Raw genomic sequence first — 115,343 nt, 5'->3', positions numbered from 1 at the left:
GCCGCTAAGTATAAGAAACCATCCCCATACTGGAATGGATGAGGCTATCCAGCAGATTGTAGATCATGAGCCAATTGTAACCAGTCATTTGTCTATCTTTTGGGATTACGCCGAGGCTCATCTTATTGTGCTTTCTGAGCAACCAGATAAGTATGATTTTATCGACATCCTTTGTAAAGAAGGTGAGTGTTCACAGCAGCGTGCAAAAGGTATTCATTTGGAGAGTGCGCTGCATGGCTTGAGTCTGGCTATAGGCCAATTTGTGCATCCAACTGGGGCGGAAGGCGGCTAAACGACTCAACCAAACCAGTTTCACATTATAGTGTTTCCCTGCGGGCCGACCGCCCGCCACTCGGCTGGGAGCTAATGGCCCAGCCTTTTTTTGCCCATCTGACAACCAAGGTACATGCCCCCGTGAATGATAAAAAACGGTTTTAGAATCAACTGTTGATGAATTACACAGTCTAGGTTTTGTCTTTAAAGAGGTTACTCGCCTTGTTTAAGGCTTTAATTCAAATACCTCTATTAGGACTTATTATTATGTCTACCATGACTACCGGCACCGTTAAATGGTTTAACTCTGAAAAAGGCTTTGGTTTTATCCAACCAGAAACCGGCCCTGATGTGTTCGTCCATTACCGCAGCATCGTGAGCACAGGCTACAAATCCCTTGAAGAAGGCCAGCGCGTCCAGTTCAAGATCACACGCGGCCCGAAAGGCTTGCAAGCTGAAGAAGTCACCGTTATCTAAGTGACATCAGGTAAGCCACAGAATCCGTTTTTCTGTCCGGAACTGACCAGCTTAACAATTTCCTCTTGCTGATGAGTCTTCAGTTTAGGGCGGCGGCCGCCGATCAGGCCTTGCTTACGGGCTGCCTCCAGACCATTTCGAGTGCGCTCGTGCAGCATCGTACGCTCGAACTCAGCAAATGAGCCGACCATTTGCATCATCATCGGATACGACAACGATTCCTTCATTTTCGGACCACAAGGTAGTTGTCACTTTTCACAATCTGCTGACATCGACTTTGAAAAGCGACACAAAGACTAACAACCTAACTGTTAAGCCTATCTGTAGTGGCTCGCGTTTGAAAATAGCCGGGCTCGCAATTATCGCGTTTTTCGGCTCGGATTAATTGCGACTGAAAATCCGGCTCGGCTCAGAATAAATGCCACTGAGCTTGCATTTATCCGTATGGGCTCGCATTCCATTTCCATAGGCTCACATTATCTGCAACTATCGCAGGCATCAAATGGGCAGCCCGGCCCGCAGCATTTTCTCGCGCAACTCTGTTGCCCGCACCGGATCCAGCGTATTGTTGAACAATGCTTTGATGTCGGCGGACTTCGCATCCAATTGCTCCGTCAGGTCTTTGATGCGGTAGCCGTGCCGGATCAGCGTAGGTTCCAGATCATCAATCTGGCGTGATAACACTGAATCGACGACTTCAACCGGAACGGGACGCTCACCCGCCTGATAGCCGGCTTCGAGCGCCAAGGTCAGGTGCAGTTGAATTTGCAGCGGCGTGCGCAGTTTGGCGGCCAACAGCTCCAGGGCATCGTCAGTCAGCATGGCATCGGCTTCGGATTGGCTATCCGAGCAGGTCTTGAGCAGCCACTGAATATACTCACGCTGATGACCGGTGATGCCATCCAGGGAAAACACATCAGTGCGGTAGCCGATTTCCTCCATTGTGGGTTTGCGCAGATCGTTGCGCAATTTGGGATGCCCTGCCAGCACGACCGACAGTCGGCCATCGCCATCCTCGACCAGCTCCATCAGACGCTTCAGGCCGATCAAGGTATGGCCATTGAGATCGTGGACTTCGTCCACAAACAGCGCCACCGGCCTCTTGTTTTTGCGCACCAGCTCTCGCAAATCGCGCTCGCGTTTTTCGCCCTGGCTGGGGATACGCACGTGTTTCTCGGTAGACAGGTCGTAAAACAGGGCCGCGATGAAGGTGGCCAGCTTGATGCGGTGTTTATCGACAGCCAATGACTTGGAAACGGTTACTTTCTTCTCTTCTTCCAGCAACCGCTGGAGCCGGCGCAGCATCACCGTCTTGCCGCTGCCGACCACGCCGCAGAGCGCAATGAGCCGCCCTTCATGGATCGCCCCACGGATATCCTTCATCAGTGCCTGGTGGTGGGCGGTCTCGTAATAGCCCGCCTGGTTAAAGGGCCTGGTCAGCCCGTAGTACTGCATCACTTCAACCCGCATGCTGTGCTCCTGTTTTATCTCGGAAATAGTCTCTCACTTTCGCCAGCACAACCCGGCGTGTCAGCGTTTCGGCCAGAACCTGGTCGATGAAGGCTTTATCCTCGGGCGGCAGTTTGGCCAGCGGTGTCGTCAGTTCGTCGGCGATGGCCAGCTTGGCGGCAATGACCGTTGGATAATGGTACTCGTGCGCCTCGGTATCGAACGGTTGCCGAGGCATAGTTGTCGGGAGCTCTGGCTCCGCCAGGCGTACATCGTTGCCGGACAGCGCCGCAATCGGCAAGCCGAGCTGAGCCGCCAATGAGCGGATGCGGGCGGCACGCTGATCGGCCTGACTGCGTTTGAAGGCCCGATAGCGATGCAGGGGGATCGGCCCGGAGACCGGCCGGTACGGTCCGAAGCGTTCGCCGTCAAATTCGACCAACAACTCGTCGTCGAACAGTCCCCAGAGCAAGACGACCGATTCGCCGGCCATGGCGGGCTCCACTTCATACTGGGTCCCCTCGATGCTGAGGCGGGCATCGATGCCGACCTTGCGCCGTTCCGGTTCGCGGGCGAAGCGGCAGAACTGCTCCCAGGTGCACATTTCGCGCAGCCCTTCGGCGGGCAGATGGGTCAGCCAGTCATCATTACGTGAGTGCGGTTCGGAGCGATGCCGTTGGGCGTTGTAGTTCAGCAGGTAGCGCAGCAGCCATTCGTTGGCCTGTTGCTCGGTTTCCGGCTTGTGAAAGTGATAGAGGGTTTCGTGGGCTTCCTTGACCGTCCGGAACGGACGCTCGACCTTGCCTTTGGAGCGGGCTGTGGTGCGCGTGCCGTCCTTGCCGGCCGGCAGATGCGTCTGCCACTCGATGCCAAGCGCCTGCATCACGTTCTGAAACACCCGGCTTTTCGCCACCGGCCCGTTATCCAGGTAGAGCATTTGGGGCCGTCCCTGGAAGGGATAGGCGGCATCGGCCTTGGGCGCCATGGCGTTGAACAGAAAGCGCAGCGCCGACTCCGCGTCTTCGCCGTAGATGCAGCGGTATTCCTGGTAAGCGGCGCCGCTGCGGTCGTCGACCACGCTGAACAGCGCCAAAGTGGGCTGGCCTTTGGCCGGGTCGATCCAGTCGGGTTTGTCGATATGTTTGAGATCCGACGGCGAGATGTCGAACTGCCAGCAGTCATTGCTGTGTTCGGCCTGGAAGCGGACGGCCGCCGGCTCGCGGGTCAGGCGAGGCTGATCAAGACGCCAGAGCGTCAGATAGCGGTTCACGGTAGGCCGCGTCAGCAAGCCTTTCGGAACCTGCACCAGGCCTTCGGCAGTCTCCACGCCATAGTCTTCCAACAACTCGATGGCCCGTCGGGTGGACAAGTGCCGCCCGTTCTTGTTGGTGGTCCTGAGCTTAAGTGCGGCAATCAGTTCGCAATAGCGCTCCAGCTCGGCTCGCGGCAATTTGCGCGGCTTGCCGTAATCGGCTCGGTGCGCGGAGCGTGGTTTATTGACGTGGTTCAGTGCCCGATAGACGGTGCTGGACGAGACACCGTAGAGATTGGCGACCGCCGCCACCTGGGCGGCCCGCTCCGGACTTTTCGGCGGCAATGGGTCCAGCCGTTGCCGCAGCCGTAACAGCGAATCGGCCGGGATCAAGTCAGGTCTCGGCGTGAGGCTTGGCCAGCGCCCGGTAAACCGAGGCCCGACTGACGCCGAGCTGCCGGGCGATTTCGGTGGCGCCGAGCTTTTGTTGATCGCGTAGCACCTTGATCGCCTGGCTATCAACGGAAGGCTTCCTGCCCTGGTAGACGCCCCGGGCCTTGGCCGCCGCAATCCCTTCCATCTGTCGTTCGCGGCGCAGATTCGTCTCGAACTCGGCGAATACCCCCAGCATGTCCAGGAAGGCCTTACCGGCCGCAGTCTGCGTATCGATCGGTTGTTCCGTCGCCCGTAACGTGACGCCGCGCTCCTTGAGCGCATACACGATGTCCTGCAGGTCTTTGATGCTGCGGGCCAGACGATCCACGCGGGTAACGACCAACGTGTCGCCCTTGCGCAGAAATTCCAGCAGCAATTCTAATTCAGTTCGACCGGTGCCTGGCACTTTCTCGGCCCGGATAATTTCGCAGCCCGCCGTACGCAGCGCCTGTTCTTGAAGGGAATAATCTTGATCCGCGCTGGAGACGCGGGCGTAACCATAAATAGCCATGAGTCCTGTTTGGTCTCGATAGGGTTTAAACCCTGGCACGATAGCAGCTAAAATGTTTCAAAACACCCTAATGAGACACTTTTTGTGTCTCATGGCATTGTTCCGTTTGAGTATACCCATGATACATTGGTGACAATCAGTTCATTGCTGCCGGTGTCACTTTTCAAAGCCGATGTCAGCAGAGAGTTGAGAACGTGAGCAAAACATAAAATTTTAAATGAACCTTCCTATTGCAATACGCTGACATCGGGTTGGAACACTCAACATCGACTTTGACATTTTAGTTTGCGTCCATCATGGTGATCGTGGGTTCTGACTGATTATTGCTGACAGCGACTTTGAAAAGTGACATATCATGACCCCAGAGATAAATCATGCCATTCTTAACGACGCCATCTGATTATCGTTTTCCCTGGTACGTGCGGCTTTTCTTTTGGAATCAGAAGCGCCGATACGGCAGGGTACTGGAAGCCGCCCGCCTTTGGGCACGCACGCCGAAAGTCTTAGTCGCCCTCGCTTTGCTTTATGGCGCCCTGGACCGCCGAACATCGCCGATTGAGCCTTTGCTGCGCTCACTGATCACTGTACGCATTTCGCAAATCAACGGTTGCCATTTCTGCGTTGATCTCAATCCTTTCATCATCCTCAAGCGGGGGATCGACCCTGACAAACTGGCCGAACTTACGGAATTTGAGACAAGTCCTTTGTTCAGCGAACGGGAGAAAGCGGCACTGTCGTACGCCGAAGCCGTGACTGACTCGAACCGTCGGGTTACGCCAACGCACTTTGAGCAATTGCATCGCTACTTCGATGATGATGCGATTATTGCCACCCACCTTGGCTCTTCTTCCATGCCAAGCATGGTACCTGTGAACCCGTAATTCTATCCAGTCGTCAATGCGTAACCACTATAAAAATAAAAGATGAACAATCTCTTACAAATAATCACACAATATAAAGCTGATACGCAAAGTGTTTACAACACTTGGTTTATTGACAATGATCAACGGCTCAAAGCCTTTCGCACCATTCGCAGAGGGGTTTTACAGGTGGTGGAAAATATTAAAAATAAAACTTTTCCAAATGATTTTAAGGGTAGTTCTTAGAATTTGTTTTGAAATTGGTGCGCAAAAAATGCTGCTCGGCAATAATGACTATTTAAGTGAAGACGAACGAAACAAGTTAGAAAAAAACATTGAAAAACGCCAAAAAGAAATTCAAGACGAAAAACAGGAAGAAAACCTCCATTCCGAAATGCAGTTTCATCTGCTAAAAATCGGTCAAAGTTTGGGTTACGATGCTTTTGTGGCTCCAAATGACCGCTCGAAGTCCTATGCAGGACATAGTTTTTCGTTTATGAATCCCGATAAATTTCCGGCTATCAATTGTGATAAAGAAACCGCCAACACTATCAAACTGATAGATGTATTATGGTTTGAGAAAGGGACAAATAAGGTGATTTGTGCCTTTGAAGTTGAAAAAAGCACCAGTATTTATTCGGGAATTTTACGCCTGACCGATCTTTCTTATTCCATTGCTACCGGCAACGAAACTTTTTATTTGGTGGTACCTGAGAGTAGAGAAAAGGATGTGGTTTTACAACTCTCACTCCCTTCCATTAAGCAGATCAGAACCCCAATTGAATACATTTTATTTTCAGAACTTCGGCAGCACTGCGATGCGCTTTGTAAGTTTGGTGATAGTCATCAAATAATGGCAAAAATTGCAAAAACCGTATGACTTAAACAAAGAGGAGAGCGAATCATGACTATCCGTTGGCATAAATCGATCATAATCACATTAGTCGGTGTGCTTTTTTTGCTGGTGGGATGTGTAGTTATCCAGCCAGCATTCTACCGGGCTTCCGAACTTAAGCCTGAATCCATAGGTCAGATTACGCTACTACCAGCGGTTGATGCGCGAATCGATAAGCATGTCGCGGTAAATCTCGAAGATCGATTGCGTGGAGAGGCGGCAACGATTCTTAGGCGGAAAGGATATGCTGTAGTCCTGAACGGTACTTCGCGCGAGACCGCTGCACTGACGAATGATAATCTACGGGCCGCTGATCCGGCCTTGATAAAGCGCCTCGGCCCACCAGGAGCCCGCTGGATCATGGTCTTAGCCCTTATTGATCTAAATGTGGTTGGCAATACCGATAAGGTGGAAGTGTCAGGTTTTTTATATGACAAGGAGAAGGACGCTCTCCTATGGCGGGACACATCTATTTGTCTGGTTGGACAGGGTGGGATATTTGGCGTGTTAGTCAATGAAGGAAGGGGCGATATAGCTGTTTCGGATGCAGTTGACTGCCTATTAGAGAGCATGCCTGAGTAGACTAAGTAAGGCAGGCGTTGCGCAGTTGAAGGCAGAGAATAGAGAAGGCAGCCACGAACTGCCCTCCCGGACAATATTGACTTTGCTCTCCACTCAGGGATACCGGTGCGGATGCGAGCGCGGACTTGGCTTGGTAATACTCCGGCCGCCGTTCTTTTCCGTTCCGTCACCGAAAAGCTGACGATAATGATTATGCAGATGCGCTGCTAATGTTAATGGGAGGAACGCCACTATAAACACATGGCACAAGCTATCAATTACCGAAGCCGCAAGCCTTCTTGCTACCGATGTGGAGCAAGGGCTTTCTGTTAATGAAGCGAAAAAGCGGCTCGCTCGGTATGGGCCAAATAAATTACGCAAAGGCAAACAACTTTCGGCCTTGGTCATTTTTGTAAGCCAGTTTAAAAGCCTTGTCATTTGGGTGCTGATTGGTGCAGCTGCTGTGTCTGCCGCACTGGGTGAAACCGTAGATGGCATCGTCATCATTACCATCGTGATCCTGAACGCAGTGATCGGTTTCATTCAGGAGTACCGTGCCGAGAAGGCGGCAGCCGCGCTGGCTCGTTTGACAGCCCCGCATTGCCGCGTGGTGCGTAACGGTCGTAGTATGGTAGTTACCGCGGCTGAAATAGTTCCGGGCGATGTCCTGTTACTCGAAGGCGGGGATTTGATCGCTGCGGACGCTCGCCTAATCCAGGCAGCTGTGCTTCGCATCAACGAAGCGCCGCTCACCGGTGAATCACAAGCTGTAGGCAAGTTTACCGGCAGCTTGCCTCCGGAAACGCCTTTGGCGGATCGGAACAATATGGTCTTCCTCGGCACCAGTGTGACAGGAGGCACCGGCCGCGCCTTGGTGGTTGCTACCGGTATGGAGACGGAACTCGGCCATATCGCCAAACTGCTGGAGACTGCCGAAAGTGGAGAAACTCCGCTGCAACGAAAACTCGACCGGGTTGCGCGTTTGTTGTTGTGGGCCTGTTTCGGCATTGTCGCTCTGATTTTCGGGCTCGGCTTATTGCGAGGAATAGCGCTGTTTGAGCTTTTCCTGAGCGCGGTCAGTCTTGCGGTAGCGGCTATCCCCGAAGGGCTGCCCGCCGTGGTAACTGTCGCGCTTGCTTTGGGTGTTCAGCGCATGGTGCAGCGTCATGCCTTGGTGCGGCATATGGCCTCGGTCGAAACACTAGGCTGCGCCGAGGTCGTTTGTACCGACAAAACCGGCACGCTGACGATGGGCGAAATGACGGCTCGCAAGTTGATTACCTCAGAAAGCTTGTATCGCGTCACCGGTGAAGGTTATAGCACGGAAGGGGCATTTTTTTCCGGCAATATGGAAAGCCTGCCATCAGAAAGCCCTGATCTCCTAGCTTTGCTGCATTCGTCGGCCGCCTGTAATGATGCCGAACTGACCCTGATAGATAATCGGCCAGCAGTTGTAGGTGACCCCACCGAAGGGGCTCTGCTAGTAGCCGCTGCGAAAGGGGGTATTACCCGTGCAGTCATCGAGGCTGAGATGCCGCGTCTGGCTGTTGTGCCTTTCGATTCCGACCGCAAACGCATGACTGTCATCCGTAATCAGAAAGGTCATGCCTGGGCATTCGTCAAAGGGGCTCCTGAAGTTATTCTCAGCCGTTGCACTCTGATTCGTACCCGCCAGGGAGTAAGGGAATTGACCGAGGACGATCGCATCCGGCTGCTCCAGGCTAATACTTTACTGGCACACGATGCCCTGCGCGTGCTGGCAGTCGCTGAGCGCCCCCCGGATGGCTTCAATTTCGAAGAGGGCGTGGTTGTGAACGATGCCGAGATCGAGCAGGGACTCACCCTTTTAGGACTGGTGGGCCTACAGGACCCGCCTCGTAACGAGGCGAAGGAGGCCGTGGTCAAGTGCAAACGGGCCGGCATTAAAACCGTGATGATCACCGGTGACCATCCGGACACTGCACGGGCAATCGGCCATGAATTGGGCATTCTGGGCAAAGGCGAAGAAGTTCTCGCAGGAGTCGAGCTTGATCGTCTGGACGACGAAGCGCTGGGGGAACGTGTGACACAGGTTTCAGTTTATGCGCGGGTTACTGCCGAGCACAAGCTCCGCATTGTCCACGCATGGAAGGCCCGCGGGGCAGTTGTGGCAATGACCGGGGACGGGGTTAACGATGCCCCTGCGATCAAGGAAGCCTCCATTGGCATCGCCATGGGCATGACCGGTACCGAGGTGACTAAAGAGGCCGCCGACATCATCATCTCCGATGACAATTTTGCCTCCATTGTCGCTGCTGTAGAAGAAGGGCGGGGCATTTATGACAACATCGCCAAAACGTTGGCCTATCTGCTGGCGGGGAATACCGGCGAGCTAATGGTGATGCTGAGCGCGGTCCTTCTGGGCTGGCCGCTGCCCCTGCTGCCGCTGCATCTTTTGTGGATCAACTTGGTAACCGACGGCTTACCTGCGCTCGCTCTGGCGACTGATCCGATTGATCCCGATGTGTTGAATCGCCCGCCACGACGCTCCCAAGAAACCCTATTCAACTGGAGTTTCCTCAAATTAACCCTGTTCACCGGCTTGCTGACCGCCGGCGTCACGCTTGGCGTATATGCCTATGAACTCTATATCGACAATAGCCTGGAACAAGCCCGCGATGCCGCCTTTACCGCCCTGGTGATTGCCGAGCTGCTGCGCGCTTTCGGTGCCCGGAGCGAACAACGTACTATTTGGCAGATAGGCCTGTTTTCCAACCTGCGCTTGTTCCTGATTGTGGCGGCGAGCTTTGCCTTGCAGTTGGCGATACACCATGTTCCAATGCTACAAGCGCTGTTTCAGATCGAACCGGTGTCGCTAAACCAGTGCGTGGCCTGGATCGGGGTTGGATCAATACCGCTGATGGTCCTGGAACTGAGAAAAGTCATCCGCCGTCCTCGGGCGAGGAAGGCTTGAAATAAAAAATGAAGCTTCAGGCAGGCACACAATCCTGTGCTTTGGAGACGGAGTATGCGTTAATCTGGCACTGAATAGAAAGGGCTGAAAACCACTTGGCTACTAGGGAACTTCAGCTTGTTAAATGGCGGAAATTCAAAGAAACAATATGGAGTGATTTATGCATCCTTTTTGTAAACCTGGTTACCATTTGAATTATTGTCTGGCATTGCTACTGGCGCTCATCTCAGCCACGCTGTTAACAAGTCCAGAAGCTGAAGCTATGCCGAGTTTTTCCCGGCAGACAGGTGTGGCCTGCAGTCAGTGTCATACCCAGTCCTTCGGGCCTAACCTGACGCCTTACGGCCGTGATTTCAAACTGGGCGGCTATACGATGGGCGGGGGCAGTGGCACTGCCGCCAAACTGCCCCCACTCGGCGGCATGGTACAGGGATCATTCACCAATACCCAAAAGGATCAAACAGTACAAAGCCCAAGTCAGCCGGATGGAACGCTTCGATCTGGCTATAATAAAAACAACAACTTCACCTTCGACGAAGCGTCTTTGGTTTATGCAGGCCGTATTTATGGCAAGGTTGGCGCCTATAGCCAGTTAACTTATGACGGCTATGAGGATCGGCTCGTAATGGAACACACCGATATCCGCTTTGCCGATCAATTAGGTTTGGGCGGCAGCCCCATTACTTACGGTATCTCTTTAAATAACAATCCAACCGTACAGGACTTATGGAATACCACACCCGTCTGGGGATTTCCTTATACGGGGAGCGGGGTACAGCCTGAAGTCGGCGCTAGCCCATTGATTGATGATGCACTGGGCTCTCAAGTTGGCGGCGCTACCGCTTATACGATGATTAACAATCTGCTTTACTTGGAAGCTGGCGCTTATGGCTCATTTTCCAGCAATTTCCAGAGAGGATTCGGTATCGCCGGGCCTGACAGAGTCAGTCTTGACGGCCCTGCGCCTTATTGGCGTGTCGCGCTGCAACATGACTGGCAAGGGCACTATTTCGCGCTGGGGCACTATGGTATGAGTGCCGATGTTTTTCCTGGACGTGACAAGACTTTTGGCGCTAATCATTTTACCGATGTCGCAGTCGATGCGACTTATCAGTACATGGCGAATCCGAAACATATCTTCGAAGTCAAAACGGCTTATATTTATGAAGACCAGAAGCTATCGGCAGATCGAGGGGCGGCATCCGATCCGACTACGGGTAGAACCTATTTGGCAACGTATCAAATCAATCTCGCTTATACGTTCGATCAGACTTATGGTTTGACTTTCGCGTATAACAAAATAAACGGATCACATGCGCCTCTATTTGGCGACGAGGGCAATATCATTGCTCAAACCAGGCCGAACAGTCAATTCTATACAGCAGAACTGGTTTATGTGCCATTTAGCAAAGCCAATTCGTATTCATATCTGATGAACTTGCGTACCAGCTTGCAATATATTGGCTACTCTCAAGCCAATGGCACAAATACTGATGCTCAATTTAACAACACCTTCATGGTGAATGGTTGGTTAGCTTTTTAATCTAAACCTACCGATTAAACATCGGGTAGATTACATGATTCCTTATAAAGCTGGATTAAGTGTTATGAAGAGGTCCTCCAAGTACATTCCGGCGCTTCATTTTCATTGGCTGACACCATGGTACGATACGATCATGCGGCGTTTGTATCCTGAACAGGCAGTAAAGACCGCCTTGATCGCGCAGGCCCGCATCCAGTCCGGCCAACGCGTGCTGGACGTGGGCTGCGGTACCGGAACACTTACTCTGCTGATCAAGCGCACCCATCCAGACGCAGAAGTGCATGGGCTCGATGTCGATCCCCGGGTGCTCGCTATCGCACGCAGAAAGGCTGAGCAGGTGGGGGAGGTTATCGTCCTGCGACAGGGTACGGCCACTGATCTGCCCTATCTTGACGAGACCTTCGATCGCGTGTTCGCGAGCCTGATGCTACACCACTTGACGCGGGAAGATAAACGGCGGGCACTCGCGGAAGCATTCCGCGTACTCAAGCCCGGCGGAGAACTGCATGTGGCGGATTTCGGGAAACCGCAGGATCGGACGATGTGGTTAATCTCGCTGCTGGTACGCTGGGCTGAGGAGGTTCACGATAATATTCGAGGCCTGTTGCCGGTTTTCATGGCGGAGGCCGGTTTTCGCTCGGTGGAAGAGATCAGCCGTTACCGAACCGTATCCGGTACTATCGCCCTGTACCGGGCTTGCAAACCAACCGGAGAGGGGGCATGCAGCCATCACCAAGGAGAAACGTCATGAAATCCGCATTGCTGTGGGTCAGCCTGTTGTGGCCCATTTTAGGGGCCGCCGAGGAAAGTATGCAACCGGCTTCGTTGGAACAGCTGGTCCAGGAGGCGCTGTCCCATAATCCCGATATCCAGGCCGCTCTCCAGCGCTGGGAGTCCGCCAAGGCCGTGATTCCCCAGGTGCAGACACTTCCCGATCCTAAGGTGGGTGTCAGCTACAAGGATATGGCTCCGCAGAAGGAAATGATGTACGGTATGAGCCAAGAAGTCCCGTTTCCCGGCAAACTCCGACTCAAGGGCGAGATCGCCTCGCGCGATGCGGAGCGCCTGGAGCAGGATTACCTGTCAACCCAATTGGCGGTCATTGCCCAACTGAAAGAGCTCTTCTACGAGCTGCATTTTGTCCACGCTTCAATCAATGTCGTCAGCAAGAACAAGTTGCTGCTGGAGGATTTTGAGCAAACCGCCACCGCCCGTTATAGCGTCGGCCAGACAGCCCAGCAGGATGTATTACGCGCGCAGACGGAGATTTCACGCTTGCTCGCCCGCCTCGCTACGCTGGAGCAGCGCCGGCAATCACTGCATGCCGACATTAACCGTCTGCTGAACCGCTTGCCCAACGACCCGCTCGGCCCCCCTCAGGACATGCACTTTACGCCGCTTCGCCATTCGCCCGACGAGTTGAATAAACTCCTGGATCAAGCCTCGCCTTTATTACATAGCCAGCAAAAAGCCCTGGAACGTGGCGATCAGTCCGTCGCTCTAGCCAAGCGGGAATACTATCCTGACTTCGAACTGGATGCGCGAGGGCTTCATGATACCGCCATGAAGATGAACGGCTACCAGGTTATGCTGAACGTCAAGGTGCCGCTCTACTTTGCCACTAAGCAACGGGAGGGCGTGCGTGAGGCGGTTGCCGGACGCGAAGCGTCCTTCCAGGATTTGCAGTCGCTACGACAGGAACTGCTGGCCCGGATCAAGGATAATCTGGCCCAAGCCGAGCGTTCTGAACGGCTCGTCAAGCTGCTGAAGGACGCCATTATCCCACAATCGAGCCTCACCCTGACTTCGGCCCAGGCCAGTTATGCGGTGGGCAAGGTAGACTTCCTGACACTCCTGAACAGTTTGCTGACCTTGCAAGAAAACGAACTGGAATTCCACAGCGAGATGGCCGAGCACGAAAAAGCCCTGGCTCGGCTGGAAGGCATCACCGGAGTGACACCATGAATCTACGATTTCGCGACCTACTCATCGGTGTGGCTCTGGGCGTTCTGGTGACACTGGCCTTGTTTTTCTTCTTTCGGCCGAATCATCCGACGACCGTTTTAGCACCTGCTGGGAATGCCGAAGTACCTGCTCATAAGGGGCATGAGATGGGAGGTGAAACTCAACCAGCGCAAGAGGATGATACTATCCTTGCGCAAAACCAAACTCTGGCGCCATCCGAGAATTCAATGTTCATCAGCCCGGAACGGCTTCAATCCATTGGCGTTAAGTTCGAGCCGGCGCAGCGGCGTCCTTTGGAACGGACAATCCGCACGGTGGGGAGGGTGGAAGTCGATGAGCGCCAGCTTGCCCGCGTCACCGTCAAGCTGGAGGGCTGGATCGACCGGCTGCTGGTCAACTATACGGGAGAGCATGTCAAGCAAGGCCAAGTCTTGTTCACGCTCTACAGTCCGGAGCTGGTGGCCACCCAGGAAGAATATCTGATTGCACTGCGTAGCAGCCGGACACTGGGACAGAGCGAGTTCCCGGAAGTTGCGGCCGGTGCAAAAGCTCTGCTGGCAGCATCACGCCGCCGGCTTTTGCTTTGGGATATTCGAGAAAGCCATATTCACGACCTGGAGCGCACCGGCGAGGTGTTGACCACCTTGCCAATCCATGCCCCGCTCAGCGGCACGGTCATCAACAAGATGGCCGTGGCCGGTTTGCAAACCAAGCCGGGTGACGAGTTATACACCATCGCCAACCTGTCCCATATCTGGATCGTCGGCGACATCTACGAATACGAACTGCCCCTCATCGAGATCGGCCAGACCGCCAGCGTAAGTCTGTCCTATGCGCCGGATATCTCGCTGAAGGCACGCATCGGTTTTATCTATCCTACCGTCGATCCGCAGACCCGCACCGCCAAGGTGCGTTTCGAGCTGGATAACCCGGGGGAGCGACTCAAACCCGGCATGTATACCAACCTGGAACTCAAGATACCGCTCGGCGTGCGACTGGCCGTGTCTAAGGATGCGATCCTGGAATCCGGAGAACGGCAGATCATTTTCATTCATCTCGGGGGCGGCCGGCTTGAATGGCGTAATGCCAAAACAGGCCTGCGTAGCGGGGATTGGGTGGAAGTCCTGGAAGGTGTTCAGGAAGGCGAGCACGTCGTAACCTCAGCGAATTTCCTCATCGACTCCGAAAGCCAATTGAAATCGGCGGTCGGCGGCATGCCGGGCATGAAACATTGAGGTATTCATCATGAGTGATTGTTGCGATAAGGGTTGTTCTTTAGATCGGCTGCGCGAACGACAGCGCGGAACATTACAGATCGTTCTCGGCACCAACGCCGTGATGTTTTTTGTCATCGTTGCCGCTGCATTGTATGGCAAGTCATCCTCACTGTTGTCTGATAGCCTTGATAATCTTGGCGATGCTTTGACCTATGGCCTTAGTCTTTATGCGGTTTCTAGGAACACAGCCGTTAAGGCCAAAGTCGCTCTGTTTAAGGGGGGGCTCATTTTTTTAGCAGCTTGCACCGTGGCTGCTCAAGTAGTGTTCAAACTGCTTGTCCCCACTGTCCCCGTGTTCGAGGTTATGGGCGTGTTCAGCCTCCTAGGCCTTGCCGCCAACATGCTTTGCCTTTTCCTTCTATGGCGCCATCGCCATGAGGACGTGAATATGAGTTCGGTGTGGGAATGTTCGCGAAATGACATTGCGTCGAATTTGTCCGTTTTTGTCGCGGCCGGCGCGGTATGGCTCACTGGCTCAGGTTGGCCCGATATTGTCGTCGCCTCCTGTCTGGTACTGCTCTTAATGCGCTCCGCTATCAGCGTTATGATTGCAGCAAGGGCGGATATGGTTGCAGTACGTTAGCGTACTGCAACCATTCAGAATGGAATAATGAGGTAACCGAGTGGTAGAAAAACTCATCGAATTTTGCGCCAAAAACCGCTTCATCGTCTTTCTATTGGTCTTTGGCCTGGCCGCGGGCGGTTTGTGGGCCATGAAAAACACCCCCATCGATGCGCTGCCGGATTTGTCCGACACCCAGGTGATCGTTTATACCCCGTGGATGGGTCGCTCTCCGGACCTGGTGGAAGATCAGATCACCTATCCCATTATCACCGCCTTGCTATCCGCACCCAATGTGACGGTCGTGCGGGGGTTTTCGGATTTCGGCTATTCCTATGTCTATGTCCTGTTCAAGGACGGTACCGACATCTATTGGGCGCGCTCGCGTGTGCTGGAATATCTCAACCAGTTGGCCGGCAAACTGCCGGAAGGGGTGGCGCCGCAATTGGGGCCGGACGCCACAGCGGTGGGCTGGGTGTTCCAATACGCCCTGGTGGATGAATCCGGGCAGCAGGATTTAGCCTCGTTGCGCTCTTTTCAAGATTGGTATCTGCGCTACTGGCTGCGCGCCGTGGATGGAGTGGCCGAAGTGGCCAGCGTCGGCGGCTTCGTTCGCCAGTATCAAATCAATCTAGACCCCACCAAGGTGCTGGCTTACAAGCTTAACCTGAACGAGATCATCGACAAGGTGCGCATGAGCAACCTCGATGTGGGGGGGCGGGTGGTCGAGTTTTCCGGTGTCGAGTACATGATCCGTGGACGCGGCTACATCAAGTCCACTGCCGATATTGAAAAAGTCGCTGTGGGAGTCAACGTCCAGGGCACGCCAATCCTGCTGCGCGACGTGGCCTCGGTGAGTTTAGGGCCGGACATGCGACGCGGTGTGGCGGAGCTGAATGGCCGGGGTGAGGCGGTGGGCGGCGTGGTGATCATGCGCTACGGCGAGGACGCCATGGAGGTAATCGGCCGAGTCAAGGCCAAACTCAAGGAAATCGAGCCATCCATGCCCAAGGGCGTCAAGATTGTCACTGCCTACGACCGTAGCGACTTGATCCGGGAGTCCGTCGCTACCGCCAATGAAAACCTGATCGAGGAACTGATCGTCGTCAGCGTGCTCATCGTCGGCTTCCTGCTCCACATCCGGTCCGCTTTGATTCCCATCATCACTCTGCCGCTTGCCATCCTGATCGCCTTTATTCCGATGTATTTTCTTAGCGTCGGCTTGAACATCATGTCCATCGGCGGCATCATCGTTGCTGTAGGCGACATGGTGGATGCCTCCATCATCATGGTGGACAACGCCCACAAAAGACTGGAAGAATGGAAGGACAATGGAGGGATTGGCGATCGCAATCAAGTGCTCATCGGTTCCGCCAAGGAAGTAGGACCCACGATTTTTTCCTCTCTTCTGGTTATCGCCATCGCTTTCATGCCGGTGTTCACGCTGGAGGCTCAGGAAGGGCGCATGTTCACGCCGCTGGCGTTGACCAAGAACCTATCTATCGCGATGAGCGCAGTACTGGCCGTGACGCTGATTCCGGCCCTGCTGCCGCTCCTCATCCGTGGGCGCATCATCCCTGAACAGCGCCACCCGGTCACTCGGTTTTTGCAGCGGATGTATGCGCCGCTGCTGACCCTGGCGCTGCGCTTTCGGGTGAGCATGGTGGTACTCGCCCTCTTGCTGATGGCCAGCATGGTTGTGCCATTCCAGCGCATGGGTACGGAATTCATGCCGCCGCTGTACGAAGGCACTATCCTCTACATGCCTACCACCCTACCAGGCATTTCGGTAACGGAGGCGAGCAAACTATTACAGCAAATGGATCAAAAGTTGAAGTCCTTTCCCGAAGTTGATCACGTGTTCGGTAAAGCCGGGCGCGCCGACACATCCACCGATCCGGCACCGTTCAGCATGATGGAAGTCGTAGTGGAGCTCAAACCGAAGGAGCAATGGCGTGAAGGCTTGAGTTATGAGGACCTGATCGCAGAGATGGACCGGGCTTTACAATTTCCCGGCGTGACCAATGCCTGGACCATGCCCATCAAGGCGCGTTTGGATATGCTTACCACAGGCGTGCGCACTCCGGTAGGCATCAAGATTTTCGGGCCGGACTTGAAAAAGATCGAGGACATCGGCAAGGCCATCGAAATGATCGCCAAGGACGTCCCAGGTACCCGTAGCGTTTACGCCGAGAGGGTTTCCGGCGGCTACTACCTGGATTTCATCATCAACCGCGACGAAATCGCCCGCTATGGCTTCACGGTCATGGACGTCAGCAAGATCATCGAATCGGGCATCGGCGGGGAAAGCTTTACCACGACCATCGAGGGGCGCGAACGCTATCCGGTCAATTTACGATACCTGCGCGAACAGCGTGACGACCTGGACAAGCTGGGACGGTTAACGGTGAGCGCACCCAATGGCGCCCTAGTGCCCCTGGCGCAGTTGGCGGAGCTGCGCATGGTCAGCGGTCCCTCGATGATCCGCGACGAGGACGGCATGTTGTCAGGCTATGTCTATGTGGACATGGCCGGACGCGACGTGGGCAGCTACGTGGAGGACTTGAAGCGCGTGGTGCAGGGCAAAATCGAACTGCCCGCCGGCTATACCATCGCCTGGGCCGGCCAATATGAGTTCATGGAACGGGTCAAGGCGCGGCTCAAGATTTTCGTGCCACTGACGCTGGCCATCATTTTTGTATTGTTCTATTTGACCTTCCGTTCAGTGGCCGAGACGCTAATGGTCATGCTCGGTGTGCCGCTTTCGCTGGTGGGCGGACTTTGGTACATGACTTTACTTGGCTACAACATGAGCATTGCCGTGTGGGTGGGCTTGATTGCACTGGCAGGAGTGGCCGCCGAAACCAGTGCCGTGATGCTCGCCTATCTGGACGAAGCCTGCAGGCGGCGCAAAGAATCGGGGCAGCTTCAAACCCTGCCAGACCTGTTGGAAACCGTGCAGCAAGGCGCGGTCGAGCGCATCCGCCCCATGGCCATGGCGGGGCTGGCCAACATCCTGGGACTCATCCCGGTCATGTGGGCGACCGGCACCGGAGCCGACGTGATGAAACGCCTGGCGGCACCGATGATCGGCGGGATCGGTTCGGCCATGCTTCTGACGCTGCTGGTGATCCCGGCGATTTACGTGATTTGGCGCTGGCATAGGGACATCAAGTCTGTCGCAGGCAAATCGGCGGTATGAACGGGTCGGAGTTATGACGGAAAAGGTCGATGTCGACAGGGCGAATTCGGAAGCCGTGCTGGCCACGAGCCGGTTCATCCATCGAAAGATTCTGGTCCGGCTGTTTCTGGGATGGCTGTTCCTCAGCGTGGCGATCGGTGGTGTCTTCTTGTGGCTAGAGCTCGATCGCATCCAGCAGTCCGTCCATGACCTCGCACTCAGGGAATCCGCAGCATTCAGCGGGGCATCCGCCCACAACCTGGAACGGCTCGACTCCGCGGCTTATCAACACCTGACGGACTTGGCGCAGCAACTGGTCAATCAGCATTTCCTGGTCGTTGAGCTGTATGACCGCAACAAGCAACTCAGGCTGGAAGTCATCCGGCCGGGACAGGAGTTTGCCGAGCAAGACATCGACCGCTATCGCCATGGATTTCCACAGACGAATGAGCCTGTTCACGATTTTCATTATGTCCGAGGCGAGTTGCTGCTAGTCATCCTGGTGCCACTACATGACGCCCGGGGATTGCTGACCGGTTATTTCGAAGGTATCTATCAGGTCGATCGCAAGACCCGGGATTCGATCAAGGAAGACCTGGGACGCAGGCTGGTGTTTGTTACCCTCGGCATCACGTTCACGACGCTGCTGATGTATCCGATCGTACTAACCCTCAATCGAGGGCTGATCAAACTGTCCGGCGACCTGCTGAAAGGCAACTTGGAGTTGATGAACGTGCTCGGTTGCGCGATTGCCGAACGCGATGCCGCGACCAACAGTCATAACTACCGGGTCACGTTTTATGCGCTGCGGCTGGGTGAGGCGATCGGTCTCTCCCGAGAGAAAATTCACGATCTGATCGCCGGCGCCTTTTTGCATGATGTCGGCAAGATCGGCATCCGTGATCCCATCTTGCTCAAACCTGGCAAACTGACGCCGGAAGAGTTCGAGGTCATGAAAACCCACGTGTCGCTGGGTGTGGATATTTTGAGTCAATCGAGTTGGTTAGCCGGTGCTAGGGATGTGGTTGAATTTCACCATGAGCGATACGACGGCAGCGGCTACCCGCTAGGAATCCAGGGTGAAGCCATTCCTCTGAATGCGCGCATATTCGCTATCGCTGATGTCTTCGATGCCCTGACGACAAGGCGTCCCTACAAGGCATCGTGGCCGGTGTCCGATGCCATCGCCATGCTGGAACGGGACAGCGGCAGTCACTTCGATCCGCAGCTGGTGAGGATTTTTGCAACGATTGCCCCCGCGCTGTATCAGGAGATGTGTTGCATTGAAGCGCACCAGATGGAAGCAATGCTGCAGCACCGCATCGCTTACTATTTCCTGGCCAGTGCCACTGGCGCCGAGGAAGAGACACGCCGCCCTTCGTTTAATATTTTGGAGAACCTGAAAATGGCCATAAAAATTAAATCGACTACCCAAGCGCCCGTATACACCTGCCCGATGCATCCGGAAGTGCGTCAGTCGCAGCCAGGCAGTTGTCCCCAATGCGGCATGGCTTTGCAACCCATGGCCATGCCAAGCCCTGAATCACGAACCCAATATGTCTGCCCCATGCACCCTGAGATTGTGCGCAATGAACCGGGGAACTGCCCGATTTGCGGCATGTCCCTGGAGCCGCGAATAGCCGAAGTGGAAGCCGAAGACCACGAGCTCAAGGATATGTCGCGACGCTTTTGGGTCAGCGCTGCCTTAACCCTGCCGTTGTTCATGCTGGCCATGGGCCATGACCTGTATCCGGCCGCCATACCCGATTTTCTGGATGCGCGCAGGCTGCAATGGCTGCAATTAGCGCTGGCCACGCCTGTGGTGCTGTGGGGCGGCTGGCCGTTTTTCGTGCGCGGCTGGGCTTCTTTGATCAATCGCAGCCTCAATATGTTCACACTGATCGCTTTGGGCGTTGGCGTGGCTTGGGGCTATAGTCTAATAGCCACGGTCTGGCCCGATCTGTTTCCAGCCAGCCTACGCAGCATGGGGGGCTGGGTACCGGTTTATTTTGAAGCGGCTGCTGTCATTACTACCTTGGTGCTGTTAGGACAAGTTCTGGAACTGCGTGCCCGTAGTCGCACAGGGGCCGCTATCAAAATGCTGCTGGGGCTTGCGCCGAAGACAGCCCGTCTTGTGGAGGAAGACGGCAGTGAGCGCGATGTGCCTCTGGAGCAGGTACAGCCGGGTGATGTGTTGCGGGTGCGCCCGGGCGAAAAAGTACCTGTGGACGGGACTGTTATTGAAGGCGCCAGTGCCGTTGATGAATCCATGGTGACGGGCGAATCCATCCCCGTAGAAAAAATGGCGGGTAGCCGGCTCATCGGCGCCACGGTGAACGGGACCGGCACCCTGCTGCTGCGTGCCGAGCGGGTAGGATCTGATACCCTGCTGGCGCAAATTATCCATATGGTCGGCGAGGCGCAACGCAGTCGCGCACCGATTCAGAAACTGGCCGATACGGTTTCTGGCTATTTCGTGCCGGCGGTGATAGCTATCGCGATCGCCACGTTCATCATCTGGTCCGTCTGGGGGCCTGAGCCACGCTTGTCACACAGCCTTGTCAACGCCGTGGCCGTGCTCATTATCGCCTGTCCCTGTGCATTGGGGCTGGCCACGCCCATGTCCATCATGGTGGGCACCGGACAAGGCGCTTTGGCGGGTGTGTTGATCAAAAATGCCGAGGCGCTGGAGGTCCTGGAAAAAATCGATACCTTGGTGGTGGACAAGACCGGCACGTTGACCGAAGGCAAGCCGCAGCTAGTCTCCGTGGTGCCGGCGAAAGAGATGGATGAGCAAACGTTATTGCGCCTCGCCTCAAGCTTGGAACGCGGCAGTGAGCATCCCTTGGCGGCGGCGATCGTCAACGGTGCGCAGCAGCGCGGCATCCAAGCGGTAACCGTGGAGGAATTTCAGTCTCTGACGGGACGGGGGGTAACCGGCAACGTGGAGGGGCATTCGGTCGCGCTAGGCACTGCGATGCTCATGGACGACTTGGGCATTCCAATTGGCAGTCTGGCTGATACAGCGGAAACGCTGCGTCAGGAAGGGCAGACCGTGATGCTGGTGGCAGTAGATGGCCGGGAAGCGGGCCTTCTGGGGGTGGCCGACCCGATCAAGGATTCCGCGTCAGAGGCCATCGCCGCTTTGCACAAGGAAGGGGTGCATATCGTCATGCTGACCGGGGATAACCGGATTACCGCGCAGGCGGTAGCGCATCGGTTAGGTATCGACCGGATCGAGGCAGAAGTGCTGCCCGACCAGAAAGCGGCGATGGTCAAGCGACTGCAAGCTGAAGGCCGTAGGGTCGCCATGGCCGGTGACGGTATCAACGATGCGCCGGCCTTGGCGCAGGCGCATGTTGGTATTGCTATGGGCACCGGCACGGATGTGGCTATGGAAAGCGCGGGCGTAACGCTGGTGAAAGGTGATCTACGCGGCATTGTGCGGGCGATCCGGCTCAGTCGGGCCACCATGCGCAATATCCGCCAGAATCTCTTCTTTGCTTTTATTTATAACAGCTTGGGCGTGCCCATCGCTGCTGGCGTGCTGTACCCGGCATTTGGCCTGCTGCTGTCGCCCATCATTGCGGCGGCAGCGATGAGCTTTAGCTCGGTATCGGTGATTGCCAATGCGTTACGGCTTAAATGGACCCGTCTATGAGCCACCTAATATGGAACTAATCCTATGAGTAGAGGAGACGTGCATCTCCACACTAAATGACTTAAGGGCTGTAGAGGTTGAATTATTAATATTTTTACCCTTGCTCTAATTAGGTGCATGGAATTTTACCAATGCACCACTACTGTGCAGCTTGCCTCAATTGCAAGCTAAAGAACAGCTAATCGACCGAATTCAATAATGGCTCAGTTTGTGCTTAAAGTAAAAGTTCATAGTGGCACTGATGAGCTTGGTCTCGTGCCTCTACGAATTATAAAAAACGTGATGAATCAATTGTTTCTTTCACAGCTGATAAATTAGGAGAACATCTATGAAAACGAAGTTACTCATTGCCTTACTTTTAGCCATAGGCTTAGCCACTGCATGCACCGAAAGGGTCTCTCATCCAATGGACATGAGCCAAGCTCTGGAAAATGCAGCATCCAATGCCGATCATGAAGCGCTGGCAAAGCACTATGAAGACGCGGCGAGAGAAATACAGCTTAAAGCCGATGAGCATAAAAAGCTTCTTAGCCACTATGAGGCAAAAGGCTATGTCTATGGTAAACAGGCACTAGATCTTCAAACGCATTGCCGAGGATTGATTAATGCCTATGAAAAAGCGGCCGAAGAAAACTTGGAAATGGCCAAGCTGCACCGTCAAATGTAGCATCTCACATAAGCTAACGATGGGGGTTCTGTCAGCTGCATTCGATAAGGCAATGGCTTTATCTACTTCAAGTAATACACGTTGTGAGTTAGAATCGATCTCAAGAATTCCTACTGGACAGAATCCCTTGTGCTAACTACGTTGCGTTCTCCAAGACATCGCCTTTGCCTGCACATCCTGCTGTGCGTGCTGTTGGTGAGCTGGCTTGCCATGCTGGTTTCGGCCACCTGTGCCATGCCAAGCCCATGGATTCTCTCGTCTGCCGGCGCCATGCCGGCAGGCTGTTCGGAATCGGAGCACGTTGCTTCGCAACCTATTGGGCATATTGCTATGCCTGATCAAGACTGTTCGTTCCAGCCCTGCCTGGACTCGCCGCCCAACCCGGCTTTTGAGTTCAAGATGGATAACCCCCAGATGCCGATCCTCGCGCTATGCCTGATCGGTTTGATCGGATTTTTACTGCCCTACGCTCCCCGACAACCGCGCATTGCCCGCGCAACGGCGCCTCCAATCGGCAGACGGATTCTGCTGATTTATCGTTTCTGTACGCTGCTGAATTAGCCTTTCTCTCGAAGCCGAGCTGCGCTCTTTAACGCGCGAAGGGGTTACCGCGTCTGGCGGAACCTGTTTTTTTTCGATTGAGAAAGGAAAAATTTATGTCTCCCTTATTATCCCGTTGGCGGCCCTGCCGTGTGTCTTGGATGCCGGCAGCCTGCTGGCTGACCCTGTTTTCAAGCACGCTCTTAGCCGATGAGCCCATTCTGACACTCGAACAGGCGATCAGTATGGCTTTGGCCGACAATCCCAGCCTGGCCCAGATCAAGGCCCGCAGCGAGGCGATGGCGGCGATTCCGTCGCAAGAAGGCAGTTTGCCTGACCCTACCCTGAATTTCGGGGCGCTCTATCTGCCTACGGCCAACGGCCTCAACCTGCAAAAAGAGGATATGACCATGCTGGAAGTGGGCATCAGTCAGCCCATACCGTTTCCCGGCAAATTGGCCTTGCGGGAAAAAGCCGCGACTTTCGAGGCCGAAGCCGCCGCCCATACCGTGGAGGAAGCGCGTCTGCAACTGGCCCGCGAGGTCAACATTCACTGGTGGCAACTGATGTTCGTGCACCGTTCATTGCTGATCATCAGCGATACCGAGCAACAGCTTAAGCAACTGGCCAGGATTGCCGACACTCAGTACCGGGTCGGCAAAGGACTCCGGCAGGATGTGCTGTCAGCGCTGCTGGCGCAGACCCGACTCACCAAGGAAAAGGCACAACACCTCGCCATGCACAGGGCTGAACTCGCACGCTTGAACGCCTTACTCAACCGTCCAGCGGACAAAGCTGTTCACTTGCCTGACGCCGTGGATGTGCATTTGCCGGCTATTGGCTCTGCTCCGGATCTGCAAGCCCAGAGCGAAAAGTCCCGCCCCCGCCTGGCCGAACGGAAGAACGCCATCGATGCGGCCCAAAGCCGGCTGGAACTGGCAGAAAAGGATTATTACCCGGATTTCACGGTAGGCACGGCCTATGCCTTTCGTCAGAATACGCCGGATGGCCAGAGCCGCAGTGACTTTGCCAGCGTGCAATTAAGCATGACGTTGCCCATTTACACCGGCCGCAAGCAGGCGAAAGCCGTCAATCAGCGTCAAAGCGAATTGCTCAAGGAGCGATATGCACTGGATGAAGCGCACCGGGAAATCCAAACCGAAATCAACGCTGCCTTGGCTCTCTACCAAGGCAGCGTTGAACAGTTTGAGCTGTTAAAAAACGACATGCTGCCGCTCGCGCAACAGAACGTCGCCGCCTCGCTGAGCGCCTACCAGGTCGGCAAGGCGGATTTTCAGAGCGTGATCCAGGCCCAAAATGCCTGGTTCGATTACCAGACTCAGTATTGGCAGGCATTGGCCGAGGCGCACCAGGCCCTGGCGCAGTTAGCGGCGGCGGTCGGGAAGGAGCCCTTATGAATAAAAGCCTTCTATGGACGGCGCTCGCGGCCGCCGGCTTAGGCGTAATGGGTGGTTATTGGCTGGCTTCCTCCCGGGAGGGAGGGAGTGCGACAACGGCACCGAGTGCCGAGCACATAAGTACCGCAACTCCGGCCCAAACCGAAAAGAAACCAGCCTTCTACCGCCATCCGATGAATCCGGCCATCACCTCACCGGTGCCAGCCAAGGATGACATGGGCATGGATTATGTTCCCGTCTATGAGGAAGCGCCTAAGGCCGAAAAAACTCAACCGCCTGCAGGCGGCGCTGAGCAGCCGAAAGGCAAAATTCTCTACTACCGTCATCCGATGGGGCTGCCGGATACCTCGCCGGTCCCAAAGAAAGACTCGATGGGCATGGATTACATCCCCGTCTACGCAGAAGAAGACCATCGAAACGAAGCTCAAGTGCTGAGCATCAGTACCGAAAAGATCCAGCGACTCGGCGTCAAAACAGCACCGGTCGAATACACTGAAATCGCGTACCCGGTTCGCAGCGTCGGCAGTGTCGAAGCCGATGAGCGGCGGCGCTATGACGTGACCCTCCGTTTTGATGGCTTTATCGAAAAGCTCTACGTGAACGCCACGGGGCAATCGGTGACGCGTGGTCAGCCCCTGTTCTCACTGTACAGCCCGGACCTGATTTCTGCCCAGCACGAATATCTGGAGGCCAAGAGCGGTCAAGCGGCGCTCGGCAATGGCGAGCCCTGGCTGCAATCCGGCATGAAAAGCCTGACCGACAGCAGCTTGGAGCGCCTGCGCAATTGGGGGATCTCCGCTTCTGAACTGGATCGTCTGCAACAACAGGGCACGGTTACTCATGCCGTGATCGTTCGTTCGCCGGCCTCCGGCGTTGTCCTGGAAAAATCGGCCGTGGCCGGCGCCCGGGTGATGACAGGCGAAACACTGTTCAAGATTGCCGACCTGTCTCAAGTCTGGATTATGGCTGAAGTCTATGAACAAGACATCGGCTTGATCAAGCTCGGACAGTCCGCTCGAGTGACGTTTGATGCCTATCCCGGCCGCACGTTTAAAGGCAAGGTGGGCTTCATCTATCCTACGCTGAACCCTGCAACTCGCACTGCCAAGATCCGTATTGAACTGGCCAATCCCGACCACCTGTTCAAGCCGATGATGTATGCCCAGCTGGAAATCGCCACGCAGACGCACCGAGCGCTGGCGGTGCCAAGATCGGCGATATTGGAAAGCGGGCGACGCGCACTGGTGCTGGTCGATCGAGGCGAAGGTCGCTTCGAACCGCGTCCGGTCCAGATAGGGCTGCGTGGCGAAGACCAGATCGAGATAGTGGAAGGTCTGAGCGAGCAGGAACGCGTGGTCGTTAGCGCCAACTTCCTGATTGATTCCGAGAGCAATTTGAAGGCGGCTTTAAGCGCCTTTAAACCCGCCGGCCCAGAAACCCAAGGTCCCGCTCCGGCTGAACCGCCACCTGCTGGTGAACATAGCCATCACGGAGGGAGGTGAGATGCTGGGCCGGATCATTGAATGGTCGGCACGCAACGCGTTTGTCGTGCTGCTGACCACCGTCTTTATCGTCATCCTGGGTATTTATGCCATTTGGAAAACCCCGCTCGATGCCTTGCCCGATCTGTCGGATGTACAGGTGATCGTTTACACCGAGTATCCTGGCCAGGCACCCCAAGTCGTCGAGGATCAGGTAACCTATCCCCTGAGCACGGCCATGTTAAGCGTGCCGCGCTCCAAAGTGGTACGCGGCTTTTCATTTTTCGGCGCCTCGTTTGTGTACGTGATTTTCGAGGATGGCACCGATGTTTACTGGGCTCGCACACGGGTGCTAGAATACCTGAATTTTGCGGCCAGCCGATTGCCGAAAGGCATCACGCCAAACCTCGGCCCCGATGCCACGGGTGTCGGTTGGGTCTTTCAATATGCGCTGCTCGGTGTCCAGCATTCGCTCGCAGAGCTCAGAACCTTGCAGGATTGGTTTCTCCGCTACCAACTCACCAAAGCACAGGGGGTGGCGGAAGTCGCCAGCGTCGGCGGCTTTGTCCAGCAATATCAGGTGATCGTCGATCCGCGCAAGCTTCAGGCCTATGGTGTCCCGTTATCGACGGTCAGCCAGGTCATCGCAGAAAGCAACCGCGATGTCGGCGGGCGTGTGGTCGAGATGACGGAAACCGAATATATGGTGCGCGGCAAAGGCTATTTGCGCGGCATCCGCGACATCGAGGATTTGGCCGTGAAAACCGAGGGTGGCACGCCGGTCCTGATTCGCGATGTGGCACGCGTGCAATTGGGACCGGACGAACGGCGGGGCATCACCGAACTGAACGGCGAAGGCGAAGCGGTCTCCGGCATTGCGATTGCCCGTTATGGGCAGAATGCGCTGGACGTGATCGATAACGTAAAAGCCAAACTCCAGCAAATAGCGTCCGGTTTACCACCAGGTGTGTCCATAACGCCTGTCTATGACCGCTCTGTGTTAATTCTCAAGGCCATCACCAACTTGCGCGACAAATTGATCGAGGAGAGCCTGATCGTCGCTCTCGTCTGTATTCTGTTCCTCTATCATGTGCGCAGCGCTCTGGTCGCCATCGTGATGCTGCCGATCGGCGTGCTGATCGCGTTTATCGTCATGCATGGGCTAGGCATTAATTCCAATATCATGAGCCTTGGCGGTATCGCCATTGCCATTGGCGTCATGGTGGATGCGGCCATCGTGATGATAGAAAACGCCCATAAACATCTCGAACGCGCAGAACCGGGTGCCAATCGTCTGGACCTGATGATCCAGGCCGCTAAAGAAGTCGGCCCGGCCTTGTTCCTGAGCCTTCTGGTCATCACCGTCTCCTTCCTGCCCGTTTTTGTCCTTGAAGAGCAGGAAGGGCGGCTATTCAAGCCTCTGGCCTACACCAAGACCTTCGCGATGGCGGGAGCGGCCTTTTTATCCGTGACCTTGGTGCCGGTATTGATGTGGCTATTCATACGCGGGCGCATTGTCCCGGAACACCGCAATCCGCTGAATCGCGCACTGATCTGGCTGTACCGTCCGGTTATTGAAGGCGTATTGCGCTGGAAAAAGCTGACGATCGCCGGCGCCGTCGTCGCCCTGGCCATCACGACTTACCCAGCATTGAAATTGGGCAGCGAATTCATGCCGACCTTGAACGAAGGCACCTTGCTCTTCATGCCGATGAGTCTGCCCGGCATTTCCGTCACCAAGGCGGCGGAAATCATGCAAACCCATAACCGTATTCTGAAAAGCTTCCCTGAGGTTGAATCCGTATTTGGCAAAGCGGGGCGAGCCTCAACCGCTACCGACCCGGCGCCGTTGGAAATGTTCGAGACGGTAGTCAATCTCAAGCCGGAAGCGCAATGGCGAACCGGTATGACTATCGACAAGCTCATCGCTGAAATGGATAGCGCCACGCAGATGCCCGGCGTGACCATTGCCTGGACCATGCCGATCAAGAACCGCATCGACATGCTTTCGACCGGCATCCGCACGCCGATCGGCATTAAAGTGTTCGGCAATGACCTTGGGCAAATGGAACAACTCGCTACCCAGATCGAAGCGGTCGTCAAAACCGTGCCAGGCACAACCAGTGCCTATGCGGAGCGAATCACCGGCGGCTATTACCTGATCATTGAGCCGAACCGGAAACAACTGGCCCGCTACGGGCTCAGTGTCGGGAACTTTCAGGATGTGATTGCCACGGCTTTAGGCGGTGAAACGGTCACCACTACCGTGGAAAATCGGGAACGCTTCAATGTGAGTGTGCGCTATCCGCGTGAGCTGCGCGATTCACCCGATAGGATCGCTACGCAGGTCTTAGTGCCCACGCCCGGCGGTGCGATGATTCCGCTGGGGCAACTGGCTCAGGTCAATCTCGATAAGGGTGTGCCGTCAATCCGTACCGAAAATGCCTTGCTCTCCGCCTATATCTTCGTCGATATCCGCGGCCGCGACATCGGCAGTTATGTGGCCGATGCGCAACGCGCGGTACGGAATCAGGTGAAGTTTCCGCCCGGTTATTATGTCACTTGGAGCGGCCAGTTCGAATACATGGAGCGCGCGAAAGCCAAGCTGGCCATTGCTGTGCCGATGACTTTGTTTATCATCTTTCTGTTGCTGTACCTGAATTTCAAGCGTCTTACCGAAACGCTCATTGTCATGCTGTCATTGCCCTTTGCGCTCGTGGGCGGCGTGTGGCTCATGTACTGGTTGAACTATAACCTGAGTGTGGCGGTCATCGTCGGCTTTATCGCTTTGGCCGGCGTAGCTGCAGAGACCGGCGTAGTCATGCTGATTTATCTGGATCATGCTTGGGAAAAGATCAAGGCCAGCAGAGCGGCGGCAGGTCAATCTCCGGATAGAGCGGATCTGTACGATGCGATCCGGGAAGGGGCGGTAGAGCGCGTCCGGCCCAAGATGATGACGGTAGTCGCCATTATGGCAGGGCTACTGCCCATCATGTGGGGAACGGGGACTGGCTCGGAAGTGATGCGCCGCATCGCTGCCCCGATGGTAGGTGGCATGGTGTCGTCTACATTGTTGACCCTGGTGGTCATTCCGGCGGTTTATGCGCTGGTTAAAGGTTATTCAATGCATCGAAAAAAATAAATCGGCTTCTTTCCCTCTATCCATTATGTGAGGAACTCTAGGAATGAGAGTCTCTATCATTAGACACGGTTGAGCGAAAGCCTGTTTACCGCTTCGCGTCAATGATGGATTACTGAAGCCCGAATTTCATTTGCAATTAGAATGAGCCCATGAAAATGGAATGCGAGCCCATGCGGGTAAATGCAAGCTCAGTGGCATTTATTTTGGGGTCTTGCTCACTTTTGGTGATGATTTCTCAACCGGCTATCCCCATATCAAGGAGATGCATTTCCTTGTTCAACAACTCCTCGCGTTACCCGATCTTCGCTTTGATGCCTGGCGGGTTGAAACTACGCAAACTCAGTTTGTACTGCAGTTAACCTCCCTACAGCCAACCCCTTCTTGCCCGGGCTGCCATCAGCCGGCGGCACGCCTCCACAGCCGCTATCAGCGCACACTGACGGATCTGCCGTGGAGTGGTTATGGCCTTCAGATTCAGCTCAGCGTGCGTAAGCTCTTCTGTGACAACGCTGCTTGCTCACGACGAATTTTCACCGAACGTCTGCCCGACCTGGCCGAACCGTGGGCACGACGCACGAATCGCTTGGCCGAACGTCTGACCTCTATCGGCCTGGCTTTGGGCGGGGCACCCGGGGCTCGGCTGAGCGACCGCCTCGGCATCAGGGTGTCTCGTCATACCCTGTTACGGCTGATACGCCGTCAACCTTTGCCGGACGGACCAGCGCCAGCTATTCTGGGGGTTGACGACTGGGCCCATCGCAAACGCCAAAGCTACGGCACGATCCTCGTCGATCTGGAGCAAAGCCGGCCGGTCGCACTGCTCGCCGACCGCCAAGCCGATACCCTGGCCGGCTGGCTGTGCGCACATCCCGGCGTCAAGATGGTGGCCCGGGATCGGTCCATCGCCTATGCGGAGGGGATTCGCGCGGGTGCGCCGCAGGCGATCCAGATGACCGATCGCTTTCATTTGCTGCAGAACCTAAGCGAAGCACTCGATCAGGTCTTCAGCGCCCATGGTTCCGCACTCACTGAGGTCAAGAAGCAGCTTAAGTCGGAACCGAGTATCCCTGCCGGCACCGTCACGGTGCCACCAACCCGACCGCCGCCTCTGGCGAGGCAACGGGCCGAACAGCGCCGGGCGCGGCGCCTCGCCCATTACACCCGAGTCTGGGAACTGCACCGCCACGGCTGGTCTGATCGCGTCATTGCCCGACAGTTGGGCATCGGCCGCATGACCGTGACCCGCTACCTTCAGGCCCCGGTCTTTCCGGAACGCAAGGAGCGCAGCGATCGGGGCAGAAGCCTCTTGGATCCCTACAAAGCCTACCTGGTCGAGCGTTGGAATGCGGGGCAGCGTGAAACCTTGGCGCTGTTCCGCGCGCTTCAAAGCCAAGGCTATGGCGGTAGCTATGCTACAGTAGCGCGCTACACCCGCCGGTTGCGAGAGGCCCAGGGACTCAAGCCTCGACAGCGGCCTCCGGGGCAACTGCCCAAAGTTAATCAAACTCGGCTGCGGGCGCTCACTACCCGACGTGTCACGCGGCTGGTATTGCAACGACCCGAACAACGCATCGAGGAGGACGAACGCTTGATCCTGCAGCTTAAAGCGCAACATGCGGAATTAGCAGCCGCCATTGAACTCGCCCGCGAGTTTGCCGCGATGGTCCGTCAACGGCAGCCCGACCGCTTTGATCACTGGCTGGTGCGCGCTGCCCAGAGTATCTGCCCCGCCTTGCAGCGCTTTGCCAAAGGGCTGCGCGACGACTATGACGCCGTGAAAACCAGCCTGATCTTGCCCTGGAGCAACGGTCCGGTCGAAGGCCACATCAACCGGCTCAAAACGCTGAAGCGGTCGATGTACGGGCGTGCGGGTCTGGATCTATTAACCCGGCGGTTTTTATTAGCCGCCTGATGCCTTTGCGGCCGGTTGTTGCTACGCCCGCACCTGACACGCCAGGCCTGTCCTAAGGATCTCAGTCTTCCAGTCGTTCGTTCAAAATCCAGTACCGCAGTCAATCGCTACGACACGCTGACTGCTGAGCCAGAATAACTTTTGAGTTTTGCATCACCAAAAGTGAGCAAGACCCTTATTTTGAGCCGAGCCGGATTTTCAGTGGCAATTAATTCGAGCCCAAAAGCGAGATAAATGCGAGCTCGGCCATTTTCGAATGCAAGCCACTACATTTACCTTTAAGTTAGAACACAAGAGGCTCCCGTGGCTAATCGTCGATTTCAAAACCTAGATAGGAAAACTCAGGCCAACCTGATTAATTGTTTTCCTGACTTAGCCGCTATCGCTTCTAATGAAAGTACGGGCAACTACCAACAAGTAGCTATAACTGTTTACGATCATTGGCTATCTGAAGAAGAGGCGTATAAAGAGTTAAACGATGTTCCAATCGAAAAACAGAAAATAAACGATGCCAAGTTGCACTCCTTTGTTTGCAGCCTTACATCAAGTTTTGAGTCATACCTTGTTAAACGGGTTGGCAGGTATAAACAGCATATAACCTTCAGGGCGTTCACATCTACGTCTGCAAAAAATATGACACTAAGCCCTTTACCTTATTTAGCAAGCTGTGCTCACCGCTTCATGTTCGTTATTCCGTCTTTGAAAGTCATATATGTAGAAGGCTTGGACTTTACACATCATGTGTACTTAAAAAATCAAGCTTCAATTGGCGCTCTGAAGGCCGAAGCGGAAAAGGCTGGTGTATATGTACTCTAGCCTTACGCTCAAGCAGAATGCGCCTACAGCGCGCCCCTTAGCCCCACATTAGGTGTTTTAATGAGCCAATCCGAGTCTGACAAGATTCTAAATAAATTATTAAAAGAAGAATCAAATCGCTTTGGTTGGAAATGCAGTCGCGGCTTTGTTTTCAAAAAAGAGAAGGATGCATTTTTCACGATTTTGATTACGGGTCAGCCGAAGATAAAAAGGCTATCTTGGTCTATGCGCTTCAAGCATTATGACTTTGACTATGTTTTTTGGGATGTTGTTAAGCTTCCCGAGAACAAAAAACAACCGCTTAGTTTTAGGGCTTGCGGTGCCTGGGTAGCGCCGAGTATGGAAGTCCAAAGTGGAAACACTACGCTCGATAAGTGGGAAGAAGAATTCATATCAACAGGAATTTGCAGCGTATTTGAATTGCTTGACCCGATAAGTCTTGACGTGGCGTCTAGTATTACCTCCTATCAAAGCAATCTTGGAGTTCTAGAAAATTACTATTCGCAGCTAATGAAAAAATACCCAAATGCAGTTCGAACCATATGGGTCGAGAAACTTCTAACCTGTCTGCTTGAATCCAAACCAAATGAAGCCAAGGAAATTGCTAGTGCCAGAATAGCAGCAGGTGATTCAGGTGGTTTCAACTACGAAGGCAGCTCCTTCTATCAATTGGCAAATGAATACGTTGATACATCCCAAAATACTTAACAAGTCAGTCACGGACGCCAAAAAGCTACGCTTTATGGTTCCCGCCGCTGCGCTCCGGTGCCGGTTACTTTTAACGTTGAACGACAGCTTTCTGTATTGCAGCCGCCATTTGGCTGAAATTCTTGAATGTCTCTAATTGGCACATCAGAGACAGCTGATACTTATGATATTTGCCTAACCGTTCTGCACTTCGGGAAGCCGGTACATCCCCAAAACTGCTTGCCCTGGTTGTCGCCATTCCGGGCCGTCCTCAATATCATGGGCCTGCCGCACTTGGGACAGGCATTTTCATCAACTTGACGCTGTTTTTCCTCGACGATCGTTTTAACGTGTTTCACATGATCCATGTGCGTTTTGAGCGATGGCTTCAGCTGGCCGGATGCAATCTTATTGCAAATGGCCAGAACCTCACTGTCACTGAGGAGCGGTTGAATTTTGCTTTTGATGAACCGGATGTAGCCGCCCAGATAAACCACATTGTCCGGCATGGGCGTTTTGAAATCGCTGTCGCCGACAAAAACAACCAGGGAAAACAGCTTATCCGTATCAAGATCCAGCGCCGACTGCAGCGTCTGGGTATGTTTGTAGTTCTGGTGCAGCGGATTCTGGAATTTTGTTGTATGCCGGTAAATCTTCTGGGTCCAAGTCTTTTGCTTGGGATCGCCGAAGATCCAGCCTTTCATGTTCTTGGTTTCGACGACGAACACGCCATAGCGGGAAACGACAACATGATCAATCTGCGTGGTGCCGTCCTCGGTCGGAAGGGTCACGTTCTTGAATAGTGTATAGATCTTCTTATCGAGAAATAGCTTGGCCGCTAAATTAACCATAAACTCGCCCAAGATGCCTTTCATGAAGGGAGATTTCAGGAAGGTGAGTAAGATAATCAGCGGGATCAGCCACCAATAGTCACTGATTAAAGGACCAAAAGCGTGTGTCAGGATTTGGGTTGCATCCATAGCAGGTATTCCTTATCGGCTTGAGCTTGATTCATGCTTTGCTTGCTTTTTCGGTTTTTGGTTAGCGATCGCTATAAGTAGTCTTGCACACATGATGCTCGTCGCAGGCAACCGTTTTTTTCACTACGATCGATTTTGCGAAAGGGCGATCTGGCGCCATGGCTCCTACGGGCCTGCCGTTATTGAACGGCTGAAATGCGGGGGAGGGCATAGCAGGGGACGATCCATCTTCTGTTGCCGCAATCGCTTCGGGCATGTTGTTGGCTACCAGTGTCAGCGTATTGCCGCTTTGCGTCATGCGGAAATACTTTAACGTGTTCATGCCAATCAGCGCTTCATCCAGATGCTCGTTGAGGTGAGCCTCAAGGTTTCTTATTTCGGCATTGCCGATTTTCAGGCTGTTGATTCGGGTTGCACGCTCAGCGACTTTCCCTCCGGCCGTGCTCGCCTGGATGAACCGCCCCAAAGGCAGGCTCGCCGCTCTTGCCATTTTTGCCGGAATGACGGTAGTAGTCGCTCCGGTATCGATCAGGAAGGGCATAGGGATGTTGTTCACCAGGACGGTGCCTCTGAAATGCCCCTGCCGATCGGTCTTCAAGCTGATGGCGCCGGGTGTCAAATCAAGCGGTTTGGGGTTGGCGGGCAGCACGGATTCCGGCCCAAGTAATTTTCCGCCTTTTATCTTGCCAAGAAGATGGTCGGCCCCGTACCAAAGCGCGGCTATCGTCAGGACTGGATACAGGAGATAGTGAAGGCCTGCGTTATTTCTTTTGGTGGCTCTGGGTCTGGATGCGTGAAGATTGTGGTCCTCCTGCGGCGCTCTTTTATAACTTTCCCGGTAATAATCACGATCCTGTAGCCCCATAGTGTCCTCGGCACGCCTATATTCAATTCAAAAATCCTTAATATAAATAAAACGGCCATAAAGCCGAGTTCTTATCTTCATTTTGATGGCTGCAATGTCCGCCATAATACTTGAATTATCGTGCCGGCCGCATCATCCGGATGCGCAACGCCACATGATTCCAGCAACTTGCTGTCAGGCTCATGCAGCCCGAAGGCATTGCGGATCGCCGAACCAAGGCCGAAATGCAAACCGATCAGCTCATTTTCCTGCATGATCGCAATGGCGGCTTTGTGCTCATCCTCCAGAATCACCATTAGCCGATCGACCGCTTCATCGACGGTTTCCAGAGGCCGAATAAAGCCTGGCCAGTTTTTAGTCAATTTAACTCAACCCCATAATTTATAAAAAGTTAGCGCGCAATATGACGAATTGATGACAAGGTTATCCACAGATTTTGTGGATAACCAATCAATGCATCATCCTGCCCATTCCGCCGATGATTCCCATAAATATCGATGCAATGATTGCCAGAACAAAAAACGCCGGTATCGAGGCGATGACCCATTTGACCATGAAAACCACCATAGACATGAATGGCATTCGGATGTCGGTTACAATCACGCGCTGTTCTTCACTCATTATTCCCTCTGTTTCCTCTTAATAACACCAAGCCATGCCGGATCTTTTTGCCTGGCTGTTCCAATTGCGCCAGGGCCAGGCCGATCACATCGGTATAGCCAGCCTGCATATTGCCCCGATCGCCATAACCGAACGATTGCATCAGTCGCATCAAGCGTTCGTTGTCATCCTTGCCGAGCCAGCAGGTCAGGTGCCGATCGCCGGACTGGATTCTGGATTCGCGATACCGTTTTTGTTTTTCGCTATTCGTCGCCGCCATAGTCACTCCGTTACCTATAACTGCCTTTAGTCACACAATTCCAATATTAATGGATGAGGGATACTTTGTCATATATGGCAGTGTTTGAGCTAACTTTTTACCAAAACAAAAGTTTTAGTAAATTTAGTATGATTTCATAGCCTGCCAGCGGGTTTTTGTGGTCCTTAATAGGCGGTTTTTTGCGCGATATTCTGTAATTTGCCTTTTTGCATTCTCAGTCTCATGCACTAAAATAGTAATTTTAGTAAATTAGGCTTTCGGCCTGAAATCCCGAAAACCGCCGAAATTTTCCAACAGGTTTCCAAACGCGGCATGGAGCAGAGATGACAAAACCGACTGAAACTTCATTCGAGCAAACCCGAAAGGATTTCCTGGCCTTTTTGAAATACACCAAGGGCCACGCCGATACGACCTGCTACAACTACCACTCAGATTTAGGTATTTGGTACCGGTGGCTGTCCGATGCTGGATTGGACTGGCAGAAGTGTTCGCCCACCGACGTCGAGCATTTCGTTTCGCATTTGTCCCGGGAAGGCATCGGGGCGCACGCGATCGCCCGCAAGATTTCTTGCCTGGCCACCTTCTACAAATGGGCCAGGCGCAACAACAAGGTTACCGAGGATCCCATCTACCAGATCGAGAAGCCCAAGCGGCCCCGGCGCATCCCGGTCTGGCTGGAAACCGAGGAGCAGGCGGCGCTGATGAAAGCCACGCGCAACTACGACGACATCCCCGACAACGCCTTCGGCCGCAGCCGCGAATTTTCGATGGCCGTGCGCCGGCGCTACGAATTGCTATTCGAGCTGATCCAGAAATCTGGCCTGCGCATCAGCGAAGCTCTGGGCCTGAAAGCGCGGGACGTGCGCGTGGTCGATGGCGTAGCCAGGCACGTGCGCGTGATCGGCAAGGGCAACAAGGAGCGCCAGGTACCGTTGCCGGAGGCGTTCGGCCGCGTGCTGGCCTTGTCGCTGGCCGGCCGGGCGCCCGACGATTACGTGTTCGCGAAGAAGCCCGGCGGCAAGCCGCCCGGCGCCCATGCCGCGCGGGCCTATCTGAAGAAGCTGATCGACAAGGCCGGCATCGAGAAGAAGGTCACGCCGCATAAGCTCCGCCACACTTACGCCACACGATTGTTGGAAAAGGACGTGCAGCTGGTGGACATCCAGGCGCTGCTCGGCCATGAGAGCATTGCCACGACGCAGATCTATACGCATGCAGGGCAGGAGCGGCTGAGCAAGCTGGTGGCGGATATTTAAGTGCCATGAACCGCATTTACCTGGAACGGCATGATCCAGAGCAGAACCTGCACCGGTTTTATCAGATATACGTTGTACCAGGCATATTCGGCGATTGGTCGCTGGTCAAGGAATGGGGCAGGGTAGGATCTCCCGGAACCGTGCGCAAGGAGTGGTTTGCTACCGAGGACGAGGCGATCAGTGCTGCCCAACAATTATCCCAAAGCAAGCAGAAAGGCGGATATCACGACTGTAACAAGTAAATAGCATATATATAAAGTATGCGTTATGATTACAAGTGAACCATAACGAACCGGAGTATTGCTCATGGCTACCGAAGCATTTACTGTCAGAGCTGAATCAGACATCGTACACCAGCTTGACCATTTGGCCGACTCACTGGACAGGTCGCGTAATTATCTGGTCAATCAAGCGCTCAAGGAATACCTACAACAACACGCCTGGCAGATCGAAAAAATCACCCAAGGCATTGCGGCGGCCGATCGAGGCGAACTGGTTGATCACGATGATGTGATGAAAGAAATGGAAGAATTAATTGAACGAAAAGCTCAAGGAAAGGCGTGAAAATAGTCTGGACCGAACCCGCCCGTCAGGATCTACGGGACATTTTTGAATATATCGCTGAAGAAAACCCTCATGCTGCACATGCATTGCTTAACGAGATAAAAGATCGTGTTCTGCTATTGCAAAGCAATCCTCAAATAGGCCGTCCTGGTCGAGTAGAAGGTACGCGCGAGTTAGTGCTTACGGGGACTCGCTATATTTTGCCGTACCGTATAAAAGAACAGCAAATTCAGATTCTGGCTGTTTTTCATAGTGCAAGGCAATGGCCTGATAATTTTTAATTCATGTACGGAATGACATGGCAAAAATCAAAAAAGAAGAGAAACAAGAACCCTTAGAAAAACAACTCTGGAAAGCCGCCGATAAATTACGAAAAAACATTGACGCCGCCGAATACAAGCATGTCGTATTGGGGCTCATCTTCCTTAAATACATTTCTGATTCATTCGAAGAGCACTTCGCCAAGCTGCAAGCAGGGCAGGGGGAATACGCGGGAGCCGATCCCGAAGATAAAGACGAATATAAAGCCGAAAATATCTTCTTCGTCCCGACAGAAGCCAGATGGTCATTCCTGCTTGCCAAGGCCAAACAGCCTGAAATTGGCAAATTTATTGATGCCGCGATGGATTCTATCGAGAAAGAAAATTCATCGCTTAAAGGTGTTTTGCCTAAAGTGTATGCCAGGCAAAATCTTGATCCGACCAATCTTGGCGGCCTGATTGATCTGGTCGGCAATATCGCGCTCGGCGATGCCAAAGCCCGCAGCGCCGATGTGCTGGGCCATGTGTTCGAATATTTTCTCGGTGAATTTGCCTTGGCCGAAGGCAAACAGGGCGGCCAGTTCTATACGCCCCGCAGCATTGTCGAATTGCTGGTTTCCATGCTGGAACCCTACAAAGGACGGGTACTCGATCCCTGTTGCGGATCGGGCGGGATGTTCGTGCAATCGGAAAAGTTTGTTGAAGAACACCAGGGCAAAATCAACGATATTTCCGTTTACGGACAGGAAAGCAACCAGACCACCTGGCGATTGGCCAAGATGAATTTGGCGATACGCGGTATCGATAGTTCGCAAGTCAAATGGAATAACGAAGGTTCGTTCCTGAATGACGCCCACAAAGATCTAAAAGCCGATTTCATTATCGCCAATCCGCCGTTTAACGACAGTGACTGGAGCGGGGAACTGTTACGAAAAGACGGGCGCTGGCAATATGGCACGCCGCCTTCCGGCAATGCCAATTTTGCATGGCTTCAACATTTTATATATCACCTGTCTCCGGCTGGCAAAGCCGGAATTGTCTTGGCTAAAGGCGCTCTGACCAGTAAATCCAGTGGGGAAGGGGACATTCGCAAGGCTTTGGTCGCTGACGGCAATCTGATTGATTGCATCGTCAATCTGCCTGCCAAACTATTTTTGAACACCCAGATTCCGGCGGCGCTCTGGTTTATGAACCGTACCCGCAATAATGGCCACCCGCGCAAGTCTGAAATCCTGTTCATCGATGCCCGCAATTTGGGGTATTTGATTAACCGTCGCACCCGTGAACTCTCGCATGAGGACATCCAGAAGATTGCCCATACCTACCATGCTTGGCGCACAGGTGAAGGTGAGTATGAGGACATCAAGGGCTTTTGTGCCTCAACACCTATCGAACGCGTCAAGGAACTGGATTATGTGCTTACTCCGGGGCGTTATGTAGGCCTGCCGGATGAAGAAGATGACTTCGATTTCAAGGAACGCTTTACCGCTCTGAAAGCCGAATTTGAAGCGCAATTGCTGGAAGAAACGATACTGAATAAAGCCATTGCTGAAAATCTGGCTAGGGTGAAGTTATGAGTAAATGGCATGAATCGGACGTTGGAGTGATTCCAGGACACTGGGATTGTAGATATATCGGTGATGTCGCAGATGTCACTAAGCTGGCGGGTTATGAATATACAAAACATATTATATACGTAGAAAACGGTGAGGTAATTGCGCTTAGAGCATTAAACGTGAGAGAAGGTAAACTTGATTTATCTGATATAAAAAGAATTAACAAAAACGTCTCCGATAATTTGCCACGATCTAAGCTTTATAAGAACGATATTTTGTTTACCTATGTTGGTGCAAATATTGGACAATTTGCATTAATCCCTGAAGATGAAATATTTCATTTGGCGCCTAATATTTGCAGAATCAGGTGTGGTGGAGAATGTGATCCCTATTTCGTTTATAGCTACTTTAGGACAAACTTTTTTAGGGATAGTCTCGAAGGCTTTTCCCATGGAAGCTCTCAACCAACGCTTCCGATGAAAAATATTAGGAAAATTCCGGTTCCTTTACCACCCCTACCAGAACAAAAAGCTATCGTTGCCATTTTGTCCAGTCTGGACGATAAAATCGATCTTCTGTATCGCCAAAGTAAAACCCTTGAAACCATGGCAGAGACGCTTTTTCGTCAGTGGTTTATTGAGGAGCCACAGGATAATTGGGAAAGTCAACCATTAAGTAGTGTTGCCAATTTCTTGAATGGACTGGCCTGCCAGAAATATCCGCCAGAGAATAACCAAGAATGCTTACCGGTTTTAAAGATAAAAGAATTGAGCAGCGGCATGTCTGAATCTTCGGATTGGGCGACAAGCAATGTAAAGCCTGAATATATTGTAGAAACCGGCGATGTGATTTTTGCCTGGTCTGCATCATTGATGGTTAAAGTTTGGGGCGGAGAGCGGTGCATATTGAACCAACACCTTTTCAAAGTCACCTCTGCCGAATTCCCGAAATGGTTTTACTTAATGTGGTGCAAACATCATCTTGCCGAGTTCATATCAATTTCTTCAAGCCATGCAACGACAATGGGACATATCAAGCGTGGCGACCTGGATGCGGCTATGACATTGATTCCTTCGCCTGATGAGCTTACGGAAATGTCTAAGATCATGGTTCCATTATTAAATAAGAAAATCGCTATAGCAAAACAAAGAAAATCCCTCGAAAAACTCCGAGACACACTGTTACCCAAGCTGATGAACGGCGAAATCAAGGTGCAATACTAATGGAAAGACTAAGGGCAACAATTGCTCAATATGGCCGTTGGCAAGAGCTTTCCTTGTATGTTGACCGAATGGAAGGCCATCTTGAATCTGATTTCAGCATTTCAATCGAAAATGCCAAGGCGCTTCTGGAAAGCATCGGTAAAGAAATTTGCTGTACAAAAGGAATAACTCTTGGCAGTGCACCGAGTATCAACGCTGTTTTAAAGAGCACCTTCCTCGCCCTGGGTTATGCCAATGAAAACCTGGTAAACCAGGTTTCCCGCTCCTTAGCCAATATTGGGCAGGAGCTTGGTAATCTCAGGAACGAGGTTAGCCCGACTTCGCATGGAAAATCACTGGATGAGCTAAGAGAACGTAACAACAAGATTGACCTTCTGACACGGGAATTCTTGATTGATAGCACTTTAGTCATAGCTATTTTTTTAATCCGGGCCTTCGAAGAAAGAACAAATAATATTGGACCGCAAGACCAAAGTGTTATTGAAGAAGAAACGCTGGGCTATGAAGAATTCGAAGATTTCAATAACTACTGGGATGACTTTTTCGGGGAATTTTCAATGGATACGTATTCTTATACTGCCAGTGAAATTTTGTACAACGTAGATTTCCAAGCATACCGATCAGAATACAAAGCGTTCAGGGAGTCCGAAACGGAAAATAACGCAATACAAGGTGATTGATGAGCCACTTAACAGAAAACGCCATTGAAGCTTTCGCTATCAAGCTGTTTGAACGGCTTGGTTATGATTACATTTACGGACCTGATATTGCTCCCGATGGCGAAAATCCGGAACGCAGCCGCTATGACGAAGTCGTCCTGAAGGATCGTCTGCGCTCTGCGGTGCAACGCATCAACAAGAACCTCCCACCCTCGGTCCTGCAAGACGCTCTTAAAGAGGTTGAGCGCATCCATTCGCCGGATACGCTGGCCAATAATGAAGCCTTCCACCGAATGCTGACCGAAGGCGTCAAGGTCAGCTACAGCAAAGACGGGCAGGATCGCGGTGATCTGGTCTGGCTGATCGATTTTGTCAAGCCGGAAAATAATGAATTCGTGGTGGCCAATCAATTTACCGTCATTGAAAACGGGCAAAACAAGCGCCCCGATCTGGTTTTGTTCGTCAATGGATTGCCTCTTGTAGTCATCGAACTCAAAAACGCCGCCGATGAAAACGCCACGATTAAATCGGCCTATAAGCAACTCGATACCTATAAGTACACCATTCCCGGCCTGTTTACCTACAACGCCATTCTGGTCATTTCCGATGGCCTGGAAGCCAAGGCTGGGTCTTTGTCGGCGGCTTTTAGCCGTTTCATGACATGGAAATCAGTCGATGGGAAAAATGAAGCTTCGCATCTGGTCAGCCAGCTTGAAACCTTGATTAACGGAATGCTGGGCAAAGCCACCTTGCTGGATTTGATCCGGCATTTCGTGGTGTTTGAAAAATTCAAAAAAGAAGACCCGCAAACCGGCATTATCAGTATCAGCACGGTAAAAAAACTGGCCGCCTATCACCAGTATTATGCAGTGAATGCGGCCATTACTTCGACGCTGCGGGCCACCGCTCATGGCGGGGATCAAAAAGCCGGGGTTGTCTGGCATACCCAAGGCTCCGGCAAGTCTTTGTCGATGGTGTTTTATACCGGCAAGATCGTGCTGGCATTGGATAACCCGACCGTGTTAATGATTACCGACCGCAACGATTTGGACGATCAGTTGTTCGATACCTTCGCGGCCTCCGCCCAATTATTGAGGCAGGAGCCTAAACAGGTGGAAGACAGGCAACAGCTTAAAGAATTGTTGCGGGTGGGCTCCGGCGGGGTGATTTTCTCGACGATCCAGAAATTCCAGCCCGAAGAGGGCAATGTTTACGAGCAGTTATCCGACCGTCGGAATATCGTGGTAATTGCCGATGAAGCACATCGGACCCAATACGGTTTTCAGGCTAAGACAATTGATATAAAAGATAACCAAGGCAACAAAATTGGTCAAAAAGTGGTTTACGGCTTCGCCAAATATCTGCGCGATGCCTTGCCTAATGCCACTTACCTAGGTTTTACTGGTACACCAATTGAAAAAACTGATGTGAATACGCCCGCCGTGTTTGGCAATTATGTCGATATTTATGACATCGCCCAGGCGGTCGAAGATGGTGCTACCGTCAGGATTTTTTATGAGAGCCGCTTGGCCAAAGTCAGTTTGAGTGCTGAAGGCAAAAAGCTGATTGCCGAATTGGACAAGGAGTTGGACCAGGAAGACCTCACCGATACACAAAAAGCTAAGGCAAAATGGACGCAAGTGGAAGCTCTGATCGGCAGCCATCAGCGCATTCAAAATATTGCCCAAGATATTGTCAGCCATTTTGAAGCGAGGCAGGAAGTGTTCTCCGGCAAGGGTATGATCGTCAGTATGTCTCGCCGAATTGCTGTGAGTTTGTATAATGAAATCATCAAACTCAAGCCGGAATGGCATTCGGATGATCTGAATAAAGGCGTCATTAAGGTCGTGATGACTGCTGCTTCTTCAGACGGTTCAGAATTGGCCAAACATCACACCACCAAAAAGCAACGTAAAGTCCTGGCCGAACGGATGAAGGACAATAATGACGAATTAAAGCTCGTGATTGTTCGGGATATGTGGCTGACCGGCTTTGATGCGCCGAGTATGCACACGCTTTATATCGACAAACCGATGAAAGGCCATAACCTGATGCAAGCCATTGCACGGGTAAATCGGGTTTATCTGGACAAGCCTGGCGGTTTGGTCGTGGATTATTTGGGCATTGCTTCGGACTTGAAGGAAGCCTTGTCTTTTTATTCTGACGCAGGCGGCAAAGGTGATCCGACGCTGGCTCAAGAACAAGCGGTCAATTTGATGTTAGAGAAAATCGAAGTTATCTCCGCGATGTTTCACGGCTTCGCTTATGAGGATTATTTCGCGGCGGATACCTCGCAAAAACTATCGCTTATTCTGGCCGCCGAAGAGCATATATTAGGGCTGGATGATGGCAAAAAACGCTACATCAATGAAGTAACAGCATTATCCCAAGCCTTTGCTATTGCCATTCCCCATGAAAAAGCCATGGACGCCAAAGATGAAGTCGCCTTCTTTCAGGCGGTCAGGGCACGATTAGCGAAGTTTGATGGCACCGGCTCCGACAAAACCAACGAAGAAATCGAAACCACCATTCGACAGGTGATCGACAAAGCCTTGGTATCCGAACAAGTAATCGACGTGTTTGATGCAGCAGGAATCAAAAAACCGGATATCTCCATTCTTTCCGATGAATTTTTGCTCGAATTGAAAGGGATGGAGCATAAAAATGTCGCTCTCGAAGTGCTGAAAAAACTGCTCAATGACGAGCTGAAGGTTCGAGCTAAAAAGAACCTGGTGCAAAGCAAATCCTTGATGGAAATGCTGGAAACAGCCATCAAGAAATATCAGAATAAAATTCTGACCGCCGCCGAGGTTATGGAAGAGCTCATCAGGATCAGTAAGGAAATTGTCGCTTCCGATAGTGAAGCTAAGCAAATGGGCCTGAGCGATTTTGAATATGCCTTTTATACCGCCGTCGCCAACAATGGCAGTGCCAGAGAACTGATGCAACACGATAAATTGCGAGAATTGGCGGTGGTCTTGACGCAAAGAGTTAAGGAAAACGCTTCGATTGACTGGACGATCAAGGAAAGCGTCCGGGCAAAGTTAAAAGTTATTGTGAAGCGACTATTGCGACAATACGGTTATCCACCGGATATGCAGCTATTAGCGACTGAAACCGTTTTGAAACAGGCCGAAATGATCGCCAATGAGTTGGTGGAAATAGCTTAGTCAAACCTAGATAATAACCTGTATGCCTCATTTATAAGGATGGAGAATGTTTGAAGATCTAATTAAAGAAATGAACCGTCTGAATGGGCAATCAGTTTCTGTCCCAATTGAAACAGACGAAAAGGGATATATTGACAAGCAGTGTCCAGCAGAGGACTGTGAATTCATCTTCAAAGTCCACGAAGAAGATTGGACGAATATCTTCAAAGACGAAGCAGTCTGGTGTCCACTTTGCCGCCATGAAGCGCCTGCGGATCAGTGGTTTACTATCGAACAAGTTGAACATGTCAAAACAGAAGCGCTTGCCATAGTAAAAGGGAAAATTGACAATGCTATAAGGTCTGATGCACAAAAATTTAATCAGAGACAGACAAGAAATAGTTTTATTTCTATGAGCATGACGGTTAAAGGCGGCATAAACCGAACTTTTGCCATTCCGGCTAAAGCTGCTGAGTTGATGCGGCTTGAAATCCAATGTGAAAAGTGTCACGCCCGTTTTGCCGTTATCGGCAGTGCCTACTTCTGCCCCGCTTGTGGGCATAACTCAGTTACTCAAACATTCGCAGACTCACTACGAAAAATTAAAGCTAAGAAAGATAGCATTGAAATTGTCAGGAATGCGTTGACAGAATCAATGAGCAAGGATGAGGCAGAGTTAACTTGCAGATCACTTCTGGAAACCTGCATATCAGATGGGGTTGTCGCATTTCAAAAGTATTGTGAGGGCATGTATGCCAGATTCGGTACAGCGCCATTTAATGCTTTCCAACGATTAGAGCAGGGAAACAATATTTGGTTTGAAGCTCTTCAAAAAGGCTATAGTGATTGGCTAACAAATGACGAGTTGGTAGAGCTCAAGATTCTCTTTCAGAAAAGACACATTCTGGCTCATAACGAAGGCATCGTTGATAGCCAATACATAACAAAATCAGGGGATATTTCCTATAAAGAAGGACAGAGAATCGTCGTATCTGAGAAAAATATTGATGCACTAATATCTTCCCTTGAGAAGCTAGGCAGCGGGATTAAAGCAGCATGCGACAATGCATAGCACACGATCCACTTATGCTTAAACGGGGTTTAAAGTCCATGAATAGCATAGGCTGGCAACCTTATGGCCTAGAAATGAAGGAATCGTTGTCGTACCCCGAACAGACTTGTCATTTTCAGAATGACGATTGCACGGAATATCAGAAGCTGATTGTACTACTCAACTTTAATTCTTCCTGGTTAGGCCTACTCTAGGATCTTTGTTGGGTGGCATCTAGATGAGGCATAAGCTGATACTGATTGTCAGCGTTTTTAATATATGCTACACTAGAAAATTCAATTAAAAAAAGTGGGGGGTGTATTATGTTGCTATAAAATAATTTGAAATTTTCAACCAAATTTAACAACGCTATTTCACAGCGAGTAAGATACATGGAACTAGACTTTGTTCTTCATCTGCTTAATGGCGAAAGTATTGCTTTTCATCTAAATATGGATTCCGGCCTAATTTGGATGCTAGCTACTACCTTCGCTAAAAAAGCAAAAATCTAATTAATCTACAGTCTAATTAGACTTACTTTACCCTGTGTGAATATGGAGGATTCTGCACAGGGTTTTTTATTGCCAATAGTCTCTTAACTTAGAGAGTCAATCAACTATTAGCTAGTTTAGATAACTAAACATTAAGTTTAGCTAATTAAACAAGAAAACTATTCTATTTTCCATAAATAACTTTGTCAAGTTAACTTTACTAAGTCATAACTCCAGTTAAAGAATAGATACGCCTGTTCTGCATTAAAATTATAGCTACTCCCAAAGAATAGTTATACAGCTACTCCATCTCTTTCTTCACCAAATAGCAGAAGGTGATGTCATTTTTCAAAGTCGTTGTCAGCAGTAGTCAATCAGAACCCGCGTAACATCTTGATGGGCGCAAACTAAAATGTCATAGTCGATGTCAGCGCGTTGCAAATTGTCAAAGTCGACGTCAGCACGTCGCAAAAATAGATTAGCCCAGTCGTGTGATCAGGCTCTACTCAGCAGAATATATACCCGTAACCAGCAGTATGAATAGGTTGCGCGGCCCATTCCACGCTCTTGACTCTCTGCTGACATCGGCTTTGACAATCTGCTGACACTGACTTTGAAAAGTGACACGTCTTTAAAACGGATCATCGCCTCCTTCAATTCCTAAAAACAACAAATTGTCGATCAGTTTGGCAAATTTTGCGACAGAGCCCAGAACCGACCTGCGCCTATCGAAAATTAACGCAACAGAACCGACTTTATGAAAGTCTATAGTTTGCGAATTATATTTAGCGTTAGTGTGACATAAAAGAATTATCTGGGCTTAAGCAACTGTCGAAGTTCTATCTTGAGATAAATCTTCAATCCAATACCTATGCTATAGATGATACCAAATGGACCAAAAACTGACCCGACAACAACCTGGAGCTTTACTACACAGTAATTTACAAAAATCGGTAGGCTATAACAATTTTTGAAGATTATCCACCGCATAATGGATTCAAGTTGAAATGAAAATCGCTTTAAAAACAGCAAACTGCTTAAACTCTTTGTGCATACGATTTGCTATATTGTTAACAGCATCTCTTCAGATGGCAGCGGTGTGGGCGATTGGTGGTGCTGAATCTATGGATCGTCCCAGCGAATATAGGCCCTCATTACCTGAGTATAAACCCAAGCAGTCTCCAGAAGAATTTGTTCTCCCACCTGTCCTTGAAAAACCTATCATTGAAAAAGATAATCGCAAGATTTTCATAAAACATATTGTTGTTGATGGTAATACGGCAATTCCAGATGAAGACATACGCCACTTAGTTAACCCCTTTGATGGACGAGAAGTATCTATCAGTGAGCTGGAGGAACTGCGGCAAAAAATCACTCAGCTTTATATCGATCGAGGATACATCAATTCTGGCGCCATTATTCCGAAAGATGCGTTGAAGAAAGGAGAGATGCACTTTAAGATAATCGAAGGCCGATTAGATGAAGTTCGGGTGAAAGGGCAGGGTCGTCTGCGAGAAGGTTATATTCAAAACCGCTTACAAGGCGATTCAGAACAGCCGTTAAACATGAAAGAATTGGAAGATCGTTTTCAGCTCTTACTGTCGGATCCTCTCATTAGCAAAATGAACGGACGCATTTTGCCTGGAACCACACCCGGCCACGGCATTCTCGATGTGGATGTTGTTCGTGCCCGGCCATACCATTTGAGCCTGTTCGGAGACAATTTCCGGCCACCCTCCATCGGTGCCGAGGCTTTTGGGCTCACTGGCTATCTCAACAATCTTACCGGTCTTGGCGATACGCTGGATTTTACCTTTATAAAAAGTTCAGGATCGGATCGTTATTCCGGCGGTTTTAATTTACCTTTGACTGATTACGGCACATTGGCATTTTTCCGCTTCGACGAGGGAGACACTGTTGTAGTTGAGGCGCCTTTTCAGAGTTTGGATATCAAAAGTAAAGTCCATATTCTTGAGGGAGGCATCAGCCATCCTATTATCAACACATTCAACCGGCGCTTGAATTTAGGCGTGCTGCTTACGACGCGCGAGAATGAAACCAGCCTTCTGGGCAGGTCCTTTTCCTTTGTCGAAGGCGTGCCGTCAAATACAAACCAGGCAACGGTTTGGCGGATTTTCCAGGACTTTATTCAACGCTGGGAACGCAATGCTTTCGCATTCCGGTCCACGTTTAGCGTAGGTATGGACGCACTGGGAGCGACTCCGGCGCAGGACAATATTCCCAGTAGCGAATTTTTCGCTTGGCTTGGCCAATTGCAATATGCCTATCTGGTAGACGATAAGGGAACCCAACTGATTTTGCGCGGCAATGCCCAGGTTTCGGACAGTAAATTGCTTCCACTAGAGCAGATAGCCATCGGAGGCGTTTCCACCGTTCGTGGTTACCGGACCAATTATCTGGTGCGCGATGAGGGCTATAATCTCTCGCTGGAACTGCGCTATCCCGCGCTCACCTTCACGACTTTTGAAAAACAGAACAGCATAACGCTGGTTCCCTTTATCGACTATGGGGAGGCCTGGAATCGAGGGCAACATTCGGACGCACTCATATCAGTCGGCGCTGGTTTCAATTGGCAGCTCGAAAACTTTTTTGCCGAATTCTACTATGGGTATGCTCTGAAAAAGCCGCTAGGTCAACAATCTGGTGATTTGCAAGATGATGGTATTTACTTTCAGGTCAAGTGGGACGTGTTATGACAGGCTGAGTGACACTGCTCCTAAATAGTGTTGGAATTAATTCAGGAGGAAAACCATGCGCTGGCACCACTTATTTTTCTGGCTCATCCTTTTTGCCGATTTCGCCCTCGGTGCTGCAAATAATTACACCGGACTGATCAATCAGGGTCAGGATTACTTGCGGCAAGGGCAATATTATCTTGCTCAGGACGCTTTACTTGCCGCTCGGCAGATGGCAGTAACGCCGACTCAGCAGGCTACCGCAGACGGTACGCTCGGACTGGTATTGTACCGGATGCGTCATTTCCAGCGAGCAGAGGAACTGCTACGTAAGGCTATCGACAGCAATGCAGGGGAATCATGGGAGCGTGCCCGTTGGATGGCTACTTTAGCCGAACTTCGGGCTGGGATGGATGCAACCGAGGAAGCCAGCAGCCTGTATACGGAAGCTTTTAATCTCTCCAGCGACGATAAAAAACTAAAGCTGGGTATTCGCCTGGGGCAGGCGAGATTAATGCCTGCTGAGCAAAGGCTCAAGGAGCTCAACAGTATCTATGATAACATCGCTGCAATTCCTACTCCTGAAGACCGGGCTGCACTATTGATCAACCTTGCCGGACAAGCCAGAGAATTACGCGAAGCCGGATTACCGCTAGCCTACAATAGCCTCGAACAGGTGAGAGAGGATGCTGGCCATCAGCCACGCCTACTGGCCGAAGCTCTAGGTGGGCTTGCTCGTCTATATGAAGACCAAGAGCGCTCCGAAGATGCTCTAAGCCTCTACAGCCAAGCGATTCAAGCTACGGAAGGTGTCGAAGCCCATGATTTATTGCTGGAATTGGAATGGCGCCAAGGCCGATTATATCATCGACGACAACAGAGAACCGAGGCGCTGATGGCTTACCAAAGGGCAGTCGATCACATCGAGGCCATTCGCCAGGATATCCCAGTCGAATACCATCATGGTCGCTCCAGTTTCCGTGAGACTCTGGCGCCTATTTATTTGGGACTGGCTGATTTGTTGCTGTCAGAAGCTAGCCAAGCTAGTGAAGAGAGAAAGACACAGTTATTGCGCCGTGTCCGCAAGACTGTTGAGCTAATCAAGCAGTCGGAGTTGGAAGATTTTTTAGGCGGGCGCTGTAATGTACAGAGCGCAAGAACATCCTTGTTAGACAACGTGGCGGCAAATACCGCTGTCATCTATCCAATTATTCTTCCCGATAGATTGGAACTGCTTGTCAGTATTGGCAGTGAAATCCGGCAATATATTCAGCCGGTCGATGCCGATACCTTACAGGTAAGATCCCGCAGGCTTGCTGATAGCCTGCGGAAAGCTACTGACGACGTAACAGTCCATGCTGAAAAATTGTATGAATGGCTAATTGCTCCAATCGAATCCGAATTGAGCCGTAATAATGTACAAACCTTGGTGATTGTACCGGATGGCGTGTTGCGCCTAATTCCAATGGCCGCGCTATATGATGGCAAACAGTACCTCATAGAGCGATATGCCATCGCTAGTTCGTCCGGCCTCACTTTGTTCAATCCTTCACCTCTGGCCAAGCGCGGTCCAAAAACTTTACTGGCTGCCATGAGTGAACCAGGGCCGGTAATCGATCACTTGCCTCCAGTGATAATGGAAGGTGTAGTTCGTAGTGATGAGCGAGGCTATCACAATGAAAGGGAGCCCCGTACCCGGGCGTTGCCGATAGGCCAAGCAAACAATGAGGCGCAAATACGAAAAGTTCGTTCGGCCTATATAGAAAAGTTGGAGAAGGATCCACAATTTATGTTGAATGTAAAAAAACAGCTCAGTCTGCCCGGCGTGGCGAAGGAAGTCGAAGTCATGAGTAAATGGTTGCCTCATACTTTGCTAATGAATTCAGATTTCACTGTGAAGGGCTTCAAACAGCAGGTGGTACAAGAGCCTTATTCTGTGGTTCATATCGCCTCTCACGGTCTATTCGGCGGCACTGCAGAAACCAGTTTCATCATGGCTTATGACAACATCATTAACATTGATGAGCTGGATCGACTGCTGAAATCCGACAAGTTCAAACAACAGCCGATGGAACTGCTCACCCTGAGTGCTTGCCAGACTGCCGAAGGTGATGACCGTGCTCCATTGGGATTGAGCGGCATCGCCCTCAAAGCTAACGTCCGCAGTGCGCTCGGCAGTCTCTGGCCGGTCGATGATGCTGCTGCTGCAAAGCTCATGCCCGAGTTTTATAAAGCCATGCTGCAGCCAGAAACCAGCAAGGCCCAGGCTCTCCAGCATGCACAATTGGCTCTGATGAAAGATAAGCAATATGAACATCCGTATTTCTGGGCATCATTCATTCTGGTAGGGAACTGGTTATGAGTGTTTTTTAACCTTTATCCCATGGGCTCTGGAAAGAACTTTATCTGTTTGTTTTATCTCTTAGGAGGGAATGGCTAAAAAAGCAGGATTCAAGTATTGCTTTATCTTCTTGTTCCGCAGTATTGCGTTAAAAGGAGGAAATTAGATATGCTTGACAAGCTCAATTATAAGGTGCTGTGGCTAAGCTTTTTGTTGCCAGGCATTTTGTTTCCTTTACGCATCGCTTTTGCAGTAGGAGGCATTGCCACTGATGGCACTGTCGGTCCTGCACAAACCTTGAGTGGAGCCAGTGTTACCATTCCGCAGAATCTGGGTAAGACTGTCGGCAAAAACCTCTTTCACAGTTTTAATCAGTTCAACGTCAATAATGGGCAAACGGTGACCTTCACTGAAAATGTCCCTCACGCATTGGATAATGTCATCTCGCGCGTGACCGGCGGTTCGCCCTCTGCTATCGATGGCACATTGCGCTCGACGCCGGGAGGTCATGCCAACCTGTACCTGGTCAACCCCTCCGGCGTGATGTTTGGCCAAAATGCCAGGATCGATGTGCCGGGCGCTTTCCATGCCAGCACGGCAGACGAGGTACGGTTCCAGGATGGAGCCAAATTCAGCGCCAGCCAGCCTACAGGCAGTACCCTGACCGCCGCTGCACCGGCCTCGTTCGGGTTTCTCAGTACTTCCTCCGCCACTAACGGCTTGCTGAAAGTTGACGGCTCCCAATTGGCAGTCAAAACAGGGCAGAAGCTGGATATGATAGGTAGAAATATCAATGTTGACCATAGAGCGACACTATCAGCGCCATCAGGCGAAGTGCGGCTGGAGGCAACCGGTCAAGGAAGTGCGAATATACCGCTTAATCAATCTTTAGAAGCAGCGCATGGCACACTGGCTTTAACAGAAAGTACCATAGACGCCAGTGGGGAAGGGGGCGGCAAAATCATCATTCGTGGCAGTGATTTAAAAATGGATCAAGGTGCCAAAATATTAGCTGATACCAATGGCAAGAAAGATGGATCTAAAATTGATGTTCGCCTGACAGGCGATATGGATATGAAAAGCGGCGGCATAATTAGTGCCAGCACTTTCGGTAGTGGTTCCGCTGGCAATATCATTATTAATGCTAAAAATCTGTCCATTGATGGACAAACAACAAATCTTAATGGACAAAAAACTTATGTTCCGACACGCATCTCTAGTACCGCTGGTTCAGGTGAGACAGCTGATAAAAAAATCGGTAATGCCGGGAACATAACGGTAGACATAGCAGACCACCTATCGCTTATTGGTGGAGGCCAGATTAATGCCAGCTCCTTTAGTACTGGAGACGCTGGCCGTATCACGGTAAATGCCGGTCAGCTTTTGATTGACGGTCAAGACGCCCTCTTACTGAGGGATAACTTGGGAAGCTCAGTACAGACCGGTATTTTTGCTGCTGCCGCAAAAAACTGGAGCGGCAAGGGCGGTAATATTGCTGTGACTGTTGGGGATGATATGAATATGAAGAGCGGTGGCGTAATTAGTGTAAGCACGCACGGAAGCCGGGCTGCTGGCAATATTCGCGTTTCCGCAAGTGATCTCACAATAGATGGTCGCACAGCCAATGGGCAAACCGATACAGCCATCTCCACTATTGCAGGCGAAGGTAAAACAGTTAATGAAAGAACCGGTAATGCCGGGAACATAACGGTAGACATAGCGAACCGCTTATCAGTCATCCGAGGCGGGCGGATCATTTCCAGTACATTTGGCTCCGGTCATGCCGGCGAGATATCGGTGAGCGCCGGCCAGCTTCTGATTGATGGAGAAGGTGCATTAACTGACAGTTTTTTGGGAGGCTCATTGCAGACAGGGATTTTCACTGCCGCCGAAAGAGCCTCGAGTGGCAAGGGTGGCAATATTACTGTGGCTGTTCAAAACGATATCAGAATGCAAAGCGGCGGCAAAATTAGCGTCAGTACAAATGGACTCCAAGCTGCCGGCGATATCGTTGTGACTAGTCAAGGCGATATAAATATAAGAGACGGTAGTGAAATTCTTGCTAGCACACACGGAAACGGTGCTGCCGGCAATCTTCATGTAAAGGCCAAGAATCTGTCAGTTGATGGACAAACGATTCTGAATGGAAAAAAATCTTATCTCCCAACCCGCATCGCCAGTACCGCAGGTTCAGGTGATACGCTTGGAGAAAGAACCGGTAATTCAGGAAACATAACGGTAGACATAGCAGACCGCCTGTCACTTGTCGGAGGTGGACAGATTGGCGCCAGCTCCTTTAGTACGGGAGACGCTGGCAGTGTTACAGTAAATGCCGGTCAGCTTTTGATCGACGGTCAAGATGCTCTCTTATTCAGGGATAGTTCTGGGGTTCCGGTACAGACAGGTGTTTTCACAGCTGCCGGGAGAGCTTGGAGTGGTAAGGGCAACGATCTTACTGTGACTGTGCAGGGCGATATAAACATGAAAAATGGCGGAGTAATTGGCGCTAGTACTCATGGCCGTGGAGTGGCTGGCAATGTTCGTATTTCCGCTAGTGATCTCACAATAGATGGTCGCACAGCCAATGGGCAAACCGATACAGCCATCTCCACTATTGCAGGCGAAGGTAAAACAGTAAATGAAAGAACCGGTAATGCCGGGAACATAACGGTAGACATAGCGAACCGCTTATCAGTCATCCGAGGCGGGCGGATCATTTCCAGTACATTTGGCTCCGGTCATGCCGGCGAGATATCGGTGAGCGCCGGCCAGCTTCTGATTGATGGAGAAGGTGCATTAACCGACAGTTTTTTGGGAGGCTCACTGCAGACAGGTATTTTCACTGCCGCCGAAAGAGCCTGGAGTGGCAGAGGCAATGACCTTACTGTAGCTATCAAGGGCGATATGGACATGACAGGCAGTGGCCAGATTAGCGCCAGCACACGAGGAAGCCAAGCAGCTGGCAATATTTCTATAACAGCCAAAAATCTGAAGATGGATAACGATAGCGAGATCAATGTCTCGACTGGAGGCGCAGGAAAGGCTGGGGACGTGATGGTGGGAACTGGAACACTTTTCATGAACAACGGCAGCCGGATCACTGCGGAAGCATTGACAGATTCTAGGGGGGGAATTGGCAATGTAAGAATCACTGCCAACGATTCCATTGTTTTATCCAATCAAAGCAAAATCAGTATTGAGAACGCCGGCTCTGCAATCATTTCCCAGCAGAGCAGCGCAGGAAATTTATCTGCCTCTGATACTAGTTTATTTATCTCGGCCCCTAATATTTTCCTGAATAACAGCCAAATTACGACCAACTCGACAAAGAACATCAATGCTGGAGCTATTCAGGTGAATTTCAGCCGCCGGCTTTTTTTGGACCGAGAATCTTTTGTCAGCACTGAAGCTAATAATGGTAATGGTGGAAATATCGATATTTGGGGAGGCCAACTGATCCAGCTCATCAATTCAGGATTCAAAACCAGTGTGCATGGACTACAGAATGGAAACGGCGGAAACATCAATGTCAATGCGGAGAGCTTGGTCATGGAGACGGGCCTGATTCAAGCCAATACAGCAGCGCCTCATGCTTCTGGGGGAGATATTACCCTGAATCTCAATGGGCTTATTCCCAGCGGAGGTAGCTTGATTGAGGGAGGTGATGAGCCAATTGACTGGCAACCTGATGTATTTGGATTCAACGTGATTCAAGCGGCAGCTCCTAATGGTATTAGCGGCCATATTCAATCGACAGCGCCGCAATTGGACCTCAGTGGCGTATTGTCCAATTTGGGCGGCCCGCAATTCGATACTAGTGCCATTAGTCAGGATTATTGTTCTTTGGGTACAGGCAGTTCTCTGATTCGGCAGGGAAAGGGCGGATTACTGCCCCGCAGTCGGGATTCAGTGATGTATTAATAGAATCGCTTACATACTTAATAACGCGTCCTTCAGAAACTTTAGGAGCATGGAGGTGAGCATATGGTTGATTCAATACGCACTAGGTGGAAGACTCAAAAGCTATTTTATCGGCGTCTGATCTTCAATCTTATCATTGGTTTATTATGTGCCGTATTATTGCATTCGTTTGATGAATTGCCATTGCTACAACAAGCCGAGGATGATGCAATCGATTGGGTAATGGCTATGCAACTTGGAACTCACCCTGTGCAAGCTGTTGTGCCGTTTGCTTTACTAGATATTGATGAAGCAGTGTATCGGAATTGGGGAGAACCACTCCTTATACCCCGGGATAAGTTACTGGATATTATCAGATTTGCGGTGTCTGGAAACCCCGCACTGATCGTAGTAGATGTAGACTTGAGCAGACTAGGGCAATGTCATGACCATGACCTTGCTTTGGTCGACTTCTTGAAGGAATATCATGGTCAGGGTAAACCGCCTATTATTCTGCCGCAACTTTTCCGAGAACCGGTTGAGGGAGAATCCAAAAGAACTTTACGGGAGCCTTTTTTTGTAAGGGATCTCCCTAGTGGTTCGGACACCCGTGTATTCCTTGCATCTCCGCTTTTTGAGGTAGACGAAAACGACTTTCGTCTAAGGCGTTGGCGCCTGTGGGAAATTGCCAGTAATCAAGAAGTTATACCGTCAGTGGAATTGTTGACAGTAGCTTTACTTAGGAAACCTCACGACCCATCATCTGCTTTTCAAAATGTGAAGCAGAACATCAAGAGATTGGATCAAGCGGAAGCAGCACCTAAACCGCAACATCTCATCAACTCAACGAAGATCAAAATAGCCAATATGAAATTTGATAAAGGCGCTGAAGGTATAGGCCAGCGTATTTTATATAGCATTCCATGGACATTGCAACCAGGGGAAATCTATCCCGATAATTTCGTTAGACGATCCGTGCTGCCAATTACTAAAAAAGAAACTTCTGGCAACGAACAAAATCCAGCCGATCAGTATTCAGCGCAATGCACACCATCAAGCAAGGCAACAGCTATGGCTCATCTTGATTCGAGTTGGCTGAAAGACCAGGTGGTGGTGATAGGCGCAAGTTTTAAGGAGAGCCGCGACATCTATGCAACCCCCATTGGCCAAATGCCAGGCGCAATGGTAATCGTCAACGCAATCAATTCACTCTATGAGCATGGGCCAATCAAAAAGCCCGAGCTATATTGGATTATTCCCATTGAAATAGTTTTGATTGCCATAATGAGCGTCGCTTTCGCCTGGTTTGATTCATTTCTGGCCATGTTGATCTCCAGCATCACCGTCATCATGATAATGCTGCCACTCAGCTTCTATCTATTCAAGTACGGTGTCTGGCTGAATTTTGTAATCCCCCTTTTCATCGTGGACTTGTATGAGATATACACGTCCTTTGAGGAATACAGAGCGCGCGCAAGAGCATCATAATCACGATACTTGGACAAAAAAAAGTAAAAGCTTGTTATTTTTAGGTTAGTGATTAAGTGATTAGCTGTTATTCGTGTTGGCGTTTACCCAACCTAGGAGTTTCTCCATGTATTCTTTTTTAAAACGACTGATTTTCTTATTGATGATGGCGTCCTTCTCTGCCAATGCGTTGGCTGCATACTGGATTGATGACATGGATAAAGAGCCTGACAACTATCGGCTTACCAAGCGTAATGGAGACACTGATCCGGTAACTATTTATAAAACTTTAGAGGATGGGGACTGTATTGAAGTGACTGGCAGCAAGGCCAGTTTGTGGATTACTAGTGATTCTGGCCCGAGAGAAATGCTCAGCCGTGATGGAGTTTCAAATAAATGCATTAAAGAAAAATATGTCGAAAATGCTTCTGCCATAATTTCAAATCTAACCGAATGGGCAGGTCGCTGGCTAACCAGCCGGATTGAGTCTACTACGACACGCTCGGTCGTCTCTCTTTTCACAAGAGGTGATGAAGCGAGAGGCATTACTATCCCCCTTGCTAATCAGGGAGGATTGAGGATGGTATCGGGGCAACGGCCTGTGTATATCGGCTGGCAGGGCGGCAAGCAGCCTTTTAGCGTAAACATGGTATCAGAAGCCGATCGAAGAACTGTATTTGAACGCCGAAATATCATGGATAGGCGAGTAAAAATCGACTCTTTATTCTTAAAAGAAGGCACTTATCGTATAGAAATCAGTGATGCAATTGGAATGGTTTCTCAGAGCCTGCATGTAGTTTCACCCAGCCAATTGCCTTATCCTACGTTAAAGTTACACGGAAGCAAAAGCTCTCAGGATCGGCTAGCCTTGACCGAAGCTGTAAGATTAGCCTCCCAACGGGAGGGGTGGGCTTTCGAAGCTTATCAGACTGCTGCCGATCTGGCGCCAAGATATCGACCCGCACACATATTACAGGAAAGTCTCGAATATGGAGATATGCCCCTACCAATGCCTGAATGAACAGTCAGTGGTTCTGTTGTGGTAGCAAAGGAAGAAGCCCACTTACGGTAAATTAAGCGTCCCCAAAATAGCTTAAATTACCCGCATGATCAATTGACTTTAATGGGGGACCGTAAGGATTCCTTCGTGGTGCGACGTGAAGTCGTATAAGTAATTGTTTAGCTGGAGCAATCCTGACTAAACCTGCCGTTCCTCCGGCAGTAGCCTTGGAGTGCAGGCATTAACAGCAATGTGATGTCTGAAGCCACTCTGACAATGTAGCCCAATCGAAAGATGAAATCGAACCCGTGAGGGTAAAGCGGAACTGCGAGCATTACGCGGTAGGGCGCTAGGCTTAGAAGGTAAGGTGAACACATGTGAATCAACGATAAATCTCGTTAAATCCGAGGAGTCAAAAATGCTGACAGACTCTACGGTAATTGTCAAAATAACTGTCGCCTCAACAGTTAAATCAGGCCGCTTTTTTCAGCGCCTGCCGAATTATATTTTTGTCCTTCTGGTCAGGGTTCAAATAGACCTCAAGTACAGGCTCCCAATTTCGGGTTCTGTTGCGTTAATTTCAGTCAGCCACAACTTGGGCTATTCCAAACTGATTTTAGGCGGCCAATGAATAAAACTGTCCTGCAGCGGACAGATTTTGGTTATTGCCAGAAATCCTCTGGCTTTTCTTGATCAGGTGCATCAGCTCAATGCCTTGCAGGGTAATTTGGGCCGAACGAAAAGATTTGAAGCCGAGCATTGGTCGAATAATGCGTTTGATGGCCCGGTGATCCTGCTCAATCAAATTGTTCAGATACTTGTTCTGGCGGATCTCGATCTTGTAGCCGGTTTCTTCCTGAAGCGCCTCGATAGCGGCCGTGTTGGCGCCGCTCTTATCGATGGTGACCTTGTCCGGCAGGCCGTGCTGCCGTACCGCTTTCCTGAAAAAGCGCAGAGCGGCCTGCTTGTCTCGGTGGGCCGTCAGTAGGAAGTCGATGGTCTGGCCATCCCGATCGACAGCACGGTAGAGATAGCGCCACTGGCCCTTGATTTTGATATACGTCTCGTCCATGCGCCAGCTCTTACCGACTGGGCGCTTCTTGCTTTTGCGGAAAGCAGACTCGAGTTTCGGTGTGAACTTCTGAACCCAGCGGTAAATACGGGAATGGTCGACTTCGATGCCGCGCTCCGCCATCATCTCCTCCAGGTTCCGGTAGCTCAGCGGATAAGCCAGATACCAGCGGATACAGATCAGGATGATAGCTTTTTCGATGCGGTGGCCTTTGAAGTCGATCATGTGGTTCGCTGTGCAATTCATTGGGTGCTTAGCTTACCCGACAGCGGCCTATCAATCTAACGCAACAGAACCAAACGGATTGTTCGCTCAATGCATGGGTTCAAAACCTTTCGCTCAGCCAAGGTCACTTTGCAAGGAATTGAACTCATGCACATGATTAAGAAAGGACAGATGATCTCTGCCGACAGCCAAGATTTGTCCGCTGCAGGACAATTTTATTCATTGGCCGCCTAAACCGGCCATGGGTAGCACCCGAGCTGTGCCTGAAAGAAATTAACGCAACAGAACCCGATACTCGGCCTGTGGCTAGCAGTTACCGAGGCGGGATTTCCACCCGCTAGAATCCGCGACATTGCTCAGCCGCAACCGACAGAACCTATTTTTCTCCATTTGTGAGAGTAATTACGGTTGACAGTTATATTACGCATAGTAATTGGACGAATAGTAATTCATTAAAAAATATACAATAATTGTCGCAGAAACGGCAATCTAGCCTGGTTCAACCTGAATAACCATTGCAGCACAATTTGGACTACTGACAACGTTACACGTCATCGGTTGCGGTTGTGCACTATGTTATAGCGAAAGTTGGATTCCGGCATCTTCATTCCAGGCGGGCATAGCTAGATTTCCTGAGCTACAAGAAATTGCTTTTCTTTGCTTGTTCAAAGAAATGTAACTAAATGAGCCACAGGACCATACAGCAAATTCAAAAAACGTTCTAACAGTGGAGTAATGCAAAAGAGGATATTATGACTAACCAAAATCCGATTCCGGCTTTTCATGACTTCGTGCAATCGCTTTATTCCGCTAGATACGATGAATTCCGGGCAAGGGAGCAAGCCAAGGTCGAGAGTCCGGAAGCCTTCGAGGAGATGAGACAACACCTACTGAACCTCTACGAAGGCGTCGAGGCCCCCCATACTTTCCTGGAAAGTGAGGGGCAAATTGTCGACTGCATTCCTGCCGAGCAGCAACCATCGCTAAAAAACTCGGGCCACAAACTTTTAGCCCCTCCGTCCGAGCCGCCACCTGTTCCGGTTGAGACTTATTCAAAGCCCAAAGGTCCCACCTCACAATACAGAAAAGTGCCTCCACCTCAGTTACATCCCGATTACTTTGATTGCCTCGGAAACCAGATGTGGTGCCCTGAGGGAACGATTCCCATAATTCGCACTACCCTCGAACAACTCTCGTGTTTCAGCAATTTACACCAATTTCTCAGAAGCGGGGGTAATAGCGGAGTGAAATGCTGGGCTCAAGCTGCAGAACATATAAATAACCTAGGTGGTTCCAGCTATGTGAATGTCTGGAAACCGCAAGTCTTTGGCGTCCAGAACTCAGCCTCGCAACAGTGGTATCAGTCGCCTCAAGCCCCTTTCGTCACTTATCAATCCGTAGAATGTGGTTGGCGTGTCGGAACACCTTCGCCGCCTTTTGACAACAATCCACGTTTATTTGTTTACTTTACTGCTAACAATCATGCCTGTTATAACCTTCTTTGTCCTGGAAGTTTTGAACAGCACCCTGATAGCCATGTGCTTTTAGGTGGAGCATTGAAGGTTTCCCAGCCAGGGGGCGATCAGTACTCTTATTTGATGGGTTTTTTTCTCACTGGAAATGCTTGGTGGTTTAATTACGAAGGCAAGTGGGTTGGCTATTATCGAACTTCATTATTTCAGGGCGGTCCGCTGGCATCTAATGCAGGTAGCATCGGTTTCGGTGGAGAGACTAGTGGGATCGGAGCTTTCCCACCCATGGGATCAGGCAAGTTCCCGTCAGCTGGGGAGGGAAATGCTGCATATCAGCGCAACGTTACCGTTACTCCAGTAGGTGGAGCGGCTCGGCCGGCGAATCTTACGCCCGGGCAGCAATTTCCGAGTTGCTACAATATTGATGTTAAAAATAATTCGTCCACGGCATGGGGTACCTACATTTATTTCGGAGGACCAGGTGGAATTAACTGTAGGCCTTGAATAGCAAATCGATATGCGACTTGCCTCAACATGATCGGTAGTTAAGTGAGGCGAGCCGCAAACAGTCTGGCAGTAGTTTTTGTTATCTCTAGAGGAAAACAATATGTCATCATACGTTGTCAATCTTCTGCGAGCCAAGGACCTGCTACATGTTCAATTTGAGTTTGTCAATCTGACCCTCGACGAGTCAGATGTGGCCAATCCGTTCCTCAAGCGTACTACCGGGGCACCGGCATTCATTGTTGTCCGTTTCCCTCCACAGCATATCGTAGAACCGGCATTTAATCGTGGAAACACAAGATTGCCCCCTCCACCTTATGCATCCTTCATTTCCTGCCCTAGTCGAATTGCTTTCAAAGTTCCGGAAATGATAGGCTCTATTCCATTTACTGTGGACAGTATTCTGGGCCTGATAAGAAATGTGCCGCCAGTGACTTCCGAGCAAGCACCAAATCCGACCCCTGCAACTTTCATAGAATTTCCTGACCGACTGTTGCTGGTTCCGGAGCCGAATGCACGGCTATTTCATAGCTTGATACCGCAGCCAGGCATGCATTCCACGAGCGGTATAGAGTGGACCGAGATCTGGCATGCACGCCTCGGAATAGACGACCCTCCGCACGGGACGGGGCGTATTCACTTCAGAGCGGTGGACAATGAGAAAGACAGGACGGATAGATTCTCCCCAGATGAATCAACAATCCGTCAGGAAATCCGAAAGCAGATTGTAACGCAATCGACTCCTCACCGTATTGCGTCCTCCCAATTCATTCTTACCGCACTCGGAAGCTCGGCGCAGCTCAAGAGCGACTGGCCCGCTTCAGATCTTCCTACATGGGAACACGAAGCCGTAGTGGGGCGAGACCGATTTGTACGGGTGGTAGAACAAGGCTTTCTCTTTCCTTTTCGCCACAGAGCATCTGTGCTAACAATTACGAGACGCGATATCAATGGCGGATATGCTCGTCTTGAGAAAGAGAGCTTCCTAACGCCCGAGGAAGCGGAGATAAGTTACGACGAACCTCAAATTCAAAGTTTTTATAATAACCAGGGCCGCGAGATGCCGCTGAAGCGGATACGAATCGTGCCACAACCGCCAATTCATCTTCCTAACGAAGGAGCTCCCATCCAACTCAAAGCCACAGCGGAGGACAGCAGCGGGAATATTATCAATTGCGATCTCTTCATGTTGTTTCTCAAGCAGAGCTATGTTGTAGATTCCAACAAGCTCAACAGCGCTTATAATACCTATAAGAATTACAACACGGTGGCATTATTAACCCCTCAGCGTATTGCGTTGGCCGATGACCGTAGCGCTCGTGGCGATACGACTCTCACCGTGACACAGCTTAAATTTGACATCAAAATATTATCTGCCAATGACCCGGTTCAGCCCCCGTTTCTGCCATTCATGCAGAGCGCGAAGGTTAGTATTCCCGCCATCGAGCAATTATTGGGCAGCGTGGGAGGTAGTGCAAGTGGGAGTGTTCCGGCTGCACAGGCATCTTTAGCCTCTGGGCCTCCAGAGAGGATATTAACTCTCTGTGATCCCTACCTGAAATTTGGATTTTCAGATGACACCAGGAAACAGGTATTCGCAAAATTCGATAGCCATATGCCGGAGTTACGGATTCCCGCTGAGCGCGCTGGCGGTCTCACAGCGCCGAAGTTCGACTCCATGGATGGTCTGGATCGGATACGGGGTCTTGTTTCTGGTGTCGATAATTTGTTGCAGGGTAATTCGATTGACGTTGACCGATTAATTGGCGACGCTAAGCTCCTCGGCGCAATTCCCCTAAAAAAAATTATCGACAGTTCTCTCGATAATGTCCCAGTCACTGAGTCCCAAAAACTATTCGACCGAATAGAAAAACCAGATGTAGTCGCTACGAGACCCATCTTGACGATGGTGCAAACAGGCGCAGATGTCGAAGCGCGATTTTTGTGGAAGCCAAACATCAAATCCATGGACCTTCCGCCCCCCCTAGTCAGAATTAGTGGACCTATGACGCTGATCATCAAAGGGCGGGTCAGAAAGAGCCTTGGTAGAGCCGCCGGCGCAGCCTTCAGTGTTGACGGCGCCACCTTCGAAGTTGACGGCAAACTTGACAATTTCGGACTCGATTTTAAAGCATTTAATAAAGATTTACTGACTGTGAACTTCAATCAAGTTGCGTTCAAATCCGGCAGTGGCAAGAAAATGGAATTCAAGGTCAATATTCAAGGCGTCGAATTCAAAAGTGGCCTCGCCTTTATTGAGAAAATAAGCAAACTGCTTCCGACCAATAGCCTTGGCGATGCTCCCGCCATTCAGCCTCGACCGGATGGGGTTGTGGTTCATTTCGGTGCTGCTATTCCATCGTTTGCCATTGGAGTCCTAAGCATCGAGAATATCGCACTTTCATCATCAATCTCCTTACCTTTTGTCGAAAAGCCAGCTGCAGTGCGGTTCTCGTTATCGGAGCGCAGCAAACCGTTTCTGGTGAGCGTGTCGATGTTCGGAGGCACCGGATATTTCGCTCTAGAGGTACGAACAGACACGACAATTCAGGTTGAAGCGGCAATCGAGTTCGGGGGAATCGTATCCATCAACCTCTTGGACATCGTGCGTGGAGCCGTTTATGTATTCGCCGGCGTTTTTGTCTCAGTGGATCCCAGCAGAAACACTGTGGTTTCCGGGCATCTACGATTTGGCGGTTATGTTGATGTGGCAGGACTAATCACTGTTTCGATCGAATTCTACATCGGGCTGCAGTACGACGGTCAAATATTGATTGGTAAAGGCTTTTTCATGATCAGCGTGAAGATCATTTTCTTCAGCATAAGTCAATCCTTTGAAGTATCCAAAAGGATCAAAGGTTTCGGAGATCCTCCTACAGATTCGCTGATCGGCTTTGACTTGGCAGCCGTAGAAACCAGGCCGCCAAGTTTCACAGACACGATGAATGAACTGCAATGGGGGCTGTACTGCAGAGCATTTTCCTGAATTTTTGATAGGAGGATTCATGGTAAATCAACAGATTATCTGGACTGTTCTGCCGAATGGAATCCACCGTGAAGATTCTAGACACGTACTCAAGCTGTCTGTCTTTATTTCGCCGCGACTGCGATTTGATAGAACTCAGCAGACAGGGGATTTGGATGAGTTTTATGATTTTCTCGATTGGCCAGGGCGATTACAGGCTCCATCATTTGCTATTAAACTTATCGTAGAGGACGATGTCGCAAACCCTGTGGAGACCAAGATCGTCACTGATCCGGAACCGAAGTCAGAATTTTGGCAGGCATTATTCAATAAAAGAATCTTTGTACGCTCGCATGAGTTCCAGGTCCGGCATGAAGCCTACAGCTCGTACGCCGCAAATCAAATAGTAGAGAGCCTTTACAAAGGGTACGGCGACGTAGGTAAAGCGTCACCCTATCTTCTGGTAGGTAGCGAAACATTGAAACGCGCTTTTCAACCCATCTATGAGTCAATTGTTCCAAATACCGGGACACTTAACTTTGACCGCTTAGATAATAATCTGGAAAATTTGTCCCAGGATGAGCTTGCCTCGATGCACCGGATACTCAGTGACAATCTTCTGCGCCGCGATTCCACTATATCATTTGAGGAAAAACTTTTTCATGCAATTAAAGTTGCCAGCGCACTTGCTCGCAGTGGTGCACAGGAAGCTGTACCGATCATTCCCAGAACCGAGAACCCGGCTTCAGCCTTCGCCCAGCTCGCTGCGTTTCATGCCCGAGTTTCATCGCGGCGCAATTCAAATGGACCACAACTCTCCGACGCGAGCGATGATTCGAAAAAGATTGACTTTCATCAGATACTATCAGCTTTGGGCGAGTATCCGCATCTGTTGAGGAAATTAGGATTGGTCATTGACATCGAAGTCGACGCTGATAAGATCCCCATATCAATATATGGTGACGTCAAAACACTTAGAGTCGCTCCTATTGGCAACGATGCCTATACTCCGAATACGAAATATCTTCTTGATCTCCGATCCTCCGGCAGTGCATTACCGTTTCCCATGTTCGCCGCCGCTCCCCGACATGCAGACGACGATGCTCAGCCGGCCTCAGCAGCGCATGATCTGGAGATCATCGGTGGTTTGCTGAATTTAGGTTCGCCGCATCAGTATGATCTGATACAAATCGATACAGATGGAGCAGCCATTAAGCTCATGAATACAATTGAGGCAATCGTCTCAGAGGAGTATCGCTCAGACCATCCCATTGACAAAACTGATGAGACAGGTGCGCCATCAATCCGCACGAGTGGCATAGCGTTAGTGCGTAGCGATAATGTACCCACATTGATCGCGGGTATGCGTAGGGCTGAGGATCATGAAAATGCCTTGCAAAGAAACAACGAATTTACAAATCTGTTTGCGGAAGACCTCGTGCGTGGCTATCGCATCGACATCCGCCGTTTCCCCGCTAATTTTCAATTTGACAGTTTCGGTCAGGGATCAGAAATACCGTGGCTGTCATTACACAAACGTATCGGGACCTATGACTACAAACATCCCTGCACAGGACAATTCACACGGATCAACTGTACTGATGAAGGATTTATTCAACCGACATTAGTCCAAAGCCACGCCCCCAACTTGCTATCGGCAGACGAGCCGAACCCGGTTTATGCGCCGGAATCATTGTTTCACTGGAAAGGATGGAGCCTATCGGCATCACCACCAGCCAATCCGATTGATATGTTGCCACAAGCTGAACCAGCATATTCTCATGGCTTGGTTGGGCTTCCGCAATTGGAGATCGATTTCAAACCGCCAGATTACAGTCTTCCGCAACTGCGATTCGGCAGTTATTATCAAGTACGGGCGCGCACAGTGGATCTGGCCGGAAATGGCCCTACTATTGAAGAAGCCGATGCCGTTGTTGAAGCGCTAAAAGCCCAAGGCAGCCGAACGCCTATTCTGCTCGGAGAACCGAAAGATTTCCGCTACCGCCGGTTCGAACCCATCAGTGCGCCGGAGTTGGTCCCGAGAGAAGTGTTCACCGAGGGCGAATCGATTGATGTGATGGTGATCCGCAGTAATGGATCGACTGCGGCAGCTTACGCAGCCAGTCTTGGTGATCCAAAGTACAAAGGTGTGAACGAACGCCACGTCGCTCCGCCAAAGCAAGCGTTGATGATGATCGAGAACCACGGACTTTTGGACGGAGCATTCGGCCGGAACGGAAATCCAGGCCGTTACTACAATATCTGCCGAAGAGAGAATGGCAGCTTCGAGAGTAATTTCGTAACCAACCTCGATACGGGCAAGCGCGAGTATTTCCCCAATATTGATTTAGGAACTGGCGAAACGGTTACGAGCGGCATTCGCTTCGTGAAACTGCAAGGCCCCGACAGCGGCTATAATGTCCACTACGAGGAACAGCTTCGGATCCCCTATCTGCCGGACCCGTTAGCATACGGTGCCGCTCTTTTTGGGCTGCCAGGCTCCAACGTAACTGGCACAACTGGAGAGCTCAACGACGATGGTGAGCTGAAGTGGTTGGATGTCCAACCCCTCAATGCGCAGGTAGAGACCGACTTGGGTTTTCTGACCAAGATCCATTTCGGGCCAATCGACAAATGGCCGGAACGCTTGCCGTTCCGGTTACGACTTGACGAGATCGCAGGCGATGTAGTGCCGGACCTGCCTAAATGGAACAACGCAGAGCGGGTATTGACGGTGCGCCTCGCCCCTAGTCAGATGTGCACGATTTGGATCGGCTCTTACCCACTACGACAAGATGCCGAACAGCACGGGCTTCATGATTGGTGGCGCAAGCAGGTTTCTGAATCGATCGATGAAAAGCACTTTCTCAATATGGCCGAACATGGAGCACTTGCCATGCTTACTCCACCCCGAAAGGTAACATTGGTGCATGCGGTACAGAAGCCGGTCAAGCCGCCCATTGAAGCGGGGGATATGCGTTTGGATAGCCGCAGGTTTCCACATGGTACGGTAGCCTATATCTCCGGCGCCTTCAATATTCATGCTCGTAGCACAGCAAAGGTCGACCTCTTCGCAGAGTGGGAGGAGCAGGAGACATCTAGCGAGAAGACATCAATGATCAATACCCATGTCTTCGAAGTGCAAATCCCGACCACGGTACTGAATTGCTCTGCTGGATCCGTGCCGGAACCTACCACGATTCCTGTATCGCCACCTTCAAACGTTATGCCGATCGCGAAGTATGATGGAGCAAAGCGCATTGAGTTTCTCGCACCAGACATGGCGGCTACTTCAAAGCGCTATTCAGCGAGGCATGAGTTCGGCGACACCAAGTATCGCCTCGTAACTTATCGACTGGTTGCTACAACCCGCTTCCGCGAGTATTTTCCAGCCAGCATCACTAATGATCCCAACAATCTCATTCAGACCTCTAAGCCAAAAACCATTGCCATTCTCAGTTCGGACAAACCCGCCGCTCCTGAAATTATATATATTATCCCGTCATTTGGCTGGACGATCGATGAGGAATCAAACGTGATCCAGAGTGCACGGTATGGAGGAGGCTTAAGAGTTTATCTCGGCGCGACTTGGTATTCGTCCGGGAAAGATGAAAAACTGGCTGTCATTGATTCACAAGCACCAGGCTTTAGCAGGTGGGGCCGTGATCCAATCTTAGCAACACCTTCCTCGGCAATTAACGCGATCAAACCTAATGGCAGTCCTGCCAGGGCTCCTGGTTCAGAGTATGATGGCAAGATATATCCTTTCGACGTCCATTTTGATGAGGAGCGAGGACTCTGGTATAGCGATATCATATTCAATGTTGGCTCCGAATATTTCCCTTTTAAGGAGCTGGCGCTGGCCCGCTATCAGAAAAATTCGCTCAATGGCATGCACGTCTCACCTGTGGTGCATGCCGGCATGCATCAGTTGGCCCCCGATCGTATGGCAACTCTTTCCTTCAGCCCAAGCCCCAGTCATCCAGATAAGCGCAAGCTCACCATAACTGTCAGCGCGCTCGCAATCCGTGCCGCTTCGACTGACGCCGAAACTCTCGCACCGGCACCGGTCCAGCCCACTGTCGAGGTAATCCTTGAGGAACGCGATATGGCGCACCAACATTGGGACGATAACTTAGGCTGGACCCTGCCGAATGCGGCGCAACAACAACAGCCCATTCCCGATGGGCCTCTAACTCAAGGGCGACTTTGGACTGGATATGTGTTGTTGCCAGCCTCTCCAGGATCGAAACAATACCGCATCGTCATTCAGGAATTCGAGCACTTTCCGGAGAATGACTGTCCGGACGGCCAAGCATGGCTCATGGGAGCCAGTGGGGAAGCCCACAGAGCCTCCAGTAGGCTCGTCTATGCCGATACCATAAGAGTGGACTGATAACAGGTGGTGTCTGACATGAGGGTATAACCGAAATCTGCTCGAGAGGAATAAGGAGGACGCTATGATTCTGCATGATAAAATCAGCATTTATTTGGCTGTGCCAGTACTGATGTTTTTTCTGGGCTCTGCACTGGCTGCCGCGCCGCAGTGCACGCCCGAGTCAGGGGTAGCCATAACGCGGCTGGGTCAAAACTCGCGCCTGTTTGTTTCGAGCAATTTCCACAACCAGAACCAGATGCCCGGCGTTTAGGTGCGCGATCTCGCCTATGTGAGCACAATCAGAGACAAGGACCGCACCGTGGAGGCCTTATCCGTACTATTGAGCAATCAGAATGGCTGCTTCAGATCACCGCCAGCTCCCGCTGTAGGCCAGCCTCCTACACTGGTAGGCGAGAATCCCAGCCTTATCGCTGCCGGAAAGTTCGATGGCGACAAAAATGAGGATATTGTGATCGGCAATGGCCTTGATCAATTTAACCGTAGTGCAAGGCTCAGAATTTTTCGCGGCAAGGGGCAAGGGCATTTCACGCCCATGTCTCCCTTTTTTCCACTCCAAGCAAATGAAGTACCTGTGGCAATGGCAATAGGTCACTTCCGGAGCTCCAGCATGCCTAATAAGCCTATCGATCTTGCTATCGTTAGCTCAAAAGGAATACTCAACATTCTATTCAACAAAGGCAATGGGGAGTTTGAACCATCACAGCCCATCTCTCTCGGCAATTTTGGGCCAGAGGCCATAGTAGCCTCGGATAGATTCAGGGATGGCGGCAATACTGATTTGGTGATCAGAGGGAGATCAGCGATCATGTTCTTGAAGAACTCCGGCAGCGGCACTTTTCCGAATAGGCAGGTTATTGCTGGTGCCGGCAATGTGCCAACGCTTTTGCTCGGCGTGCTCGATCCCAATGATGCAATGGGCAATAAAGCAGGCGATAAGCTTGACATCATTACCTTTGATCGAGATATGACCTTGAAAGTGTTCGTCAATGATGGCTCAGGTGCTTTCAATCCTCCGCAATCCCTACTATGGAAGGGAGGAGAAAATATCAAGAAAGAGAATTTCAGTTTTGTTGACGCCGACATTGGTCATCAGGACAACACTGATAGCAAGGGCAGTCAGTTTGCCCGGTTCTTTGTTGCTAATTCCGGCGATTGTACTGAGACGCATAGCTCGACATCGCCTTCCTCATGTGAACCGTTTCGGCTCAAGGCAGTCACCATAAGGGGCATACTGACTCTGGAGAGCAATAACGATGGTATTTCCGTGCGCCCGACACTTAAGCCATTCGCATTCGCCTTGCCGTCGCTCCCATTAGTGGTGAAAAAAGCTGATCTAATACGCTCCGATGGTCGGCATCACTCGCTGAGACTAAGGGCACATGCTGGTGTGGCGGACCAGTTTATGGCTTCTGGTGGCGTACTACTACCGCCCGCATTGGCCTTGATCACGAACTTCGTTGAGAAAACGATCATAGATAGGAATTGCAGGGGGATACAGCCCGTAGCGGGACCAATAGAAGGGCTGCTTCGACCTGTTGCAGCCCACTCTCTAACTCGTTATCCAACTCTTCATGCATGTATGGAAGAGTGTAGCTGTGGCTTTGGAGAAAAACCTTTTTGTGAAGGACATTCGAGTGAGGGTTGGTATTGTGATTGCATAGAACAACCTCTCCCTCCACCTGCATGTGAGATAACAAAGGAATTGTCAACGCCCGTCATGCTGGTTTTTGACATCAGGTGAGGGGTATGGAGGCCTCTGCCGAAAAGAATTTGCGCTACATGGCCAGAATCCGTGTCAGTGGTAACCGTCAAGCTTTTGCCCGTGCACCACCTCTGTGCACCGCTGAGCGCCAGAATTTATGTAGTTTTATCTTTGAGCTGTCCGGAAGGCGGCAAGAGACGGCTTAACGCCTTTGTTGACATGCAGGTTTACCAGAATGGGGCAGGGCATGGTGCTGGTGAAGTATGTTTGAACAGGTGAATTTGTACCGTTCCACATTCAGGTGCGCCGTCCCTCACAGCTTTTTCAAAAGACATAAGGAGGAAGCTATGGTTTTGCATCATAAAATCAGCACTTTCTTGGCTGCGCCAATGCTGGTGTTTTTTCTGGGCTCTGCACTGGCCGCCGCACCAGAGTGCACGGCCGAGCCAGGGGTAGCCATAACGCGGTTGGGTAAGAATCCGCGCCTGTTTGTTTCAGGCAATTTCCATAATAAGTTGTCAACCGCCCCGGTGCGCGATCTTGCTTATGTGAGCACGATCAGAGACAAGGGGCGCGATGAGGAGGCCTTATCCGTGCTATTGAGCAATCAGGATGGCTGTTTTAGATCACCGGCAGTTCCCCCTGAAGGACAGCCTCCTACACCAGTAGGCAAGAATCCCAGCCTTATCGCTACCGGAAAGTTCGATGGCGATGATAATGAGGATATTGTGATCATCAGTGGCCTTGATCAATTCAACCGTAGCGCGAGGCTCAGAGTTTTCCGCGGCGATGGACAAGGGCATTTCATGCCTGTGCGCGATCCCATTTTTCCGCTAGCAGCCGATGAAGTACCCGTGGCAATGGCAATAGGCCATTTTCGAAGTTCCAACACTCTCGATATTGCCATCGCTACAGCCAATGGGATACTCAACATTCTGCACAACAATGGTAATGGCGTGTTTGAACCATCGCCTCCCATCTCCCTCGATAACTTCCAACCAGAAGCCATGATAGCCTCTGATAGATTCAGGGATGGCGGCAAAACTGATTTGGTGATCAAAGGAGGATCATCAATCATATTCTTGCAGAACTCCGGTGATGGCAATTTCAGAAATATTCAGAAAGTTGTTGGTGCAGGCGGTGCACCAACGCTTTTGCTCGGCGTACTCGATCCCAATGATGCAAAGGGTGATAAACCAGGTGATAAGCTTGACATCATTACATATGATGAAGACATGAGCTTGAAAGTATTCGCCAATGACGGATTTGGCGTTTTCCAAACTCCACCAATATCAATACAGACGACTTTCAATTTCAATTTTGCTAAAGGTAATACAGGCAATCCGTTTATTCAATTCTTTGTCACTAAATTAGGAAATTGTCAGCACGGCACGGCATCACCTTCCTTATGCGAACCGCTTCAGTTCAAGGCGATCGTCACCCAAGCTACCTCTACCGGCAATAGTCAGAATAGGGATGGTATTTTAACCTTGACGGTACAGAGAAATAATGCCGGTTTTTCTATAATTCCAGATTTTCGCTTAATTAAGCCTTTAAGGCTTCTACAGACGAAAAAAGCCGAAACGTTTGTTTCTCGTCACAGTGTGAATCCATCAAATACGACGGGATTAAGCCTAAGATTGTCGGCTGGCATAGTAGACCAATTTATGTCCCTTGATCACGGTGAATTACCTGCATTGGCCTTAATCGCGGATCCTGTTGAGATACAGGAAACATCCAAGGAAGAAAATGGAACCTGTGGAGGGATACAGCCTGAAAGGACAGAATGGAAAGGCTCATCAAGGGCGCCACCTCATGGATTCTCACGTTCCGAGTGGATTCAATGTATAAATAACTGTACCGAGATGGGACATAGATGTCCCACAGGACAATCGATTGATTGCAAAATAGATTTTATTCCCAATGAGGATCTGCCTGGTACGCATGATAAAGAATTTCTGGCATGTGATTGTACGTACATTCCAGTACCAAACGCTTGCCGAATAACGAAGGGACTTCAGATGCCCACGCCCGTCCTAATCGTCATTCCCAGCTCTTGAAATATGAGAAATATGCGGTCTGTTTGCCTAATTTACAACACACAGTCAATGCCTGCATCGACCGCAATTACCAATTAGCATAATAGGAGAATACTGTATGCGAGAAAGCGTAAATTCCACCTGGATAGCATTCAATCATCCGCTCGAAGGCCGCCTTCCGTTCATGTACTTGGATACGAGAAGCTTTGTTACAACAGGAATGGGAAACATTATTGAGCCACGCAGTACGGCTGAGGCGTTGCCATGGTATGACCAGAATACTGGCGATACCGCCTCCATTGATGAAATCGATGATGCGTGGGATTTAGTGAAGCTCAGGACGGATCTGTCCCAGCTTGGGGGAGGTGCGTTCAAAAACATTACATCTCTACGACTGACCGATGCCGCCATCGATGACCTTATCTTCTCCAAGCTTTTCGAGATGGAGAGATACTTAGAGCGTAGAGCGCACTTCAGAGACTTTCAAAACTGGCCCGCAGACGCGCAACTCGGACTACTGAGCATGGCATGGGGGATGGGCCCAGCTTTCAATTTTCCACGGTTTCAGGCATACGTTAGTGAGCGCCGATGGGCGGACGCAGCAACTGAATGCCGATTCAATCCCGATGTTGGGACAATCAAGGTCAGAAATGACCGTAATCAGCAGCTGTTCAATAATGCTGCGTTGGTCGAAGAACTGGGACTCGATCCAAGCGAGTTGCTGTGGCCGGCGCGAACAGCACCCTCAAAGGAAGATTTTGGTCTTGTGTGCCGACTCGAGGCCGACACCACAGCCGAAAGAGCCCTCGACGTTAGAGCAGCATTCGATGTGGAAATGCAGTTCTCGGTGGATCCGACCGGATTCACGAGGGGATACGGTGGACCGAATCAAGGAGGCCACCAAGGGCCGAATTGGTACATCCAGTATGGGATGGATCTTGGCGCCCAAACGGGCACAGCGGTGTACGCCGCATTTGATGGTTATGTGACGAGGTACACCCCACATAACCCGGCTCAAGATCATGGAGGCGTCTACGGCGCCCAAATCTTCATGAGACACTCTAATAATATGATGGGTGGTTTCTATACCCACATTACGAACGTTCCAGGATATATTGGGGTTAATTCACAAGTCGCGCGCGGCGATTTTCTTGGTACGGTTGTATCATTTGGCGGCATTTCGCCCCACCTGCATCTTGCACTCGTCGAGATCATTGGCAATCAGTATGTCGGCGTGGATCTTTACCATCTTTTCCTTGAGCTCGAGACGATATACGCCAAATATTATGTGCCGGTTAGATTCATGCAGGACGGAACGCCGCCTGTACCTCAATGGGGCCGGATGCAGGGTAAGAGGTAAGCGCCGATTAGGAGAGCATGCAAAGGTTGTGTCGCAAAGTTTAGCTAAAGTCAGAGAATGCCTACCCTGGAGGCAAGACTATCCTGCTAAGGCCATGAATTGCTTGTAGGCAGGAATGTTCTCATCTGACAACTGTCCTTTTCGGATCATATGTGCCGTTTCGATGCCATCGATTGTTGCTTTGGCCGAATGAAATGCTCTGAAACCCATCATAGGCTTTGTGATTTTCTTGATGAAGCGGTGATCCTGTTCAATCAGATTCTTCAGCTATTTGATCTGAAGAATTTCAACAAAACTAATGATTCCGGCCAGCATCAGCAGGAAGTTAAGATTTTCTAGTCCAACATAATTTGCGCCGCTCTTGTCCATGACTACTTTCTTTGGAAAGCCATTGTTATCTATGGCTTGCTTAAAGAATGCAGTGGCCGCGGCTTCATCGCGTTTCTCGGAGAGCATGAAATCAACGGTGTCGCCAAACTTATCAACAGCACGGTATAAGTAGACCCACTGGCCTTTGACCTGGATATAGGTCTCATCCATCTTCCACGAAGTGGCAACAGCTCGTTTATTTTTCTTTGCAGCCAAAGCTAATGATGAAGAATATTTTATTACCCAGCGATTCAGTGTCGAGTGGTCAACCTTGACGTTTCGTTCGGCAAATATTTCTTCCACATCTCGATACGAAACACCATATCTGACGTAGAAAAATACCGCGTACAAAATAACATCTTTGGGAAATTGGGTGCCGCTAAAACTGATCATCGATTAATTCAGAAATTGCAAAATATTACCCCAGACCGATAAACTTTGCGACACAACCTCCTTTGGAAAATGGGTGCCTTTTAAACGGATCATCCAGGTTTTCAATGCCTAAAAATGGGTAATTATCGCCCAGCCTGACAAACTTTGCGACAGAACCGACACAAGTCCTTATTTCTCCTCGAAAAATCGCCAGAATAATTCCCCAGTTAGGGTTTTGCGGCCTAGTGCTGATAAGTGAAGTAATCGGCAGTATGAACTATAAATAATTAAATATTTCAGTGAAATACTGAAAAAAATTTTTATTAGTTCGATGAATGGCCCCGGAAACAGGTGTTTTTCAGCAGGGGAGGGTGCGTTTAAACAAACGACATTAAAGTCCCATAGCATTTTGAGAAAACCCATAGACGACAAGGCTTGGCGTCAATTATGGACTTCTCGAAAATTCGGACTGAAAATCGGGCTAAAATGGGGTTGTTAGAAATGGGTTCAAAGCCACGTCAGCTATGACGTTACAAAAAATCCTATGAAACAATTCTGTCGTTTGTTTAAATGCACCCTTGTTACTCTAATCCTAATCATAGCCCCATGGATTTCCGGATGTCTTTAATCAGGAGGAAAAGATGATATGGATCCGTTGGCGAAGGAAAGAAATTGAAGTGTTCGTAAAAATCTCGCGCACGGTCATCCTTGGCGTGAACCAGAAATGCCCGGATGCCAGCAATATCAGCTGCCTGCACGGTTCGTCGCATAGCGTCCCGCAACAAGCCTGAACCCACACCTTTTCCCTGCCATGCCAAGTCTACGGCGAGCCGTGCCAACAACATCGTGGGAACAGGTTGGCGGGATAGGCCTTTAGCCAAACGCTCGGGCGCATCATCATAGGATATGCTGCTCACGACCAGTGTGTAATAACCCATGATCGTGCCGCCATAAGAAACGCCAACATAAGTTTGCGCTCCATCGGCACGCTGGTTCATGAGTGCGTAACGTTGTAAATAGCGGTTAAGGTTTTCTTGTCCGCAATGAAAACCGTTAACGTCATGAGTGCGCTGCAGCTTCTCGATACAGGGGCTATGCTTCTTGTTCAGGCCCATCAAACAGCCCTGGTTCCTGCATCAAACGTTCAAGACGAGGCAATGGACGCGGCGGCGCATCAAGAGCCGCTTGAAAGGCTTCCCATTGCTCGGCGTCAAGATGAAAATGCCGACGTTCCGCCAAGATTTCATTGGCCGCCCCCATCGCGTTTTCCAAAATGAATTCGCTGATCGTCTTGTGTCGCAATAAAGCGGCCGCTTGGATGGTTTCTTTCGCTTTCGGATCAATTCGAAGATCGATCCGGTTACTACGTTTGGTTGTTTTCATCATCAAGTTCCTCCATTTAATAATTTAGCATAAATGTACACACAATGACAGTACATAATGATAATCTTAAAAACGTTTACTTGGAGGTGTAAGCCGGAATCCCTGAATTGTCCGTAATTAGCTGTAGTTTCTTGATTTCATAATCGCCATTTCTTGCACATATCCGGGATTTTCATCTCAGATTAACTGATTTTATAAATTCAGTTTTTCTCACATTAATTGCCCCTGTTTTTTAGGGTTCTGTTGCGTTAGATTGATAGGCCGCTGTCGGGTAAGCTAAGCACCCAATGAATTGCACAGCGAACCACATGATCGACTTCAAAGGCCGCCGCATCGAAAAAGCCATCATTCTGATCTGTATCCGCTGGTATCTGGCTTATCCGCTGAGCTACCGGAACCTGGAGGAGATGATGGCGGAGCGCGGCGTCGAAGTCGACCATTCCAGTATTTACCGCTGGGTTCAGAAGTTCACGCCTAAGCTGGAGGCCGCTTTCCGCAAAAGCAAGAAACACTCAGTCGGCAAGAGCTGGAGGATGGACGAGATGGTCATCAAAATCAAGGGCCAGTGGCGCTATCTCTATCGTGCCGTCGATCGGGATGGCCAGACCATCGACTTCCTACTGACGGCCCACCGGGACAAGCAGGCCGCTCTGCGCTTTTTCAGGAAAGCGGTACGGCAGCACGGCCTGCCGGACAAGGTCACCATCGATAAGAGCGGCGCCAACACGGCCGCTATCGAGGCGCTTCAGGAGGAAACCGGCTACAAGATCGAGATCCGCCAGAACAAGTATCTGAACAATTTGATTGAGCAGGATCACCGGGCCATCAAACGCATTATTCGACCGATGCTCGGCTTCAAATCTTTTCGTTCGGCCAGAATCACTTTGCAAGGCATTGAACTGATGCACATGATTAAGAAAGGCCAGATGGCTTCTGACAATAATCAAAATCTGTCTGCCACAGCACAATTTTATTCATTGGCCGCCTAAAACCAGTTTGGAATAGCCCAAGTTGTGGCTGACTGAAATTAACGCAACAGAACCACATATGGCTTATTTGGAAAAGTCGCCGGAACGGGTTCGGAGCTTCTTCCTAGACAAACACGTAAAATATGCCGCTTAAAACTTCAAAGGGCCGGATCAATATTATCCATTCTGACGAATTGATATTACGTTGTCTAACGTATTGATTGTTCTGCCTTCCACACTTACCATCAATTCTCTAGGTTATGGGCTGGTTTTTTCAGTCAGGGGCTATCTTGAGAGCAACGTATGCGCGATAACAGCGGCCTGCATTCGCTTGTTCATCACGCCAATAGCCCCACGGCTTTTTCATTCCATTGCGCATCAAACCTCAATCCTGTGCAACACGACTTCCGCTTGTTTAATTTATTTGACATCAGGAGATACTCGTGGAACCAACTCAATGCGTTACATCGAACAGAGATAGTAGGCTTCCAGGCAGTGCTGCCGCAGTAATAATCTGTCTGGCTTTTATGTCTGACCTGTCTTCAGCCGCCCCGCAAATGGCGGCGGACGTAAAGGCCCGGGTTCAAGCCAACTACAACAAGCTGCCGCTCAGTTTTGAGGCCAACCAGGGCCAGACGGATGCCCAGGTCGAATTCCTTTCCCGGGGGAATGGCGATACCCTGTTTCTGACACCCACTGAGGCAGTGCTGCACCTGAAGAAAGCACCCGAGAACGACGAGGCCGTGCTGCGGATGCAGATGGTCTGGGCTAGCCCCAGCCCTCGTATTCTGGGCCAGGAAGCGCTGCCCGGACGGGTCAATTATCTGATCGGCAAGGACCCCGCCAGTTGGCGCACGAACATACCCACCTATGGCAAGGTCGCGTATGAAGACGTCTATCCGGGCGTGGACCTGGTGTACTACGGCAATCAAAGGCATCTGGAGTATGACTTCGTGGTGGCGCCGGGCGCCGATCCTCGCCAGGTCAAGCTGGCTTTCAAGGGCACTAGTCATATCGAGGTCAACCCGGAAGGAGAACTGGTTCTGCAAATGGCGAACGGCACCATCCGCATGCACAAGCGGGTCCTCATCTACCAGGAGATCGATGGTGCCCGCAAGCCCATCGGCGGCGGCTATGTGCTCAAGGCTGGCCAGACGATCGGCTTTCAGGTGGCAGCCTATGACGCCGCCCATCCGCTCATCATCAATCCGGTGCTGGTCTATTCCTCCTACCTGAGCGGCAAAACTCGCTGGGGCAACGATATCGCCGTGAATCCGCGGGGACAGGCCTATGTGACAGGGATGAACAAATCGCCCGATTTCCCGGACGTGAGCGCCCCGCAACCTAGATCTCGTGGCAGTGGTGCCGATGATAACGATGTTTTTATAGCGAAACTCAATCGCCAAGGATCCGCACTTGTTTATTCAACCTACCTGGGCGGCAGCGGAGGCGACATTGGTTATAGTATCGCCGTGGATCCGCGGGGGCAGGCCGTTGTGACAGGGAAAACCGGATCATCCGACTTCCCGATCAAGAACGCCATGCAGCCTGTTTTCGGTGGCCCTGGAGGTTTTGCTGGTGATGCTGGTGATGCCTTTGTCGCCCAGCTTTCAGCCGACGGCTCGGCGCTGAACTATTCTACGTACCTGGGAGGAGAATTGCATGACATGGGTCGGGGTATCGCCGTGGATCAATTGGGCCGAGCTTATGTGACAGGGTATACCGAGTCACCAAACTTTCCAACTCGCAATGCCTTGCAGCCCGCTGTGCTCGGTTATAATCGTTCTGATGCCTTTGTTGCCCAGTTTACGGTCAATGGGGCGCTGCGCTATTCCACCTACCTGGGCGGCAGCGAAGGCGACATTGGTTATAGTATCGCCGTGGATCCGCGAGGGCAGGCTTATGTGACAGGGGTTACCGATTCATCATCCGACTTCCCGATCAGGAATGCCGTGCAGCCTACCTTCGGCGGAGAATTTGATGCCTTTGTGGCCAAGCTTTCGGCCGATGGCGGAACGTTACGCTATGCGACTTATCTCGGCGGCAACGAAGAAGATTTTGGTGACAGTATTGCTGTGGATCCGCGCGGTCAAGCTTATGTAACGGGGCGTACAAACTCAACTGACTTTCCAACCAAGAATGCCGTGCAGCTTGTTTGCGGTGACCATGGAGGTGATGCTGATAATGTTTTCTTTCTTAATACCTTTGTCGCCCAGTTTTCAGCCGACGGCTCGGCGTTGCGCTATTCTACGTGCTTGAGAGGAGAATGAGCTGTTGTGACGGGATACACTAGTTCGTCCGACTTCCCGACCAGAAACGCCTTGCAGCCCATGTTGGCTGAGGGCTCTGACGCCTTCGTGGCAAAAATCAGAAACGATAGTCAGCCTTAAATAAGGTCGGGAAAAAATGCTGGTTCTGTTGCGTTAATTTTTGATAGGCACAGATGGACTATCGGCTGGCAGTATTAAGCTGCCAAAGCATAGAACTGTTCGGCAGTAGATAGACTCTGCCCATCGATCATGAGCATTTGTCCCTTCTTGATCATATGCATCAGTTCAATACCACGCAAAGTGCAGCGAGCTGAGGCGAAGGTTTTGAACGCGAGCATTGGCCGAACAATACGTTTGATGGCCCGGTGGTCCTGCTCAATTCGATTGCTCAGATACTTGCTCTGGCGAATCTCGATCTTGTGGCCGGTTTCCTCCTGGAACGTCTCTAGGGCCGCCGTATTGGCGCCACTCTTATCGATCGCGACCTTGTCCGACAGGCCGTGCTGCCGCACCGCCTTTTTGAGGAAGCGGAGCGCAGCTTTCTTATTGCGATGAGCCGTCAGTAGGAAGTCAATGGTTTGGCCCTCTTTGTCGACGGTGCGGTAGAGATACATCCACTGGCCTTTGATCTTGATGACCATCTCGTCCATCCTCCAGCTCTTGCCGACTGAGTGTTTCTTGCTTTTGCGGAAAGCGGCCTCCAGTTTCGGCGTGAATTTCTGAATCCAGCGGTAGATGTTGGAATGATCGATCGTCACGCCGCGCTCCGCCATCATCTCCTCCAGGTTCCGGTAGCTCAGCGGATAAGCCAGATACCAGCGGATACAGATCAGAATGATGGCTTTTTCGATGCGGTGGCCTTTGAAGTCGATCATGTGGTTCGCTGTGCAATTCATTGGGTGCTTAGCTTACCCGACAGCGGCCTATCAATCTAACGCAACAGAACCTTATTGAAGCGCACGGGGCGACGATCAAATACCTGCCGCCCTACAGTCCTGACCTGAATCCGATCGAGCAAGTCTTCTCCAAGCTGAAGGCGCTCCTGCGCAAGGCGGCGGAACGCACTTACGATAAGCTTTGGCGGCTCATTGGTAAACTGTTGGATGAGTTTCATGCGGATGAGTGCCTCAATCTTTTCAGGCATTCAGGCTATGTTTCTATGTAATAGATAAATACTCTAGATGTTTAGTCCCACGATGTGCTGGATGGGGTCGATTCTGAAGCGATCAGGATCTTTTGTCCAGATCTGACAGATGTATTCGTAGGGTGTCAGCCCTTTGAGCATTTTGAGCCGCTTGGCGAAGTTGTAAACCATAACGAACGCGTGCAGATGTTGCTTGAGTTGATTATGTGAGCCGTAGTGATACTGTTTTACAGTCGCCTCTTTGAGCGTTCGATTCATGCGTTCGACTTGGCCGTTTGTCCATGGATGCTTAGGTTTGGTCAGCCGGTGATCAATATCGTTCTTAGCGCAAGCCAGTTCAAAGGCATGTGCGCGGAAGATATGCCCGGCCTCCAAAGCCTCTTTGAGATCTTTTGCGGTGGAATGCCGATTGCCCGGTGTGGTGAAGTGCGTTCCGTTGTCGGTGAGAATGGTGTGGATTTTGTAAGGAACGGCGATGATAAGCTCTTGCAGAAAGTTTCCCGCAATTTGACGGGTTGCCGTCTCGTGAAGTTGTACGAAGACAAACTTGGACGTACGATCAATGGCAACAAACATGTAGAGCTTGCCCTCCTCAGTGCGCACTTCGGCGATATCGATATGAAAGTAGCCGATCGGATAGTCTTTGAATTTCTTTTTATCTGTGGCGTCTTTCGTATCCGGTAGGCGACTTATCCCATGCCGCTGGTAACAACGATGTAGAGATGACCGTGTCAGATGAGGAATGCTGGCTTGCAAACTGTAAAGGCAGTCGTCTAAAGACAGGAGAGTATGCTGCCGAAAGGCGACGCAGGCGGCTTCCTCCTCTTTTGTCAGAACTGTTGAGCGAACCTCTTTGGGACCCATAGGGGCATCTTGAACCGTTTGCCGCTTGCGCCACTTGGCAACCGTTTTCGGGTTGATCCCGTGTCGAGCCGCCAGTTTGTTCAGGCTCTCTTGACTATGTTGTATCGCTCGACGCACCGCCTCTGTCGTGCGGGCGCATCCGTGTAAAACTTGTCCCATAGTTCCTCCCGTTGTAGCTGGCTATACTTTACACCAGCACATCGTGGGACTAAACATCTAGACAGCGCACCAAAGTACTGCAAAGTAGTGGCATGTAGTCCCCGCGATAACGCACAAGTGCCAGATTAAATGCCCAAACCGGAGGTGAGAATCGATTGCCAGGAAAGCTACGCCTACGGTGTAGGCCACGCCTCCTGCAATCAGCAAGTGCACGCCGAATTGTGGCATCTTGGCAAATAACGGATCGAGTATGATCACGATGAGCCACCCCATGAGCAAATAAAGGCTGGTAGGAATCATCAGACGCGTCATTTTACCGAACGCCAACAGTGCAACGCCGACCGTAGCAAGCCCCCAGATAAGGCCGAGCATTGTCCAACCCCAGGTCCCCTGAAGAACCCCTAAGGTAAACGGCGTATAAGTACTGGCAATAAAGATAAAGATTACCGCTTGCTCGATTGCCCGAAGCACGCGTTTGGTCTTCCCTGTTGGAAAAGCATGGTAAAGCGTGGAAAGAAAATAAAGTACCACCATGGTCGCAGAGAAAAGGCTCGCGCCGATAATAAATGCTGAGTTTTCGTGGCGTTCCGCCTGCGTGATCAGAAACGGTGTTCCCACCAGGGCTCCGACCAGGCCTAGACCATGACTGACACTATTAGCGATTTCTTCCCGTCGCGATTGTTCACGTTTGGGCGCTGAAAATAGTTTACGCATACGGACTCTCCTGCGTGCTAACGTTAAAGATGACCGACACTGAACAGCTATGTTGATAGCTTCGTTTAACAGAAAAATTTGATTTCATCACCGCTAATGAAGTTCAAGCGCTCACAGGCTGAGTTCGAACTCAGCGGAATCCGCTTTTCCGCTGGTCATTTATACGCTGACAAAGCGCCGTTGATAGTGTGAACGGGTCGGAGTGGGCGATTGAATACAAATAAAAAAGCGGGTGTCGCACGCAGAAAACACTCGAAGGCTATTTCATTTAAGACTTAAAATTTTTAGAGCTGAGAGGCGGCTCAAGGCTAATAAGCAGTCATTCATTGTCAAATCCTGATCGTCGCCTTCGGGTCGCTATGGATAGCTATACATAGCGACCCATTGCGGTGTGCGCCAGGATAAGCTGGCAAAGGATAGGAGGTGAAAGTCCTCTACGAGATAAGGTCTAGCCCACCGAGTGATGCGCGGTTACCCGCGAGGGTAAACGTGAAACGTTCACAGGGGAGACCATAGGCTGGGTATTGAGCTGCGAAATGGGTCGAACTTCGAGGTGCTGATTCCGTACTGCTGAGGAGAAGGCAATATTGGTTCATGCGATTTGGCCAGCATGAGTCCAAACCTCGCGCAGTCGTAGACCCCAAGCATGTGGAGAAGTCCTTTGTACGGAACCTGGGAGGTCTCATCTGTGCTCGATAGGCATATCGAGCCGGTTTATTAAGGTAAAAACTGAACGATAAATATGCACGCAGATGAGAAGTCGGACAAAGCCGTAGTACCGAAGAAGCAATCGAACAAAGAGGGCTTGCCCTCGGCGGAGGTTGTGGAGGGAAGGACTTTGCCCAAGAGGAACATCGGTCAGGCAACCGCAGTCCGGACTCAGAGCCGGGGAGCTGCGTCGAATGGATTGGCTGGTGTGCGCCAAGCGGCGCGACAAAAGAAGGATGTACAGTTCACCGCGTTACTGCATCACATCACCCTTGAGCTTCTGGAGCAGAGTTATTTTTCGCTCAAGCGAAATTCAGCTCCCGGACTCGATGGCGTGACGTGGCGTGCCTATGGCGACAATCTTCATGAGAAGCTAACGGCATTACATAACCAGATACACCAAGGCAGCTATCGTGCCCAACCCGCTAGACGGACGATGATCCCGAAAGCGGACGGCACAGAGCGACCATTGAGTATCTTGTGCCTGGAAGACAAAATTGTCCAACAGGCGGTGGTCTATGTGCTAGAAGCCATCTATGAAGAGAGTTTCATGGGATTTTCGTATGGATTTCGGCCGGGACGTAGCCAACATGATGCGTTGGATGCCCTCAGTGCCGGGATTTATAGAAAGAAGGTGAACTGGGTGTTGGACGCGGATATCCAGAAGTTCTTTGATGCCATGAACCATGACTGGCTGATGCGATTTCTTCAACACCGAATCGGGGATAAACGTTTACTGCGTCTCATCGCCAAATGGTTAAAAATTGGCGTCATGAAAGGCTCTCATAGGGAGGCTAGTGTTCAGGGTGCCCCGCAAGGGGCTGTGGTTTCGCCGATCCTGGCGAATATTTACCTGCACTATGTGTTCGATCTATGGAGTCATCAATGGCGACGACAAAAAGCCCAAGGCGACATGATTATTATCCGTTATGCGGATGATACTGTGCTCGGTTTTGAATTCGAGCAAGAGGCAAAACGCTTTTTGCAAGATATGCAAGAACGTTTACAAGCGTTTGGTTTGACTTTACACCCCGACAAAACACAGCTGATCCGTTTTGGAAGATATGCGATAAGCAACAGGAATCGGCTGGGAGAAAGAAAGCCGGAGACTTTCGACTTTCTGGGCTTTACGCATTTCTGTACGCAGTCCCGGAAAAACGGAGCCTTTGTGATCGGGCGTCAAACGATAAAGAAGCGCATGCGAGCAACGTTGCACGCGATCAAAAGTGAGCTGCGAAAACGCTGGCATGATCCGCTGTCAAAAACCGGCGAGTGGATTCAAAAAGTTCTGCAAGGACATTTGAACTATTTTTCCGTTTCAGGCAATGATTCCAGTATCTGGCTGTTCTTCAATGAAGTTCGCCGCCTATGGTTGCATCGTATTAGAAAGCGCAGCCAAAAAGGGTTTATGAACTGGAATCGATTTGTTCGGATAACCGCGCGTTTCTTCCCGAGAGTTCGATTATTACATCCTCACCCTTGTTACCGCTTTGACGTTCGTACTCGAGGGAGGAGAGCCCAGTGCGTTAGCAGCGCACGCTGGGATCTGTGCGGGGGGTACCGGGCAACCGGTATTCCTACCGTGACCTTTCATTCGAATTTTCTGAATGGCAACAATTAGCCGTATAGCGGCCAGTTGCTGAGTTGCTTGGGCAATCAACTAATAACGCGGTGCTGAACTTGCTGCCTTGTGAGAAGTCGGAAAAATAGACCCTTGTTCCGATTAAACAGAGGACGCTGCAAATGAACATCAACCGAAGTGGTTCTCAATCTTCCACCCAAGGACCGGCCGAGTATTTCACCGGTAAGTACGCATCGACCCGCTGTTCTAAGCAACCGCTCCGGCACGCGCCCTCAGCGTCAGTGTCACGTTCGAGTCCGACGCTCGAACAGCATGACATACCCATCCGTTGGGCCAAACCCTGATCGTGACCGCCGGCTGCGGCTTAGCCCAGAGCTGGGGAGGTCCTATCTGAGAAATTCGGCCGGGTGACGTGGTCTGGTGCCAGCCGGGTAAGAAGCATTGGCATGGCGCCACGCCAACCACGGCCATGACGCACATCGCGATTGTCGAACAGCTTGATGGCAAGACCGTCGACTGGATGGAAGAGGTCAGCAACGAACAATATCAGGCCCCAAGAGCAAACGAATAGGAGCATAAACCATGTACAACGTGAAGGCTTATTCAGCGGCCAGTGCGGCATCGCCTCTGGCCTCCGCCACGATCCCCCGTCGCGATCCGACGGAAAGCGATGTGCAGATCGAGATTCTCTTCTGCGGCATCTGCCACTCCGACGTGCACCAGGTACGTAACGAGTGGAGCAGCGTCATGCCCACGGTCTACCCAATTGTGCCCGGCCATGAGATCGTCGGCCGTGTCACCCAGGTCGGCTCGGCCGTTACCAAGTACCAGCCCGGCGATCTCGCGGCGGTCGGCTGTCTGGTCGATTCGGACAGGACCTGTCCGCAGTGCCAGGCTGGCTTCGAGCAGTTCTGCCCGAACCTGACGCTCACCTTCAATGGTATGGACAAGCACCTCGGAGGCGTGACCTACGGCGGTTACTCCGCTAGCATTGTCGTCGACGAACGCTTCGTTCTACGCGTCCCTGCCAACCTCGATCTCGCCGGAGTTGCGCCGTTGCTCTGCGCAGGGATCACGACTTACTCCCCCATGCGCCACTGGGGCGTTACCCAGGGCCAGAAAGTTGGCGTGGTCGGTCTCGGCGGATTGGGCCACATGGGCGTGAAGTTTGCTCATGCGCTCGGCGCCCAGGTCGTGGTGTTCACCACGTCACCCGGCAAGAAGGAAGATGCGCTCCGCCTCGGTGCGGACGCAGTCGTCGTCTCCCGCAACCCCGACGAGATGCAGAAGCACACCGGCAGCTTTGACTTCATCCTCGACACCATCTCCGCCGATCACGACATCAACGCCTACATCAACCTGCTCCGACGCGACGGCAACATCACCTTAGTCGGCGCTCCCTCAAAGCCCTTGCACGTCTCGGCCTTCAGCCTGATCATGGGGCGCCGCAGCCTGTCCGGCTCCAACATCGGCGGTATCGCCGAAACCCAGGAGATGCTCGATTTTTGCGGCGAACATAACCTCACCGCCGACGTTGAAGTCATCCCCATCCAGAAGGTCAATGAAGCTTACGAAAGACTGCTCAAGTCCGATGTGAAATATCGCTTCTGCATTGATATGGCTTCTCTTAAGTCGGAGTGAAGGAAATGCCCACATTAACACAGGAGTTCGATTATGAATTTGTCTTTTGAAAACAAAGTGGCGTTCGTAACCGGAGCCGCGAATGGCATCGGACGCGCGGCAGCGCTGGCGTTCGCCCGTGAGGGTGCCAGTGTGACGGTGGCCGACGTTTCGGAACAGGGCAACCAGGAAACAGCCCGCATGATCGAAGACATCGGTGGACGGGCACTCGCTGTCAACTGTGATGTCACGCGGGTCGATGACGTGAAGGAGGCGCTGAATCAGACTGTCGGGACGTTCGGGCGGCTGGATGCTGCCTTCAACAATGCAGGCGTGGAACAGAAGCAACTGGTCCCGCTCGCGGAGTTAGACGAAAATGAGTGGGACCGGATCATGGCCATCGACCTCCGCAGCGTCTTCCTGTGTATGAAATACGAGATCCCGCTGATGCTCAAGCACGGAGGCGGTGCGATCGTCAACACCTCCTCGGGTGCGGGGGTAATCGGCATCAAGGGCAACCCGGCGTACACCGCCGCGAAGCACGGCGTGATCGGTATCACGCGGGCGGCGGCCCTCGACTACGCGGCGGCGAATGTCCGCATCAATGCCGTCTGCCCCGGCTATATCGACACGCCGATGATGGCTCGCTTCACCGGCGGTACCGCCGAGGGGCGGGCACGGGTGATCTCGGAGGAGCCGATCGGGCGAATGGGCCAGCCCGAAGAGATCGCCAACGCCGTCCTATGGCTGTGTTCAGATGCGGCCGCCTTCGTCGTTGGTCACGCTCTGGTCATCGATGGCGGCCAAACAATAATGTGATGTTCGTCGGTAGCCGCGATTTCTGCTGCCGAATCAGGCGCTGTCCCTGGCTGGGGCGCATGTAGGCTTTCCGTTACATGCAGGTTGCTGATGGGGCCCCGATCGGTGAACTGGATCGTTGAACGACAGGTTATGGTGTTGCAGCTGCCATAGACTGAAATCGTTGAATGTCTCAAAATGGCACATTGCCGCCAGTGAACCGTTTTGGTATGCCCTCGTGCGCGTTCTATCGCGACATTTTAATTTGCGTTTATCAAGAGATTACACGGGTTCAGATTGACTGCTGCTGACAGCGACTTTGAAAAGTGACATGCGTCCAAGCCATCGAACTGCGGATGATCATACATGTCATCGGCTAGCCATTGTGGCAAATGCGCCATCAAGCAGTGGCCTGCGCCTGCCACTGCCGGCGGGGTGGAGAAAGATAATCTGCAACTGTAGTACTAAATAAAGCACACTAAATATAGTTATGGACGAAAACAAATATGACGATTTAATTGGAAAAATTTATGACGCTGCTGTTATGCCGGAGCTATGGCCAGTTTTTTTGGAGCAGCTGTCAGATGCTTTCCGAAGCAAGGGCACGGTACTTTATCTGGTTGATTTTGCCAGCCGCAGTGCCACTTGCCGTAGCGATGAAATTTCCTTTATTCAATCCGTCCGTACCGATCCTGAAACTGTCTTGTCGTACGACCGCTATTATTCCAAAGTCAACGTCTGGCTTGAAAACTCGCGGGATTTACCAGAAGGCAAACTTATCACAACTGATCGCTTGTTTCCTGTGCGGGAACTTATCAAGACCGAATGGTATAACGATTGGCTTAAACCGCAGGATTATTTTCATGCCATGATCGGTCATCTTCTAAAACAGGATACGCTAGCAGTACGTCTGTCTATTTTTAGAGCCAAGCGGCAACCGTTTTCTACGGATGAGACCATATTATTGGCCCGTTTAGTGCCGCATTTGCGGCGCTCTTGCATGATTCATAAAAAATTTTCCGAATTTCAAAGGGTGCTTGCTACGAATACCGACCTCTTGAACCGCTTGCCAGTCGGGCTGGTCTTGTTCGATAAATGCGGCCAAGCCGTATTTGTTAATCACATGGCGGAAACTCTAAGCCGTTCTTCCGACGGTTTTTGTCTCAATGCCGCAGGTCGCTGCCTGACGGGTAACGCCAACCAAACTCGCGCCTTGCGCAGATTGATCGGCAATGCCTCAGAGCTGGGGCAAGGCAATGCGATGAGTTTGCATCGATACGCCTCAAACCGTCCGCGTCCGTTATCGGCAATAGCCGTGCCGCTGCAAAGCCGGCCGTTACCTTTTGCCGGATCGGAGCCATCTGTTGCGTTATTTATCTGCGACCCGGAGATACCATTCGATTTAGATGGCAATTTGTTGTCGCAATGCTACGGCCTTTCTCCTGTCGAGGCCAAACTTGCTACCGCTTTGCTGCGTGGACAAACACCAAGCGATTATGCAAAAACGCGAGGCATCAGCAACAATACGGTAAAAACTCAGCTAAAGCAGGTGCTGGCAAAAACGGGAACACATCGCCAGTCTGAACTCATCCAATTGCTGATGACAGGTTTCGGCATGCTTGCATCTCCAGGCGAGGCTGCCTTAACAAAAGATTGATCCTTTCTTGTTTATACTCCCGCAAATTTGTTCTCGTTGGGAAAACGGCATTCCCAAATTTACCGCAATAATTTTTCCTTTTTCACCCGAACGGGTGACGCGCTGTTAAACCGCTTAGTTTAATTTGTTTTACACCTAGGGCATTACTGCCGGCTCAATCTGTCATGGATGCCCGCAGAGAGTGCCCAATGATCAAACGTGTAGCTAATTAAATTGGAGTGTAGATGAATTTCCACAATTCCCGCTGTTATTTAGTAGACAGCGGACAATTACCGTTTCCCGCTAGACTTACTTTTATCATCGCATTGATTTCATCGTTGCTTTGGACATTAGCTGGATGTACGCATCAAGATCAAAACCAACGATATCTTCGCCCCGTCAATGTTGTCCGAGTAATACGTCAAGAAACGCAGAACGACAGACCGTTTCCTGGCGAGGTGCAAGCGCGTTTTGAAACGACTTTAGCATTCCGCGTGGCTGGAAAACTGATAGAGCGCTCGGTCGACATTGGCGATCGAGTAAACAAAGGCCAGATGTTAGCAAGGCTTGATCCCAGCGATTACCGGTTGGCTCTACAAAACATCAAAGCTCAACTTATAGCCGCTAAAGTCGACCGCGACTACATTAAAGACGACTTAAACAGATACCGGGAATTGTTTGATCAAAATGTCATTAGCCAGCCTGAATTAGATCGTCACCAAACGCTCTACATTACCGCACAGCAAAAGGTTGTGGCTCTCGAAGCCCAACTCGGGCAGACAAGCAACCAATTGGCTTACACTGATTTGCTGGCCGACCGCGACGGCGTGGTGACGGTGCTGGAGGCTGAGGCGGGGCAAGTAGTCGCCTCTGGTCAGCCCGTTATCAGGCTAGCCCAATCCAATGAGAAGGAAATTCATATCGACATCCCCGAACATCGCGTTTCCGGAATCAATCTCTATCAGGAAGTCACTGTGACACTGTGGGCCGACGGCGACAAGCGAATTAAAGGCCATATTCGAGAGCTCGCAGCAGCAGCCGACCCAATCAGCCGAACCTATCGTGCCAAAGTGACTCTTCTGGAACGCCAGGATAACACGCGGCTCGGCATGACGGCGACGGTTTGGATACCTTCAAGTGCATCTGCCAACCTCACGGTTCCGCTCTCGGCCGTCTTTACGCCCCAGGATCAGCCCGGGCAAACTTGTGTCTGGCTGGTTGACGAACTCACCTCCACCGTTAAATCAGCACCGATACGTATTGGCGCCGCATTACCCGGCGAACAGATCGTCATCACTGGACTGACTGCTGGGCAACTGGTCGTGAGTGCCGGCGTGAATCGTTTGATCGAAGGTCAAACAGTGCGTTTGCCGGAAAAGTTTAAACCGGACATGGACCGCTACACTGATGCAGGCCAGGAGTATCTTCAATGAACGATTTCAACTTAAGCGCATGGACGCTGGAACATCGCGCTTTCACCGGTTTCATCATGGTGCTGTTGCTGTTGGGCGGGATTTTCGCCTATTTCCGCCTCGGTCAACGGGAAGATCCGGAGTTTACATTTCGGGTAATGGTCGTCAAAACCCTATACCCTGGCGCTACAGCGCTGGAAGTCGAACAGCAACTAACCGATCGCCTGGAAAAGAAAATTCAGGAATTGCCAAACCTGGACATTTTGCGCAGCTACTCGAAACCGGGCGAGTCGGTTATTTTCGTGACTCCACGAGAAGACACGCCGCCGAAGGAAATCCCTTCTCTTTGGTATCAGGTGCGCAAAAAGGTCGACGACATCAGAATGACGCTGCCGCCCGGCAGCATCGGGCCATTTTTCAATGACGAATTCGGCGATACTTATAGCCTGATCTATGCCTTTTCGGGAAAAGGCTTTAGTTACGCTGAGCTGAAAAAAATGGCCGACTCAGTACGCCAACAACTCCTGCGCGTCAAGAATGTCGAAAAAATTGATCAACTTGGCGTCCAGGACGAGAAAATTTATATCGAATTCTCCGACAAAAAATTGGCTGAACTGGGACTGGATGCCAATCTGATCGCTGAAGTATTGCAAGCGCAAAACAGCATGACATCGTCGGGCGCTGTGTACTCAGCCGATAGAACCTTACCTATCCATATCACCGGCCAATTCGATTCTGTGGAGAACGTTAGCAACCTGCCGTTGTATATTAATGGGCGTACCTTGCGCGTCGGCGATTTTGCAGAAGTTAAGCGCGGATACATTGACCCGCCGGAACTCAAAATGCGCTTCAACGGCAAGGAAGCCATCGGCCTCGGCATCACCATGAACAAACGAGGTGATGTCTTGGAGCTGGGCAAAGCGCTGGAAGCCGCCATGATCCGAATCGAGGGCGAGCTCCCGGTGGGAGTAGATGTCGATCGAGTCGCAAATCAACCGCGCGTAGTCAAAACAGCCAATGGCGAATTCTTGAGCACCTTCTTCGAAGCATTGGCGGCAGTGCTGCTCGTCAGCTTTGCGAGCCTCGGCTTTCGCACCGGCTCCGTGGTCGCGCTCACGGTGCCATTGGTATTGGCAGGAACGCTGCTGAGCATGCTGCTGTTTGGCATGGAAATCCACCGCATTTCATTAGGCGCTTTGATTCTGGCGCTCGGCTTATTAGTGGACGACGCCATGATTGCTATCGAAATGATGGCACGCAAGCTGGAAGAAGGCTGGGACAGAATCAATGCGGCAACTTATGCTTATAGCGCCACAGCCTTCCCCATGTTGACCGGCACCTTGATCACCATCGTTGGCTTCCTGCCGGTAGGTTTGGCCGAATCGCAAGCTGGTGAATACACGGTTTCAATATTTCAGGTAATGGGCATTTCGTTATTGCTTTCGTGGGTCGGTGCGGTCGTTTTTACGCCCTATCTGGGTTTTCTGTTGCTCAAGGTTCAGCCCAATAGCGCACACGAGCACGATTTGTTCGATACACCTTTTTACAAGCGTTTGCGGCATTGGGTAACGTGGTGCATGGAGCATCGTAAAAGAGTCATCGTCGCAACGGGCGTTCTTTTCTCTATTGGCTTAGTAACGCTGACTCAAGTTCCAGAACAATTTTTCCCGCTGTCGAATCGACCGGAAGTCATTGTCGACCTGTGGCTGCCTGAAGGCAGTTCTTTTGCGCAAAGCGAAGCTGCCGCCAAGCATATGGAATCGATTTTGAGCAAAGATGAAGACGTGGTGAATTACACCGCCTATATCGGCGGTGGTAGTCCCCGATTCTTCTTACTCATCGTACAACAGCTAGCCAATACCAATCTCTCAGAATTTGTGGTGATGACACGGGACAATGCTGCCCGCGAGCGGGTTATGCAGCGCATTCGACAGGCTTTCGCAACGGATTTTCCGGAAGTGCGCGGGCGTGTCATGCGCCTTAATGTCGGCCCGCCCATGGATTATCCGTTGGTGTTTCGAGTGTTTGGCGAAGATCCCATGATCGTTCGCAATATTGCCGACCGAGTATCCGAGATCATGCGTGCCAATCCTAATACCTTGGATGTGAACGACGACTGGCATGATCGGATTCCGTCGCTACGCTTGGCACTTGATCAAGACAAGGCTCGTGCACTTGGCATCTCTACTTCAAGCTTGTCGAAAATCTTGCACGCTCACTACACGGGAATTCCTATAGGGCAGTTTCGGGAAGACGACAAGCTCATCGATATCGTCTGGCGGGCGCAAGACAACTTACGTACTACTGCAGACCGGTTACCCGACGTAACAGTGCGAACCGACAGTGGCCAGTCGGAGCAGCTATCTCAGTTCGTCAAGTTCGAAACCGTATTCGAAGACGGCGTGCGCTGGCGCCGCAACCGTTTCCCGGCAATTTCAGTGCGTGCCGACGTGGTCGACGGCGCAATGGCCCCCGACGTGGCGGCTGAGATCAGCCCAGAACTCAAACCTATCCAGGATCAATTACCTGTCGGCTATTTCATCGAAACTGGCGGTTCCAAAGAAGATGCCTGGATCGCCCAGAAGTCTATTCTAATTTGGATTCCGCTGGTTCTGGTCATTATGCTGATCCTGCTCATGATGCAATTGCAAAATCTATCCCGTACCTTTCTAGTGTTTGTCACCGCACCTTTAGGGGTAATCGGCGCAGCGTTCGCCCTGCTGCTGTTCAGGGCGCCTTTCGGCTTCGTGGCTCTACTGGGCATTATTGCCCTATCCGGCATGATCATGCGCAATTCCGTGATTCTGGTGGATCAGATCGAGCAAAATCAAAAAGCCGGATTGGATACTTGGAGCGCCATCGTCGAATCGACGGTACGACGCTTTCGGCCCATTTTGCTGACTGCGATGGCGGCTATTCTGGCCATGATTCCGTTATCACGCAACGATTTTTTTGGGCCACAGGCTATCGTCATTATGGGTGGACTCATCATCGCTACTGTGCTGACGGTTTTTTTTCTGCCTGCGCTCTACGCGGCTTGGTTCAGGGTCAAACGTGCGCCGTTAACAATTGCCCAATCAATAATCATGCAAACCGCTAATGTAGCCGTGCCTGTGACGGAGCTTACCGATGAATAAGCAGCATTGGCTAGTGGTATCAATTCTGGTGATGATGCTTGATTTGAGTGCTTGCACCCCGACCCGTGTCAACAGGCAAGTGGACTTGGTAGCGTCGCCCAAGGATTGGCGTCATGCCCCGGGTATTCGAACAGTTTCTGATCCGGATGACCTTAAAGCATGGTGGAAAGGATTCCATGATCCGCTGCTGAACGGCCTGATCGGCCAAGCATTGGTCAACAATCACGATCTCAGGATCGCCATTGCGCACGTCCGGGAAGCTAAAGCCATGACCACCGTTGCCGAATCGATGCTCTATCCCAGCATTGATCTGTTCGTGTCAGGTGGCAGGGAGAAAAAGATCGACCGGGTCATAGGCGTGCCGAACAATCAAGGTATCGGATTATTCATCCCCGCTGCCGATATGATTACCGGCGGACTGGCAGCACGCTGGGAAGTCGACCTGTTCGGTGCTAGGCGCTTGGAAGCTGAAGCCGCCACCGCTCAGGCCGAGGGCGCCGAAGAAGCGCTGCATGCCACCCAAGTGGGTTTGCTGGCTCAAGTGGCGACGAATTATTTGGAACTGCGTGGTGTGCAGGCACGTACCGGCATTCTGCGGGAAAATATCAAGATTCAACAGGAACGCCTGAGAACATTACAGGCGTTCAATCGCACCGGCTTGATCAACCAATTGGATATCGCTCGCCAGGAAACTCTGCTGCATACTACCGAAGGTGCTCTTCCTGCTCTTACCAGTACGGCGGTAAACCTGATGCATCGTCTTGCCATCTTGATGGGGGAATCGCCGGAAAAAATGGAAAATCAATTGGCTAGTGCGGATCCATTCCCTGCAAACTCGCCGACCATCCCTCGACTTCTGCCTTCTGGACTGCTGGAACAACGGCCGGATCTGCGCTTGGCGCAAACTGAAGTCAGCGCGATGGCGGCCAGCCTCGGTGCGGCGAGAGCCGATCTGTTCCCCAAGGTAGTGCTGTCGGCTAGCGGTGGTTTCGGTGCATTGGCTGTGGGTGGCTTTCCAAGCCTTGCTGAGAGTGTTTATACGCTCGGTTCGGGACTTACTGTGCCGATATTCAATGCCGGACGCATCCGGGCTCGTATAATCGCTGCCGATGCCAGACTGGAACAGGTTGCGGCGAAGTACGAGAAGACTTTCCTCCTCGCCCTGGAAGACGTGGAAAACGCTTATGTCGCATATGCCGCATCGGTAGAGCAAAGAGATCGACTCTTGCAGGCCGAAACGGCAGCAGAGCAGACTTATCGGTTTGCCAATGCTTTATACCATCGTGGAGCGAGCGATTATTTGTCGGTGTTGGATGCTGAACGCGGCAAACTTGCCACCGCTGATGAGCGTGTCAAGGCCGAAACCGCGGTGCGTGTGGCACTAGTCTCCATCTATCGGGCCTTTGGCGGCGGATGGAAAGCCGGAGTTACTCTCCAATAACCCAAATTACTTTGCAGATTCTTTCGATTCTTAATCCAAATAAATGGAGGTTATATTTTTTATGATTCCATATCAGATCCATTTCGAAGACACGAAGGCATACGGATCTAATCATTATGTGATTAATCGGATTAGCGGGGGCATTTGAACAGAAACTTACAGTTTTACCCTTGCAGACTCACTTCAATCCGTAAAATCTTGTTCATTTCTTCAGTCATTTTCTGTAGTGGGCTTTATCACGGAAAATGACTCTCCGGAATTAAATTTAAAAATTAAAGATCAACTTCTGAATGAAGAACAAGGAAATATAGGTTTAGTGCGGAAAACTTAGTCTATTGCGCTATTAGTATGCCTGACAGCCTGATATTACTTTGACCATTTTGACCAATTCAAAGGTCTCTCCATTCGACAAATTTTGCTTGAATCGCTCAATTTCAGAGAAACCACACTTTTGGTAAAAGGGTTCTCCCGAAAGCGTGGCCGTCAGATATAAAATTTCAATCCCTTTATGCGAACATTCATTTTCGCATGCTGTAAAGAGCTGTGTGGCCACACCTTTTCGAGCAAAATCAGGATGCACAAAAAAGCTCCTGAGTTCAGCTTTTTGAGGCTCAGAGACATCAATCGCCCAACCACCACAACCGATGATTCTCTTTTCGTGCTTAGCCACAAGGAAATTGCCAGAGATAATCAGTTCTTCTATGCCGCACACTAACTCCAACGCTGTTTCAATTTCTGACTGTTTATAGTATTGCGCCTGAAGTATTCGGGCAGATTTGGAAATGAGTGCCTGGAAATGGGCGAAGTCTTGGAAACTGGCTTGACAGATGTTTGGATTCATAATTTTGACCGTTTCTATTGCTGACATTTATTGCCTGGGATCAAGAGTTATCCGGCAAAGTGAAGTCTTGGCGGCACGCTGCTACAGCGGTTCGGGTAGATTGGACCAATCGAACCATTCCCAGCCTTCACACTTTTCCGGCTCTTTCGTCTCGACCACTCCTGATTCCCATTTCGCCAACACGAAGACAGTCACATAGTGCTTCTGCTCGGCTTCAAATACATTGTTTGTGAATAGGCCATACTGAAGGTCACGGATTCTGATACCGACCTCTTCCAGCACTTCACGTTCAGCACAATTCTCGATCGACTCCCCATACTCAAGATGACCACCGGGCGCAGACCACGTTCCGGCGCCGTGCGATCCTTTTCGTTTTTCAAGTAATACGCGTCCATTCTTAATGATGAGCACTCCAACTCCGACTCTAGGTGTGAACATGGCTTGATATTCCCTTAATGGTGACTAATGTGAGGCTAACTGAGCTGAGTGGCTTTTCGGGCCATAGGATTATATGCTACGTTCATGTAGAGAGACCTGAAAGGGTTTGTTCGAAGTGCGCAAGGTTGACTGGTGCACGGGAATGTGTACCTTTCCCAATTAGATTTTTGCCATCGTGTGCCAGCACTTCGAACTCAATTAGCTTGTGCGTGACTTTGGTAACTCTAGCATATGCGGTGACGGTGCAGCCAACTGGCGTAGGCGCCAAGTGACGTATATTGACGTCGACGCCAACAGAGACCCAGCCGGCCGACAGGTAAGGCTGGACGGCGTTACTTGCCGCGATTTCCATCAAGTGGATCATGCAGGGAGTCGCATAGACCTCCGACATGTTTGAATGGAAGTGGCGCACGGTTAGCTCCTTGGTTACTACTGTAGTTGCCTCTGCTTCGGCCCCGACAGCAGGGGTTACGCATTAAAACCATTTTCTGCTGACACTGGCTTTTTTGCGCCTCCGAAGAGTAGATGAGCCATATAGTCATTGTTCCATCCTGCGTTTTGGCGTCGTCCGCGTAGACTGAATTTGTTGCTCTTATCTTGCCTGACGCTATTGAGCGCCATCTTGCGGAGCAGCGCAAAGGATCGCGTTGCCACTTTATCACGACTACGCGCATCGTCTTCCCGGAAAGTGACATCCAACACCCAATGCAAGCTATTTTCAATCGCCCAGTGGCGGCGCACGGCTTGAACCAAGACCTCTGGCGCATCATCGCAACTGGTCAGGTAATAGCGTATCTCTGCCTGGACTTCATGGCTATGCGCGACGCTGCGGATGGTCTCTATCGCCAGGACATTGCGAATCCCGGGCCAATCCCGTAACGCGTCCAGTTCACTCGCCTCAGGACAAACCCAGGCCCGCCGCCGGACCAGACGGCCATGGGTTTCATCAAACGCGTCATAGAAGGGCTTGAGAGGGGCTGACCTACTTAAGCAAGCGGCTTCACAGTAATTCACCACCGCCTTATGCCGGTTTCCCTGATTCCCTTTGAGCGCCAGGATATAGTCGGCTTGCTGATCCAAAATCTTCTGGGCAATGGCACGCTGGCAACCCATGGCGTCCAGGGTGACGATGTTGCCGGCCAGGGACAGGCTGTCCAGCAGTTCCGGTACGGCGGTAATTTCGTTGGATTTTCCGTCCACCGCCAGTTGCCCGAGGCTTAAACCTTGCTCGGTGGCAAAGGCGCTGACGATATGCAGCGGTCCCTGCTGGGTACCTTTGTTAAAAGAGCGGCGCACGGTTTTGCCATCGATCGCGATGACTTCCCGATCCAAAGCCTCCGCATAGCCGGTGACCCATCGGTAAAAACACTGTTCGAAGTTGTTGGGGTTAATGAGGGTGAACACCCGGCGAAAGGTATCATGCGATGGCACACCATCGCTCAAATCCAGGAAGGTCGCGAGCCAAGCCTGCTTCATGGCGCCGTAATTGGCAATATCTGTCCAGGTTTCTGCACCGGCAATGACGGCGCTGACTGCAATGACCAGGATATCAAGTAGTTTATGCTGAACACGCCCCGGGCGGCGTGGATCGGATAACTCCGAAAAAGACTCCACAATCCCATCCACCATGACTTGCCTCCACTGTTTTAAAAAGTGGAAGATTATCGCTTAGAGTCGGAACGATTTTAATGCGTAACCCCTGGCCCCGACAGTTATTTTGATAGCGGAATTCATGATTGTCTCTTTAATAGTATTTAGCGCTTCAACTCACCTGCCGGCAGAGGTCGGTGAAAGGATCGGTTTATTGGGCAATTTTGCCAGTAGGTCCACATAGGCCTCTTCTACCAGCTGATGCGGGGATATACCTAGCTTTTCCAGCAATTCATGAGCCACTGATACACCGGCTTCGTTAGGTTCGCCTTCAGCCAGGACGACTTCCAGTTCCAGAAAGTCTCCCAATTCGTCCACTTTATCCAAATGGATTCGCGTTCGTCCTGCCAAGAATAAGGTGCGGTGTTTGCGCACACGTCCAATTTCGCCATAGGCCAGCGACAACAGCTGACGGATTGTATCAGGGGAAGAGGTCGGCGAGATGACATAGAAAGATTCCTTGGGACCTGCACTGTCTGGGCGCTGATAGAAAATCAGCTGTCCATCATGTTCAGAGAAAGCGCGAAGTTTCAATCTGCCGTTGGGACAAGCAAAAAACGTATCGTCCTGGTCTATTTCAATGGGCCCTTCATCGGCGATTTCCGCTGCCACCGGCAGCAGTGATTCGACACTTTCAATTCGAGCTTTGATTTCAATATTTCTAGCCATAAGAATGAGATGTTTAATGCCGACTTCAACGGCCTAATCTAGTGGAATAATGGGATGGAATCTAACTTCATCGGTTATTTGCCGCCAGTTTTACGCCAAAGCCAATGAGCGCTACGCCCGCAAGCCGAGTCGCGATTTTACGCACCGAGGGCAATGGCGACAGCTTGCGAACCAATGCGTTGCCAACGAGCACGAGGCCTGCCTGATACAAAAAGCTGATGAGCGTAACATGCGCCATCAGGACACCAAGCGTAATAGACGATGCATCCGCACGCAGAAACGGCGGGAAGAAGGCCATGAAGAACAGAATAACCTTGGGATTGGTGAGGCCGACCAGGAAGGCCTGCTGAAAATAGCGCCAGCCGCTCTTTTTCTGTACGGGCGTGCTCGCTACGTTGGCAACAGGCGACCTAAGCAACTGAATGCCCAGCCAACCCAAGTAAGCAGCGCCAAACCCTTGCAGTGCCTCGAACACAAGCGGGTGCGCATGCATCACAGCGGCCAGTCCGAGAATCGCTCCACTCATGTATATGAAATCACCGAGCAAGGTACCCATAACGGCACCGAATCCTGCTCCGATACCGTGACGTGCCGTGGCTGTGAGAATCGCCAGTGTGCCTGGTCCAGGAATCAGCTGAAAAATAAAAATTGCTGCGATAAAGCTCGCATAGTTCTGGATATCAAACATGATTCAGTCTCCCTAGTGATGTCAAACGTTGGTTCTTCGATGAACTAATGGATGAAGTACGTCGTGATGCCGAACGGATGTGTAAGGCGATGCGAACGGTCAGATTGGTGCATAGCGTCTGAGCTCATCCAAAAACAGGACGGAAGAAGCTACGGTCATAACTCAGGATACAACGTGTCTGTTCGGCGTATTCGAACGCAGCTTGGCACGCTGGGTCCTGGAGCGATTGGGCTCGGTATTCCTCATAGAGTGCAAAACTCGGAAAGGTAAACAGAGCCAGCGCAACATTGTTCGCACCCTCCGAAGGCATAAAATAGCCATGGTGTTTTCCGCCGAACTTTTCCACGAGAGGAATCCACAGCTTTCCGTAATGCTCAAACTCTTTAAGCTTGTAGGGGTCAATGATGTAACGCAGATAGCAAGTGATCATGTAGGTCTTTGATGGCTAATGTTGGAAGCTAGGGATGTTAAACTGAATCACTACAGCCGCTAAGAAATCTGTAATCAGCGGATGTGGCTGTTCAGGTGTAGAGCGCTCCTGCGGTACAAACAATGTGCCAATGAAAAAGGGGTGATTCGGATACTCAATGACGCGCACTTCACCCTCAGCATCTGAGCCGGAAATAGTCATCGGCCCTTGCTTCAATAGAGGGATGCAATCCGGATTGACGCCGAAATTGCAGTAATACCGCTCTTTCGCCGACAAATTGCCGTAAATTACAGCCACCTGAGACCCGGGTACAAAACTAAGCTGCATCTCACGGCCAGCGAGTGAACAAGCCAATTGCGAAATGAACAGGCTTGAGGCGTATGGATCGTATTCGGCGTGCTGCGCCTCCTTGAAGCCCAGGACGTTACGGGCGTACTCAATCACGATATGCTGAAACCCGCCACAAGTGCCGAAACAGGGAATCTTGTTTTCCCTCGCATAGCGAATGGCCCATAAAGTCTTCTCCATGCTCTTGTACGGACTGCCAGGCGCCACCCATATGCCCGAGTGGCTATCAAACAGGCGTTGGTCAATGTCTTCCGTTGAAATCCATTCCGCCGTTATGTCTATATCCAAAAAGTTTCGAGCATGCTTGATGGCCGCATCGGTTGAAGCATGGGGTGGAAATGTCGGTGTATATTCACCAAGCAGGGCTATCGATTTACGCATAACGTTCAACTCCTTTGAGTGGTCTGATGATGTGGTAGAAAAACCCGCTAGCCAAAAGCGGGATCATGTATTTGATTTTTCATGAACTGATTTTTCAAACTTGGCCAATACGGCTTCTCGGACAGTTCCCGCGACAGCTTGCTCATGCCGGGCGGATGCGCATGGCCATGCGAGCGCCAGTCAAATTGATGCACAGCCCTGCAATGATCAATATGGCAGCGGCTAGCTTCCACTGGTAGAGCGGCTCTCCCAAGGCTAGCGCTGAACTCGTAAAGCCGAACACCGGCACCAGCAACGTAAACGGCGCCACTGTTGCCGCTGGATAGTGGCTCAGCAGCCAACTCCACACGGCGAAACCCAACAGAGTTGACAGATAGACGATATAGCCGACTGCCCCGATAGTGGGCCATGAAAGATGAGCCATGTCTTCAAGGCTCCAGCTGCCTTGCTCCAATATATACGACAGCAGCAGGAGTGGCGGCCAGGCAACGAGGCTTCCCCAAACCACCAGTGCCAGCATATCGACTTTATCGAGCTTCATGGCAATCAGGTTTCCTATGCCCCATGAGGCAGCGGCAGCAACGATTAAAATCAGGCCCAGCGCCGAGATTTCGCCGCCAGTATGGGCGGCAACCAGCCCAATGCCCGAAAATGCCGTCAAGGCGCCGATGATCTGCCAGACAGAGGCTGTTCAGCCAGAAATACGACAGCCAGTGCGACCGTGAAAAACACATGAACCTGAAGCATTAAAGACGCCAGGCCAGCCGTTGTTCCGGCATACATGCCAGAAAACAGCAGCGCGAACTGAGACGCGAACATCACCAGTCCGAAGGCCATAACGCTACGGAAAGGTACGGTGGGGCGTTTGATAAAAAAGACCGCCGGGAACGCGGCGAGAAAGAATCTGAGCGCGCAAAGCAGAAGGGGCGGAATTTCTTTCAGACCCACTTTAATGACAACGAAGTTGAATCCCCAAATAGCCACCACCAAGATGGCCAGTCCTATGTCCTTGCGATTCATCGATATTATCCTACGTTCCTTTGGTTAACCTAATGCCTGAAATTCACTGGCCTGCTCGGCTTTCCCGTTGGTCTGGTGAAATGGGGCGTTATGACTTATTGGCAACATCAAAGCAGTGTTCCAATGTTGGAAAGGCACCGGAGCGAACATCATCCTCGAATCTCGCGAACGATTCCCGTATCAATGCACTCAAGTCGATGTACTGTTTCGCGAATCGCGGGGTGTAGTCAGAGAATAGACCTAGAGCATCTTCAGTTACCAATACTTGACCATCGCATTCGGGCGAGGCTCCAATACCAATGGTTGGAATTTTTACAGAATTAGTGATTTTCCGTGCCGCTTCCTCACATGTCCCTTCTATCAGGAGACTGAATGCGTTGCACTTTTCGAGTTCCAACGAAAGCGCGACAAGTCGTTCTATCTCGTCTGGTGTACGTCCTTGAAACTTGAATCCCCCCATGGCATTGGCGTATTGGGGCATTAGGCCGATATGAGGCATTACCGGAATACCACGACTAGTAAGGAAGCCGACGGTTTCCAGCATTTCAATACCACCCTCTAACTTGAGGCCTTGAGCGCCAGTCTCCGCCATTACTTTAGCAGCGTTTCGATAAGCCTGTTGAGGAGATTCCTGATATGTGGAAAAGGGCATATCGATAATGACACAAGCGCGAGATGCCCCGCGAGTGACGGCCTTCCCGTGATTGATCATCATGTCAAGCGTAACCGGCAAGGTTGAATCCATGCCATACGCAACCATTCCCGTGGAATCCCCTACGATAATGATATCCACGAACTCATCCATTAGTTTCGCCATCGGCGTCGTGTACGCTGTAAGAGAGACAAGCCGGCCTCTTCCCTTTGTCGATCTAATCTGGGGAATAGTGATTCTTTGGGAAGTTGCGTGTGTACTCATTCCGGTTCCTATAAGTTATAACAAAGCAGTGGGAATTACCTGTTATTAGCCCAAAAAGGGGCTGCAAACAATTGATTTTTTCTAATTAACGGCTTCTCAACAGTTAGGTTTATTCCGCCAACACGCAACCCATTGCGCCATCGATAGTTGTTCATTTAGCCTTTGGCAAAGTGAGCGAGCAATTCAGGCAGCTCCAACATATCGTCAAATAGCACTGCCTCTCCGGCTCGCCGCGGCGAAGTTTCGCCATTTCGTACATATTGGAAAGCTTCCATGCCGGCTGCTGCGGCCGCCTCAATCCCCACTTCACTATCTTCTATCACCACGCATTGGCCAGGCATAAAGCCCATCGCCTTGGCGGCATATTGGAATAACCCAGGCTCCGGCTTCCAGGACCCCACTTCATACGAACTGAAGAGGTTATCGCCAAAATAAGGTGCGAGGCCGCTGACTTGCAGCGCCTGACGGATTTTCAATGGCGGCCCGCTTGAGGCGATGCACTTAGGGAAGTTCATGACTTCGAGCATTTCAAGAACCCCGGGCATCGGTTTCAGCTCGTGAGAAAAGAGTTCCGCCACACGCTGGCGGTACTGTTGTTCAAAAGCATCAGGCAATTTCTGGCAAAGACGGCGTTCAAGATCGGCAAGAATTTGGGCCAATTTTTTGCCTCGGTACCGTTGGGTCAATGACGCCACCGTCTCGTTCAACTGCGGAAGCAGATCGAGAAACGCTTGATTGCACAGCCCCTCGCTATCGACAAGCGTACCGTCCAAATCAAATATGACGCAGATCCTGGGCATTTACCGAAATGTCCAACGCCGGCTTGGCCTAGAGTCAGAATTGGCGCTTACCTGCTGGACAGGCTGCAAAGACTGATTTCTCTTCTGCTCCCAAAGCAAATTAATTAGGTTGCCTGCCATTATTAAGCCAGTGCCCAAAACCAAAAACTCATCTATGCGTTCGTTGTAAAGTGCATAGCCGACGAGCGCTATAAGTGGCAACCGGAGAAAATCCAAGGGCACCACCACCGATGCATCTGCCAAGGAAAGAGCTCGCACCATACAGTAGTGCGCGCTGAGCCCCATAATGCCGACTACTATCAGCCAAAGCCACTGTGCTGCTGCGGGAGTGACCCAATTAAAGATCGCCGGGACTAAACCCAGGGGAAGTTGAATCAACATCATGTAAAAGAGGATACATAGCGGCGTGTCCTGCTCTGCCAGTTTCTTAGTCAGCGTATGAGAAAGACCATACGCAAAGGCGCCGGACAGCATGACAAAGGCGGCTGGATGCACTACTGAACAACCGGGACGGAGGATAACGACGACGCCGGTTATGCCGAGGGCAATGGCTAGCAACCGACTCGCGCTGATGCGCTCATCCAGAAGAAGCGCCGCAAATATCACTGTCCAAAGCGGCACGGTGAACTCAATAGCAAACACTGCAGCCAGTGGAATAAGGGCAATAGCATAGAACCAACCGAACTGCCCACCGAAGTGAACAAGGTTCCGAGCAAAATGCGTTCTTATATTCCGCAATGAGATCTGCGTCCAGCCCATTCTTGTGAGTATGGCCGAGATAACTAGCAAACCGATAAAGCTGCGGATGGCTAGAAGCTGGAACGTGCCAAAATCAGCTGAGAGCTCGCGTACCGCCACGGCCATTGCGGAAAACGAGAGCAACGTACCAGCCATCCAAGCTGCGGCAATAACTACTGAGTGGCGCATAAGAGAATTGTTCCTTCACTGATCTAACGTTAAAGGTCGCCAGTCCGTGTTAGCGGTTCCGGTATACCGTCTTGTTGGGCTTTTTTTTCCATTTTAACGGTCATGCCATTTCTTTCCAAAACGACAAATCCCATTCGCTCATATAGCCGCTTGGCTGGATTGTCTTCAAAGGTTGTCAGACGAATGCTGACTCTTGAATGAGTGTCGAGTAGACGATTCAAAAGACTGGTGCCAATCCCTTGATTCTGCCAAGTGGGAGATAGCTGGATGTTGTCTATGTAAATGAAGGTGGCTTCTCTTATTATATTGAGATAACCCGCTCGTTTACCGGCAATGATCACCATGGCTATGTTTTCAACCACGAATCCTTTACGGAACTCGGCTGGAACCCAGCCTCCCCAGTGTTTACAGAACAAATCCTGCATGTTCCTTTTGGTGAGACGATAACAGTAGGTGTAATCATCAGATGTCGCGGGTCTAAGTTCGTAATCCATAGTTCACCGCTCGCACTCCATGCCATGGCCTAATAATTATTAAATAATAACAGGAGGCTGCCAGTGAAGGAAGTCACCATCGATGGTTTTAGCCATGAGATAACAGTTTCACACCATCTGGACGCAGTTCTCCTTTCGGTGAAACATGTCGGTACAACGTCTGCCGGGTAATACCCAATTCCTTGCAGAGAGCCCCGACGGTCGTCTCCGGCTGGCCCATGGCCGCCATGCTTGGCCACCGGCATCTTGAACGGCCGTCCGCCTTTTCGACCGCGTGCACGGGCCGAGGCCAGCCCCGCTACCGTGCGCTCAGTGATGAGTTCCCGTTCAAATTCGGAAAGGGCCGCGAAGATGCCGAACACAAGTTTACCGGCAGCAGTGGTCGTGTCGATGGCGGCACCATGCCCATTTAGCACCTTAAGGCCGACGCTTCGGCCCGTCAGATCATGGACTGTATTGACCAAATGGCGCAGATCGCGTCCTAGTCGGTCCAGTTTCCACACCAGCAGCGTATCGCCTGTCATTTTTCAAAGTCGATGTCAGCGGATTGTCAAAATCGATGTCAGCAGAGAGTCAAGAGCGTGGAATAGGCCGCACAACCATTGGGTAATTAGTTATCATGGATAAAAGCGGTGCCAACTAGTTTCCTGAAAGCGGACGGCCCCAATTAGGAAAACGCTGAATAAATCGACATTTGCATTACGCGGCATGTGTAAGGCTTTGATTTCGCCGGACGCGCAACCGCCAGTTTCGAATAAATCAGCGATTCTTTAAGGGATGGCGAACGGCTACAGCCTCGATACGATAGCCTGTCACTCGTCCGTGCTGACCCGTAGCATTGACCGGTATCTAGGCATTTGGTAAATTGAATGTATGAAAGCCGCCTCCCAATTCAATTTGGCCATTATTTCCACCATTTTAAAAATGGTGGGTTAGCGCGCTTTTGATTATTCACTGCAACCCGCCAAGAGGCGGGTTTTTTATGTCCGTCTCCTGGCACTTACTTAACCAAGGAGATTGACATGGAATACCAACAGATAATAAAGGCAATCAAGGCTGCTGACGAAGCGATTACCAGCGAGGACTTCGACGCTTTGATGGAGTTCTACGCGGACGACGCAGTACTTGTCATCAAGCCTGGCTTAATCGCGAAAGGCAAGGAAAATATCCGCAAGGCATTTGTCGCCATTGCTGACTATTTCGGCCACAACCTTGTTGTCAAGCAAGGCGAAATTCAGGTCATACAGGGTGCTAATACGGCACTGGTCATCATGGAGACCATTTTGGAGACAGTTGATTCAAAGGGGGGGGGGAGGCGAGAACGACTCGTCGCGCTACCTACGTATTCCGCGAAGAGTTGGACGGTAAATGGCTTTGCGTTGTCGACAATTCTTATGGAACGGACCTGTTAGGAGTAGCGTGATATGCAAAAGACACTAACTACGCTACACCTGCTATGCGGAAAAATAGCCTCTGGAAAATCAACACTTGCCAAAGAACTCGCCACTCAGCCAAGCACAGTGATCATTGGCGAAGATGATTGGCTTGCACACCTTTTTCCAGGTGAAATAAATACGATAGAAGACTATGTCCGTTGCGCCGCCAATTTGCGAAATGCGATTGGCCCACATGTGACCGCGTTGCTTCGGGCGGGAGTGTCAGTTGTCCTGGATATCCCTGCCAACACGGTCGCAACCCGAAAATGGATGACAAGTCTTCTTGATGGTGTTCCATCCGAACATCTGTTGCATCTTCTGGAAACCACTGACGCCGACTGTATGACTCGCTTACGTGCACGAAATGCTGCCGGTACTCATGCGTTTTCTGTCTGCGATAAAGATTTTGAAATCATCACAGGTCATTTTGTGGCACCTCGCCAAGAAGAGGGATTCAATATCATTCGACATTAGGGAGCCATTCACAACCAACGTCTGCTTTTCGCGTGACCAATGGCTGGTTAGGCTCGGTCTTTGTCGGCCAATTCGCTGCCGACAAAGACTTCGATAAATGACAAGTCCAGAAGATGTCTGTTTTCTGGAATCCATTAACCATTCTCTTTCTGACTGTCACTTTTTAAAGCCGATGTCAGCTAGTGTTTAATTGCGCTAATAGCATTAATTATGATTTATACTAGGCCTTATGCCTAGAAAAGCCATAGCAATCCTATTAACAGATGAACAAAAAGCCCGGTTGGAGAAAATCACGCGCAGCCATAGCGCAGAGCGTAGATTGGTTGAACGAGCCGGTATTATTTTAGCTTGCCAAGAGATCGCCGCCGATTATGGGACGTCTGTTGTCCGGGTCAGCAAATGGCGCAGGCGCTTTGCCGAGCATGGTTTTGCAGGGTTTGATGATGAACAACGGCCCGGCCAGCCGGCGATTTATGGTCAAGCGTTCAGAGACAAACTGTTGGCCAAACTGGAAACCCAGCCGCCAGCAGGCTTGGCCCGCTGGGACTGTCAAACCTTGGCCGAGGACTTAGGCGCCAGTAAGCATGCAGTTTGGCGGGTCTTAAAAAAAGAGGGCATTCACTTGCATAGAGCCCGGAGTTGGTGCGTCAGCACCGACCCGGAGTTTACCGAAAAATCGGCGGCTATCATTGGTCTGTATTTGAACTCGCCCTTGAATGCTTTGGTGTTAAGTGTCGATGAGAAACCCAGTATCCAGGCTCTGGAGAGGAAAACGGGTTATATTGAAACGCGGGATCACCAGACGGTTCGTGCCTACCAAAGCACTTATCAGCGTCACGGCACGTTAAATCTGTTTGCCGCCTTAAATGTGGCGACAGGTCATATTCAAGCGCAAACTACACAGACGAAAACGCGGGAAGACTTTCTGCAGTTTATGGATCAAGTGCTGCAGGAGGTGCCTGAAGATAAAGCCGTGCACGTGATTCTGGATAATTACTGCACGCACAAGAAAAACGATGAATGGTTAAAAAAGTATGAGGGGCATGTGCAGTTTCACTTTACGCCGACCTCGGCCAGTTGGCTGAATCAAATCGAAATCTGGTTTGGTATTTTGTCGCGTAAGACTTTGAAAGAAGCCAGTTTCAGTAGCGCTGAAGAATTAAAAAATGCGATTGAGGCTTTTATTGTTCGACATAACAAAAAGGCTCAACCGTTCAAATGGCGCCGTCGTGAGGTGAAAGGCAGCCAAATCAAAAATACAATAACTAATTTACGCAATTAAACACTAGGAGTTGGAGCGGCGATCAATCTCCATCGGAGGCTGGCACGAATCTACCGATTGCACGGTATAAAGTAGCCTGATGACAGTTCAGGATGCGGGCGGCATCGCGCACGGGCGTACCTTCGGCACACAATCGGTGCCCGAGCGCAATCTGCTCGATGGTCAGTTTCGGTGGACGGCCGAAGCGTATGCCTTTTTTCTGGGCAGCAAGACAACCGGCGCTGGTTCGCTCAGCAATCAGAGAGCGTTCAAACTCGGCGATGCCCGCAAAAACAGTCAGCACCATCTTGCCAGACGGCGAGGTCGTGTCTGCCCCAGGGGTTACGCATTAAAACTGTTTTCTGCTAACACTGACTTTTTGCGCATCCGAAGAGTAGATGAGCCATATAGTCATTGTTCCACCCTGCGCTTTTGCGCCGTCCACGTAGACTGAATTTATTGCTCTTATCTTTTCTGACTGAGCGCCAGCTTACCGCGCTATAGCTGCAACCTTGCCAGTCTGTGCAAACCTATCGTCGGCGACGTGCCAAAAATCTTGCGGTATTCATGGCTGAAGTGTGCGGAATCGGTAAAGCCGGTAGCATGTGCCGCAGTCGTAAAGTTGTGCCCGCGGATGATCTCGCGTATCGCCTGACGCATGCGGTTCCACCCCCGGTAACGCCGAAACGGCACGCCGATTTGCTGGCTAAACAAGTGCTGGAAGCGCGACGGCGACAAACCCACCTGAGCCGCCAGCGCGGCCACGGAAGTCAGATCGTCGCCGTGTTCGAACAAATAATCGACAATACGGGTCAGGCGTGGATCGATAGCCTCGGCTTGGGCTCGTCGCTGGGAATAGCCTAGCAAATCCTGTAACGCGTCCGTTGTCCAGTCTGGCTTGTAGCGGCCTTCGTATAAATCGCGCATGCAGTTTATTTCGCCCCCGTTACCAATCAGTGCACCATTGAGCGTCCGGCTGTTGTCGATTAGCGGCTTAAACACATCGGCACCGCCGAAGACCGGTTCGATATATAACACAGCAATCGGCTCGCCGCCGACATCCAATTCATGCAAAACGCCAGCCGGTATGATCGCGGTGCGACACAACAACCAGTCGCCGCCGTGCAGACGTAACTGAAACTTGCCGTACAAGCCCGCCAAAAACACCGGTGCACCGTGTTGGTGGCTGGCATTGTAGTACAACGGCCCGGTAAAAAGGGTGCAATTGTCGCGGATGTCCCACAGCGCGTCCAATTCGCCGTTTTCCGCAGCACGTTCGTACAAGCACGATGGTTGCCTCATTGCTTACACTCCTTTTGTCACAAGCCATTCAGGTTTGAGGCAGTCTAGCCGAAAACCGCTCGGACTGGCAATGCCAAGCTACGCTCGGCCGCTGGCTATGACAAACCATCATATCAACGGGCGTACGGCCCACCATTTGCAGAGGACACCAATGAAGCAACAACCGACTATTTCCACGCCTAATCTGATTCTGCTCGGGTTCGCCGGGCTGTGTTTGGCCATCGCCCTGGCTATCGCCTGGGTGCTGGGTGTGACTTTGTTTTTTCCAGCCGGCGTGTTGGCCGGCCATTTGGCGGAGCGCGACGACGTCATCCGTGCGCATGTCGATTACCTGATGATGGCACAGTTTCTGTTCATCTTTTTCCTGCTGTTCCGGCAATATGCTATCGAGCCGCCGCTATGGCTGGTAGCCGCCTGCTGCTTCGGCGCGTTCTTCAATCCGCTAGCCTTCTTGATCAGGGGCCTCACCCCTAAAGCCGTTGAGGTAATGCCGGTCGAACCGCATTTTCCGCTACAGGCCTTGCTGAGTTTTTCACTGACAACGGTTGGTTTTTTGGGCGCAGTGCTGCTGGTGATCCGCGCCGTATGGCAATTACGTAGACGGCCGAATAACAGCTGCCAGGAAACCGCCAACCCGCCCATGCAGGGTTTCCGTTAAAGCTTCAACCTATATATGGACTTATATGAACACCTCCCCAGGGGTTACGATTAAAATCATTCCGACTCTAAGCGATAATCTTCCACTTTTTATAACGGTGGAGGCAAGTCATGGTGGATGGGATTGTGGAGTCTTTTTCGGAGTTATCCGATCCACGCCGCCCGGGGCGTGTCCAGCATAAACTGATTGATATCCTGGTCATTGCGGTCAGCGCCGTCATTGCCGGTGCAGAAACCTGGACAGATATTGCCAATTACGGCGCCATGAAGCAGGCTTGGCTCGCGACCTTCCTGGATTTGAGCGATGGTGTGCCATCGCATGATACCTTTCGCCGGGTGTTCACCCTCATTAACCCCAACAACTTCGAACAGTGTTTTTACCGATGGGTCACCGGCTATGCGGAGGCTTTGGATCGGGAAGTCATCGCGATCGATGGCAAAACCGTGCGCCGCTCTTTTAACAAAGGTACCCAGCAGGGACCGCTGCATATCGTCAGCGCCTTTGCCACCGAGCAAGGTTTAAGCCTCGGGCAACTGGCGGTGGACGGAAAATCCAACGAAATTACCGCCGTACCGGAACTGCTGGACAGCCTGTCCCTGGCCGGCAACATCGTCACCCTGGACGCCATGGGTTGCCAGCGTGCCATTGCCCAGAAGATTTTGGATCAGCAAGCCGACTATATCCTGGCGCTCAAAGGGAATCAGGGAAACCGGCATAAGGCGGTGGTGAATTACTGTGAAGCCGCTTGCTTAAGTAGGTCAGCCCCTCTCAAGCCCTTCTATGACGCGTTTGATGAAACCCATGGCCGTCTGGTCCGGCGGCGGGCCTGGGTTTGTCCTGAGGCGAGTGAACTGGACGCGTTACGGGATTGGCCCGGGATTCGCAATGTCCTGGCGATAGAGACCATCCGCAGCGTCGCGCATAGCCATGAAGTCCAGGCAGAGATACGCTATTACCTGACCAGTTGCGATGATGCGCCAGAGGTCTTGGTTCAAGCCGTGCGCCGCCACTGGGCGATTGAAAACAGCTTGCATTGGGTGTTGGATGTCACCTTCCGGGAAGACGATAGTCGTAGTCGCGATAAAGTGGCAACGCGATCCTTTGCGCTGCTACGCAAGATGGCGCTCAACATCGTCAGGCAAGATAAGAGCAACCAATTCAGCCTGCGTGGACGGCGCCAAAACGCCGAATGGAACAATGACTATATGGCTCATCTATTCTTCGGATGCACAAAAAGTCATTGTCAGTAAGGAAATAGTTTTAATGCCTAACCCCTGGGGTTTGAACGCTACTGACAGACTATGGTATTTTGATTTGTGCCCATTAAGGCAATGATATGCGGGCTCTGGCCGATTTTTGCTGACAGTGTATGGCTATAAACAAGCCGCTGAATTTCAATCAATTTTAAGAAAAGGATATTTGATGCAGATTTTGATTTTAGGTGCGGGTGGAATTGGCGGTTACTTTGGAGCCCGACTCCAGGAAGCGGGGGGTAACGTCACCTTTCTTGTGCGGCCTGATCGCGCAGTACGCTTACGAACAGAAGGACTACGAGTTCTGAGCCCTTTAGGCAATGCCCATATTACGCCCCACATCGTAAGTTACATTGAAAGTGGTCAAACATACGATGTGATAATTTTGTCGTGTAAGGCCTATGACCTTGACTCTGCTATAGAAGCGGTGGCGCCAGCCGTCGGGCCAGAAAGCATGCTCGTACCATTACTGAATGGACTTGCTCATTTGGATGTCCTCGATTTCCACTTTGGCTGTAGTACTGTTCAAGGCTGTCTCGCGCATCTTGCGGTCACGCTATTGAAGGCAGGCGAAATTAGGCATCTTAACCAGCTAAATCGCCTAGTTATCGGTTCGAGGTCACTCAAAAAATCCAAGTGGCTGGAGCCATTCGCACATCTTTTATCCGAAGCGTCTGTCGAGTGCCTTATATCTGACAACATCGAACAAGACATGTGGGACAAGTTCGTGTTTATTTCAACATTTGCTGCCGCTACCTGCACCATGCGAGCCAGCATCGGCGATATATTGGCCACGAGTAACGGTAAGGATTTTCTAAGCGGGCTACTATTAGAGTGTGTAAGTGTTGCCGAGACTTACCAGCATGCGCCTGATGGCGGCCAGATGATGGACTATCGTTCCTTCCTGCTCGAGCCAGGATCGCTGGCTACCGCCTCAATGCTAAGAGATATCGAAAATGGCGGACGAACGGAGGGTGAACACGTGCTTGGCGACATAGTTAGCCGGGGTACGAAAAAGGGCCTTGATCTCCCCCTGCTCACATTAGCCTACAATCATCTTCAGGCCTATGAACTGCGTCGCCTGCGCAACCTTGAGTTACCGCAATAATTGCTGAAAGTCGTATCGGATAATTCCGAAAAAGACGCCACAATCCCATCCACGATGACTTTCTTCCACTGTTTTAAAAAATGGAAGATTATCGCTTAGAGTCGGAATGATTTTAATGCGTAACCCCCTGCCGCTCTTTCCGGCATTAATGGGGAATGTTCGCCATGTGTCACTTTTCAAAGTCGCTGTCAGCAGGAATCGGCCAGAGCCCGCATATCACCTTGATGGGCGCAAATCAAAATGTCATAGTCGATGTCAGTAGCATTCAAACCCGATGTCAGCACGTTGCAAATCGTCGAAGTTGACGTCAGCACGTCGCAAAAATGGGTAAACCTAGAGCAATTGTCTGTTACTTGAGATCAACTTGTACTGCTAAAATAGAGTTTTATTGATAACGGACATGATCGAAGATGCCCAAACCTTATTCAGAAGACCTGCGCCTGCGTATTGTGAAAGCCGTTGAAAGCGGTAAGACGACCAGCGCAGTCAGCGCGATCTATCAAGTGAGCCCCTCTTTTGTCTCGAAAGTGCATCAACTATGGAAACAGACCGGGGGCGTTCAGGGCAAGCAGATCGGTGGTTATCGGCATGCCCTGCTGGAACCTTATGAAGCGGCCATCAGGGAACAACTGGCGCATAGCCCGTCGATGACCTTGAAGGAACTACAGAATTGGCTGGAAAACGAACAAAACATCAGCGTTTCGATGTCGGCCATTGCTAAGTTTATTCGGCACAAGCTGGGTTATCGCACAGTATTGGTTATTCAATTGCGTATGAAAATAGTTGCCGGTCAGACCGATGTTGGAAATCGGCCATGGAAGCAGGCAGTCGGCAATAATTTATCAATTGCTCAAACCAAACGGTTCTGTTGCGTTAGCAAATCGAGATACGCCAGAGCCAATATCTGAACAATCGGATTGAGCAGGACCACCGGGTCGTCAAACCAATGCTCGGCTTCAAATCCTTCCGTTCAGCCAGGACCCACTTTGCAAGGCATCGAGCTGATGCATAGGATCAAGAAAGGCCAGAGGGTTTCTGTCAATAACTAAAATCTATCCGCTGCAAGACAGTTTTATTCATTGGCCGCCTAAAACCAATTTGGCATGCCCAAGTTGCGATTGACGGAAATTAACGCGCAACAAAACCCTTAAAAATACCGATCGGGAATATTGAGTTGCCATGCTGTTAGCTTAACAGATAGAATTACCGAACGGTAATAATAACGGGTATGATACATCATGAATTCAGAAAAACGACCGAACGGTAATATCCGCTCGGCAAAGGACGCAGGCCGGATCATTGCTGCCCATAGAAAAGCCCAAGCCCTTACCCAAGCCGATCTTGCCGGGCTGGGACAAACCGGCACCCGTTTTATCAGTGATCTGGAAAACGGCAAAGGCACGGTGCAATTCGACAAGGTGATGCATATTTTGGACTTGCTCGGCCTCGATGTTGTGATCATGGATCGCAACCGATGAAGCGTCTGTCCGTTTATGCCGGAGAACATTTAGTCGGCTGCTTAAACGAAGATGGGGGAAACGGCATGTCCTTTGTCTATTCGTCGCATTGGCTGGCCAACCCTGAGGCTATTCCTTTATCGCCTGAACTGCCGCTTGCCGACCAGGTCTTTCGAGGAGACCTGGTGACCGCATTTTTCGAAAATCTTTTGCCGGAAGGCGATGTGCTCGAATTCATTAGCAAGGCCGCACATATTTCTTCGGGCAATATTTTTGGCTTGCTGGAACGCTTTGGCGGCGATACTGCCGGAGCTTTCTCCATTTTGCCGGAAGGCATGCGGCCATCCGATCAGCCGCATTATCTTCCGGTAACGCCAGAATCAATACTGCAATGGTTTGACCGTTCCAGAGGCATTCCGCTCGATCTCTCGGGCGAACAAGCCCGCATGTCACTATCGGGTGCCCAAGACAAGATGACGGTGTTTATCGATGCCAACGGTGATATCTCGATTCCGTTAGGGGCTGCGCCATCCAGTCACATCATCAAGCCGTCCTTGCAACATCGCCATGACATCCCGAATACGGCTATTAACGAAGCGATGATCATGATGCTCGCGCATCACAGCAAGCTTGATGTCGCTGAAGTCCGTTATGCTGCCGAACTGGGCGCCGTGGTCATCAGGCGCTATGATCGCGAAACAGGTCCTGGCGGGCGGCTCCGGCGTTTGCATCAAAACGATCTGTGCCAGGTACTGGGAATTCCTTCCGGCAAGAAATACGAGTCTGAAGGCGGCCCTTCTTTAAAAACCTGCTTTGAAACGGTATTGGCGCATAGCACTCAACCAGCACTCGATAAAAAGCGCCTGATCGAATGGGTGATATTCAATGTGTTGGTCGACAATATGGATGGCCACGCTAAAAATTTATCGCTGATAACTATCGGCAAACGAACCCGACTGGCCCCGTTTTACGATCTGGTTTGTACCACCGTATACCCCAACTTAAGCCAGAAACTGGCGTTTAAGATTGGCGGTGAAAACCGGCCACGATGGCTGTTGCTCCGCCATTGGGACCGTTTCGCCGAAGAAATCGCCGCTAAACCGCAGTTTGTTCACAAAACCATGACGGACATGATTCAACGCGTCGAGTCAGCCTTGCCGAATACGGTAACCATGCTTCGATCGACAATCTCGAAGCCGGACGAATGGCTGATGATTGAGCAAATCCAGGAGCGGGTGCGAACATCTGCCGTGCAGATGAAAACCAGGATGAAAAATTCAGGTTGATCAGACATCACAAACGCCTCTTCGACAGGCGCCGGCATGTTTAACCTGATTGTCATTCGCAGAAACTCAAATCATTAAACTACTTTATCAGGCATGGAAAACTTCATGGATTGGCGTATAAACATAACGAGAGCCGCCGCCATAAAATCAACAAATCTCGTTATCAAGTGACGAACTGGCATGACTACACTAATGGGTTACGTCAACGCGGTGATTTTACGATCTGGTTTACTGATGAAGCGATAGCGGGGTGGCATCCAGTCAAGACGGGAGCTCGCGGGCGGCCACGTGAATATTCTGATATTGCGATAGAAACCGCCGGGTTTATTCGCCAGGTCTTTCATCTGTCGTTACGCCAAACCGAAGGCTTCATGAATTCGCTGGCCTGGGTTATAAAAGCTGAAATCACCATTCCTGACTTCAGCAGCATTGCCAAACGCAGCATTACTTTACCCAGGCCTATCCTGACCAAAGCGGTGGAACCGGGTAGTATCGTCATCGTCGATTCCACCGGACTCAAGGTTTACGGCAAAGACAAATGGCACCAGGAAAAACACGCTGTTCCTGCTCGACGTACCTGGCGTAGACTGCATCTTGCGATCGATGAAGATCATCACGTTCTGGCCTGTGAACTCACCCTGCCAGAAGTGGGTGATCCCACAGCAGTTCCAGATCTCCTCGACCAAATTATCACCCCTTTCGACACTTTCATGGGCGATGGCGCCTACGATGGTGAACCGGTTTCTCAAGCGGTTTTAAATAAGCAACCTAATGCGCAAGTAGTGGTTCCACCGCCCAAGAATGCAGTTTGTTCAGACGCTGGTGACACACAGCGAGACCAGCATATTCAAACCCTTGCTGAACAAGGCCGCCTAGCTTGGCAACGAAAAACGGGTTACAACCTTCGAAGCTATGTTGAGCTTGCCATGCAGCGTTATAAGCGCATTTTCGGCAACACCATGAAATCGCGCGCGCTGCCGCAACAAAAAACTGAAGCATGGATCAGTGCGTCTGCACTCAACAGAATGACCGATCTGGGTATGCCTGTGTCTATCAAAATCTAGCGCAAAAGCTAGAAATGGTGAGCTTCGGCCAAATTTCGATTTATTCAACAACGCCGCTGGACCGTATTTCTGGTGATTTCTGCACTGTCGGACACCTATTGGCCGCGGCCTTATTATTTAAGTGTGGTCCTCAGACGGTTTGAAAAACTTAAAGATCCGGTTGCCGATATACCTCTTAAATCAGTGGGTGGCCTTATTATTAGCGATAATGATTTTCAACCTGTTAGCCGGGAAAAAATGCAGGTCGCTATAAACACGGATATTAATGGCAAACCATTGCCGAAAGATCCAACTGTTCGTGTCGTTGATGTGAGAGAGCTCGTTCCTGAATTGTTCACCAAGTAAAAAATAAATGACTCTATAGAAAGAGAAGGTTGTTAAGCGAAGTGGGTTATGTATGGGAAAAGGGGAGTTTTAGCGGTGGCACGGATGGAGGCCAAGGCTTTCCTATGTCAATGATATAATATGCTTTTCCTAAACGGAAAAGCACAGTCATTTTTCCTCTCTCCTGCATTCCTGCCTGTAATCTCATCCCGACGCTGTGCTATTAAAACGAAAGGCTAGCGAAAAACGGCGTCTTTCGACCCGACAGGCATTCAACAGAACCATTAACATAGCCAGCCTGATCAACTTTTTTTCGGGCTGCTTATGCTTTTCAATTCACCTGAATTCATTTACTTTTTTCTGCCCTTCGTCATCGCGGGCTGGTGGGGTCTGAACGCTCTGCAACGCAAACAGGACGCGCAGCGGTTCGTGATCCTCTGCTCGATCTATTTCTATGGCTGGTGGGACACGCGTTATGTGCCGCTGCTGGTCGGCAACGCCATCGGCAACTTCTATCTGGGCCAGCAAATAGCGAAAACCCGGTCCAGGGCGCTGCTGATTGCAGGACTGCTCTACAACATCGGTCTGCTCGGCTATTTCAAGTACGCTGATTTCTTGCTGGAAAACTGGAATCTGGCCACCGGCTCGGCCTACCCCATGCTCCAGCTGGTTCTGCCTTTGGGCTTGTCGTTTTTCACCTTTCAGGTCATCGCTTATCTGGTGGATTGCTATAAAGGTTATGTTGAGGACTTCGATCTGGGCCGCTTCGCGTTCTCGATCTCGTTCTTCCCGCACCTGATCGCCGGCCCGATCCTGCATTATTCGGACGTCATGCCGCAGTTGCGCGAACGCGTGGTTTTTGACGCCCGGCAATTCTCCCAGGGCCTGTTCCTGTTCGCGGCCGGTCTGTGCAAGAAAAGCGTCATCGCTGACCGCATCGCCGAGCA

At 51.1% G+C, this 115,343-nt stretch carries 95 protein-coding genes and 7 pseudogenes (1 of these 102 running past the window's edge); 68 read left to right on the top strand and 34 right to left on the bottom strand.

Annotated elements, in window-relative coordinates; all coding sequences use genetic code 11:
* Positions 1 to 292 carry the 3' portion of a hypothetical protein gene (locus tag METLU_RS0100505; RefSeq protein ID WP_027156534.1) on the top strand. 20 nt of this gene lie to the left of the window's left edge, so the window shows 292 of its 312 coding nt (coding positions 21-312); its start codon lies off the left edge, out of view; its stop codon occupies positions 290 to 292.
* A gap of 257 nt (positions 293 to 549) precedes the next feature.
* Positions 550 to 750 carry a cold-shock protein gene (locus METLU_RS0100500; RefSeq protein ID WP_027156533.1) on the top strand — a complete coding sequence of 67 codons (201 nt, stop codon included), beginning with the start codon at positions 550 to 552 and terminating at the stop codon, positions 748 to 750.
* On the opposite strand, the gene METLU_RS0100495 is transcribed toward METLU_RS0100500, so the two are convergent.
* The 4 genes from METLU_RS0100495 to METLU_RS0100480 form a co-directional block, all read right to left on the bottom strand.
* Entirely contained in the window at positions 747 to 977 is a 231-nt protein-coding gene (locus tag METLU_RS0100495; RefSeq protein WP_081678970.1) for a recombinase family protein, read from the bottom strand. The two genes, METLU_RS0100500 and METLU_RS0100495, sit on opposite strands and share 4 nt — an antisense overlap.
* 271 nt (positions 978 to 1,248) lie before the next feature.
* Complete coding sequence (locus METLU_RS0100490) at positions 1,249 to 2,220, bottom strand: ExeA family protein (protein ID WP_027156531.1); 972 nt, start codon at positions 2,218 to 2,220, stop codon at positions 1,249 to 1,251.
* Entirely contained in the window at positions 2,210 to 3,841 is a 1,632-nt protein-coding gene (locus METLU_RS0100485) for a DDE-type integrase/transposase/recombinase (protein WP_196806470.1), read from the bottom strand. The genes METLU_RS0100490 and METLU_RS0100485 overlap by 11 nt, the downstream gene beginning before the upstream one ends.
* Positions 3,842 to 3,845: 4 nt before the next feature.
* Positions 3,846 to 4,436 (bottom strand): recombinase family protein, encoded by a 591-nt coding sequence (locus METLU_RS0100480; RefSeq protein ID WP_231383511.1) that lies wholly within the window; start codon positions 4,434 to 4,436, stop codon positions 3,846 to 3,848.
* Positions 4,437 to 4,771: 335 nt separating this feature from the next.
* Here METLU_RS0100480 and METLU_RS24030 point away from each other — a divergent pair, with 335 nt between their 5' ends.
* The 19 genes from METLU_RS24030 (at position 4,772) to METLU_RS0100385 (ending at position 32,539) form a co-directional block, all read left to right on the top strand.
* On the top strand, positions 4,772 to 5,278 hold the full coding sequence (locus METLU_RS24030) for a carboxymuconolactone decarboxylase family protein (protein WP_051299697.1): 507 nt from the start codon (positions 4,772 to 4,774) through the stop codon (positions 5,276 to 5,278).
* A gap of 91 nt (positions 5,279 to 5,369) precedes the next feature.
* Complete coding sequence (locus tag METLU_RS24025; protein WP_231383510.1) at positions 5,370 to 6,137, top strand: hypothetical protein; 768 nt, start codon at positions 5,370 to 5,372, stop codon at positions 6,135 to 6,137.
* Positions 6,138 to 6,161: 24 nt separating this feature from the next.
* Positions 6,162 to 6,734 (top strand): hypothetical protein, encoded by a 573-nt coding sequence (locus METLU_RS0100465; RefSeq protein WP_027156528.1) that lies wholly within the window; start codon positions 6,162 to 6,164, stop codon positions 6,732 to 6,734.
* 289 nt (positions 6,735 to 7,023) lie between these two features.
* Complete coding sequence (locus METLU_RS0100460; RefSeq protein WP_231383509.1) at positions 7,024 to 9,666, top strand: cation-translocating P-type ATPase; 2,643 nt, start codon at positions 7,024 to 7,026, stop codon at positions 9,664 to 9,666.
* 262 nt (positions 9,667 to 9,928) lie between these two features.
* Complete coding sequence (locus METLU_RS0100455) at positions 9,929 to 11,209, top strand: cytochrome C (RefSeq protein ID WP_231383508.1); 1,281 nt, start codon at positions 9,929 to 9,931, stop codon at positions 11,207 to 11,209.
* Between the two features lie 34 nt (positions 11,210 to 11,243).
* Complete coding sequence (locus METLU_RS24020; RefSeq protein WP_231383507.1) at positions 11,244 to 11,960, top strand: class I SAM-dependent methyltransferase; 717 nt, start codon at positions 11,244 to 11,246, stop codon at positions 11,958 to 11,960.
* On the top strand, positions 11,930 to 13,174 hold the full coding sequence (locus METLU_RS0100445; RefSeq protein WP_231383506.1) for a TolC family protein: 1,245 nt from the start codon (positions 11,930 to 11,932) through the stop codon (positions 13,172 to 13,174). Before METLU_RS24020 ends, METLU_RS0100445 begins: the two co-directional genes overlap by 31 nt.
* Entirely contained in the window at positions 13,171 to 14,409 is a 1,239-nt protein-coding gene (locus METLU_RS0100440; RefSeq protein WP_027156524.1) for an efflux RND transporter periplasmic adaptor subunit, read from the top strand. Before METLU_RS0100445 ends, METLU_RS0100440 begins: the two co-directional genes overlap by 4 nt.
* Before the next feature lie 10 nt (positions 14,410 to 14,419).
* On the top strand, positions 14,420 to 15,034 hold the full coding sequence (locus METLU_RS0100435) for a cation transporter (protein WP_027156523.1): 615 nt from the start codon (positions 14,420 to 14,422) through the stop codon (positions 15,032 to 15,034).
* Positions 15,035 to 15,074: 40 nt separating this feature from the next.
* On the top strand, positions 15,075 to 18,215 hold the full coding sequence (locus METLU_RS0100430) for an efflux RND transporter permease subunit (RefSeq protein WP_027156522.1): 3,141 nt from the start codon (positions 15,075 to 15,077) through the stop codon (positions 18,213 to 18,215).
* A gap of 13 nt (positions 18,216 to 18,228) precedes the next feature.
* Positions 18,229 to 21,855, top strand: coding sequence for a heavy metal translocating P-type ATPase (locus METLU_RS29045; RefSeq protein WP_081678969.1), 3,627 nt, complete (start codon positions 18,229 to 18,231; stop codon positions 21,853 to 21,855).
* A gap of 328 nt (positions 21,856 to 22,183) precedes the next feature.
* Entirely contained in the window at positions 22,184 to 22,522 is a 339-nt protein-coding gene (locus METLU_RS0100420) for a hypothetical protein (protein ID WP_027156521.1), read from the top strand.
* A 129-nt stretch (positions 22,523 to 22,651) separates the two neighbouring features.
* On the top strand, positions 22,652 to 23,083 hold the full coding sequence (locus tag METLU_RS0100415; protein WP_155920336.1) for a hypothetical protein: 432 nt from the start codon (positions 22,652 to 22,654) through the stop codon (positions 23,081 to 23,083).
* A gap of 95 nt (positions 23,084 to 23,178) precedes the next feature.
* Positions 23,179 to 24,480, top strand: a complete 1,302-nt coding sequence (locus tag METLU_RS0100410; protein ID WP_036242590.1) for a TolC family protein — start codon at positions 23,179 to 23,181, stop codon at positions 24,478 to 24,480.
* Positions 24,477 to 25,982 carry an efflux RND transporter periplasmic adaptor subunit gene (locus METLU_RS0100405; RefSeq protein ID WP_027156518.1) on the top strand — a complete coding sequence of 502 codons (1,506 nt, stop codon included), beginning with the start codon at positions 24,477 to 24,479 and terminating at the stop codon, positions 25,980 to 25,982. The genes METLU_RS0100410 and METLU_RS0100405 overlap by 4 nt, the downstream gene beginning before the upstream one ends.
* A 1-nt stretch (position 25,983) precedes the next feature.
* Entirely contained in the window at positions 25,984 to 29,103 is a 3,120-nt protein-coding gene (locus METLU_RS0100400; protein ID WP_027156517.1) for an efflux RND transporter permease subunit, read from the top strand.
* Positions 29,104 to 29,365: 262 nt separating this feature from the next.
* Complete coding sequence (locus METLU_RS0100395; RefSeq protein WP_027156516.1) at positions 29,366 to 31,015, top strand: ISL3 family transposase; 1,650 nt, start codon at positions 29,366 to 29,368, stop codon at positions 31,013 to 31,015.
* 303 nt (positions 31,016 to 31,318) lie between these two features.
* The gene (locus METLU_RS24010; RefSeq protein ID WP_051299694.1) at positions 31,319 to 31,831 is read left to right on the top strand and encodes a hypothetical protein; all 513 of its coding nucleotides are present in this window, start codon (positions 31,319 to 31,321) and stop codon (positions 31,829 to 31,831) included.
* 60 nt (positions 31,832 to 31,891) lie between these two features.
* Complete coding sequence (locus METLU_RS0100385) at positions 31,892 to 32,539, top strand: hypothetical protein (protein ID WP_027156515.1); 648 nt, start codon at positions 31,892 to 31,894, stop codon at positions 32,537 to 32,539.
* 161 nt (positions 32,540 to 32,700) lie between these two features.
* Here the strand turns inward: METLU_RS0100385 and METLU_RS0100380 are convergent, their stop codons facing one another.
* The 5 genes from METLU_RS0100380 to METLU_RS0100360 all read right to left on the bottom strand — a co-directional run bounded on the left by METLU_RS0100380 (position 32,701) and on the right by METLU_RS0100360 (position 35,243).
* Entirely contained in the window at positions 32,701 to 33,498 is a 798-nt protein-coding gene (locus METLU_RS0100380; RefSeq protein WP_027156514.1) for a nuclease-related domain-containing protein, read from the bottom strand.
* 61 nt (positions 33,499 to 33,559) lie between these two features.
* Positions 33,560 to 34,363, bottom strand: coding sequence for a retropepsin-like aspartic protease family protein (locus METLU_RS0100375; protein ID WP_027156513.1), 804 nt, complete (start codon positions 34,361 to 34,363; stop codon positions 33,560 to 33,562).
* A 77-nt stretch (positions 34,364 to 34,440) separates the two neighbouring features.
* The gene (locus METLU_RS0100370; protein ID WP_027156512.1) at positions 34,441 to 34,725 is read right to left on the bottom strand and encodes a DUF6794 domain-containing protein; all 285 of its coding nucleotides are present in this window, start codon (positions 34,723 to 34,725) and stop codon (positions 34,441 to 34,443) included.
* 88 nt (positions 34,726 to 34,813) lie between these two features.
* Positions 34,814 to 34,984, bottom strand: a complete 171-nt coding sequence (locus tag METLU_RS28200; protein WP_196806455.1) for a hypothetical protein — start codon at positions 34,982 to 34,984, stop codon at positions 34,814 to 34,816.
* Positions 34,977 to 35,243 (bottom strand): hypothetical protein, encoded by a 267-nt coding sequence (locus tag METLU_RS0100360; protein ID WP_027156511.1) that lies wholly within the window; start codon positions 35,241 to 35,243, stop codon positions 34,977 to 34,979. The genes METLU_RS28200 and METLU_RS0100360 overlap by 8 nt, the downstream gene beginning before the upstream one ends.
* Before the next feature lie 323 nt (positions 35,244 to 35,566).
* On the opposite strand from METLU_RS0100360, the gene METLU_RS0100355 reads away from it, so the two are divergent.
* From METLU_RS0100355 to METLU_RS0100285, 15 genes are all read left to right on the top strand, one after another.
* A complete protein-coding gene (locus METLU_RS0100355) occupies positions 35,567 to 36,499 on the top strand; it encodes a tyrosine-type recombinase/integrase (protein WP_027156510.1) in 933 nt (310 codons plus the stop codon).
* 5 nt (positions 36,500 to 36,504) lie between these two features.
* A complete protein-coding gene (locus METLU_RS0100350; RefSeq protein WP_027156509.1) occupies positions 36,505 to 36,741 on the top strand; it encodes a WGR domain-containing protein in 237 nt (78 codons plus the stop codon).
* Between the two features lie 64 nt (positions 36,742 to 36,805).
* Positions 36,806 to 37,063, top strand: coding sequence for a CopG family ribbon-helix-helix protein (locus METLU_RS0100345; RefSeq protein WP_027156508.1), 258 nt, complete (start codon positions 36,806 to 36,808; stop codon positions 37,061 to 37,063).
* Positions 37,060 to 37,344 (top strand): type II toxin-antitoxin system RelE/ParE family toxin, encoded by a 285-nt coding sequence (locus tag METLU_RS0100340; protein WP_027156507.1) that lies wholly within the window; start codon positions 37,060 to 37,062, stop codon positions 37,342 to 37,344. The genes METLU_RS0100345 and METLU_RS0100340 overlap by 4 nt, the downstream gene beginning before the upstream one ends.
* A 17-nt stretch (positions 37,345 to 37,361) precedes the next feature.
* Entirely contained in the window at positions 37,362 to 38,900 is a 1,539-nt protein-coding gene (locus METLU_RS0100335; RefSeq protein WP_027156506.1) for a type I restriction-modification system subunit M, read from the top strand.
* Positions 38,897 to 40,102, top strand: coding sequence for a restriction endonuclease subunit S (locus METLU_RS24005; RefSeq protein ID WP_051299693.1), 1,206 nt, complete (start codon positions 38,897 to 38,899; stop codon positions 40,100 to 40,102). The genes METLU_RS0100335 and METLU_RS24005 overlap by 4 nt, the downstream gene beginning before the upstream one ends.
* Complete coding sequence (locus tag METLU_RS0100325) at positions 40,102 to 40,782, top strand: abortive infection family protein (RefSeq protein ID WP_027156505.1); 681 nt, start codon at positions 40,102 to 40,104, stop codon at positions 40,780 to 40,782. The genes METLU_RS24005 and METLU_RS0100325 overlap by 1 nt, the downstream gene beginning before the upstream one ends.
* Positions 40,782 to 43,931, top strand: a complete 3,150-nt coding sequence (locus METLU_RS0100320; protein ID WP_036242587.1) for a type I restriction endonuclease subunit R — start codon at positions 40,782 to 40,784, stop codon at positions 43,929 to 43,931. The genes METLU_RS0100325 and METLU_RS0100320 overlap by 1 nt, the downstream gene beginning before the upstream one ends.
* Positions 43,932 to 43,977: 46 nt before the next feature.
* Entirely contained in the window at positions 43,978 to 44,982 is a 1,005-nt protein-coding gene (locus METLU_RS0100315) for a hypothetical protein (protein WP_027156503.1), read from the top strand.
* Positions 44,983 to 46,459: 1,477 nt separating this feature from the next.
* Positions 46,460 to 48,169, top strand: coding sequence for a ShlB/FhaC/HecB family hemolysin secretion/activation protein (locus METLU_RS0100310; protein WP_081678968.1), 1,710 nt, complete (start codon positions 46,460 to 46,462; stop codon positions 48,167 to 48,169).
* A 55-nt stretch (positions 48,170 to 48,224) separates the two neighbouring features.
* The gene (locus METLU_RS0100305; protein WP_027156501.1) at positions 48,225 to 50,510 is read left to right on the top strand and encodes a CHAT domain-containing protein; all 2,286 of its coding nucleotides are present in this window, start codon (positions 48,225 to 48,227) and stop codon (positions 50,508 to 50,510) included.
* A gap of 147 nt (positions 50,511 to 50,657) precedes the next feature.
* A complete protein-coding gene (locus METLU_RS0100300) occupies positions 50,658 to 54,410 on the top strand; it encodes a two-partner secretion domain-containing protein (protein WP_027156500.1) in 3,753 nt (1,250 codons plus the stop codon).
* Positions 54,411 to 54,473: 63 nt separating this feature from the next.
* Positions 54,474 to 55,877 (top strand): CHASE2 domain-containing protein, encoded by a 1,404-nt coding sequence (locus tag METLU_RS0100295; protein WP_027156499.1) that lies wholly within the window; start codon positions 54,474 to 54,476, stop codon positions 55,875 to 55,877.
* A gap of 106 nt (positions 55,878 to 55,983) precedes the next feature.
* The gene (locus METLU_RS0100290) at positions 55,984 to 56,877 is read left to right on the top strand and encodes a hypothetical protein (protein WP_027156498.1); all 894 of its coding nucleotides are present in this window, start codon (positions 55,984 to 55,986) and stop codon (positions 56,875 to 56,877) included.
* Positions 56,878 to 57,274: 397 nt separating this feature from the next.
* Positions 57,275 to 57,487: a hypothetical protein gene (locus METLU_RS0100285; RefSeq protein ID WP_027156497.1), complete on the top strand. Its 213-nt coding sequence runs from the start codon at positions 57,275 to 57,277 to the stop codon at positions 57,485 to 57,487.
* Here METLU_RS0100285 and METLU_RS0100280 read toward each other — a convergent pair.
* The gene (locus tag METLU_RS0100280) at positions 57,473 to 58,153 is read right to left on the bottom strand and encodes an IS6 family transposase (RefSeq protein ID WP_051299692.1); all 681 of its coding nucleotides are present in this window, start codon (positions 58,151 to 58,153) and stop codon (positions 57,473 to 57,475) included. The two genes, METLU_RS0100285 and METLU_RS0100280, sit on opposite strands and share 15 nt — an antisense overlap.
* 72 nt (positions 58,154 to 58,225) lie before the next feature.
* Here METLU_RS0100280 and METLU_RS28555 point away from each other — a divergent pair.
* The 8 genes and pseudogenes from METLU_RS28555 to METLU_RS0100240 form a co-directional block, all read left to right on the top strand.
* A pseudogene (locus tag METLU_RS28555) lies at positions 58,226 to 58,387 on the top strand (IS6 family transposase); the annotation flags it as partial.
* A gap of 518 nt (positions 58,388 to 58,905) precedes the next feature.
* The gene (locus tag METLU_RS0100270) at positions 58,906 to 60,129 is read left to right on the top strand and encodes a neprosin family prolyl endopeptidase (RefSeq protein ID WP_027156495.1); all 1,224 of its coding nucleotides are present in this window, start codon (positions 58,906 to 58,908) and stop codon (positions 60,127 to 60,129) included.
* 103 nt (positions 60,130 to 60,232) lie between these two features.
* The gene (locus tag METLU_RS0100265) at positions 60,233 to 63,115 is read left to right on the top strand and encodes a hypothetical protein (protein WP_027156494.1); all 2,883 of its coding nucleotides are present in this window, start codon (positions 60,233 to 60,235) and stop codon (positions 63,113 to 63,115) included.
* A gap of 19 nt (positions 63,116 to 63,134) precedes the next feature.
* The gene (locus METLU_RS0100260; RefSeq protein ID WP_027156493.1) at positions 63,135 to 67,490 is read left to right on the top strand and encodes a hypothetical protein; all 4,356 of its coding nucleotides are present in this window, start codon (positions 63,135 to 63,137) and stop codon (positions 67,488 to 67,490) included.
* Positions 67,491 to 67,554: 64 nt separating this feature from the next.
* Positions 67,555 to 67,743 carry a hypothetical protein gene (locus METLU_RS0100255; RefSeq protein ID WP_027156492.1) on the top strand — a complete coding sequence of 63 codons (189 nt, stop codon included), beginning with the start codon at positions 67,555 to 67,557 and terminating at the stop codon, positions 67,741 to 67,743.
* The gene (locus tag METLU_RS0100250; protein ID WP_027156491.1) at positions 67,744 to 69,234 is read left to right on the top strand and encodes a hypothetical protein; all 1,491 of its coding nucleotides are present in this window, start codon (positions 67,744 to 67,746) and stop codon (positions 69,232 to 69,234) included.
* Between the two features lie 308 nt (positions 69,235 to 69,542).
* Positions 69,543 to 71,255, top strand: a complete 1,713-nt coding sequence (locus METLU_RS0100245; RefSeq protein WP_027156490.1) for a hypothetical protein — start codon at positions 69,543 to 69,545, stop codon at positions 71,253 to 71,255.
* A gap of 97 nt (positions 71,256 to 71,352) precedes the next feature.
* Entirely contained in the window at positions 71,353 to 72,594 is a 1,242-nt protein-coding gene (locus METLU_RS0100240; protein WP_027156489.1) for a M23 family metallopeptidase, read from the top strand.
* 78 nt (positions 72,595 to 72,672) lie between these two features.
* On the opposite strand, the pseudogene METLU_RS0100230 reads toward METLU_RS0100240, so the two are convergent.
* From METLU_RS0100230 to METLU_RS0100220, 3 genes and pseudogenes are all read right to left on the bottom strand, one after another.
* Positions 72,673 to 73,356: pseudogene (locus METLU_RS0100230) on the bottom strand (IS6 family transposase).
* A 575-nt stretch (positions 73,357 to 73,931) separates the two neighbouring features.
* The gene (locus METLU_RS0100225) at positions 73,932 to 74,450 is read right to left on the bottom strand and encodes a GNAT family N-acetyltransferase (RefSeq protein WP_027156486.1); all 519 of its coding nucleotides are present in this window, start codon (positions 74,448 to 74,450) and stop codon (positions 73,932 to 73,934) included.
* The gene (locus tag METLU_RS0100220) at positions 74,428 to 74,721 is read right to left on the bottom strand and encodes a type II toxin-antitoxin system TacA family antitoxin (RefSeq protein ID WP_027156485.1); all 294 of its coding nucleotides are present in this window, start codon (positions 74,719 to 74,721) and stop codon (positions 74,428 to 74,430) included. The genes METLU_RS0100225 and METLU_RS0100220 overlap by 23 nt, the downstream gene beginning before the upstream one ends.
* 305 nt (positions 74,722 to 75,026) lie before the next feature.
* Between METLU_RS0100220 and METLU_RS0100215 the strand changes: the two genes are divergently transcribed.
* Complete coding sequence (locus METLU_RS0100215) at positions 75,027 to 75,707, top strand: IS6 family transposase (protein ID WP_036242577.1); 681 nt, start codon at positions 75,027 to 75,029, stop codon at positions 75,705 to 75,707.
* A gap of 506 nt (positions 75,708 to 76,213) precedes the next feature.
* Positions 76,214 to 77,956 (top strand): DUF7948 domain-containing protein, encoded by a 1,743-nt coding sequence (locus METLU_RS26500; protein WP_051299691.1) that lies wholly within the window; start codon positions 76,214 to 76,216, stop codon positions 77,954 to 77,956.
* 194 nt (positions 77,957 to 78,150) lie between these two features.
* On the opposite strand, the gene METLU_RS0100205 is transcribed toward METLU_RS26500, so the two are convergent.
* The gene (locus METLU_RS0100205) at positions 78,151 to 78,831 is read right to left on the bottom strand and encodes an IS6 family transposase (protein WP_027156483.1); all 681 of its coding nucleotides are present in this window, start codon (positions 78,829 to 78,831) and stop codon (positions 78,151 to 78,153) included.
* 74 nt (positions 78,832 to 78,905) lie between these two features.
* Between METLU_RS0100205 and METLU_RS28550 the strand changes: the two are divergent.
* A pseudogene (locus METLU_RS28550) lies at positions 78,906 to 79,121 on the top strand (transposase); the annotation flags it as partial.
* A 12-nt stretch (positions 79,122 to 79,133) separates the two neighbouring features.
* Here the strand turns inward: METLU_RS28550 and METLU_RS0100195 are convergent.
* Together METLU_RS0100195 and trhA are read right to left on the bottom strand one after the other, a co-directional pair.
* Positions 79,134 to 80,123 carry an IS481 family transposase gene (locus tag METLU_RS0100195; protein ID WP_027156481.1) on the bottom strand — a complete coding sequence of 330 codons (990 nt, stop codon included), beginning with the start codon at positions 80,121 to 80,123 and terminating at the stop codon, positions 79,134 to 79,136.
* Positions 80,124 to 80,180: 57 nt separating this feature from the next.
* Positions 80,181 to 80,837: a PAQR family membrane homeostasis protein TrhA gene (trhA, locus tag METLU_RS0100190; RefSeq protein WP_027156480.1), complete on the bottom strand. Its 657-nt coding sequence runs from the start codon at positions 80,835 to 80,837 to the stop codon at positions 80,181 to 80,183.
* A 742-nt stretch (positions 80,838 to 81,579) separates the two neighbouring features.
* Here trhA and ltrA point away from each other — a divergent pair.
* The 8 genes from ltrA (at position 81,580) to METLU_RS0100150 (ending at position 93,171) form a co-directional block, all read left to right on the top strand.
* The gene (gene ltrA / locus METLU_RS23985) at positions 81,580 to 83,166 is read left to right on the top strand and encodes a group II intron reverse transcriptase/maturase (protein WP_231383505.1); all 1,587 of its coding nucleotides are present in this window, start codon (positions 81,580 to 81,582) and stop codon (positions 83,164 to 83,166) included.
* A gap of 373 nt (positions 83,167 to 83,539) precedes the next feature.
* On the top strand, positions 83,540 to 83,698 hold the full coding sequence (locus tag METLU_RS28195; protein ID WP_196806454.1) for a cupin domain-containing protein: 159 nt from the start codon (positions 83,540 to 83,542) through the stop codon (positions 83,696 to 83,698).
* 11 nt (positions 83,699 to 83,709) lie between these two features.
* Positions 83,710 to 84,768: an NAD(P)-dependent alcohol dehydrogenase gene (locus METLU_RS0100175; RefSeq protein WP_027156479.1), complete on the top strand. Its 1,059-nt coding sequence runs from the start codon at positions 83,710 to 83,712 to the stop codon at positions 84,766 to 84,768.
* A gap of 33 nt (positions 84,769 to 84,801) precedes the next feature.
* Positions 84,802 to 85,566, top strand: a complete 765-nt coding sequence (locus METLU_RS0100170) for an SDR family oxidoreductase (protein ID WP_036242574.1) — start codon at positions 84,802 to 84,804, stop codon at positions 85,564 to 85,566.
* A gap of 469 nt (positions 85,567 to 86,035) precedes the next feature.
* Positions 86,036 to 87,202 (top strand): helix-turn-helix transcriptional regulator, encoded by a 1,167-nt coding sequence (locus tag METLU_RS23975; protein WP_051299689.1) that lies wholly within the window; start codon positions 86,036 to 86,038, stop codon positions 87,200 to 87,202.
* A gap of 224 nt (positions 87,203 to 87,426) precedes the next feature.
* Positions 87,427 to 88,614, top strand: coding sequence for an efflux RND transporter periplasmic adaptor subunit (locus METLU_RS23970; protein WP_081678967.1), 1,188 nt, complete (start codon positions 87,427 to 87,429; stop codon positions 88,612 to 88,614).
* Positions 88,611 to 91,730: an efflux RND transporter permease subunit gene (locus METLU_RS0100155; protein ID WP_027156477.1), complete on the top strand. Its 3,120-nt coding sequence runs from the start codon at positions 88,611 to 88,613 to the stop codon at positions 91,728 to 91,730. The genes METLU_RS23970 and METLU_RS0100155 overlap by 4 nt, the downstream gene beginning before the upstream one ends.
* The gene (locus tag METLU_RS0100150; RefSeq protein ID WP_036242571.1) at positions 91,723 to 93,171 is read left to right on the top strand and encodes a TolC family protein; all 1,449 of its coding nucleotides are present in this window, start codon (positions 91,723 to 91,725) and stop codon (positions 93,169 to 93,171) included. The genes METLU_RS0100155 and METLU_RS0100150 overlap by 8 nt, the downstream gene beginning before the upstream one ends.
* Before the next feature lie 343 nt (positions 93,172 to 93,514).
* Here the strand turns inward: METLU_RS0100150 and METLU_RS0100145 are convergent, their stop codons facing one another.
* The 15 genes and pseudogenes from METLU_RS0100145 to METLU_RS23940 form a co-directional block, all read right to left on the bottom strand.
* The gene (locus tag METLU_RS0100145; RefSeq protein ID WP_027156475.1) at positions 93,515 to 94,039 is read right to left on the bottom strand and encodes a GNAT family N-acetyltransferase; all 525 of its coding nucleotides are present in this window, start codon (positions 94,037 to 94,039) and stop codon (positions 93,515 to 93,517) included.
* Positions 94,040 to 94,093: 54 nt separating this feature from the next.
* Entirely contained in the window at positions 94,094 to 94,450 is a 357-nt protein-coding gene (locus tag METLU_RS23965; protein ID WP_036242640.1) for a nucleotide triphosphate diphosphatase NUDT15, read from the bottom strand.
* A gap of 82 nt (positions 94,451 to 94,532) precedes the next feature.
* Positions 94,533 to 94,868, bottom strand: a pseudogene (locus METLU_RS23960) (thioesterase family protein); the annotation flags it as partial.
* Positions 94,869 to 94,918: 50 nt separating this feature from the next.
* The gene (locus METLU_RS23955) at positions 94,919 to 96,079 is read right to left on the bottom strand and encodes an ISAs1 family transposase (RefSeq protein WP_036242567.1); all 1,161 of its coding nucleotides are present in this window, start codon (positions 96,077 to 96,079) and stop codon (positions 94,919 to 94,921) included.
* A 138-nt stretch (positions 96,080 to 96,217) separates the two neighbouring features.
* Positions 96,218 to 96,769, bottom strand: a complete 552-nt coding sequence (locus METLU_RS0100125; RefSeq protein ID WP_027156474.1) for a class IV adenylate cyclase — start codon at positions 96,767 to 96,769, stop codon at positions 96,218 to 96,220.
* 67 nt (positions 96,770 to 96,836) lie between these two features.
* Positions 96,837 to 97,457, bottom strand: coding sequence for a LysE family translocator (locus METLU_RS0100120; RefSeq protein WP_027156473.1), 621 nt, complete (start codon positions 97,455 to 97,457; stop codon positions 96,837 to 96,839).
* Between the two features lie 124 nt (positions 97,458 to 97,581).
* Positions 97,582 to 97,887: an NIPSNAP family protein gene (locus tag METLU_RS0100115; RefSeq protein ID WP_027156472.1), complete on the bottom strand. Its 306-nt coding sequence runs from the start codon at positions 97,885 to 97,887 to the stop codon at positions 97,582 to 97,584.
* Positions 97,888 to 97,902: 15 nt separating this feature from the next.
* The gene (locus METLU_RS0100110; protein ID WP_027156471.1) at positions 97,903 to 98,616 is read right to left on the bottom strand and encodes a CTP synthase C-terminal region-related (seleno)protein; all 714 of its coding nucleotides are present in this window, start codon (positions 98,614 to 98,616) and stop codon (positions 97,903 to 97,905) included.
* 142 nt (positions 98,617 to 98,758) lie between these two features.
* On the bottom strand, positions 98,759 to 99,277 hold the full coding sequence (locus METLU_RS28545; protein WP_231383503.1) for an EamA family transporter: 519 nt from the start codon (positions 99,275 to 99,277) through the stop codon (positions 98,759 to 98,761).
* A complete protein-coding gene (locus tag METLU_RS28540) occupies positions 99,274 to 99,636 on the bottom strand; it encodes an EamA family transporter (RefSeq protein WP_231383502.1) in 363 nt (120 codons plus the stop codon). Before METLU_RS28540 ends, METLU_RS28545 begins: the two co-directional genes overlap by 4 nt.
* Before the next feature lie 88 nt (positions 99,637 to 99,724).
* Positions 99,725 to 100,552 (bottom strand): 3-methyl-2-oxobutanoate hydroxymethyltransferase, encoded by an 828-nt coding sequence (gene panB, locus METLU_RS0100095; RefSeq protein ID WP_027156470.1) that lies wholly within the window; start codon positions 100,550 to 100,552, stop codon positions 99,725 to 99,727.
* A gap of 155 nt (positions 100,553 to 100,707) precedes the next feature.
* Positions 100,708 to 101,352, bottom strand: a complete 645-nt coding sequence (locus METLU_RS0100090; protein WP_027156469.1) for an HAD-IA family hydrolase — start codon at positions 101,350 to 101,352, stop codon at positions 100,708 to 100,710.
* Positions 101,353 to 102,279 (bottom strand): DMT family transporter, encoded by a 927-nt coding sequence (locus METLU_RS0100085; protein ID WP_027156468.1) that lies wholly within the window; start codon positions 102,277 to 102,279, stop codon positions 101,353 to 101,355.
* A gap of 29 nt (positions 102,280 to 102,308) precedes the next feature.
* Entirely contained in the window at positions 102,309 to 102,773 is a 465-nt protein-coding gene (locus METLU_RS26495; RefSeq protein WP_051299688.1) for a GNAT family N-acetyltransferase, read from the bottom strand.
* Between the two features lie 29 nt (positions 102,774 to 102,802).
* Positions 102,803 to 103,297: a recombinase family protein gene (locus METLU_RS23940; RefSeq protein ID WP_051299687.1), complete on the bottom strand. Its 495-nt coding sequence runs from the start codon at positions 103,295 to 103,297 to the stop codon at positions 102,803 to 102,805.
* 498 nt (positions 103,298 to 103,795) lie between these two features.
* Here METLU_RS23940 and METLU_RS23935 point away from each other — a divergent pair, with 498 nt between their 5' ends.
* From METLU_RS23935 to METLU_RS0100060, 3 genes are all read left to right on the top strand, one after another.
* Entirely contained in the window at positions 103,796 to 104,185 is a 390-nt protein-coding gene (locus tag METLU_RS23935; RefSeq protein ID WP_231383500.1) for a YybH family protein, read from the top strand.
* A gap of 12 nt (positions 104,186 to 104,197) precedes the next feature.
* The gene (locus METLU_RS0100065) at positions 104,198 to 104,683 is read left to right on the top strand and encodes an AAA family ATPase (RefSeq protein WP_027156467.1); all 486 of its coding nucleotides are present in this window, start codon (positions 104,198 to 104,200) and stop codon (positions 104,681 to 104,683) included.
* 229 nt (positions 104,684 to 104,912) lie between these two features.
* Entirely contained in the window at positions 104,913 to 105,965 is a 1,053-nt protein-coding gene (locus METLU_RS0100060) for an IS630 family transposase (protein ID WP_027156466.1), read from the top strand.
* A gap of 22 nt (positions 105,966 to 105,987) precedes the next feature.
* Here the strand turns inward: METLU_RS0100060 and METLU_RS28895 are convergent, their stop codons facing one another.
* The 3 genes and pseudogenes from METLU_RS28895 to METLU_RS0100050 all read right to left on the bottom strand — a co-directional run bounded on the left by METLU_RS28895 (position 105,988) and on the right by METLU_RS0100050 (position 107,246).
* Positions 105,988 to 106,155: a helix-turn-helix domain-containing protein gene (locus METLU_RS28895; protein ID WP_269209138.1), complete on the bottom strand. Its 168-nt coding sequence runs from the start codon at positions 106,153 to 106,155 to the stop codon at positions 105,988 to 105,990.
* A gap of 12 nt (positions 106,156 to 106,167) precedes the next feature.
* A pseudogene (locus METLU_RS28890) lies at positions 106,168 to 106,269 on the bottom strand (recombinase family protein); the annotation flags it as partial.
* A 173-nt stretch (positions 106,270 to 106,442) separates the two neighbouring features.
* Positions 106,443 to 107,246, bottom strand: a complete 804-nt coding sequence (locus METLU_RS0100050) for a helix-turn-helix transcriptional regulator (RefSeq protein ID WP_027156465.1) — start codon at positions 107,244 to 107,246, stop codon at positions 106,443 to 106,445.
* Between the two features lie 151 nt (positions 107,247 to 107,397).
* Here METLU_RS0100050 and METLU_RS0100045 point away from each other — a divergent pair, with 151 nt between their 5' ends.
* The 10 genes and pseudogenes from METLU_RS0100045 to METLU_RS0100005 form a co-directional block, all read left to right on the top strand.
* Entirely contained in the window at positions 107,398 to 107,904 is a 507-nt protein-coding gene (locus METLU_RS0100045; RefSeq protein WP_027156464.1) for a hypothetical protein, read from the top strand.
* Between the two features lie 110 nt (positions 107,905 to 108,014).
* Positions 108,015 to 109,154: an ISAs1 family transposase gene (locus METLU_RS0100040; protein WP_036242565.1), complete on the top strand. Its 1,140-nt coding sequence runs from the start codon at positions 108,015 to 108,017 to the stop codon at positions 109,152 to 109,154.
* A 115-nt stretch (positions 109,155 to 109,269) separates the two neighbouring features.
* Positions 109,270 to 110,265 carry a ketopantoate reductase family protein gene (locus tag METLU_RS0100035; protein ID WP_231383520.1) on the top strand — a complete coding sequence of 332 codons (996 nt, stop codon included), beginning with the start codon at positions 109,270 to 109,272 and terminating at the stop codon, positions 110,263 to 110,265.
* Positions 110,266 to 110,675: 410 nt separating this feature from the next.
* A complete protein-coding gene (locus METLU_RS0100030; protein WP_027156461.1) occupies positions 110,676 to 111,173 on the top strand; it encodes a helix-turn-helix domain-containing protein in 498 nt (165 codons plus the stop codon).
* Positions 111,146 to 111,314 (top strand): annotated as a pseudogene (locus METLU_RS28535) (DDE-type integrase/transposase/recombinase); the annotation flags it as partial. The gene METLU_RS0100030 and the pseudogene METLU_RS28535, both read left to right, overlap by 28 nt.
* Positions 111,315 to 111,503: 189 nt before the next feature.
* On the top strand, positions 111,504 to 111,743 hold the full coding sequence (locus tag METLU_RS0100025; RefSeq protein WP_027156460.1) for a helix-turn-helix transcriptional regulator: 240 nt from the start codon (positions 111,504 to 111,506) through the stop codon (positions 111,741 to 111,743).
* Complete coding sequence (locus METLU_RS0100020; protein WP_036242559.1) at positions 111,740 to 113,008, top strand: type II toxin-antitoxin system HipA family toxin; 1,269 nt, start codon at positions 111,740 to 111,742, stop codon at positions 113,006 to 113,008. The genes METLU_RS0100025 and METLU_RS0100020 overlap by 4 nt, the downstream gene beginning before the upstream one ends.
* Positions 113,009 to 113,118: 110 nt before the next feature.
* Positions 113,119 to 114,072, top strand: coding sequence for an IS5 family transposase (locus METLU_RS0100015; RefSeq protein ID WP_027156458.1), 954 nt, complete (start codon positions 113,119 to 113,121; stop codon positions 114,070 to 114,072).
* Positions 114,073 to 114,144: 72 nt separating this feature from the next.
* On the top strand, positions 114,145 to 114,417 hold the full coding sequence (locus tag METLU_RS0100010; RefSeq protein WP_027156457.1) for a hypothetical protein: 273 nt from the start codon (positions 114,145 to 114,147) through the stop codon (positions 114,415 to 114,417).
* Between the two features lie 303 nt (positions 114,418 to 114,720).
* Positions 114,721 to 115,343 (top strand): annotated as a pseudogene (locus METLU_RS0100005) (MBOAT family protein); the annotation flags it as partial.

This window comes from Methylobacter luteus IMV-B-3098 (assembly GCF_000427625.1).
Taxonomy (GTDB): Bacteria; Pseudomonadota; Gammaproteobacteria; order Methylococcales; family Methylomonadaceae; genus Methylobacter; species Methylobacter luteus.
The sequence above is the reverse complement of the archived record's forward strand: the minus strand, read 5'-3'. Positions and strand labels throughout refer to the sequence as shown.

What these genes read in the sequence shown, in the direction of transcription:
- METLU_RS29045 (WP_081678969.1), top strand. Translation starts at nt 18,229, where the DNA reads ATGACGGAAAAGGTCGATGTCGACAGGGCGAATTCGGAAGCCGTGCTG.
- METLU_RS0100110 (WP_027156471.1), bottom strand. Translation starts at nt 98,616, where the DNA reads ATGCGTAAATCGATAGCCCTGCTTGGTGAATATACACCGACATTTCCA.
- METLU_RS0100310 (WP_081678968.1), top strand. Translation starts at nt 46,460, where the DNA reads ATGAAAATCGCTTTAAAAACAGCAAACTGCTTAAACTCTTTGTGCATA.
- METLU_RS0100065 (WP_027156467.1), top strand. Translation starts at nt 104,198, where the DNA reads ATGCAAAAGACACTAACTACGCTACACCTGCTATGCGGAAAAATAGCC.
- METLU_RS0100150 (WP_036242571.1), top strand. Translation starts at nt 91,723, where the DNA reads ATGAATAAGCAGCATTGGCTAGTGGTATCAATTCTGGTGATGATGCTT.
- METLU_RS24030 (WP_051299697.1), top strand. Translation starts at nt 4,772, where the DNA reads ATGCCATTCTTAACGACGCCATCTGATTATCGTTTTCCCTGGTACGTG.
- METLU_RS0100170 (WP_036242574.1), top strand. Translation starts at nt 84,802, where the DNA reads ATGAATTTGTCTTTTGAAAACAAAGTGGCGTTCGTAACCGGAGCCGCG.
- METLU_RS0100305 (WP_027156501.1), top strand. Translation starts at nt 48,225, where the DNA reads ATGCGCTGGCACCACTTATTTTTCTGGCTCATCCTTTTTGCCGATTTC.
- METLU_RS0100220 (WP_027156485.1), bottom strand. Translation starts at nt 74,721, where the DNA reads ATGATGAAAACAACCAAACGTAGTAACCGGATCGATCTTCGAATTGAT.
- METLU_RS0100350 (WP_027156509.1), top strand. Translation starts at nt 36,505, where the DNA reads ATGAACCGCATTTACCTGGAACGGCATGATCCAGAGCAGAACCTGCAC.
- METLU_RS0100440 (WP_027156524.1), top strand. Translation starts at nt 13,171, where the DNA reads ATGAATCTACGATTTCGCGACCTACTCATCGGTGTGGCTCTGGGCGTT.
- trhA (WP_027156480.1), bottom strand. Translation starts at nt 80,837, where the DNA reads ATGCGTAAACTATTTTCAGCGCCCAAACGTGAACAATCGCGACGGGAA.
- METLU_RS0100360 (WP_027156511.1), bottom strand. Translation starts at nt 35,243, where the DNA reads ATGGCGGCGACGAATAGCGAAAAACAAAAACGGTATCGCGAATCCAGA.
- METLU_RS0100020 (WP_036242559.1), top strand. Translation starts at nt 111,740, where the DNA reads ATGAAGCGTCTGTCCGTTTATGCCGGAGAACATTTAGTCGGCTGCTTA.
- METLU_RS0100435 (WP_027156523.1), top strand. Translation starts at nt 14,420, where the DNA reads ATGAGTGATTGTTGCGATAAGGGTTGTTCTTTAGATCGGCTGCGCGAA.
- METLU_RS0100030 (WP_027156461.1), top strand. Translation starts at nt 110,676, where the DNA reads ATGCCCAAACCTTATTCAGAAGACCTGCGCCTGCGTATTGTGAAAGCC.
- METLU_RS0100045 (WP_027156464.1), top strand. Translation starts at nt 107,398, where the DNA reads ATGAAGCAACAACCGACTATTTCCACGCCTAATCTGATTCTGCTCGGG.
- METLU_RS0100290 (WP_027156498.1), top strand. Translation starts at nt 55,984, where the DNA reads ATGTATTCTTTTTTAAAACGACTGATTTTCTTATTGATGATGGCGTCC.
- METLU_RS0100465 (WP_027156528.1), top strand. Translation starts at nt 6,162, where the DNA reads ATGACTATCCGTTGGCATAAATCGATCATAATCACATTAGTCGGTGTG.
- METLU_RS24020 (WP_231383507.1), top strand. Translation starts at nt 11,244, where the DNA reads ATGATTCCTTATAAAGCTGGATTAAGTGTTATGAAGAGGTCCTCCAAG.
- METLU_RS0100265 (WP_027156494.1), top strand. Translation starts at nt 60,233, where the DNA reads ATGTCATCATACGTTGTCAATCTTCTGCGAGCCAAGGACCTGCTACAT.
- METLU_RS23965 (WP_036242640.1), bottom strand. Translation starts at nt 94,450, where the DNA reads ATGTTCACACCTAGAGTCGGAGTTGGAGTGCTCATCATTAAGAATGGA.
- METLU_RS0100380 (WP_027156514.1), bottom strand. Translation starts at nt 33,498, where the DNA reads ATGGATGCAACCCAAATCCTGACACACGCTTTTGGTCCTTTAATCAGT.
- METLU_RS0100125 (WP_027156474.1), bottom strand. Translation starts at nt 96,769, where the DNA reads ATGGCTAGAAATATTGAAATCAAAGCTCGAATTGAAAGTGTCGAATCA.
- METLU_RS0100050 (WP_027156465.1), bottom strand. Translation starts at nt 107,246, where the DNA reads ATGAGGCAACCATCGTGCTTGTACGAACGTGCTGCGGAAAACGGCGAA.
- panB (WP_027156470.1), bottom strand. Translation starts at nt 100,552, where the DNA reads ATGAGTACACACGCAACTTCCCAAAGAATCACTATTCCCCAGATTAGA.
- METLU_RS23935 (WP_231383500.1), top strand. Translation starts at nt 103,796, where the DNA reads ATGGAATACCAACAGATAATAAAGGCAATCAAGGCTGCTGACGAAGCG.
- METLU_RS24005 (WP_051299693.1), top strand. Translation starts at nt 38,897, where the DNA reads ATGAGTAAATGGCATGAATCGGACGTTGGAGTGATTCCAGGACACTGG.
- METLU_RS0100490 (WP_027156531.1), bottom strand. Translation starts at nt 2,220, where the DNA reads ATGCGGGTTGAAGTGATGCAGTACTACGGGCTGACCAGGCCCTTTAAC.
- METLU_RS0100335 (WP_027156506.1), top strand. Translation starts at nt 37,362, where the DNA reads ATGGCAAAAATCAAAAAAGAAGAGAAACAAGAACCCTTAGAAAAACAA.
- METLU_RS23955 (WP_036242567.1), bottom strand. Translation starts at nt 96,079, where the DNA reads ATGGTGGATGGGATTGTGGAGTCTTTTTCGGAGTTATCCGATCCACGC.
- METLU_RS0100260 (WP_027156493.1), top strand. Translation starts at nt 63,135, where the DNA reads ATGGTAAATCAACAGATTATCTGGACTGTTCTGCCGAATGGAATCCAC.
- METLU_RS0100355 (WP_027156510.1), top strand. Translation starts at nt 35,567, where the DNA reads ATGACAAAACCGACTGAAACTTCATTCGAGCAAACCCGAAAGGATTTC.
- METLU_RS0100195 (WP_027156481.1), bottom strand. Translation starts at nt 80,123, where the DNA reads ATGGGACAAGTTTTACACGGATGCGCCCGCACGACAGAGGCGGTGCGT.
- METLU_RS0100270 (WP_027156495.1), top strand. Translation starts at nt 58,906, where the DNA reads ATGACTAACCAAAATCCGATTCCGGCTTTTCATGACTTCGTGCAATCG.
- METLU_RS26495 (WP_051299688.1), bottom strand. Translation starts at nt 102,773, where the DNA reads ATGGATTACGAACTTAGACCCGCGACATCTGATGATTACACCTACTGT.
- METLU_RS28200 (WP_196806455.1), bottom strand. Translation starts at nt 34,984, where the DNA reads ATGAGTGAAGAACAGCGCGTGATTGTAACCGACATCCGAATGCCATTC.
- METLU_RS0100345 (WP_027156508.1), top strand. Translation starts at nt 36,806, where the DNA reads ATGGCTACCGAAGCATTTACTGTCAGAGCTGAATCAGACATCGTACAC.
- METLU_RS0100175 (WP_027156479.1), top strand. Translation starts at nt 83,710, where the DNA reads ATGTACAACGTGAAGGCTTATTCAGCGGCCAGTGCGGCATCGCCTCTG.
- METLU_RS0100085 (WP_027156468.1), bottom strand. Translation starts at nt 102,279, where the DNA reads ATGCGCCACTCAGTAGTTATTGCCGCAGCTTGGATGGCTGGTACGTTG.
- METLU_RS23975 (WP_051299689.1), top strand. Translation starts at nt 86,036, where the DNA reads ATGGACGAAAACAAATATGACGATTTAATTGGAAAAATTTATGACGCT.
- METLU_RS0100155 (WP_027156477.1), top strand. Translation starts at nt 88,611, where the DNA reads ATGAACGATTTCAACTTAAGCGCATGGACGCTGGAACATCGCGCTTTC.
- METLU_RS28540 (WP_231383502.1), bottom strand. Translation starts at nt 99,636, where the DNA reads ATGAATCGCAAGGACATAGGACTGGCCATCTTGGTGGTGGCTATTTGG.
- METLU_RS0100145 (WP_027156475.1), bottom strand. Translation starts at nt 94,039, where the DNA reads ATGTCAGCAATAGAAACGGTCAAAATTATGAATCCAAACATCTGTCAA.
- METLU_RS0100315 (WP_027156503.1), top strand. Translation starts at nt 43,978, where the DNA reads ATGTTTGAAGATCTAATTAAAGAAATGAACCGTCTGAATGGGCAATCA.
- METLU_RS23970 (WP_081678967.1), top strand. Translation starts at nt 87,427, where the DNA reads ATGAATTTCCACAATTCCCGCTGTTATTTAGTAGACAGCGGACAATTA.
- METLU_RS23940 (WP_051299687.1), bottom strand. Translation starts at nt 103,297, where the DNA reads ATGACAGGCGATACGCTGCTGGTGTGGAAACTGGACCGACTAGGACGC.
- METLU_RS0100320 (WP_036242587.1), top strand. Translation starts at nt 40,782, where the DNA reads ATGAGCCACTTAACAGAAAACGCCATTGAAGCTTTCGCTATCAAGCTG.
- METLU_RS0100215 (WP_036242577.1), top strand. Translation starts at nt 75,027, where the DNA reads ATGATCGACTTCAAAGGCCGCCGCATCGAAAAAGCCATCATTCTGATC.
- METLU_RS26500 (WP_051299691.1), top strand. Translation starts at nt 76,214, where the DNA reads ATGTCTGACCTGTCTTCAGCCGCCCCGCAAATGGCGGCGGACGTAAAG.
- METLU_RS0100120 (WP_027156473.1), bottom strand. Translation starts at nt 97,457, where the DNA reads ATGTTTGATATCCAGAACTATGCGAGCTTTATCGCAGCAATTTTTATT.
- METLU_RS0100025 (WP_027156460.1), top strand. Translation starts at nt 111,504, where the DNA reads ATGAATTCAGAAAAACGACCGAACGGTAATATCCGCTCGGCAAAGGAC.
- METLU_RS0100245 (WP_027156490.1), top strand. Translation starts at nt 69,543, where the DNA reads ATGGTTTTGCATCATAAAATCAGCACTTTCTTGGCTGCGCCAATGCTG.
- METLU_RS0100060 (WP_027156466.1), top strand. Translation starts at nt 104,913, where the DNA reads ATGCCTAGAAAAGCCATAGCAATCCTATTAACAGATGAACAAAAAGCC.
- METLU_RS0100375 (WP_027156513.1), bottom strand. Translation starts at nt 34,363, where the DNA reads ATGGGGCTACAGGATCGTGATTATTACCGGGAAAGTTATAAAAGAGCG.
- METLU_RS0100225 (WP_027156486.1), bottom strand. Translation starts at nt 74,450, where the DNA reads ATGGGCCTGAACAAGAAGCATAGCCCCTGTATCGAGAAGCTGCAGCGC.
- METLU_RS0100495 (WP_081678970.1), bottom strand. Translation starts at nt 977, where the DNA reads ATGAAGGAATCGTTGTCGTATCCGATGATGATGCAAATGGTCGGCTCA.
- METLU_RS0100255 (WP_027156492.1), top strand. Translation starts at nt 67,555, where the DNA reads ATGATTCTGCATGATAAAATCAGCATTTATTTGGCTGTGCCAGTACTG.
- METLU_RS0100385 (WP_027156515.1), top strand. Translation starts at nt 31,892, where the DNA reads ATGAGCCAATCCGAGTCTGACAAGATTCTAAATAAATTATTAAAAGAA.
- METLU_RS0100280 (WP_051299692.1), bottom strand. Translation starts at nt 58,153, where the DNA reads ATGATCGACTTCAAAGGCCACCGCATCGAAAAAGCTATCATCCTGATC.
- METLU_RS0100325 (WP_027156505.1), top strand. Translation starts at nt 40,102, where the DNA reads ATGGAAAGACTAAGGGCAACAATTGCTCAATATGGCCGTTGGCAAGAG.
- METLU_RS0100115 (WP_027156472.1), bottom strand. Translation starts at nt 97,887, where the DNA reads ATGATCACTTGCTATCTGCGTTACATCATTGACCCCTACAAGCTTAAA.
- METLU_RS0100395 (WP_027156516.1), top strand. Translation starts at nt 29,366, where the DNA reads ATGCATTTCCTTGTTCAACAACTCCTCGCGTTACCCGATCTTCGCTTT.
- METLU_RS0100455 (WP_231383508.1), top strand. Translation starts at nt 9,929, where the DNA reads ATGCCGAGTTTTTCCCGGCAGACAGGTGTGGCCTGCAGTCAGTGTCAT.
- METLU_RS0100405 (WP_027156518.1), top strand. Translation starts at nt 24,477, where the DNA reads ATGAATAAAAGCCTTCTATGGACGGCGCTCGCGGCCGCCGGCTTAGGC.
- METLU_RS0100410 (WP_036242590.1), top strand. Translation starts at nt 23,179, where the DNA reads ATGTCTCCCTTATTATCCCGTTGGCGGCCCTGCCGTGTGTCTTGGATG.
- ltrA (WP_231383505.1), top strand. Translation starts at nt 81,580, where the DNA reads ATGCACGCAGATGAGAAGTCGGACAAAGCCGTAGTACCGAAGAAGCAA.
- METLU_RS0100300 (WP_027156500.1), top strand. Translation starts at nt 50,658, where the DNA reads ATGCTTGACAAGCTCAATTATAAGGTGCTGTGGCTAAGCTTTTTGTTG.
- METLU_RS0100205 (WP_027156483.1), bottom strand. Translation starts at nt 78,831, where the DNA reads ATGATCGACTTCAAAGGCCACCGCATCGAAAAAGCCATCATTCTGATC.
- METLU_RS0100040 (WP_036242565.1), top strand. Translation starts at nt 108,015, where the DNA reads ATGGTGGATGGGATTGTGGAGTCTTTTTCGGAGTTATCCGATCCACGC.
- METLU_RS0100295 (WP_027156499.1), top strand. Translation starts at nt 54,474, where the DNA reads ATGGTTGATTCAATACGCACTAGGTGGAAGACTCAAAAGCTATTTTAT.
- METLU_RS0100400 (WP_027156517.1), top strand. Translation starts at nt 25,984, where the DNA reads ATGCTGGGCCGGATCATTGAATGGTCGGCACGCAACGCGTTTGTCGTG.
- METLU_RS0100285 (WP_027156497.1), top strand. Translation starts at nt 57,275, where the DNA reads ATGCTGACAGACTCTACGGTAATTGTCAAAATAACTGTCGCCTCAACA.
- METLU_RS0100445 (WP_231383506.1), top strand. Translation starts at nt 11,930, where the DNA reads ATGCAGCCATCACCAAGGAGAAACGTCATGAAATCCGCATTGCTGTGG.
- METLU_RS0100090 (WP_027156469.1), bottom strand. Translation starts at nt 101,352, where the DNA reads ATGCCCAGGATCTGCGTCATATTTGATTTGGACGGTACGCTTGTCGAT.
- METLU_RS0100420 (WP_027156521.1), top strand. Translation starts at nt 22,184, where the DNA reads ATGAAAACGAAGTTACTCATTGCCTTACTTTTAGCCATAGGCTTAGCC.
- METLU_RS0100240 (WP_027156489.1), top strand. Translation starts at nt 71,353, where the DNA reads ATGCGAGAAAGCGTAAATTCCACCTGGATAGCATTCAATCATCCGCTC.
- METLU_RS0100500 (WP_027156533.1), top strand. Translation starts at nt 550, where the DNA reads ATGACTACCGGCACCGTTAAATGGTTTAACTCTGAAAAAGGCTTTGGT.